The following is a 91122-nucleotide window of genomic DNA, read 5'->3' on the forward strand; positions in this document are numbered from 1 at the left end:
AGAACGAAAATGGCAATTATTACTTATACAACTCGGAAAATTGCGGCATAGAAAAATACTATATCGGGAAAAGGAGGAAACGATATAAAAAGAGGATGTGTCGGTTTTGACACACCCTCTTTCGTTCATCGGAAATCCAGACATGTCTGTATATATTACAGCATCTTCATTATGTAAGGGCCTCTTTTGAGCCCGTAAGCTTGACTGTCTATTCATAATGAGTGTAAAGTTACATTTTTAGAATACAGGCTACTTCTTTACGAATGAGTAAAAGTTCACACATCAAGTTCAAAAAAGACATAACTCTGATAACATACTCATTTATAACGTATTTTCGCATCCGATTTACAATGGAAACAGAAGGGTAATTGAAAAAATCCAATGTTTAGGCAAAAGAAGGAATGCATTTACCGAATGTAAAAATCAGAATAAAGCAGTTAGAGAATATGAAACATATATATACTACGATAATCCTTTTATTATATTCATTACAAGCATGCAGTATATCTACCATGACAGATGCAGAACCTTTCTCAATTCTCAGCAAAGAAGGCTGGTGGGTTATTTCTGGCATGTTTATCTCTTTGGTTTGTTTGAGCCTCTTTCTCTATGTCTATGAGAAGAAAGTTTTTCCAAAAGACCGGAAGGTGTACAAGGATAGTAAATTCTATCAAAAAAACTGGGAAAAACTATATTATGAAAAATTGGTCTTATTCAAGTCTTTATCTGTCGGTATAATTATTTATGATAAAAATGGGCGACAACAAGAGATGAACCCAGTAGCTGCTAAGATATTGGGGATAAAAGATATTCAATCGCATATAGCCAAACAATCTTTGTTTTTCGATGACATGCCGATTGCAAATGAATACAAAGAGCGTTTTCGCAAAGGAGAAGACTTTGACGTACAAATACAAGGTTATCTGAATATGTCTTCAACTACGGTACATGATTCGGATGAAAATTCTTTTGATAAATCCATCATCGATATTCAGATCAGAAGACTTAAAGATGCCGAAGATAATACAGATGGTTATTTTGTCATATTGAATGATATGACCTCAAAATATGAGGTAGAACAGCGTTTAATACAATCTGAGGCCAGACTTAAGATGGCACTTTCTGCAGGAAAACTGAATGTATGGAAATATGATGTGAAGAATGATCAGTATTCGACCCTTTACGGAAAGACATTTTTCACAGATAGATGTTCTTTAAATCAGGTAGCTTCTATAGTACATCCGGATGACAAATCGGTTTTTCTTGAAAAATCCCAGACTATATTAGCAGGAAAAATCGATGAGACCGATCTGATTTTACGTTTATTCAACAATAAAACAAATCAGTATCATACCATAGCAAATAGAATCTCTGCCAGAAAGGATGAAAAAAAACAAGTTTCTTACGTTATCGGAGTACATAAAGACATTACAAAATCAATTTTATACGAACAGGAACGTGAAAGGAATCACAAAAAATTAGAATTTGTAATTCGCCATGCCAATCTCGTACTTTGGGAATATGATGTAAAAACGAAACTATTCAAATCATACAATGAACCCTTGAATGGATTTAATGAAGAGAAATTATTAAGTCTTAACGATTACCATCGTTATATGCATCCAGACGACATAGCCAGGTCAGGACTTATGAATTTTCTTAATTTAATGGATGAAGGACGTAATGAATCATATTCTGTAGATGTACGATTGAGATTTTGTGACACAGAAGCTTGGAAACATTGTACAATTAGCGGATCTCCTTTTGAAAAAGATACAGATGGAAAGGTTGTTAAGTTTGTTGGCTTCCGTAAAGATAACACGGAATGGAATACTCTTATAGAGGAGTTGAAAACAATAAACAGCCAACTTAATATGGCTCTCAAGGCAGGTAATATCGTTCCTTTTGTTTGGGACATGGAATCGAATATGGTACGCATCACAACAAGAGACAGGCTTGAAAATATAAGTGATGCATTTGAAAAGAGACACGAAGGTTTAGCCTTGGAAAAAGTCCTTTTGAATATGCCGCCGGACGATAGGGAACGTGTACATACCATATTTGCAAAATTTAAAGCAGGTAATATATCCGAAGTACATGACGAGATCCGGTATGACGCGAAACAAAGATATAAGGAGGTCTTCGAATGTAATATGATAGGGATAAAAAGCGAAACGGGCAAGGTTGATAAAGTTATGGGATGTTTATTAAACATAACTGAACGTAAGAAAATGATTCTCAACTTGGAAGATGCGAGAAAATCTGATCGTTTAAAATCCGCATTCCTTGCTAATATGAGCCATGAAATCCGAACTCCATTGAATGCGATCGTTGGTTTCTCCCAATTATTAATGGAAGAAACAGATCCCGATACAAAAGCCGAGTTTGTAAAAATTATCACTTTCAATAATGAACTTTTACTCAAATTAATCAATGATATTCTCGATTTATCAAAAATAGAGGCAGGTTTTACAGAAATGAAGATTACAAGCTTTGATTTTGCTGAATATTTTGAAGAAATCGCTATCTCGATGAAAATACAATGTTCAAATCCGAATGTGAAATTTATTTCTGTAAATCCGTATAAAAGCTGTATAGTGGAGTTGGATAAACAACGCTTAGCACAGATTCTTACCAATTTTGTCAATAATGCCATTAAATATACACCACATGGTTCCATCACTATGGGGTATAAAGCATGCGAAAATAACATACGGATTTATGTATCAGATACGGGTATCGGCATATCCGATAAGAAAAAAGGACGGGTATTCGAACGCTTCGAGAAATTAGATGATTTTGCTCAAGGCAATGGGTTAGGCTTATCCATCTGTAAAGCCATCGCTGAAGCTAACGGCGGCAGTGTCGGTTTTACAAGCAATGAAGGGCAAGGTTCTACATTTTGGGCTGATCTCAAATGCAATCCGACAGTGGTGGAATAAAGGAATTTAATAGACAAAACAGAAAACTAAAAACAATCTAAATATCATGACAATGAAGAAACTCTTACTTGTATTTTCACTATTACTGTGGTGTACTACCTTATTGGGCTCAGAGATACAAGAACAAAAAGATAGCCTGAAGTCTTTACTGGATAATACAGTCATTCCCCAAGAACGCTTTAAACTACTAAAACAGATCGCTAACATCTACCAGGATAGCTCGCAAGAAGCTCATTGGTTACAACAATTGATGAACGAATCTTTAACGAATAAAGACTTCGATATGCATGAATGGAGCGTACGTCAGCTTACACGTCTATATAACAATTTGGATAATGAAGACTGTGTCAATTTTTATGCCCATTATTCCGATTCTTTATCTAAAAAGTCCGGAAGATATTCCGATCATTATTTCGCAACCCAGTTACTCTATAACCAATATCTGATAGAAAAACATCATTTGGAAAAAGCGACCTTGAATGCGAATTATTTGTATGAGACGGCAAAAGCATACAACAGCAATATGGGGATCGTATGCAGCAATGAGTGCCTGGCATTAATAAATACCTATATAGGTCTGGACAGCATCGCCGCGAACTACCACCTCGAAGCAGTGCAAATATTGCCGAAAGAAAAGGAGACAATGGGGCTTCGTGCCCAACTACTGACCGACCTCATAGCGTCGTTATTGAAGATGAAGGATCTTGATGACGCAGAGGAATATATAGAAGAGCTGGAAAACCACATCGACGAAATGTATGAAAACAAGGTTTACTATCCATACGATCGAGGATGGATGATGTTATATACATATAAAATAGAACTGGCTACCTACCAGAAAAGATATAGCGAGATTCCCGCCTATATAGCTAAAGTAGAGTCCCATGCCCCGAAAGTAGTGACCCCTTACATGTTTTTCTATTATGAAACATGTCTGGCCAGATATTACAAATCCATCGGGCAAAACTCGACAGCCTTGAGAATGGTGGATGCCGCCATATCCAAAACCGCTGTGGAAAACAGCCGTTTCCAATTAGGCAGATTAAAAGCCGATATATTGACAGAGCAAGGGTTATTCAGAGAGGCTGCTGTCGAATACAGGAATATAACAAATATTTACGAGCAGTCCATCAAACAACAATTCATTGAGAATATCTCGGAGCTAAGTAACATGCATAATATCAAAAACCTGCAATTAAAGATAAACAAACTTGAAATACAAAAACTGAAGGATAAACAAACCCGCATAGTGGCCTGGATTGTATTTGCCATATTCCTGTCCGGCTGTTTTTTTTATTGGAATACTTTCCGCTTGAATCAAAAACTGAACCGGGAGAAAAAAGAGCTACAAATCTCAGAAGATAAATATCGCCTCGCCTGCGAGCATGCAATGGAGTCCGATCGTCAAAAAAGTTTGTTTCTTTCGAACATGAGTCATGAGATACGTACTCCTCTTAACGCAATCGTAGGATTTGCCAATATTTTGATAGAAGGCGACATTGAAAAGGAAGAAAAAGAAGAATACGTTAAGATCATCAATAATAATTCCGATTTATTGTTGAACTTAATTAACGACATTTTGGATTTTTCAAAAATCGAGTCCGAGAAATATCGTTTTTCTTTTGATTATCACAACTTGCAAGAATGTTGTTACAATGTTTTAGAAAGCATCAAAAGTAAGGTAAAACCCAGTGTGAAACTTTCGTTTATTACCGATGGGGATACAGATACGAACTTCAGGCTTTACACAGATAAACTTCGTTTTCAACAAGTCTTGATCAATCTAATCGGAAACGCTTGCAAATTTACACAAAATGGTTTTATCTCCTTATCATATAAGTTCGACAAGGAGGCTAAACTTGTTTATTTCAGCGTAACAGATACAGGGTCAGGTATTCCACTGGATAAACAGGAGCAAATCTTCGAGCGTTTTGTGAAGTTGAATACATTTGTACAGGGAACAGGCCTGGGTTTGTCCATCTGTAAACTGATAGTCGAACGGTTGGGTGGAAAGATCTGGTTAGATAAAAAATATAGCGAAGGTTGCCGTTTTATTTTTACTCATCCGTTAGCACAATAAATTCGCGATTAAAGTAGAACTTAATTCAATGTTTATCATATATAGCACCGTCTAATGCGCATGAATAAAATGTGGCAGACAGAAGGTCTTTAGCAGAATTTGTATTTTTCATATTCTGTGATTTATATGAGCGTAGGTCCATTATCTATAAGAAGAAATTCAATATATGCTATAAGAACAAATCGAATACGACATATCGTGCAAATCTGCACGTAATTTGTGCGAATTTGCACGGTAGCAGCCTGACCGACTTTTCCTATTATATTTAAAATCAATACTTTACAGTTATGGCATATATTTTGTTTTATACTTATCATGAAACAAATATTATCCATACTTATATGTGTACTGCTTCCCCTTCAACTATTGGCGCAGAAAACACTTACGCTGACATTGGGCGAAGCGATCGAAACGGCGCGCCGAAATTCTCCTGAAGCGATTGCCGCCCGTCACGCTTTCAGGGCTTCTTACTGGAACTGGCGTTCGTTCCGGGCAAAACAGTTACCGAGCCTGACGCTTACATCCGATCCGAGCCTGAACCGTTCCATCCAGTCAGTCACATTGGAAGACGGTAGCGACAAATTCGTACATCGGAACCAGCTCTCGGTCGATGCCGGTCTCGAAATCCAACAAAACATAGCCCTTACAGGCGGTAAGGTTTTATTAAAAACCGGACTTGAAAGGTTAGATATGTTCACCGACAATGTCTCGTCTTACAAGAGTACTCCGGTTGTCATAGGATATGAACAAGACTTATTCGGTTTCAATGACCTCAAATGGGAACGCCGCATCGAACCGATCAAATATGAAGAGGCCAAAAAGACCTATATCGAAACGCTCGAACTGGTAGCAGCCTATACGACTAACCGCTTCTTTAACTTGGCAACGGCACAGACCTCGCTGGAAATCGCAAACTATAATTTCGCATACGCCGACACACTTTACCGGTATGCACAAGGACGTTACAATATCGGGACGATCACCGAAAACGAAATGCTCCAACTGGAACTCAACAAACTGACCGAACAGACAAACCGCCTCAACGCACAAATCGAGGTCGACGATTATATCCAGTCGCTCCGTAGCTATTTAGGTATTTCCGAAAATATCACCTTGGTCGTGATTCCCGACGACAGCATTCCTCATTTCACGGTCGATGTAAACGAAGCCATGCAGCTTGCTTTCCAGAACAATCCGGATATCAGCGCCTTCGAACGCCGCCGGTTGCAAAGTGAAAGCACCGTTGCCGAGGCGAAAGCCAACCGGGGTTTTAAAGCCGCCTTATATGCACAGTTCGGGCTGACGCAAAGCAACGAAAAGCTGAAAGAGTCCTATCGCGACCCGATGGACCAGCAATTGGTGACATTGGGTGTACGCATACCGATACTGGACTGGGGCGTAGGAAAAGGCCGGGTGAAAGTGGCCAAAAGCAACCGCGACAAGGTTTACACCGAACTGGAACAGGAGCGGATGGACTTCGAACTGAACGTAGCGAAGATCGTCAAACAGTTCAACATACAGGCCGGCAAAGTCGCAATAGCCTATAAAACAGACCAAACGGCCCAACGCCGTAACGATGTGGCACGCAGGCTTTACCTATTGGGCAAATCGACGATTCTCGACCTCAATGCCGCCATAGCCGAAAAAGACAACTCCCGTCGTGCTTACATCGCGGCTTTATATAATTATTGGAATCTCTATTACGGTCTCCGCAGCCTGACCGGTTACGATTTCGAAAAGATGATCCCGATCACGGAAGATTACGAACTCCTTCTGAAATAATTCAGAAATTGAATATTGAATATTAAAAATCATACATATCAAATGGATAAACCAATTGCAAAGAAACCTGTTTATTACCGTTACCGCTGGCATATCGCCGGGGGAATCGCATTCATAGCTCTTCTCGTATATGTCGGGATCGCTGCCTCCGGTGGCAGGAAACTCCGTACCGAAGCAGAAAACCTGATCATCGGTGAAGCCTCCAACAATAAGTTTTTGGAATATGTAGACGTCGAAGGGGTCGTGCAACCTATTCTCACTATCCAGATCAACGCCCGTGAAGCCGGCAGCGTGGACCGGATCATAGCAGAAGAAGGAACCATGCTGGATAAGGGCGATACAATCCTGACACTCAACAATCCCGACCTGATCCGCACCATCGAAGACCAGCAGGATGAATGGGAAAAGCAACTGATCTCTTATCAAGAGAAAGAGATCGAGATGGAACAGAAAAGCATCGACCTGCAACAAGAAACCTTGCAGACGACTTACGAACTGAACCGACTCAAAAAAAGCTATGCACTCGACGAAGAGGAATTCAATATGGGTGTCAAAAGTAAGGCACAGCTCGAAGTGGCCCGGGACGAATTCGACTACAAAACCCGGAGCACCGCTTTGCAGTTAGAAGGTCTGCGCCATGATAGCGCGGCCACGATCCTGCGCCGGGAGTTGATGAAAAACGATCTTGAACGGGAACGTAAAAAGTTCGAACGCGCCCAGGAGCGCATGGAGGATCTGGTTGTTCGCGCACCTCTTTCCGGCCAGCTCAGCTTTGTCAAAGTAACTCCCGGACAACAGGTACAGAGCACCGAAGCGATCGCCGAGATCAAAGTCCTCGACCAGTTCAAGATCCATACTTCCCTCAGCGAATACTACATCGACCGGATCACCACCGGCCTGCCCGCCACCATCACCTGGCAAAGCAGGAAGTTCCCGCTCCGGATCACCAAAGTCGTCCCGGAAGTCAAAGACCGTAACTTCGACGTCGATCTGGTCTTTACGGAGGCAAGCCCGGAAAACGTACGCATCGGAAAAAGTTTTCGTGTCCAGATCGAACTCGGACAACCGGAAGAGGCTCTCGTCATCCCGCGTGGCGACTTCTTCCAGACCACCGGCGGCCAATGGATATACAAACTGAACGAATCCGGCACGAAAGCCCGGAAAACCCCGATCAGCATCGGCCGCCAAAACCCGCAACAATACGAAATAACCGGTGGACTCCAACCGGGCGACAAGGTGATTGTCACAGGATATAGTACCTTTGGGGATGCGGAAGAGTTGATTTTAAAATAAAAGAAGAATAATCCTGATACGGCTACATTAATATGAAAATAATACGATTAGCTTTACGATCGCTGACACGTTTCAGACTCTACAGTGCCATCAACATCATGGGGTTGGCGCTGAGTCTGGCGTGTGTAATAACACTATCCCGATATCTCTATCAAGAAACTACAGCAGACCATTTTCATAAACATCTGGATCGTCTCTATCTTACGACAATTCAATACCAGAATTCTCCTATGATACACTTTTCCGGTAGTTTCAATATGAATCACGAACCCGACTATAGAGAGCCATTAGAAGATATGGCAGTAGAACGGAGCACCACATTCATCCCCATGCAGGAGCATGATATCTATTATGAGAATAAGAAAATCACAGCAAATCTGTTCGCCGTAGACACCAACTTTCTGCAAATGTTAGATTTTCCGATCCTCATTGGTAATCGGAATACACTACTTTTAAAACCGGAAAGTGCGGTAATTACGCAGGAGTTATCAAAAAAGCTGTTTGGAAATAAGAATCCGATCGGCAAAACTCTTTCTTTCACATTCGGGCAGCCGGTGACGATCGAAGGCATTATTGGAAATCCTGCAGGTAAAAGTTCCTTGCATTTCGACATCCTGATCTCCAAGTCTATGCAGAAAAAATGGTCAAGAATGCCTCAAAGCATTGCTCTGCTTTATCCGGGAAGCGATCTGAAACTGGTAAACAAACGATTGGATTATTACATGTACATGAAAGCGGGAGATCGATATCAACGATATCAATTCTTCCCCATGAAAGAAGTTTATTTCGACCAGACAATTCACGACTTTAATTTATTTTATAAAGGAAATAAGACAAACGTCAGGATATTGACAGTTGTAACTTTTCTAATCCTAATTATCGGACTTTTTAATTTTACCAATATCTATGCCGTACTTATACAAAAACGAGCCAGGGAATTTGGTATGAAAAAAGTATTCGGAGCAAAACGTCTGCACCTGTTCGGGCAAATCTATATCGAAAATATATTCATTCTCGCTTGTGCCTTGTTTATCGGATGGGTATTTGTTGAATTGACACAAGAGTATCTAAACAATCATTGGGACATCTCCCAATCAAACGACTGGCATTTGAATCTTATGCTTGCGCTCGTGTTGTTGGTCCTTTTACCTATGTTGACCTCTTCTTATCCCTTTTTCAAATATCAATATGCAACGCCGATTCATACATTGCAATCCATAAACAAAGGAGGAAATTCAATCACTTCAAGAAATATATTCCTGGTTATCCAATACGGCATATCGATTTCTCTCATCATCGTATCGTTATTTTTCATCAAACAGTTGCATTTCATGCTGAACTACGACAATGGATACCGTACGAAAGACATCATCAAAGTCCAATTTCTCCGTAGCGATTATGCATTAGATGATACGTATGAACAATCAATGGCTAAAAGGGAAAAACAAAAACAACTCGACAATATTATTACGACAAAGATGAATGAATCTCCTTTGTTTACAGATTGGGCTTACGGAGAAAGCCCTTACGAATATGGAGAGCCACATATACAATTTGAATTCCAAGGGAAAAAACAATTGGTTATTTATAACAATACAGACGAAAAGTACATGAATATATACAATCTTCAAATAATAGAAGGACGCAATTGGAACGACTCGATCGACCATTTCGGGACATACAACTTGATTATCAATGAAACGGCAAAAAAAATATTTGGCATCACCGATATTACAACAGCTAAGTTACAACCCGAAAGTAGATTATGGTGGAGTTCCGACATGCCTAATATGGACAAAAACCCTGCTTACAACATCGTTGGCATAGTCAAAGACTTTCAAATAGGACATTTGTCGCAAGCAACACTTCCACTCGTTTTCGCTTATGACATAGGATACCGCTATGAACGTTTGACAGCTCACATCGTTCCAGGCAAACGCCAAGAAGCAATCCGTTTCCTACAAAAATTACATGAAGAAACCGTTGGAGGAGAATTCGTCTATTCTTTTGCAGAAGATGAGATAAAAGCCATTTACAAAGAGGACCAAAAGGTAACCAGTATCTATACGGTATTTGCACTGATAGCAATCCTGATCTCCTCATTAGGTCTGTTCGGGCTATCCCTGTTTGACGTACAGCGACGTTACCGCGAAATAGCTATCCGCAAAGTCAACGGAGCGACAACTTCCATCATCATGCAAATGCTATTACGAAAATATTATAAACTTCTCGCGATCGCATTTGTTGTGGCGACTCCTGTCACCTGGCTTACGATCCACAAATATCTGGAAAATTTCGCTCACAAGGCCACTATCTCCTGGTGGCTATTTGCCATCGCTTTATTACTTACAGGAGTAATTTCTTTGCTGACTTTGATTTGGCAAATACGCAAGGCAGCCCGGACAAATCCGGCAGAAGCAATCAAATCAGAATAAAAACAAACGATCATGATACTACAACACTATATCAAAATTGCATTTCGCAACTTGGCAAAATATAAAGTGCAATCCACCATCAGTATTGTCGGCCTGGCAATCGGGCTGATCTGTTTCACATACGGATGGAACTGGTACCAATATGAGACGAACTACGACGGGTTTTATCCGCAATCCGGGCAAATTTACCGGGTGTACGGAATCGATAAACAAACGGGAAAGAAATCAGAGGAATTACCGCTTATCCTGGCACGCAAACTGAAAAAAGATTTCCCGGAAGTAATAGAGACAACACAGATTTATTCCAAATACGGTTCGAGTTTCAAATATGGAGAAACAAGGTTAGAGGATCCGGACGAGGAATTCATTGACGAACAGTATTTCAAATTCTTTCCACGTCCCGTAATTTGCGGTAAAAAGGATGATATCCTGAAAACACTGGATGAGATAGCCGTTACCCGGTCTTTTGCCGTGAAATATTTCAAAACACCGGAGAAAGCATTAGGCAAAACCCTTGAAAACGGATATCGTAAAAGCATTACGATCGTGTCCGTCCTGGAAGATTCGCCCAACAACTCCATGATGCAAGCCGATGTTTATGAATTGGATAAATTCGACCATGACCGGGAAAACCGGATCACGGACGAAAAGCAATGGGCCTTGTTAAACACTAAAATCTATCTATTATTAGCACCCAACATTAATATAAAAGCATTTGAGAAGAAGATCAATGCTTATATAGTCGAGCATGAGTACAATAAATCAATCCTGTTGAAGTTGGCTCCCCTGACGGATGTCCGTCATACATTCGGAAGCGAATTGACATTTAATCTTTCCTACATCCGCACATTCACGATAACCGGGCTCTTATTGTTACTCTGCGTTTTCTTTAATTTCACCAATCTGCTGTTGAACCGTATCTATTTACGGAACAAAGAAATGAAATTGAGAAATGCGATCGGCGCTGATAAAAAGAACTTGGTTATCCAGTTGCTGCTGGAATTGACGTTGCTTGTCGGGATCAGTTTTCTATTGGCCTCCTGCCTGTTGGAATTAACCGCTGGCGGCTTCTCACGCCTATTCGAAACGACATTACAGCGAAAACTCTTATTTAGCCATCTTTGTATCATAACAGGCATTAGCTGCTTGATACTCACGATCGTCAGCCTACCGTTATTCCTGCATTTTGTACGCGCTTCTTCTCTATTAATATCCGGAGGAATCTCTCCTACCCGGAAAAGCGGTTTCCGCAAAATCAGCATGACACTCCAACTATGTATTTGCATATTCTTCCTGATGAGCACATTTATCATGTTCAGGCAAATATCTTTCATGAAACATAAAAACTTGGGATTCCGGAAAGAGGGTCTGATACAGATGGAAATGACATTCAACGACCGGGAAGGAATCAGTCGCGAGATTTCTTCATTAGCTGTCCTAAAAGGATTCACACAAGCCGGAATATTTACCATCACTCATGAACCTTATACACAAAACGAAGTCGAATGGGAAGGGAAACCACTGGATTTTAATCCGAACTTCCAAGTCCTGCAAGTAGGCGGCAACTTCCCGGAAGTTTTCAACATACCGATGCTGAAAGGCCGTTTCGTCAATGAAGGAGATCTATCCGACGGTAACAGGCATTCCTCTTGGACAAAAGCCGTCATCAATGAAGAGGCGGCTCGTATCATGGGCATAAACGATCCTATCGGAAAGAAGATCAGCATTTGGAACTATACGACAATGAGAGACGGAAGCAGGGGACGTGCCGAAATGGAAATCGTCGGGATCATCCAAAACTTCCAAGCAGCCAGTTTGCGCAACCCGATGCTGCCGCAAGTGATCGTAACCGATCCAAGCAAATGGAACAGCTATTTTTATTATGCCCGTACCGAACCCGGAAAAGAAAAAGCCGCGATCAAAGCAATCCGGAATGTATTCAAAAAACACTCTAAGCAAGGCGATCCCGCCACCTGCAAAGTACAGACCATAAGTCAGATACTTGATCAGCTCAGCACTTCCGAGAATGCCAGCCTGCAGCTCTTTACATTGCTGGCCCTGTTCTGTACGCTAATCTCCATCTTCGGGCTTTATTCCATCTCGTCCAGCAATATGGAACAACGGAGGAAAGAAATTGCCATACGGAAAGTGATGGGAGCTTCTGCCGGCACGATTGTCAAGATGTTTTTCCTGGAATATCTGACAATTGCACTGATAGCCAATCTTCTGGCACTACCGCTCGCGTGGTTGTTCATGCAAAATTGGTTGCAGCAATATGCCTACCGGAGCAATATCTTTGTCTGGATGTATATCGTAATCATATTTGCCACCATCATCCTGATCATCGGAACCGTCCTCTATCAAACGATACGGGCCGCCCGGACCAATCCGGCGGAGGTGATCAAGTCGGAATAATAACAACAAATCATAGAACTATGCTATACCATTACATCAAAATAGCTCTCCGCAATCTCCTGAAATATAAATTGCAATCATTCATTTGTATTGTCGGACTCGCAATCGGATTTACCAGCTTTGCGTTATCGTCGCTTTGGATACGGTATGAGTTGACTTATGACACGTTCAGGAAGGACGCAGACCGGATTTATTACGTCCGGGTGGAATCGGAGACAAACGACCAAGGCGTTTCATCTGTCACTCCTTACCCGCTGGCCCGTTATTTAAAAGAGACGTTCCCAGAGGTAGAGGAAAGTTGCAATACCAGTGCTTGGAAAAATGATTTCCTCTACAACGAAAAGAAATACGAATCTTTCGATATGGTCATGGATTCAACTGTCGAACGCATGTTCGAGATAGAACTGATCTCCGGTAGCCGGGATTTTATGATTCCGGGAAGCAACAAGATCGCGATCACGGACAGGCTTGCCAAAGAGGTCTTCGGCACAAAGAACCCATTAGGTGAAAAACTGAAGATTTGGTCTGACAATATGGAAATATGTGCCATAGTCAAAAGTCAGGACCAGCATTCGAATTTCCCGTTCGGAATACTGAAGCCGTCCCGGCAAACGGAGGAATGGAACATAGCCTATTGCCAGACTTTTATAAAGGTTCGTCCGGGAACGGATATGGAAGCTTTTAAAAAGAAACTTTACGAACATAAAATAAAGAAAGACAAAGACTCGCTGACTCATCTCGTTCTGACATCGCTCACTGCCATGCGGTATGACCATCCCGAAGAAGAGCCTACTATCAAGTTCGAACATATCCTGCTTTTCGCGCTTGCCGGGGGATTGGTGATCCTGTGCGCACTATTCAACTATCTGACCCTGTTCGCCAACCGCATACGGATACGCAGTAAAGAGATCGGACTCCGGAAAGTGTGCGGTTCGTCTGACGGCAATCTGTTTGTCCTGTTTGCTTCCGAATACCTGCTTACACTTTTCATGGCTCTCTTGGCCGGAATAGTTCTGATCGAAATCATACTGCCTGCATTCCAGGAATTGTCGAATGTAAAAACTGATTCGTTCAGTCTCTATTTGGAGACATTTGCCTATTTCGGATTCATCACCTTGCTGGCTTTCCTGTTCTCTTTGTTCCCTATCTACTATTTCAGGAAGCATTCGCTACAAAAGGCCCTCAAAGGTTCATTTGACGGGAAAGGAAAGAACATCTTCCCGAAAATAAGCCTTACCTTGCAATTGATAATCAGCATCGGGTTCATATTCAGTTCGTCGGTACTGATCAAACAAATCTATCACTTGCACACGACCGATCTCGGACTAAACCGGGAAGACCGGGGCGATGTTCGTATATATCCTAAAACAGACGGTTTGAAAGAAGAAGTCGCCAAACTCTCTTCTATCGCAGAAGTATATCCGGACGGAAACGATCCGCTATTTCCAAGTTACTCCCGCTCCTACAGATACTTTACAGAGTGGGAAGGCAAGCCTGCTTCCGTGGAAGATCTCACGATCCAAGCAATTCCATGTAACAACCGTTACTTTGAGTTTTATGGCCTTCAGTTACTAAAAGGCAAGTTGCCGGAGGGAGATACCGAACGGCATATACTCCTGAACGAAGCAGCCGTAAAGGAATTGAAGATCGACAATCCGATCGGCAAAACACTTAGCGTCAAAGATCAGAAAGGATTGGTCATCGACGGCATTTTCAAAGACTTCTATATCTCGCCCCCTACCGTTCCGGTAAAACCGGTGATGCTCGATTTCAGTCCGGTTAAGAAAAATATACAGAATGATTATTCAACGACTGTCATATTCCGACATCAGCCGGGAAGCCGCGAACTATGCAAACGGCAGGTCGAGCAGTTGGCAAAGAAGATGCAACCGAACGCTGTCGACATACATGTAGCTTTTATGGAAGAAGAATATGAAAAGTTTCTGAAATCGGAAAAGGCACTACTCAAGATGCTCGACTTCGTGACTGTAGTCTGTATCTTGATCTCGTTGTTCGGCGTATTCTCCCAGGTGACTTTAGACTGCGAACAGAAAAAGAAAGAAATCGCCGTCCGCAAAGTGAACGGGGCAAAGGCATTGGATATCATGAGGCTATTCTTTGCCAGTAATCTGCGCCTGTTATGCATTGCTTCGGTTATAGCATTTCCGGTCAGCTACCTGGTCATGAAATCATGGATTGAAAACTATGTGCTACAGGCGACAATCAGTTGGTGGCTTTATCCGGTCATTTGGGTTGTACTGGTCCTGCTGCTAACCCTTAGCACAGGTTGGCGCATCCATAAGGCTGCGAACCAGAACCCGGCAGAGGTGATCAAGTCGGAATAAAAGTTTTCTGCCGGTGAAAATTTTGTTTCACGCCGGTGAAAATTTATTTTCATGCCGAGGAAACTTTTTTCTCTCCCCGTAGAAACCGGGCAGCAGTCTTGCCTTTCCTGAAGTCAGAAGCAAGCCTAAAAGCAGCTGATACCAGTACGAAGATTTTAAAAGATATATTTGAACAATATTTTATAACAAACAATCGGATCATGTTATCACACTATATAAAAATTTCTTTCCGGGAACTACTGAAATACCGGACTCAATCAATTGTCAGCATTATCGGCTTGGCCGTAGGATTTACAGCCTTCATCTTAGGTGGTTACTGGCTACGGTGGGAGACACATTTCGATAATTTCCACCCGGAAGCAGACCGGCTTTACTGCCTGACGACGGAGGGACTTGTCAAGCGCGCCAACGGAACACAAGCCGATCTGGACCAGTTACATATTAACGACCGGGAAGAATTGTTCAAGCTGCTCCCCGAAATCGAAGTCTCCTGTTCATTCAACCCCCTCAGCTTTACATTGAAACAGGACAACGAGGCGATTAAACTGCATGGGATGGAAAGCGGACAGTCCTTCTTCAACCTTTTCCGGGCGGATTTTATCGAAGGGACTCACAAAGGTCTCGTTCCCGACGGCAGTTCCGTCATTTTAACGGAACGGACAGCCCACAAACTGTTCGGGACAACAAACTGCGTCGGCAAGGAAGTCGTATTGGATGATAACCTCCGTCCCTCGGTAGCAGGCGTCATCCGGGACTATCCGGATAATACAGATCTACTGTTCGACTTCCTGTTGATCAAGACACCTCAACCCAATCATGTCAAACGCATGACGACCTACGTGCGACTCCAAAAGAACGCAAACGTCACGAACGTACGGAACAAACTGGCACACTATAAAAGCCATGCCGAAGACAAATGGAATCACGAACAGGTAAAAAACTGGAAAATAAACCTGCTGACAGCCTCCGAAGTACATCTCAGATGCCATCCCGAATTGACAGATCGCATCCGCAACATTCATATCTTAGCTTTAGCCGGGATAATGGCTTTCCTAAGCGCTCTGATCAACCTGCTTGTCCTTTTCATAGGGCAACAGCAACGGAAACAACAGAAAAACCGGACTTACCTCTGTGTAGGAGCTTCAACCACAAGCATGATCATGAAAGGTTTTACCGAACTGGCATTACCCTTGATCATTGCCTTTCTGATCGCTTTCTGCCTGATCGAAAGCCTCTATCCTTACTATGAAAGCTACACGACATGGAACCGGTACGGCATCTACGAAAACGTCAATCGCCACCTTTCACGAACTTCGCTTTTCGGCAATACGCTGTCGCTCGCCGGAATCAGCATCCTGGCGTTCCTTCTTATCTGTTATTATCCGATACGAAATCTTTTGGAACACAAGATACAAAGACCGGTCCTCTTCAAACAAAGTTTGATCGTCATCCAGATATTTATCGGTTCGTTATTCTTTATCACCTCTTTGGGGTTGTTCCGGCAGTTACATTTTATCCTTTCGAAAGACAAAGGGATCGATTACGAACGGGTCATACAGGTCGATTTAGGGTACAACACGGCTTATCAGACAGACCTGGGCGTCTTGAAACCGGAAATAGCCAACCATCCGTATGTAGAGGGAGTCACGTACACATGCGGAAACACTCCGGTCTTTACGGAGCAGGGAGATTGGTATGGTTCTTTTTACTCGTACTTTTGTTTCGACCCGAACGAGCCCGATCCCCATCAATTTAATCCGGTGGTCGTTGCCGACAAGGACTTCTTTTCGTTCTTCAACCTGCAACTGCAATCGGGTAGCTGGCCGACGGATGCAAACCCATATAGCTATATGGTAAATGAAACTTGCCAACAAACATTGGGATACACAGATCTGCTTGAACGGCCTATATATATAAAAGGACAGGCGAGCCAAGCCAAAGTCTGCTGTGTCATAAAGGACTATCTCTATGCTCCGATGCAATATCCTATATTACCGCTGTTCTTTACCACATACGATAATCCGATGGTAAAAGACTTCGAGCGTCCTTACCTTATTTATGTCCGCTATGCAAAAGGACACAAAAAGGAGGTGCTGGAGCATCTTCGTGAAATAACATCACATATTCAGAATGACAATGTCAACCGGAGTAAAATGTTTACGGAGTTATCCGATCTGGTCGATCTTTTCAACCGTCCGGAAAAAGTGATTTTTACCATCTTTAGCATCCTTTCTCTGGTTTGTATCCTGATCTCCACTTTCGGTATCTACTCGCTGGTCAGTCTCGCCACCGAACAACGCCGGAAAGAGATTGCTATCCGTAAAGTAAACGGAGCTACATTTTATCACATCCTCCAACTGTTCTTCCGGGAATATTTCATGTTAGTAGCATTAGGCAACGCTTTTGCTCTTCCGGTCGGCTACTTAGTAACGAAACGTTGGCTCGAAACGTACGCCAATCACACCACATTGCCAGTATGGTTGTTCCTGCTGGTTTTCCTTATCACCAGTGGAATCGTACTACTCTCTATTTTCCGCCAGGTTAAAAGAGCAGCTGCTACCAATCCGGCGGAAGTAATCAAAACAGAATAAAAACACGATACGATGATTGTACATTATTTCAAGAATCCTTCAACAAGCTTCGGGAATTCTCCCGTAATCTCTCTTCTTTTGCACAGGAGAAAGACTCCGACAAGCAAATGCGCCTTTCAGAATGCAGCAGCGAACTATTGAACGATTTACTTGATACAGACAGAGATTTTTTACGGAAAGCGAATCAACCGGCGAACTGAATCTTGACATCTTCAAGATGAAGAGAACAATAAAAAAGAAAAGCAAAAACTAATTAAGTCAACACATCCCAAAAACAATTAACATTTTAAATTGATAAGACAAATTACACTAATTATATCATACAGTACCATAAGTTGTTTTATATTCGCTCTATAAATTATTTACATTAATATTTCTCTTATGAAAACGAACACTCTATTAGCTTTGTTAATCACATTGGCAGCAGGTTCATCCTGCACAAATCCTACGTCCTCCTATACCGTAACCGGCAGCATACCTGATACGACATTCAATGGCACAACAATCTATATTCATAACCGTGATGATAACCGGATAATGGACAGTACAACCATTGAAAACGGCTCCTTCTCTTTCATCGGTAAAATAGACACCGCCGTTTTATGCTTTACCCAAATCGGGAGAGAATATTACACGAATTTTATGCTTGAGAACGGCACAATCAAACTGAACATGGAAAAACCGAACACCCCGTCCGGCACACCTTTGAATGAAATATTTACAAGTTACATACAAGCAGAAGACAGCCTCAACAACATCTATCAGTCAAAAGCCGAAGAGATAAAAAAACAAACGACCGATCAGACGGAAGCGCGGGAACTGTTCAAAAACTATTATATTACCGAATGGAAACCGGCCTATATAGCCATGTTGACCGGCTTCGTCAACAAGAATCAGGACAATTATATGGGCGCTTTTGCTCTCCAGTCGCTGGCTAACTTCATGGAACCGGAAGAATTGGAACCGGTAATTGCAAAATCAAGCACGTTCATACAAAGCAGAAATGTCATACAAAGGCTTACCCAAAGACTCGAAAGCCTGAAAAAGACAGCCGAAGGACAACCTTTCACCGACTTTACAGTCGAAATGGAAAATGGCGAAAAAGTCTCTCTCTCCGATTATGTAGGAAAAGGGAAATACACGCTGGTTGACTTTTGGGCAAGCTGGTGCGGACCGTGCCGGGCTGAAACGCCGGTACTGGCAGAAGTATACAACCAGTATAAAGATAAAGGATTTGAAGTTGTCGGCGTTGCGACATGGGACAAGCCGGAGGATACAAAGAAAGCGATCGAAGAACTGAAAATTACTTGGCCTCAAATATTAAACGCTCAGAATATCCCTTCCGACCTGTACGGCTTCAATGGAATCCCTCATATCATCCTCTTCGGTCCTGACGGGACAATCGTAGCCCGCAACCTGAGAGGTGAAGAGTTAAAAACAAAAGTAAAAGAGGTGATGCAATAATATAATATGCACAAACAGCTACTTATAGTGATGTTGATTTGTCTGAAAGGCGCCGATTATATATCTGCACAGCAGTGGACAAAAAAGGATTCAGTCTGGCTCCAGAACGTTCTGTCCGGCAAAGAAAAGCTGGAACTGAATCCTGAGACGATGAAAGCGATTCAATCAGGTTCTTTTATAAACTTGGATGAACCGGCTTCCAATATGAAGATGTCGCCAGTAACCCCGTTACCCATCCTCAAAGATTTTACCGAATACATACAAACGGATTCGGCACACAGCAAAAGAGCATTAAAGGACCTGCCTCCTGGTGTTTTCTGGTTATACGCACCTCCTCCCGGAAAAATTTTACCGGTCTACAAGAATATGCTCGAAGCATGGAAAAGCGATCCTATGAACCGTTCTCATAACACAGGCTTCGTCACTTTCGACTTCGCAGAAATGACCAGCAGAAAGAGTTATATACACAAACGGAATGCCAAAAGAGACGGGACATGGAAGAATTACAACAATTTGCCTACTCCCGATATTATCAAAAAAAAGAAGAAATTCGCTAAAGATAATCCGAATATAGCCGGACAGGATACGCTTTTGTTACGCAAAGACTCGTTGCAGTTAACAGACACGACGCATGTAACCTCCTCTGCTCCGATGAACTAAACAATCCATAAAATAACTTTTTTTCAAAAAAGTCGTATTATTTTGCAACAATTCAGTGTCATATAACGTCTTATAGTTATACAAGAAACATTAATCGGAAACAGATTATGACAAAAATACAACTATTAGCTACGCTGTTGGCACTTTTCATCATTGCCATGCTGGGAGCATGCAGTAATGAAGACTATTCGGAGCCGGATGTTTTCAAGGTAACACCTGACCTCCGTACCCGCATCAACGCAGGCGTAAAAATGGCTTCCCGCACAGAAAAGAGACTGTTCAATGAGAAATTCAATTCTTTCCTCACCAAGTGCGATGAAATGGGATTGGAAAATACTCCCTATCAATATATGGAAACGGAAGAGTACGCCGACTTGAAAAATCAAGTCTTGTCATCCTCTCCCGCTACCTGCTATCTGTTAATGGATCGCTATCTAAAACGAAATCCCCCTTTCTTCTCTTTCATCCTGAACGATCTGATCGAAACAGCCTATCCCAATACGGCAGACGAGATTGCCAACCGGATGAAATCATCAACCACCGTACAGGAAACAATGGAGCTATTTCCTCAGGTTTGCTTGGAAATTTGGCTGGATGAAATAGAGAAATAGTTAACTTATCAAAAAAAACAAACCCAATTATTGCATATAATATATTTTTTGCATTTATTTGTCAGACAAATAAGATTAATCATAATTATCATCTAATATTATTGTAATGGATACATTAAGAGTACATAGTCAAACAATCACCCTTGTTGATCAAGTAGAGGACAGGCTTCTCAATTATTTAAAAGAAAAAGATATACGCACTGGGGATTCTATTCCTAATGAATTGGAATTGGCAGCAGCACTGGGTGTAGCCCGTAGTGTCCTTCGAGAGGCATTAAGTCGGTTAAAAATGATGGGGATGATAGAAACTCGTACGCGTCGGGGCATGATCCTAACAGAGCCAACAATTCTCGGAGGAATGAAACGAGTTGTCGATCCACGTATTTTAGGAGAAGAAGCTCTTTTCGATATTTTAGGATTCAGAATTGCTTTGGAAATAGGGATATGTAGCGATATTTTCAGAAACATTACTCCGGAAGACATTTCAGAACTGGAAGAAATTGTAAAAATGGGAATTGTCTTTGAAAATAATGAATATGCCCCAGTTAGCGAGTTTACATTCCACGCTAAACTATATGAAATTACAGGAAATAAAACTATTTCTGAATTTCAAGGCATCATTCATCCCGTAATGATTTTTGTAAAAAACAAATTCAAGGATTTATTAGAACCTATTAATATTGAAATGAAAGAGCAAGGGCAGATAGTTACTCACGCAGACCTTCTTAATTTTCTCAAAAACAGAGATGAGTTCGGGTATCGAAGAGCAATAGAACAACATTTTGAAGTATACAAAAGATTTTTGAATAGCAGAAAATGAATAAATAACTTGTTAACAACATGTCTAATACGGTCAAAATAGGAACAATTTTTCTGGCTTGTTTATTGAATTTATTTCAAGCAACAGCATTAAAAGGGAGTATCCCTTCAACTAATCCTGGATTGGAAAAAATCGAATGGGATAATTCTCTTACTCTGCCTGATTTAGACGGCAAGCCTAATATCGGAGTTGCGGGAGCTTTTTCGGGTTTTATAGGCGACAACCTAATTATTGCGGGAGGCGCAAACTTTCCTAATGCCACACCTTGGAATGGAGGGAATAAGACTTATTGGAATACAATATATTACATAAACACCACCCAATCAGTCCCCAAATGGTTAGTATTACCAAAAGGTATGCCAAAAGCCTTGGCATACGGCAATTCTATAGAATTGCCTACAGGAATATTATGCATTGGAGGTTGCGATTCCACCCAATGCTATAATGATGTTTTTCAAATTCAGCTAATTGATGGACAAATAAAAATTGATACAGACTGGCCTACCTTACCTGTACCTTTAGCAAATGCAACCGCCTCTTTGCTCGGAGATAAAATATATGTGGCTGGAGGCCAAAAAAGCATGGAAAAGCCCGAAGCTACTAACCATTTTTTTGTTCTGGATCTCAACAGCCGCAATAAAGGTTGGATAGAGCTACCAGCATGGCCGGGAGAGCCTCGAGGATATGCAGTGAGTACATCTCAAAGTGACGGTTTTGATAAATGCTTTTATCTTTTTAGTGGACGTAACTATAGAGCTGACGGATACATAAAAACACTTACAGATGGCTATGTCTTCAACCCACGTTTAAATTCATGGAAAAAACTGAAACAAAGTTTTCCTGTCATGGCAGGTAATGCATTACCTTGTGGTGCAAACCATATTCTTTTTTTGGGTGGTGTACCACAATTAATTCCAGGTTCCGATGACCATCCAGGTTTTGACAATACAATCCGTCTTTACCATACCATCACCCAAAGTTTGATAAAAAAGGAGGTTGCTCCTTATCCTATCTCCGTTACAACCAATATTGCCCAAAAAGGCAATACATTTTTTATTGGGAGCGGTGAAATCAAGCCTGGTATTCGTACATCTCATATACTGAAAGGGGAAATCATCCCATTCGAAAAAAAACTGGGTATAGTTAATACAATTGTCATCATTTTATATTTTGCATCTCTTGCCTGGATTGGTTACTACTTTTCGAAAAAGCAAAAAAATACAGACGATTATTTCAAAGGAGGAGGACGACTCCCTTGGTGGGTTGTCGGATTAAGTATTTTCGGAACGAGCCTGAGCGCCATCACATTCATGTCCATCCCCGCAAAGGCTTATTCTTCCGATTGGAGCTATATGCTTGTAAACGCAGGTATATTAATGGTTGTTCCACTCATATTATATTTGTTTATTCCATTCTATCGCAAATTGAATGTTACAACTGCATACGAATATTTAGAACAGCGATTCAGTTCTTTAATTCGGGTACTTTGCAGTTTAGCCTTCATCTTATTTCAGGTTGGTCGTATGGGAATTGTCTTATTCTTACCAGCTATAGCCTTAAATGTTGTTACTGGCTTTGATATATTTCTCTGCATAGGGCTGATGGGAATATTAAGTCTTATCTATACCATGATGGGAGGTATTGAAGCCGTAGTGTGGACAGATGCTTTACAAGTTGTTATTTTATTAGGCGGTGCTATCCTGGTTGTTATCATGGCCGCATGCAATATCCCTGATGGGTTCTCAGGTATTATCAGAGAAGCATCAGTTGACAATAAATTCGACTTGGGAAGTTTAAATTTCGACTTAAGGCAATCGACATTATGGACTGTACTAATTGCGACTTTTTTTACTAATTTGACAACTTATGGAACAGACCAGACAATGGTACAACGCTATATGACTACCGAAACAGAAAAACAAGCACAGAAAAGTGTACTGACAAATGCAATTCTTACTATTCCAGCAACACTTCTTTTCTTTTTCGTAGGTACAGTATTGTATGTTTACTATAAACATAATCCAACAGATTTAAGTTTGACAATCACAGACGGAGATGCAATTCTCCCCTGGTACATCTATTCTCAACTGCCCCAAGGAGTCATAGGACTTTTAATTTCAGGGATATTTGCCGCAGCGATGTCTACCCTCAGTAGCAGTATGAATTCGGCTGCCACTGCCTATATAGTCGATATTCATAGCAAGATAGTTAAAAAAGAAGCAATAGGCAACTTACACACAGCAAAAATAGCAACCTTTTTCTTAGGTATTGCAGGAATAGCTTTTGCTTATATGATGGCAACTTGGGAAATAAAATCATTATGGGATGAATTCAATAAAATTTTAGGTATCATTTTAGGCAGCCTTGGTGGGCTCTTCCTATTAGGAATGATCACACGAAAAGCCAATGCAGCAGGAGCATTATGTGGTATTATCGGCAGTATATTTATACAACTGATCGTCATCCAACAGCAATCCGTACATCTTTTACTATATACAACTACCGGATTTGTATCATGCTTCGTTATTGGGTATATAGCAAGTTGGATTATTCCTGGCAGGGCCAAAAACATAGATCATTTAACAATATATAAAATATTCTCTAAAAAATAAAAACATGAAAAACTATCAACGTTTAAAAGGATTGATTGCGGCATCTTTCACTCCTATGGATGCCCAAGGAAAGATTAATCTTTCCGTAATCGATAAGTATGCAGATCTGATGGCTAAATCTGATATGACAGGAGTATTCGTGTGCGGCACAACCGGAGAGTCTCAATCCCTAACGACTATTGAACGTAAAAGAATTCTGGAACAATGGATCAAATCGTCAAATGGGCGGTTTAAAGTAATAGCCCATGTAGGCAGTAATTCACAAGTAGAAGCAATAGAATTAGCGCGTCATGCAGCAGAGACAGGAGCCGATGCTATTGCCGCAATGGCGCCTTGTTTCTTCAAACCGGAAACTGTCAAAGATTTGATTGACTTTTTTACTCCGATTGCCAATAGTGCAGAAGAACTACCATTCTATTATTACAATATGCCATCCATGACTGGTGTATTTTTGCCTGTTGCGACCTTCTTGGCAGAGGGTAAAAAAGTGATGCCTAATTTAGCGGGAACAAAATTCACACACAATAATCTCATGGAAATGGGTGAATGTTTAGCATTAAATGACGGTGAATTTGAAGTTCTTCACGGGTATGATGAAATTCTAATCTCAGGATTAGCATTCGGAGCAGTTGCTGGCGTTGGAAGCACCTATAACTATCTACCCGAAGTCTACCACGGCATTTTGAAAGCAGTTGAAGAAGGAGACTTCCAACATGCGAGAAAATTACAGATGAAATCAATAGAAATAGTAAAAATAATCATTAAATACGGAGGAGGTGTACGAGGAGGTAAAGCAATTATGAATTTGATCGGAATAGATTGTGGTCCATGCAGACTGCCCATTCCAGCTGTAAGCAAGGAAGAATATGATATGCTGAAAAACGATTTGCTAAAAATCGGTTTCTTATCTAAATAAAAAGACACGGGGAATAAAACTTTGACCGGTACTTATTCCCTCGTGTCAATCTTAAAATAGCACTATTTTAAAACCAGTACAAAGATGAATAAATTAAATCATTTATGTTTACTGTTAGTCCTCTTATTATTCCCATTTATCTCAATTTCTGCTCAAGAAATGAATATTTCGGGCGTTGTTATAGACAACGATGGACTAACTATGCCAGGTGTTTCTGTTTCTGTCAAGGGAACAACAACAGGTACTATTACCGATATTGACGGTAAATACGACCTCAATGTGCAAAAAGGGGCAACTCTTCTTTTCTCTTTTATCGGATACACAACAAAAGAAGTAAAAGTAGGAAACGAAAACATTTTGAATATCACACTTAACGCCTCTACTATAGGCTTGGATGAAGTAGTTGTAGTCGGTTATGGAACACAATCGAGAAGAACAATCACCTCTGCTATTACAAAAGTAAGTGGCGATGCATTGAAAAATGTTCCGGTAAATACTATTGGCGAAGGTTTGAAAGGCAAAATTGCCGGTGCACGCCTATACTCCAATAATAATACTCCAGGGGCTGATGCAACAATCCGCATCCGTGGTGGTTCTTCCATCAATAAAAGTAACGACCCTCTGATTTTAGTAGATGGTGTCGAACGTGCATTCTCGGGTATTAATCCAAATGACATTGAATCTATTGAAGTTTTAAAAGATGCGGCATCCACTGCAATCTATGGTTCAAGAGCATCTAATGGTGTAATTCTTATCACTACAAAAAAGGGATCTGCCAATCAAGCTCCCCGAATAACATTCGAAGCTAATTTGGCGCTACAACAAGCAGAAACATTGTATGATTTTATGAATGCCGAAGATTATATCAATACTGTTCGTCCGGCTGTAGCCTTAGGTCCCAAATCTCACTACAACTTTATGGATGGTTATTCTGCAAGTTCAGGAAATACAGAATCTTCGATCTATTCAACTCGCTACCTCAAAGAAGGGGAAAGCGTACCTGCCGGATATAAATCCATGCCGGATCCATTAGATCCGACTAAAACACTGATTTTCCAAGATAACAACTTTCAAAACGAAATCTACAAAAATGCACTGTGGCAAAACTATTACGTAGGAATTGATGGAGGAAGTGAATCTGTCAGATACAGTGCCAGTGCAGGATACACAGATGACGGGGGAGTCGCTTTAGCTACAGGTTATTCCCGTTTAAGCATGCGAAATAATCTGGATGTAAAAATCAACAGCAAATTGTCTTTTGCAATGGGTTTTGATTATTCTAAAACCAATTCATCTGAATATCCTAACCAGATGAATGTTATATCAAGAGGTTTAGCAACTCCACCGACTCAAAAGAAATATAATGAAGATGGAACACCCACAAAAGGTTATAATGCAACCTCGCCTAACCCATTGTGGTATCAATACTACAATGATCAAAGCAAAGAGGAAAAACGAATGTCTGCATTTGGGAAGTTGACATATCGTATTATTGACGGTCTGAGAGCAGACGTGCAAATGTCCACTTACAATCACCACTGGAGAAGCGACAGTTTCGAAAAAGCCAACGAATTCAGTGGTTTACGCACGACCACTGCACAATTCGGTGAATTAAACAGAAACAAATTGGAAGCCTATGGAACATACAACAAAACAATCAAAGATCATTCTTTCTCTGTAATGGCAGGTTACTCCTATCAGAAAGATAAAAATCAATCAATGGAAGCAACCGTTACAGGCGCCAGTTCCGATAAAGTTCCGACATTAACAGCAGGTCCCAATAAAAAAGACGCAAAAAGCGATTTTACGGAGGATGTCACAATTGGCTATTTTGGCCGATTATCTTATGATTTTCAAAAGAAGTATCTGTTTTCTGCCACATTTAGAGAGGATGCATCTTCCCGTTTTGCAGCAGGAAATCAATGGGGTTTTTTCCCTGGTGCTTCCGTGGGTTGGGTTATGTCTGACGAATCCTTCATGCAAAATATTAAACCTATCGATAACCTGAAATGGCGCATAAGCTATGGACAAACAGGGAATAATGCAATTGGCCTTTATGATGCTTATGGGAAATATTCAACAAATGCTAAATACGATGGAATTGCCGGAATTGTTCCGTCTACTATGCCTAATTTAGGATTAACATGGGAAGTTTCTACACAGTTAGATGCAGGTTTCGATCTGTCAATGTTTAATAATCGCTTAAACATCAGCGCAGACTATTTCGACAAAAGAACTGACAATCTATTATTTAGCAAAGAATTACCAAATACTTCCGGTTTTGCCAATGTTCAAACCAACATCGGTAAAGTAAAATTCTATGGTTTCGATATCGAAATCAGTTCCACAAATATCGAAACAAAAGATTTTATTTGGACATCTAAGTTTACATGGAGCTACGTAAAAAATAAAGTTTTAAAGCTCCCTGATAATGGACGAGACAAAAACCGTATAGGAGGTATTACACTGGCAGATGGGACAGCTTTTGGTGGAACAGCAGAAGGGGAACCATTATATCGTTATTATGGTTATATGGTTGATCATATTATAGAAACACAAGAACAAGCAGACAATGCGATGTATGATAGTTCCGCAAAAGGTTATCGGCCTTCCGATGGGAAAAACATAGCCGGACGTAAAGAAATCGGTGATTACGAATGGAAAAACCGTAAAGGCAGCCAGACAAAAGATGGAAAAGATTATATTGACAGTCAAGATCAATTCTTGCTTGGTTATACAGTTCCACATTCAACCGGAGGCTTGAACAACAATTTCACCTATAAAAATTTCACTTTGAATATCTTTGTAGATTGGGCTTTAGGCCACTCCATCAACAACAATTCAGAAATGCGTTATTTCATGAATACATTTGCAAACAATTATACATTGATTGATGAAGTGAAACAATGTTGGAAACAGCCGGGCGATAATACAAAATACGCACGTTTTACAGCCAATGACCCGGATGATGGAAATGCTAATTTTAGCCGTACATCGAATGTGTTCAACTACAAAGGCGATTACCTCTGCATCCGTGAAATAAGTCTGCAATACAATGTACCGACAAATAAGCTGACAAAACTGGGTATTCAAAATTTGGCTATTACATTAGCAGGAAACAATCTGCATTACTTTACAGCTGTAAAGGGTGTTTCTCCTGAAGTGGGTGCTTCTACGACCTATAATAAGGATTATTACAATTATCCTCCTATTCGTAAATATTCCGTAGGAGTAAAAGTTACTTTCTAATCAAATGATTTCTTAAGTTATAAAAACATTTATATCATGAAAATCAAAACAATATTATCAATATTATTGGCTGGAACTCTATTTGCTTCATGCCATGGTGATCTGAATATCATCCAGAAAAGTGAAGTGTCAGCCAATTCCATGTGGCAAGATGAAGGAGATGCTACTTCTGCCATGTACGGTATGTTCAATAAATTCAGAGCTACATTCAGTACAGGTTACATTTACTGGGGAGAATACAGGACCGGTCTTTGGGCAGACGGTTTAGCCGGACAAACAGCACGTGACCAGGTATATCAAAATCAGATACCAACAAACCACGGTTATGCAAATTGGGCTGATTTATATACGACAATCAACAATGCTAATTTGATTTTAAAATACACACCGGATATTGCGTTCAATAGCGAAGATGCTAAAAACAAGATTTTAGCAAACGCATATTATGTAAGAGCATTTTGCTACTATTGGATCGGGCGTATTTGGGGAGATGCTCCCATATTGCTGGACGGCTTTGAATCGGACCAGCAAGAAGGACTTTTTCCGACTCGTCAACCAGCCGAAGATGTTTTCAAACAGGTAGGCGAAGACATCAACAATGCTTTAACCTTGATGCCGACATCTGTAGCAGACAGGAATCTGGCATCACCGGGAGCCATTAATATGCTGAAAGCAGACTACTCTTTATGGATGTATAAAGTACGAAATGCAGGAGAAACTGCACTCGACAATGCAAACACTGCAGTCCAAGCTGTTTTGAACAACTCAAATTACTCACTTGAAGAAGATTTCAGCAATATTTTTTACAACGAATTAGGCAATGAGATTATATTTGCGTGGAGTTACATTCAAGATGAATATACAGGTGGATATCCAGGAGATTATCTGGTTCCTTCTCAATATGTTTCTGTCGAAGCAATAGAAAATCCGGTAAAAGTAGGTAGCCATCAACAATGGTGCTTCTATACAGAAGATTATAAAGCTTTACTTTCAGAAAATAAAGAAGATCAAAGAACAATTGTAAGTTTCGAAACTTATTTCGATGAACCGAAAAATGCAACATTTCAATGGATCAATAAATTTGCCGGTACATGGACAAACGGAACACGTATCTTTGATTCAGATATAATCGTATACCGTTATGCTGATGCCATTCTTTTTGATGCAGAAATCAAATTAGCAAAAAATGATATGACCGGTGCGATTGCTTCACTTAACCATATAGCTGAACGGGCATACGGTAAAAAGAACTTCTATCCATCCTCCATGGCTGCCAATGACTTGAATGAAGCCATTGTAACAGAAAGAATGAAAGAATTCGCTGCCGAAGGCAAATTATGGTGGGATTTCATTCGTTTAGGAGTTGTCTTCAAAAAGGCTCCTTATCTGGTTGGACGTGAAAACGAGTTAAATATTTTATTATGGCCCGTAGCTCAGGCTTCAATTAATAAGAACCCGAATATCATACAGACTCCGGGATATGATGAATAATTGATATTTATGCATCCGTTAACACATACAACTCTTGTCGGCAACTGGGCAACTCTTTTGCTGGCAACAAATAAAAACGGAGAAATAGATTATAAACGCATGGGAGATGAAATAGATATTTTAATAGCATCATCTCCCTGCGGAATCTATTCGAATGGGACAGCAGGCGAGTTTTATACTCAAAACGAAGAAGAGTTTATAAAAACAAGCGAATTACTGGCAGAGAAATGTTCTGCTGCCAGTATTCCGTTTCAAATCGGTGTCAGTCACATGAGCCCGCAAATATCTCTAAATCGATTACAAGCGGTCAAATCTCTAAATCCCGGTGCAGTTCAAGTAATCTTACCAGATTGGTTTCCGGTCACATTGGAAGAGGCTGTTATTTTTTTGCAAAGGATGGAAGAAACTGCTGACGGAATTCCTATCGTCCTTTACAATCCTCCTCATGCAAAAAAGATACTTTCTCCTCATGATTGGATGTACCTAAAACAACATATACCATCTTTGATCGGCGTCAAAGTTTTTGACGGGAACCGGAATCCTGAATGGTATAAACAAATCAGAGAAAAGGTGCAAGGGTTATCTGTTTTTATTCCAGGCCATAATCTGGCAAGCGGAATACTCTCCGGAGCTCATGGAGCATATTCCAATATAGCGTGCCTGAATCCTTTTGCTGCTCAAAAATGGTATGAGCAAATAACAGCAAATAAAGATATGGCACTCGAATTGGAGAAGCGTATTCATCTGTTTATGGATAAACTGATAACTCCTTTTATCGTAAAAGATCATTTTCCAAATCATGCCTGTGATCGTTTTATGGCATTAGTAGGAAAATGGGCTGATATAGGCAGCTATTTGAGATGGCCTTATCGTTCGATACCGGAAGAATACGTTATTAAAGTAAGAGAAGAAGGCTGTCATATCATTCCAGAATTTTTCAATCAATAATCTCAAATCAACTAACAAATCATGAAGAATATAATAGTAACATGCTTTTTCGTTTTGATGCAATTGGGAATTTTAGTCCAAGCACAAACAAATACAACAACAGACATTTACCAAAAAGGGCAGGACGGATATGCCTGCTTCCGTATTCCTGCTATCGTCCAAAGCAAAGCGGGGACCCTGCTTGCCTTTGCTGAAGCTCGAAAAAACAGTTGTTCCGATACCGGTAATATTGATTTAGTAGTGAAACGTTCCGAAGACGGAGGTAAGACTTGGAGCCGCACCATTACAGTATGGGACGATGGTGATAACGTATGCGGCAACCCGTCTCCTATCGTAGACCAAGAAACAGGTCGTATCATCTTGGTCAGTTGTTGGAATTTAGGAGAGGATCACGAAAAACAAATCATCGATAAAACAAGTAAAGACAGCCGGAGAGTATATGTTCTTTATTCCGATAACGATGGCAAAAGCTGGTCAGCTCCCAAAGAAATCACATCATCCGTCAAGCACCCCGATTGGACTTGGTACGCAACAGGTCCCTGTCATGGAATCCAATTACAAGGTAAAAAAAATAAAGGTCGGTTAGTGGTTGCCGCCAACCATATGGTGGCAGGAACAAAGACATATCATTCCCAACTGATCTATTCCGATGATAAAGGCGAGACTTGGAAACTCGGAGGAATCGTCAACGAACATGGAGGAAATGAAAGTAGTGTTGTAGAATTAAAAAATGGAGACTTAATGCTAAACATGCGCAATTACAACCGGAAAGAAAGTAAAACCCGTTCGTATGCAATCAGTAAAGATGGTGGAGAAACTGTCTCCCAAATGTCATATCTTCCTGAACTGATCGAGCCTATTTGTCAAGGGAGCACACTAAATTATATGAAAAGGGGAAAAATCAGCAGCAACATTTTATTCTCCAATCCCGCCTCCACTGATAAAAGAGAAAAGATGACAATCAAACTGAGTGAAAATAATGGTGAAACCTGGCCCTATGCCTATCAAGTCTATTCAGGTCCAAGTGCTTATTCAGACCTGACCAATCTGGGAAACGGGAATATCGGACTGTTATATGAATATGGTATAAACAATCCGTATGAAAAAATCGGCTTTACAATAATACCATTCGAACAACTAAAAAAATAAAACAAATGGTATGCTTCCACGTACGCAAATTATTGATTAACCAAGAAAAGACACATGAAACAAAAGACTACTTTGGCAACCATTGGGGCATTATTACCTTTTTGCATACAAGCAGAAAATGATGTTAAAAACGTGCTTTTCATAGCCATAGACGACTTGCGTCCGACATTGGGATGTTACGGTGATCCATACGCCGTAACTCCCAATATCGATACATTTGCGGCTAAAAGTTTCCTCTTTGAAAACACATACTGCCAGCAATCTGTCAGTGGTCCTTCACGGGCATCCCTACTGACAGGATTACGCCCGGATGAAATAGGAGTTACCGATCTAAACACCCATTTCAGAGAAAAATGTCCGTATATTACCACTCTGCCACAACTTTTCAAGAATAACGGATATGAAACTATCGGTATAGGTAAAATCTATCATGGCAGTGCCCGGACACAAGATACGGTTTCCTGGACCCGAACTCCCATCTACAATTTATCTATTAAGAAAGAAGAATATACGTTGATGCAAAACAGACAAGGGAATAAAGCAACAGCAATTGAAATTGCCGATCAACCGGACACTTCCTTTCTGGATGGCAAAGTTACCGCAGAAGCTCTAAAGAGATTGGATAAATTATCCAAATCCAAGCAGCCTTTCTTTTTGGCAGTCGGGTATATCAAACCTCACCTGCCATTTAGTATGCCGAAAAAATACTGGGATATATACCGGAATAAATCCTTCATCCGAAAAGTGGCAGAAGATAAACAACCAATACATGCTCCTGTTATTTCCTTCCACAATTGGGAAGAGTTGAGAGGATATACCGACATACCCAAACATGGAAACCTTTCAATAGAAAAGCAGGAAGAACTTTGTAAAGCTTATTATGCATGTGTCAGTTTTATCGACTCACAAGTCGGGAAATTATTGGGCAAGCTCAAAGAACTGGGATTGGAGAAAAATACAATCATTGTCATTTGGGGTGACAACGGCTTCCATCTCGGAGAACAGCACCTATGGGGAAAATCCACAAATTTTGAATTAGATTGCAAAGTTCCTCTACTTATATACAGTCCAGAATATAAAAATCGTTCGAAACGAATAAACGACATTGTAGAGTTGATTGACATCTATCCTACATTGACCGATCTCTGCGGACTAAAGCCTGCACATACATTATCCGGGCAGTCTCTTCGTTTTCTGATAGAAAACAAAGCAAACTGGAAAAATCGTGCTTTCAGCCAATTCCCAAGGCCCTATAAAGCGGTAAATTCTTATAAGAACCAGACACACATGGGATATACTGTCCGGACTAAAAACTGGCGTTACACGCTGTGGTATGACAATGCGACAAACCATATTACAGACCGGGAACTTTATTGCATGAACGGTAATAAAGTAGAAAAAGAAAATCTAAGCGGAAAAAGAGAATATGTTGACATTGAAAATGAACTACAGCAAATGATTGATGATTATAAAAACACTCATAATAAATAAGATTCCATGAACAGAGCATTATTATTTACAATCCTTTCAGGCCTGTCATTATCCTGTACGGACTATACGGATAACATATCCATGACAGCAGAACATCCGGTACTCCCCGTTCTTACCATGAAGGAAGCCAACCCTGTCTTCAAAATTGAACTGATAAGACATCAAACTGGCGATAATTATTCATTACAAAAATTAGAAGTGGATCTTCATGGCACAACAGATATCGACGATATTGAAAGTGTCGGTCTTTATCATACCGATTCCAAAGGAATGATCGATACCAACAAGCCGGTTCTCCACGCAGTATCCGCATCTGAAAAAGTTGTTTTCAATACAGATATTTCAATTGATACGGACACCTTCCCTTTTTGGGTATCTTTTAAGTTAAAAGACAAAGTAGATCTCAGCCATCGCTTTAAAGCAAGCTGTACTAAGATAGAGACAAATGAAGGAGAGATAAAAGTGCCCGTAACAGCTTCACCTGAACTTCGTGCAGGAGTAGCCGTACGCCAGCACAAGCAAGACGGCGTTCACACGTCTCGTATCCCTGGGTTAGCAACATCTACAAGAGGGACATTGTTAGCAATTTATGATGCCCGCTACGAAAGTCCACGCGATTTACAAGGGCACATGGATATCTGTCTGAATCGCAGCACAGACGGAGGACAAACCTGGCAACCTATGCAAGTAGTCCTGGACATGAAAGACTGGGGTGGATTACCTGAAAAATACAATGGAGTTAGCGATGCCAATATCCTGGTAGATGAAAACACAGGAGATATTTATGTTGCCGGCCTCTGGATGCATGGAGTATTAGATGGAAAAACAGGGAAATGGGTCCCTGGAATGACAAAAGACAGTACCCGCTGGATACACCAATGGCGTGAAAAAGGTTCTCAGCCGGGGTTTGGAGTAAAAGAAACCTGTCAGTTCCTAATTGCAAAAAGTACCGATGACGGTCAGACCTGGAATACCCCTGTAAACATAACGAAACAAACCAAACGAAAGGAATGGTGGCTATATGCCCCTGCACCGGGACACGGGATTACACTACAAGACGGAACTCTCGTCTTTCCGACACAAGGACGAGATAAAGACGGACATTCATTCTCCAATATAACCTGGAGCAAGGACGGTGGTAAAACATGGACCGCCAGCAATCCGGCTTTTACAAATGTAACAGAATGTATGGCCGTACAACTATCTGACGGAAACATCATGCTAAACATGCGTGACAACCGTAACCGGGGAAACAAAGAGGAGAACGGACGGCGTATCTGCATCACCTCCGACTTAGGGAAGACTTGGACAGAACATCCCACCTCACGAAAAGCATTAATCGAACCGACTTGTATGGGGAGCATACACAAACACACTTATCACAAAGACGGGCATAATAAATCAATCCTGCTTTTCGTTAACCCGGAATCCTATTCGGAGCGTAATCATATCACACTGAAGGTTAGCTATGACGATGGAAAGACCTGGCCTGAAAACAAGAAAATCCTATTGGATGAATATAACGGGCGCGGTTATTCCTGCATAACCTCTGTAGATGAAAACACAATCGGTATTCTATATGAAAGCAGTCAAGCCGATATGGTCTTTCAACAAATCAGATTGGAAGAATTACTGCCCTAAACAGGAAAGGCCCTTTATCCGAGGTTCGAAATCTCTTGGATACAGGGCCTTTTTATTATTCAGATATCACCTTACTCCCACTCCGGCGGTTCCTGCCCCAGCAAGTTCTTGACGAAGAAATCGTGCATTTTGTGCATTTCGAACGGGCCGCCGAGGCTGTGTGTCTTGCCTGGCAGGTAAAGCTGTTCGAAGTTCTTGTTCGCTTTCATCAAGGCGCTGACAACCTGCAAGGTGGAAGCCGGATCGACGTTGTCGTCCAGTTCGCCGTTGATCAGGAGCAACTTGCCTTTCAGGCGGTGAGCATTGTCGACATTGGAGGAGGCGCTATAAGAGGCGTCGATCGGATAGCCCATCCACTGTTCGTTCCACCAGATTTTATCCATCCGGTTGTCATGGCAACCGCAAAGGGCGACCGCAACCTTATAGAAATCGTTATGGAACAGCAGAGCCGCCATCGCATTCTGACCTCCGGCCGACCAGCCATAGATGCCGGCACGATCCAGATCCATGTGCTTGTACTTCGCACCTGCTGCTTTCATCCAGGCGATACGATCCGGGAAACCGGCATCTTTCAGGTTCTTCCAGCATACATCATGGAAAGCCTTCGAGCGGTTGGATGTCCCCATCCCATCGATCGAAACGACGATGAAGCCGAGTTCCACCAGTTTGGAGACCAGATGATGGGCCGGTTTGAAATCCTTATCCACATGCGAATCGTGCGGGCCGGCATAGATAAACTCTACGACCGGATATGATTTGGAAGCATCGAAGTGCATCGGGCGATAAATGTTCCCCCAGATATCCGTCTGTCCGTCCCGGCCTTTCGCACAGAACACTTCCGGCATCTGCCAGCCTTCCGCCTGCAACGCACTCACATCGCACTTCTGTAATCCGGCAACCACAGACGCATCCGAAGTCCGCTTCAACTGGCTGACAGGCGGCAGGTCGGGACGGGAATAGACATCGGTAAAATAAGAACGGTCGGCAGAGAAGGTCACACGGTGGTTCCCGTTCTCAGGAGTCATATCGGTAAAGCCCGTTCCGTCCAGGTTAATCCGACAGTAATGCAGGTTATAAGGATCTTCGCCTTTGTTGAAACCCGAAGCGGTGAAGTAGACAACCCGGTTCGCCTCATCCACGTGATCGACCTGGCGAACCACCCATTCGCCCTTCGTCACCTGTCGTTTCACCTGCCCGTTCGTGCCGTCTATCAGGTAAAGATGACGCCATCCGTCCCGCTCGGAGATCCAGAGCAGTTCTTTTCCGTCGTTGAGGTCGTATCGGTAATTGTTATAATAATAGATAAAAGTCTTTGTCTGCTCGTCCACCAGATGGCGGATAGAACCGTCGGCCGCACTCACTTCACCAATGACATAACGCTGATGGCCGCGCTGGTTGAACTCGAACGTAAAAGCGCGGCTGTCTTCACGCCAACCGGTCAGGTTCAGATAGAACTGGTTTTCATAAGGAGCGACATTCAGTGCCACCTGCTTGCGTGCCTCCACGTCAAAAAGGACAGGCAGGTAAACCGGCAACACGTCGCCCGGCTTCGCGTAATCGCGCCATTGCAGGATCGGTTGTTTCTGGCTGGACGGACTGGATTCGATCAGCGGAATACGGCGTTCCTGCACGTCGCGCACCTTCACCGTCGCCAGCTTGCGGGAGTCGGGCGACCAGATGATCGACCAGGCGTCATAGCGCAGGTTGGTCGTGCCGTCCATCGTCAGGGCAATCTCTTCTTTCGGCTTATCCTTCTCTTTCTCATCTCGGACAGGAGAGATATAGAGGTTGTTATCTTTCACATACGCTTCCCATTTCTTATCAGGCGAGACGACAGGAGCCGGAGCTTCTCCGCGGCGGCGCCAGCGATCCGGCTTCTTTTCCTCTTCCTTCAACAAGGATTCGGCCAGCCCCTTTTGCTTTTTAGAGAAGAATGCCGCCAAACCTTTCTTATCTGCGGCACGTTGCTTCTTTCCGCTCTCCGCATTGACAAGATAGTAGAAATCTCCCTCCTTCTCATGGTTCTTATACCAGAAATAGTGGGAGCTGTCTATCCATTCGGGATGGACAGCGGGAGAATAAACCCGGTTGGAACATTTCAGGATCGTGTCGGCGCGCTCGTAATCGGCACGCGTCACCTGCGAGGCGGCGCTTTCTGCACCGAACGCCATCGCCAACAGGCACAGGCAAGAGATAAACAAAGTCGTTCGTTTCATAATAAACAGTGATTTATGATTTATGATTTAATCCCAATTTCTTAATTCTTAATTCTTAACTCTTAATTCCCAATCCCCCAACCACCAGTCAATCATCCTCCGCGCCAGGCTCAGTTTGCGCGGTATCTCCGGCAGGTTGTCTTTCGAGAAGAACGAACCGGAGCTCAACTCCTCATCCTGCAATTTGATCTCCCCGCTGACATAATCGGCAATAAAACCGATCATCAGGTTGCTCGGATAAGGCCAGGGCTGATTGCCGAAGTAAGTGATGTCGCGGATCGTCAATCCGGTTTCCTCCCGCACTTCACGTTCCACGCACTGCTCCAACGTCTCGCCCGTTTCCAGGAAACCGGCCACAAGCCCATGAAACGTCCCCCGGAAGTTACGTGCATGCACCAACAGGATTTCCTCGCCTTTCCGGATCAAGACAAGAATGGCGGGCGACACTGCCGGATAGATCTCATATCCGCAAGCGGGACACTTCTTCACGATCGGCCCCTTCTGTTCCGTCGGCGTCCCGCAAGCCGGACAGAAGCGGCTGTGCCGGTCCCAATAGAGTATCTCGTAGGCCTTCCCCGCCTGGTCATAGAAGTAGCGGTCGATATGATCGTAAGAGGCCCGAAGTCCCATCGGCAGGTAAACGTCCGTCTCTTCCAGCGGCTCGTCGGTCGAAACAGCCATCGCCACCGTCCCGTCCTGCATTTCGACCATCTGGGGTAGAGACGCACGGCCATACGTCTCTACAGGCGATTTATCCATAAAAGGAATTGTATAGCCACCACCGGCTTTCTTTTGCAGCAAAAGTTGGTCATTGTAGAAAACATACCAATATAGAGGAGCGTTATTTGTCATTTCCATACGTCTGATTCTTTATATCGGGGACAAACATACGAAAAAAACCCCCACATTGGTATCTCTATTGTTTCCTATCGCACAAGAAAACGTATCGCATAAGTAATAAATCTTCGCCAAGTGCCTTACTATTCTATAATCAGCGGCGGCGATTACATAATCAGCGCCGACGATTATAAAATCACCGCCGCTGATTATAAAATCGCCGGTTGTGATTAAAGAATTATACGGCATCTAACGATCTTTTCCTATAAAGAACAAAAAGATTTTCTTATGAGGGCCGGGAGAATAATCGTGCGTTTCCGAACTCCATCCGTGCGGACAAGCACAGTTGCAGGATTCCGATCAAGCGATAATCCACTACATATAAGAAACTTATGACTATGGCACGACTTTTGCGTCACTACTCATAAACAAAACAGTTGAAAACCATGATTAAAACAGTTGCATTAGAAAAGATCTTCCGGACGGAAGAGGTGGAGACGTTGGCGCTGAACAAAGTAAGCATAGAAGTCAAAGAAGGAGAGTTCGTTGCCATTATGGGACCTTCCGGATGCGGTAAATCTACATTGCTGAACATCTTAGGACTACTGGACAACCCGACTACCGGAGAATATTACCTGAACGGGATCGAAGTTTCCCAATATACGGAAGCCCAGCGGACGAAGCTGCGCAAGGGGATTATCGGTTTCGTCTTCCAGAGTTTCAATCTGATCGACGAGTTGAACGTGTACGAGAATATTGAACTACCTTTGCTTTATATGGGTGTTTCGGCTGCCGAACGGAAAAAGAAAGTGCAGGAAGCGATGGAACGGATGGCTATCGTGCACCGCGAAAAGCATTTCCCGCAGCAGTTGTCCGGCGGCCAGCAACAGCGTGTCGCCATTGCCCGCGCCGTAGTGGCCAACCCGAAGTTGATCCTTGCCGATGAACCTACCGGTAACCTGGACAGCAAAAACGGGCAGGAAGTGATGAATCTGCTTAACGAACTGAACAAGGAAGGGACAACGATCGTCATGGTGACGCACAGCCAGCACGATGCCGGGTTCGCATCCCGCATCATCAACCTGTTCGACGGACAGGTGGTAACGGAGGCCGTGATTTAAGCCTGAAATGTTATAAAAGGGAAAGAAGAAGCCATAACGTATTAAGATATGTTATGGCTTACGAAATTGTCGTATTCCGTATGATTCCAAATCAAATAAACTTGTATATTGCCGGCACTAATCATAAATCGAATTGCATATGAAGACACTTGCATGGCTGTTTGGAATCTTTGTCTGCGCTTCTTCCGCTTACGGGCAAAAGACCGTTACGATCGAAGGAGACATACGGAATATGCCGGATACCGTCAGATTTTTTTGCGCGGAGATGAAAGGGAACGGGATGGATGTACGACCGGAAGATCAGGAGATAATGGTGAACGGCAAGTTCAAATTCACCAGGGAAACCGACAAGACAACCAAGATGTACATATCCCTCAACAACACCGGCTACACCGTATGGGTGAAACCCGGAGCGAACATCAAAATCACCGGAGAAGCCCCTTATGTGCAGAACTGGCTGGCGGAAAGCGACATTCCGATCCCCGAACAAGTCGAACTGAACCGCTTCCGGGAGGCTACACGGGAGGAAAACATACGCATCCACGACTTAACGGCAGAGTGTATGAAACTGCTCCCCAAGATCAGAGCGAAAGATTCGGTCGCCAAACAGGAATTTGCTTCGATCAGGCAGACGGTGAACAGCATACATGACCAGGTTATCCTGCAAAAAGAGTTGTTGCTCATGCTGGAACACCCGATTACCGATGCCGGCCTGGAAGAACTGAGGGATGCTGCCAAAAGTTGCCAGGCGGGAAAGTTGAAAGACAAGGCACTGGTCGTCTCTGTCTACAGCAAGCTGACGGACGAACAAAGACAATCCCGGTTGGGGGAAGAGATAACTTCCTTGTTGTCTATCTCCTCGACAGTTCAGGAAGGAGACAAGATCGCGGATGCCGAACTGAAAGACATCGAAGGGAACATCCACCATCTTTCCGACTATAAAGGGAAATACATCATCCTTGATTTCTGGAGCCGATACTGTGGCCCTTGCCTCGATGCGTTTCCTTTACTAAAGGAAATTGCGGAAAAATATAAAGAGAAAGTTGTCGTTATCAGCCTGTCTGTAGATCCAGAAGCGGTTTGGAAAGAGACAGAAGTCAAAGAATCGGCAGACAACTGGCTGCAACTGTCCGACGGGCTGGGCATGAGTGGCATAGCGGCTCATTACGGGGTACATGCGCTTCCTTCGTTTATCTATATTTCACCGGAAAGCACCGTCCTGAAAGCCGGACAAGGGTATAAATTCTTGTCGGAAGATATCCGTACATTTATAAAAGACAAATAACCTAATTCAAATGAATATGAAACACGGACTTTACTTACTTATGTTCCTTCTTTGCTTCACTGGATTGCAGGCACAGGAACGCGTAGTCGAACAACCGGCTTTCGACGCTTGGAACTCGACGACACTGGAAATAGATAAAATCGTACTGAGCGATACCGCAACAGTCTTTTATATCGACGCTTACTACCGCCCGAAATACTGGATTCAGGTCGCGAAAGAAACCACCTTGCAGGCCGACGGCAAAACCTATCCGATCAAGGCAGGCGACGGCATCAACCTGAGCGAAAAGTTCTGGATGCCGGAATCGGGAGAGGCCTCTTTCCGCCTGATATTCCCGCCGTTGCCGAAAGGGACGAAAGCCGTTGACTTTTCCGAAGGAGACGTAGAAGGCGCCTACAAGATATGGAACATCCGGCTGGACGGTTCACCAGCCTACTCTTCCCTGGCAGGGAAAAAGAACCCTGTTGAAACCCCGGTACTGGAAAAGCCGGAATTCAAAAACGGCACGGCTGTACTGAAAGGACATATCACCGACTATAAACCGGACATGAACCTGAAGGGACGCGCTTGGAATTTCAATTTGTTGAACGGGGGCACGGAAGAATATAATATTACGGTACAACCGGATGGGAACTTCACGTTAGAAGTCCCTCTGTATTATTCTACAAGCCTGAATATCTCCAGCAACTTTATGAACGGCCTGATATATCTGAAACCAGGAGAAACGACTTCCGTAGAAATCAACATGCCGGAGATTTGCCGTTCACAGTCCAAAAAGCAGAAAGACAAACCGTCATTAGGCGAGAAATATTATTTCACCGGGGCTTTGGCGGCGCTTAACAACGAATCCAGCAATTCTTCCCTTCGTTTTGTATCCGTCTCCCCCAAATCCCAGGAAGACTATATGCAGATGTTTTCCGATATCAGCACGATGAATGCAAATCAGTTCAAGGCTTACTGGATGGATCGTTACCAGAAGGAAAAAACCGTACTGGACAGCCATACGGAATTAAGCGACGCTTACCGCACGCTCCTGCATAACAGCCTGAAAAAAGACTTGGCGGAACAATTGCTTGGCATCAGCGGAATGATGGAGTACGCTTATCGTACTGTCAACCAGTTCCCGCGCGACTCAGTGATACCCAAAGACAAAAAGGTGATACCGACTATAGAATATTACGATTTTATCCCGGAGTTGATAAGCAACGATCCGTACCTGCTATATGACGGCTCTTTCACTTATCTGATCTCCTACCTGCAATATACGAACTTCACCGGAGAAGACAGGGCCGCCGGAGAGAAAGCCCCCGATAACACCGCCGATCTCATCAAGATTATGGGGACAGACAACGGGATTCTTTTCGACCTCCTTGCCGCACAACGCCTGTCCCAACCGATAAAAGAATTCCGCCCGCTAAGCGACGAGGAGATCGCGCAGGCCGGGAAAATATCTCCGGTCATCCAGGAAGCACTCACGCAGATGAACAACAAAGTCAAGCAGACAATCGAAGAAAACAAAAAGAAATCCGGCTACACCGTCAACCGCGTGAACATCGCCGACATCCCGGCCGAGGAACTGTTCAACGCCATCACCACGCCTTACCGGGGCAAAGTCGTGTTTGTCGATTTCTGGGCGACCTGGTGCGGCCCGTGTAAAGCCGCGATGAGAGCGTCCGAACCAGTCAAGAAAGATTTCGCCGGAAAGGATATCGTCTTCCTCTACCTGGCAGGCGAGAACTCCCCGAAAGGCACTTGGGAACAGATGATACCGGATATCAAGGGCGAACATTACCGGATGACGGATGCACAATGGACGTATATCTGCAATAAATTCGGCGTGCAGGGTGTTCCTTCTTACATGATCATCGCCAAAGACGGCACGCCGACCCATTTCCAAGTCGGATTCATGGGAGCGGATAAGATGAAGGAAATGCTCATGAAGGAATTGGATAAATAAGAACTGTTACTATGTATAAAACGTTGCTTGCTCTATTGTTTTCAGGGATCGGCCTGTTGTTGCATGCAGATAATTCCTATCTCATACAGGCCCGCATACGGGATGTGAAAGACGGAACCGTATTCTTCCTGAAACAATTCAGCACGCAGCGGATTATAAATGCGATGCGACTCGAAGACGGCAAATTACAGATGAAAGGGGAGCTGTTCGACACGCCCCAGCATCTCTGGCTTTGCACGACCATCAAAGATGAATTCTATTACTGCGACCTGCTGGTAGACACGGGGAAGATCGTTGTCGAAGGAAGCATCCATGATTTTCCGAACGGCTTGCATTTCGAAGGGGCTCAAACACAAATGCAATATGCCGCTTATCTGAACCGGACGCAGTCGTTTACACAACAGATCGACAGCCTGAACCACATAGCCAATCGCTTGCATAACCGGAAAACGGATGGCATAGTGTATAACAGTCATATCGTTCCGGGCACTTACAAATTAGACGTAGAGGTGGAAAGAGATAGAATCACAGCCATACGCGACTCCATCCGTTCCAAATTTATCCAGAACCACATGGATCAGTATGCCGGGCAGTTCCTGCTGACCCGTGTCATGAAAAATCTTTCGCCTGATTCCCTGAAAGCCCTTTACCGCCTCATCCCGGTCGAGATGAAGAAAACCAAATTCACCCGTTTGATCAGCAACCAGATCAACCCGTATGCCGACAGCTACATCCGGGAGGCGGACGACCTGCTGCGCCAGACAAGCCGCAAAGAAAAGGAAATGCACAGCTATGCGGAAGAAGCCTATAAACTCTATGCGCAAGCGGTGCAGCTCGACTCTACACGAACGGACGGCTACATAGCACTGGCATCCATGTCCGAACGCCTGCTCCCATTCAAAAATGTGGAAGCTTACGACATTGCGATCCATTACCTTCATAAATTCATGGCAAGCGACATCCGAACAAACGAATACGAGGCTGCTGTGAAGAAAATGGAAGACCTGCAATTCAGGAAATGGCTGAAGCAGAACGAAGAACCGGAAATGATAACCGTCAATGGCGGAAGTTTCGAAATGGGGTCCACTTATAAAGAAGACAACAATCCGCCTCACAAAGTAAAAGTAGACAGTTTCCTAATCAGCCGGTACGAGATAACGAACTACCAGTTTGCCGCCTTTCTCTCGACACTTAGTCCAGAAAAGATAAAAGACGGCCCGCCTTTGTATTACCCCTGCAACTGGGGCATCCAAAACGGAAAGCCAATGCCGGGTTACGAGGCTCATCCGGCAATCTATGTCACCTGGTACGGCGCACAGGAATATTGCAAATGGGCCGGAGGACGACTGCCGACCGAAGAAGAATGGGAATTCGCCGCACGAGGCGGCAACTACGGGAACCGCGACCATCTTTATAGCGGCGGCATGGAACTGGACAGCTTAGGTTGGTATGCCGGAAACTCCGGCGGCAAGCCGCACCGGGTAGGGACGTTAAAACCCAACGAATTAGGTTTACACGATATGAGCGGTAACGTATGGGAATGGTGCAGCGACACCCAGATAAAAGACGGCAAAGAATATGTCGCCGTCCGTGGCGGAACCTGGTTCAACGAACGCGCAATCTGCCGCCCGACCTGCCGCTATTACATCTTCCCGAACAGCAAGCATTTCAACAATGGGTTCCGGCTGGTAAAGGATTTATAATTGACTGGCAGGAAATACGACTTTAACAGCTCTATTGATCAGGGACCATACATAATTGTACAATCTTAAAACGTATACATTGACATTGAGCAATAATAAGAAGCCGACTACAACATAAACCAATTGTAAAATAAGATGATCGGCAATAATTTGATTTAACCCCAAAACCCGCTTAAATTCTCCTAACAACAATGTCGAAAAGGCATGGACAAAGTAGATATCATACCCCTCTTTCGAGTAGATATCTATATATCGACGGACAATTGCGGATTTATCATATAAAGAAACAATCCCTTTCTTCATATAAGAGCCTCCAAGACCCAAAATGACCATACAGTATGAAACAAACAACAAATTCGGAGGGAATTTATTTGCTTGTATATCAAACGGAATCTTTTCTACTCCAAACATGTAAACCAAATATCCCGCGGCAGCGATCACACACACGATATTCTGCCAACCTAAATTTTGTTTATAATACAATCCCCAAACAGTAAAAAGCATATATACTATTGCCGTCTGAATCAATTCCGAATAATATTGATTGAACGACAATAGCAAAACCACACAGACTGCATAAAAGATAAACGGAATCTTATACCGACGAATCCCATTGAATAGCATCGGAAGGAAAAGACTGATCAATAAATAAGGAGATAAAAACCAAAGATGGTCAAATATGCGATGTTCCACTGGAGGGGTAAATAGAACATACGATAAAAAATCTTTTAACGGCATGATACCACCATGATTCCTGTAAAAAAAACAGACAGCCGGGAAACAGAATAGTGCATACTTCCAATAAGGAATTACAATCTTTTTCACCCTCGTCCGGATATAGACCCAATAAGGTTTCTCGGATGTTAATGAAAAAGAAGCACCCGCTATATAAAATATAATTGCCATTGAAAACAAGGCAGCAGAGACCCATCCTCTATCGAAAATACCCACCTTTGCACCTTCCCACCACACCAAATGAGAAAAACAAGTAATATAAATTCTAATTCCCCCTCTGTATATATCCAGATTCCGATCTCTCATGTTCTATTTGTTTCCTATAAGCATTGAAGGTTGCAAAGATACTTTTTCCTTTTAATAAAAAAGAGTAATATTGCATACTAAAACAAATCAATCAAATTAATGAGCAATTCCATACATTTAATCAGTCTCTTACTTCTAACTTCCGGTCTATCCATACAAGCCCAGGAAAAGAGAGCCATGACATTCGACGAGATGGTCGGATGGGAACGCATATCCGAACAACGTATTTCCGATGACGGCAAATGGGTATTCTGTAAAATGGAACCCTGGCGGGGAGATGCTACCATTCAGTTATACAACGGCAAAGGAGAAGAGAAAGAGACTTTCAAGCCAGCTTCGAAAGCACAATTCAGCGCTTCATCCGAATATCTGTTGGTAACAAAAGTTCCTTCCTTGGAAAAAGTAGAAGCCGAGAAGCTAAAGAAAACAGACAAGGATCAAATGCCGATGAACAGCCTCGTCATTTCCTGCCTGTCCGGAGGGATGGAAACAATCGATTCGCTCAAATCATATAAACTATCGGAAACAGCCGACTGGCTGGCTTACCAGCGCGGGAGCAAGAAAGATTCCACGCTTTATATCCGGTCGCTCGACGGAATGCTGAAAGACTCGTTCCCGGCAGTCAGCGATTTCGGATTTGCCAAAAAAGGAAATGTGTTATATGCCGTATCCGACTCTGTCCTTTATACCTACATTCCCCGGAAAGGGAATAACCGGATCTCTGATAAAAAGGGCGTATTCAAGAAGATCGCATTCAACGAAAACGGCAGCAAGCTCGCCTACCTGTTTTGTGCCGATAAAGATTCGGCTACAACCCGGAGCAGCCTGTATCTGGCAGAAAACAATACTCCCGGCAAGCTGATTGCCGAACGGGGAGATAAGGCATTTCCCTCCGCGTGGATAATCAGTGAAAACGCAGCCTTATATTTCTCTGAAAACGCAAACCGCCTTTTCTTCGGTACAGCCCCGGAACCCAAACAGAAAGACACGACTCTGCTTGCAGAGAACCGTCCGGATGTACAAGTGTGGAGCTGGGATGAAAAGGTGCAATACACGCAACAGTCCTTCAACAAAGCAAACGATTTGAAGCGATCTTATACAGCAGTCTACGACATCGTTTCCCGCCGCATTCTCCAATTGGCGACAGAAGAACTCCCGACTTTGCAGACAGCCGACGAAGGAAACGCCACATGGGCGCTTCTCTCCACCACAACCCCATACGGCACACAAAGCATGTGGACCGCACGCCAGTTCCATGATATCTACACGGTCAACCTGGAAACCGGAGAATGCCGGCAGATCAGGGAGAAGAGTCCTTCCTACATGCGTTTCTCCCCGAAAGGGAAATACACATACTGGTATCAGGAGCAAGACAGCTCTTGGTACACCCGTTCGATGGCTGACGGCAAAGAGTACCGCCTGACTACACCGGAGACATTCATTGCCTGGGACGAAGACAATGACGTCCCCGACTATCCTTCCCCATACGGAATCGCAGGTTGGACGGATGACGATCAATCTATCCTGATCAAGGACCGCTACGATATCTGGAAGTTCGACCCGACTGCGGCCGTTTCACCGGTCAACCTGACCGTCAACGGACGAAAAGAACAGATCACCTACTCGCTGATCCAACTGGACCGGGAGAAAAGATCCTACAATACAGGCGATGCACAATATCTCACCGGATTCAACGAAAGAACCAAAGGTTCCGGCTATTATACGACCCGCCTCAACAAGGCGGCAGTTCCGAAAGTTTTGCTTGCAGGCAATTTCAAACTGGCGGCCCTGGCCAAAGCGAAGGATGCCGATGCCGTTATCTACACGCAGGAAACATACGAGCAATATCCGGATGTCCAATTATCCAATCTCGGTTTCAAGAAGTCCATCCGCTTGACAGACGGCATCCGCCAGCAGGATTCCATCATCTGGGGGACAGCCGAACTGACTTCCTGGATTTCCCTGGATGGCCGGCCTCTGGAAGGTGTCATCTACAAACCGGCTGATTTCGACCCGAACAAGAAATATCCGGTAATCGTGAATTTCTACGAGCGTAATGCCAATACGCTGTACAGCTACCACATGCCCAGCCCTGGGCGTTCAACGATCGACTATCCGTTCTACCTCAGCCACGGCTTTATCATCTTCAACCCCGATGTACGTTTTACGGACGGCTATCCGGGTGAAAGTTCCTACAATTGCGTGATGCCGGGCATCACCTCGCTGATCGCCAAAGGCTATGTAAATGAAAAAGCAATCGGTGCGCAGGGACATAGTTGGGGAGGCTATCAGGTCGCCTACCTGGCTACCCGCACCCGTCTCTTTGCCGCGATCGAATCGGGAGCTCCAGTAGTCAATATGCTGAGTGCTTATGGCGGAATCCGTTGGGGCTCCGGCTTAAATCGTTCTATGCAATACGAACATGGTCAGAGCCGCATCGGGGGGAACATCTGGGAAATGCCGTTGCAATACATTGAAAATTCCCCTTTGTTCAATATGGATAAGGTGACGACACCGATCCTGATCATGCACAACGATGCAGACGGGCACGTGCCCTGGTATCAGGGAATCGAATACTTCATAGCCCTCAAACGCCTCCAAAAGCCGGCCTGGCTGCTCAACTATACAGGTGAACCCCACTGGCCGACGCGTTTGGCAAACCGTCTCGATTTCCAGAAACGCATGTTCCAGTTCTTCCACCATTACCTGCAAGGCGCCCCCATGCCTAAATGGATGAGCGATGGTGTCCCGGCCGTAGACCGGGATTTCGAGTTGGGATATTGATATCTCTTTTATATTTATTATCAATATATTATGGATAAATATTCATATCTTTGTATATTAATTGGAATGTAAACAATGAAAATAACAGGTAACACATTAAGTTTATATGTTGATATTCCTATATCAGAAATATCCATATTCAAATATCTTGCCCATAAAATAGGATGGAAAGTTCATGTTGCTAAAGAAAATGAAGAGACATTAAGTCAGGAAGAAGAAAAAAAACTATTTTTCGAAAACTCCAAACGTTCTATGGCGAAGTGCATGGATAAATATTTATCAGAATGAAAATACACCAACAAGATATTATCGAAGTTAATTATTTGTTTCCTGACGGAACAACAAAACCACATATGGCTATTGTGGTATCCAATGATGAACTATCAAGAGATAGAAGGATTCTTTTATTTGGCAATGATTTCATCTAAGAACTATAATCCACAATATACTTATCCATTGAATAATGAAATGTTAAGCAAGCCTTTATCGAGGCAAAGCTATGTCATTTGTCAACTAATAGGTGGATATACAGAACGCGATGTAGTCAAGATATGTAGCCGAATCAAGAATGACTTTTTCGTCGAAATTGTCGAGAAGATAAAACAAACGATCTTTTAAAACTCCATCTTAAACGTCGTCCGGACATTCGGGATGGACGAGACGGAAAGTTGGCCGCCATGCAATTGCATGATACGTTGGGAAATGGGCAGGCCGATGCCACTTCCGCCGGATTTGGTGGAATAGAAAGGAGTAAAGATAGCAGACAACCGTTCGGGAGGAATCCCCGGGCCGTTGTCTGTTATCGTTATAAGAAGACGCCCGGTTGCCCCGGCGCATGCATCGACCTTGACAATTCCATCCTTTTGCCCCTCTACCGCCTGCAATGCGTTCCGGATCAAATTGATCAATGCAAGAGTAACCAGATTTGCATCGCCATATACTTGAAGTTCCTTACCTGTCGATTTATCAGCCTTATCACCGGAGTAAACAATCCGTTCACTTCCCGGTTCGGCCTGTAGCAACCGTTCCAGTTTAGTAAATAATGCCTGTACGGGAATTGTTTTATATTCCGGTTCCGGCAAATGTGTCAAACGATGATACGAATCGAGAAAAGCAGTCAAATTCTTTGCCTGGCTTTTGATAACTTCAAGCCCTTCGCGTTGCTGGGATATGGGAATATGGTCCAGATGTTTTAACAAATCAGCCGAAAGAGAAGCAATCGGGGTGATAGAGTTGCGAATCTCATGCGTCATCACCCGGAGAATACTTTCATAATAAAGGCTTTTCTCCTCAACCTCAATATGTTTTTCACCCAATTGCCGAAGGATATGATTCATATCGGCGTATAAAGCATTCATAAAGGGATCGTCCGGATTAGCAGGGAAATATTGCGTCGTATCCTCATTCCGCATCGCCTCGAAGAAGACAGACACTTTATAATTAAAGTGGCTTACCAACCGGATTATGAACAGAGTTATCAACAGGATAAACAACAGGCATACAAAGGATAAGGTAAATGACAACTGTGTTATTAACAACCAGGAGCCAATCAGGGATAAAAGCACGATCAATACTACGCTCCCTACAATCTTAGCATATAACCTCCGACTGTACATGACACAAAGGTACATTAATTACGGTAAACCCGCAAAAAGGCAGAGAGAATACGAATTGCACGTTTATTTACGAATAAATAGTAATAAACTTGCTTTTAAGAAATTAAATTGCTTTATTTGTATCAAACTATCTAATACAAATAAAATACAAACAATTAATCCGAAGATTATGAACAAGACAACGAGACTTTTAGGAGGTTTGCTTTTTACTATAATAGCGACATCCTGCGGAACGGGAGACAAAAATCAATCCGCACAAACAAACGATCCTTTGGACAACAGCCCGGTTGTCGGCCGATATGTACAGGCAGGAACTGACAAAGTTATGTCGTGCGACCAGGAACTACTGGCCGATACCGTACGCATACCTCTCAGTTTCTTCACGGAAGAATTGGAAATCGTGAAACTGGATAACCGGGATGAGGCATTGGTCGGACAAACCGGGGTGACGATTTCAGATAATTACATCTTGGTACATGGGCGCCAGCCAAACCCATTCAAACTATTCGACCGCAAGGGGAATTTCCTGACCAACATCGGTGCGATCGGACAAGGCCCCGGCGAATACCAAATGGTGTATGATGCCAAATTGGACGAGGCAAACAACCGCATCTATATCCTGCCTTGGAATGCATCGCAACTTTTAGTGTACGACTTGCAAGGAAACGTCTTAGACCCGATTCCTCTTTGCTTGCGTTGTCCGAAAGCAAAATTCGATGTCGATCTTACCGGAGGCAAGGTTTCGATAGTCCTGTTACCATTCAAAGGCTATGCGGCCGTTGCCTGGACACAGGATTTGAAAGGGAACAGGCTCGGCTACATAGAACCGGGACATTTGGAAGCGCCTCAGGACTTCAGTAATGAAGTGATATCAGGATTCAATATCCCCGGCGCGTTCGATGTCAATATTTTATGTATAATGCCGACCCGCGTCGATTCGCTCTACCGATATGACGGAGACAATAGCCGTTTGATCCCGACATTCACACTCAACTTTGCCAATACGGATAAAATCCCCTGGCACGGATACGGAGAATGGCCGCACCATTTCATTGGAGATTTTTCTGAACCGCCGGTTGAAGTCGCTCCCGGATCATGGACCAACGGAAAGACTTACCATTACATCGTGGACAAAAAAACAGGAAAAGGTTCTTTCTTTAAACTCTATAACGACTATTTCGGCAATTTGGAAATCGGCTATCCCAGTTATGCATTCTCCAATGGCTATTATATCCGGAATATCGAACCCGGCAACCTCATGACCGACATCGAGAACGCGTTGAAAAACCAGGATATCACCGACGAGATGCGTAAAAAGTTGGCCGACCTGCAAGCCTCTATCGATGAGAACGACAACAACTACGTCATGATCGCCAAATTAAAACCATAAGCGACATGAACAAACAGATACTTCTCATCCTGTTGCCGGCACTCCTGTCGGCAACAGGATGCAAACAACAAAAGGCGTCCGAAGCAGAAGGGACGATCGCCGAGGCCGAGGCCCACCAACCGCTTCCGCCGAAATACACGGCACGTTATGACAAGTCCGTCATGCCCGCCCGCATCGACATTGAAAGGGCGGTTGCAGACTCCGTCCCGGTAAACCTGAGCAAAGTGGCCTCATCCATCGAGTATTTCATGGTCGGGGACGACAAATACCCGATCACGGACGTGGTTGCGACAAACGAAGGATTCATCGCCCTGAACCAACCCAAGCTATACCTCTACCGTAAAGGGATGAAGCGGAAACGGGTAGGGTTGAAAACGACTTATGGCAATTGGATGAGTGCGGCGGAGTCCAAAATAAGCTTTGACAAAACGACTACGCGCCTATATGCCCAACTGAAACGGATCAATCCCGAAACCGGTTACGGAGAACCGTATATTGTTGAACTTCCTCCGCTGGACACGGTTCTGACACGGGTTTATTATCTTTATCCGGATTCATTGCCTATTTCCAGTCGCCACTATCTATTGCAGAAAACATCCTTTATTCGTTATTTGTCATCCGACCAATATGCAACCCAGCATGAAAACAAAGACGGGATCGACGATGGTATCACAACTTTTAATCTTAAAGGAGATACAATCTGTACTTTTATCGCCGGGATAGACCCGACTACCAAGAGAGGCGATTATTTATACCAACCTCCCTTCTTCGACAAGATATACCGGCATGGCGATCAGATCACCTTCCGCCTGTCTTTTTGCGATACCATCTACCGGATCCGGGACGAGCAGACCTATTATCCGGCATACGTGACCGATTTCGGAAAACTACGCCTGACCGCAATCGAAAACATTCAAGGGAAAGACCTGAAGAACAAGGCCTGGATGACCGCACTCGAAGAAAACGCGAAAGCCCTTTTTATCCGAACATATAAAGAAGGCAAAAGCTCGGAGAGCGGCTGGCTGGATGCTGGACGCGAGCCGGACATGCCACCGGAAGAACGCCAAATCGTCTATCTGAAATCCGCCAAAAAGACTTTCGCTTTGCCCGTTAAAGCCCAAGGGCTGACAAATGACCTGGACGGCGGACTCCCTTTCTGGCCGGACGGACAGACGGACGGTTATCTCTATATGATCCGCCCCGCCAAAGAGCTGAAAGCGAAAATCAAACTGACGGGATCGCCCAAGCAGAAAGAATTGAAAGCATTTTTAGATGGCGTGGATGAGAAGCAGAATGTGATGATCGTAGTCAAATAAAAAAAGCAATAAAGAAATATGAATAAGATTCTTGCCCTGATAAACGGCGTGTGTTGCTCGATCTGGATCGGTTGTAACGGCGTAAGCACCAAGACGTTGAACGAATGCCCGGTCGTGATTCAAACGGAAACCCTTGCCGGACATCCGTTAACGGTGTGCGACCAGAAACAACTAAACGATACCCTGCAAATACCGCTCAGCCTGTTAGCTGAAAATTTGGAGATCATCCGTTTCGACAACCGGGACGAAGCGCTGATGGGAGAACAAATGGTTATCGTTTCGGACAATTACCTACTGGTGTGGAACCAGGAGCATCCGGTCAGGCTATTCGACCGGAAAGGGAATTTTCTGGCAAACATCGGGGCAAACGGACAAGGGCCGGGTGAATATCAAGCTCTTTACGATGCGCAAATCGACGAAGCCAACAACCGGATCTATATGCTCCCTTGGACGGTCGGGCAACTATTGGTCTATGACCTGCAAGGGAATGTGTTGCCATCTATTCCGCTTTGCCTGAATATCCCGAAAGGCAAATTATGGATCAACGCAAAGGATTCTCTTATAGCCGTATTCGCCCTGCCTTTCCCCAATATACCAGCCGTCGCCTGGACACAAGATTTCAAAGGGGAAAGGAAAGATTATATCGAAGCGGGATCGCTCACGGCCTACGATTATAATGCGGAAGTATATGCCGGCTACAACATAGACAATGTGTTCGATTGTCTGCTTATTTGCCACCTGCCGCCACGCAAGGATACGCTCTATCATTATGATTACCTTCATAACCGATTGATACCGCATTTCACGATGACCTTTACGAGTAATGATCCGATCCCGAATCATGCTTTCTTTGAGCTTCCCCACCACTTCTTGGGGACGACGGCCGAAAGCATACAGCTCTCCGCTACAATGTTCGGCACCACCAATACCAAGCAATTCATCATTGACAAGGCAACCGGGAAAGGCGCTTACATGCACTTAGTCAATGATTTCTTGGGGAACGAGGAATTGCCGTTGAGTAGTTTCGACGGCAATTTTCCTCCTTATCCCAACTTCCGCAACGGTTACTATATCTTGAACCAAGATCCGGGAAACCTGCGCGACAGGCTTGAAAAAAGCATGGCGACAGGCTCGCTTCTCCCCGAACAGAAAGAGAAAGCGACCCGATTATTAAACTCTATCGGCGAGAACGACAACAACATTCTATTTTTAGCTAAGTTAAAACAATAAATGCATAAACAGATGAAAACACTTCTTCCCCTCCTATTCCTTTTCCTGTTCACAACCTGCAATAGCAAAAGTTCTCCGGTTTCCGGAGAAGGCGACAATGGACAAATGCCTTGCATCGACCTGGCCGGGAACCTGAACAACACCGTTCCCTCCCTGCCCCTGAGCGAAGCGGTGGGAAAGGTGGATATTGTCCCGTTGGAAACGACAAGTAAGTCTTTTATCCGGAGGATCGAAGATATCAAAGTAACCGCCCATGATATTTTCGTTTTCGACATAAACGAAGGTGTATTCCGGTTTGACCGGCAAGGCAAGTTTCTGAACAAAGTCGGTAAAAAGGGAGAAGGGCCGGAAGAGATCCTTTCGATATGGCAAATGATGATTAAAGAAGCGGAACAGGAAGTTTATCTCTATTCCATAACCGATAAGTACTGCATCAAAGTCTATAATTTCGACGGTTCTTTCAATAGAGTTGCTCTTCAGGGTCGAATGGAAAATGTATTTTATGGGCCAAGCAATCAGATTTTCTCCTTTAAAAACCATTTCTTTCTTCAACAAACTCTTCCTGTCCTACGTATCGAAAACAAGCCGGAAATATGGTCGTTTGCGTTGACCGATAGTTGTTTCAATATCCAAAAGAAATTCTATAATCCAAGCCTGGCCGGGAAAGATGAAGAGATTATTGAAAATTGTGCTCCTTATTACGGTTGGAAGAAATACTGGTCGGAAGGCAGGACTGCCATAGACACCTATGACCAGCAACTTGTCATGAAATATGCGGGAGTAGACACCCTCTATCGATACAACGAAAGCAATCAGAATTTCGAACCGTACTACACGCTTCTTTCAGGCGAACAACCTCCTTTCGATATGGCGCATGTATGGGTTAAAGATGCGGCATTCTTTAAATATCTATGGGTCTATGACTTCTATGACACCCAAAAGTATTTATATCTCCTTGCCGGCAAGTCCAATGTCGTCCACACGTTTCGATATGATAAGGAAAACGGGGAGGTTAGGGTTTCGAAAAAAGAAAGCACCATCATTGAAAGGCCTTTCCCCGGCTCCCCCAACTTTGTCTTCCGCGAACTAAAGAAGCGGTTCGAGTTGCAGAACGACCTTTCCGGCGGAATCGTTTTCACGGTCGACTACAAATCACAAGGCAAGTATTGGATCGACGAATGTAATCCTTCCGATTTGCTGGAGCAGATCGACCCGGACGAACTGAAAACAGAAGAAGTAAAAGACAAACCGGCACGCGACAAGCTCGTCCAAGTGCTAAGCAAAGTTACGGAAGAGGATAATCCGGTTCTCTTCATTGCCACTCTGAAATAAATCATTACATTCGCTACAAATACAGATTCAAGATGAAAAAGCACCTTTTTACCGTAAGTTTCCTATCCGTTTTGCTATTAGCAACAGGATGCAAGCAGACAAAAGAGAAGACACGACACATCCCGACCGCCCCACAGATGGAAGCCCGGATAGACCGTTCCGAACCCGTAAAAATCGTGGATGTGGAGCAAGCTGCCGGGAAGCCTGAGGCGTTGAAGTTAAGCCAGATCGCCTCCGAGATCGAATACCACACCGTTGGAGACGGCCGGTTCACCGTCACCCAGGCGATCGAGTTGCCGGACAGCAATGCCTTTATCACATTCAATAACCCGCGCATCTACTACCGCAAGCAAGGCATTCCGAGCAAACGATACGGATTCAAGGCTTTGGCCTACAAATGGAACAACGAGATGAACGGGCAGAACATGTTCTACGACAAGAAGACCACCCGCATGTATGTCGCCCTTAGCGGGAAGACTCAGGAAACGCGGAGAACCGGGACGGACAGCATCCCCTGCATCGGCATGTTGCCGCCACTGGACACGATGCTGACGATCGAGAATTACGTCTTTCCGGAAAGCCTCCCTGCCAAATACCCGCTCAACACGATATATGACAAGCTGTTAGGTTTCTCCTCCACCGGCTACACCCTGTGCCGCTACGGAGAAACGACGGGAGAGCCGGACGGGATCACGACATTCAACCTCCTGGGCGATACGCTCTGCAAGTTCCGGTTGAAGGAAGGGGAATTGGCTCCGCGCACGTTGACCGACAACATTCCGTTCTTCCATACATCCTACTGGAACACCGGACAGGACCGTATGACCTTCATGATGCCCTATTGCGACACCGTCTACCAGTTACGTGACCCGCAAACCGTCGCCCCGCTCTACGCCATCCGTTACGGGGAGCAAGGGCTTAACCTGAAAGAGATGGCGGAGGCTAAAATCCCGAAAGGCAAAATGTGGCTGAAAACCTTTTATGAGAATCCCAAAGGGCTGTTCATGGGCCTTTACCAGAAAGGGGGACGGATAATCGCAAACTGGATCGGTTGGGAATATGACTACAAACCGACCTTAACCCACCAGGCGGTCTACCTGAAAGAAGAAGGCCGGACCGTCATGTTGCCGATCGACAAAAACAGGGGCTTTATCAACGACCTGGACGACGGGATGCCTTTCTGGCCGGACGGACAGACGGACGATTGCCTGTACATGCTCCGCACCGTCACCGAGATGCGCGAACTGGTGAAACGCACCGGCTCGCCCAAGCAAAAGAAGCTGATTGAGCTGCTGGACAACCCGAAGATTCCCGAACGGGATTATGTGATGATTGTCGTACGATAAGGGTTGCCATCCGGTTACAAACCGTATTTCCGCATCTTGTTATAAAGCGTCTGCCGGCTGATATTCAGTTGCTGGGCACAAAGTGTCAGGTTGCCGTTCTTTTCGCGCAACACTTCACTGATAAACTGCTTCTCCATCTCCTCCAACGTCACCGGGGGGGATACGGAAGCCGTTTTTTCGATATGGGAATCGTCCGCCCCGAACGAAGACGAGTCCGTCATCAGAAGGGCCCGCTCCTCCTGCCTTCTCCGGAAAGCCTCTTGCAAGGTTGCCACCAACATCTCGTTATCCCAGGGTTTTACAACAAAATCCGCCGCTCCCCTTTTCAAGGCGGAAACGGCCAGTTCGATATCTCCGAAACCCGTGATCAGGACAACCTGAGGCGGGTCGGGACGGTCTACGATACGCTCCAACCAGAACAAACCTTCGCTTCCATCCTGCCGCCCGGTCGCAAAATTCATATCCAACAGGACAATATCGACATCATTTTCACGCAACAAAGCCGGCAAAAGCGTCGGAACAGACACTCCCACCACCGTTTTGAACTCGCGTGCCAGAATCATCTTCAACGTTTTCAGCACCGCTTCGTTATCGTCCACAAGGATTATTTTCGCGTCCAGCATAGTCTCATTTCTTTTAGTAATACATAAAAAATAAAATGGTGTAAAGGAAGATTTACCGGCAACAAAAATAGGATTTAATACCTATTTTTTCGAAGAAAAGACGACTTATTTTTCCGTCACATGTGTGACGATGTGACGATGTGACAATTGTGACAAATGACAATAACCTAAAAATCAAAAAGAAGTACATAAAGACTTTATATTATATATAATATAAGAGTATCTTTCATTCTCAACAACAGTTATTGTCATATTGTAATATTGTCACATCGTCAAGAGGTGGAGAGGCAAAGCCCCGGAGAAGCTGAAACATAGTTTCATCCCGGACAAAACTATGTTTTACAGGGAAAAGAACTAAGAATCGCGCTTATTAACACATTTCTACGCTTTAACCCCCTCTCCAATTTGCAAAAGGGGGCATCGCCCCTTTACCTTTGCGAGACGAAAAGAAACACCGCCTCCTTTTCCCGAACTGTCCAATAATTAGACAATTCACATGCTCTTCGGAGAAAAACAAGGATTTTCCTTAGACGCATTCGGGAAAAGGAGATAGTTTTGATTCGCACAAAAAATAAAAGTCATGAAAGCAGTAGCACTCAAACTGGTTCTCCGTAGCTGGTGGCGAAACAAAACATTCTCTGTCATTTCGATCGTCAGCCTGGCGATCGGGATTGCCTGCACGAACCTGTTGGTGGCCTTCGTCATCTATGAATTCAACATCGAGGCGGATAATCCGAATAAGGAGAAAATCGTCTATATGGCACAGGATTCGCCGTTGAAATCGGGAGAGATCGTTTCGTATGTGGCCGGCTCTATCCCTGTCCAGCTAAAAGAAAAATACACGGAAGTGGAAGATTACCTGCGCTTCAGCTCGATCGATTGCAACTCCGTCACCATTGGTGACAAACAATACGAACCGGTTTTGATCACCACCACAGATACTACTTTTGCCCATTTCTTTAGATATGAAGTGCTATACGGCGACCTGCATGACGCCCTTTCCGCTCCGGACAAAGCCGCATTAAGCGAATCGTGCGCCCGGAAGTTGTTCGGAAAGACAAACCCGGTAGGAAAGATCGTCCAAATAGACCTGGCGGACGGTGGCATGCGTTATGAGAACGAAACGACGCCCCTTTCCCGTCCTTTCCAGATTGCCGCCGTGTTGAAAGAACATCCGCAAGCCTATCTTAAATTCGACATGCTTACCGGCAACGGACAGGATTACTACGGCGGGATCGCCCTCCTGAAGGTTTCTCCCTCGTTCGACAAAAAGGGATTTGCCGAAAAGATAAAAGCGGATGGAGTCCCCACGTTGCAACAGGAGAAAGGGGGCTATCATTTCTACTCCTTGCAAGACTCTTACTTTCAACGCTTCACGCAAGAGTCGATTCCTTATGTCGCCCGTTCCCAATCATCACTACTGATCATCGGGCTGATATCGGCCTTGCTGATCCTGCTGATCGCTTGCTCCAACTATATCAACCTCAGCTTCTCCAGGGTTCTTCAACAGATGCGGATCATACACACACAGAAGCTGATGGGAGCTACGCAAGCGGAGATGAATTACCAACTCTTCTTAGACACGTTCCTCACGGTCGGCATCGCCTTCCTGCTATCGTTGCTGATCGCCCACGACCTGATCCCCGTCTTCAACCGGATCATGTCCGGGCGGATCACCACCGGCTTCTTCCTGAACAGGCAGGTGTTGCCGTTCATCTGCGGACTGGTTCTGATCCTGTCCGTTATCCCCGCCTGCTACATGAGCCGGAGAATCGCTAACCTGACGGATAGCAACTACCGCCAGTTCTTTACCGGAAACAAAAAAAGAAGGATCGTCACCGCCCTCTCCGTCATGCAGTATATCATCTCCATCGGGCTGATTATCGGAACGCTCACCATCTACGCGCAATTGAAACTGACGCAAAAGAAAGGGGAATGCTACCGCAACCTGATCGAGATCGGGAACTGGAAAGGGGGGAACCCGGATGCCAACACATTCGCGGCAGAACTGAAGAACAGGCCGGAAATAGCTTCGGTCACACGCGCCGGCGGCTCCATCCTCTTCGCCTGGCTCCAACAGATCACGATCGAAAACAAGGACGGATCGGAGTCTTACTACTCGTCCGTCCAATATATGGGTGAAGAAGACCTCCTGCAAACCCTGGGCCTGCAAATACTCCAGGGGGTGACTCCTCAGGAAGCGATGCGGAAATATGACCGGCCGGTCTATATAAACCGGAGATATGCGGACATCCTGATCCCTGCCGGCGAAAATCCTGTCGGGCAACCGGTCAGCCGGTACGACAAGTTTTCCTACGGTGATCAGGCAAACGATCCGCAACAAGCCTGCACGATCTGCGGAATCGTCAGCGATCTCTATATCAACACGCTGGAAGAGGAAGCGATGCCATCCCTGATCTACCTCAACAATGCCGGTGCAAAGAATTACCGGATGCTCTATGTCAAGCTGAATGAAAAACAGAAAAAGAAGGGGCTGGAAACGATACGGGAAGTGTGGGAAAAAGCAAATCCGGGCGAATACTTCACCTACATAGATGTATATGACGTATTTATGCAACGCAACCGGAGGACGACCGATATGGGTAACCTGCTCTTGATGTATTCGGTCATCAGCATCTTACTGACCTGCTTCGGCCTGTTCGGAATGGCTTTGTACGCGACCGAGCAACGGACGAAAGAGATCGGCATCCGGAAGGTGAACGGAGCCAGTACCCGGAGCATCCTGTTCCTGCTGATCCGGCAATTCATCACATGGATAGCGGTAGCATTCGTGATCGCAACACCGCTTGCCTGGGTGCTCCTGAACCGTTGGCTGGAAAGTTTCGCCAACCGGGTGAGTGTTTCGCCGCTCTATTGCCTGCTGGGCGGAATTATCGTCTTAGCCATCACATTGCTGACGGTAGGCTGGCATAGTTACCGGGCCGCCTCAGGCAACCCGGTAAGGAGTCTAAGAAGTGAATAAAGGGGAAATTATCCGTTCACCTTCTTATAGTCGGCCAGGAAAGTAGCCAGGCCGCTATCGGTGAGCGGGTGTTTCAATAAGCCTTTGATAGCGGAGAGCGGGCAGGTCGCCACATCGGCGCCGGCTTCTACGCATTGCATGATATGTTGCGTGGAACGGATGGAAGCCGCCAGGACCTGCGTCTCGTAATCGTAGTAATCGTACATCTCGACGATCTTGCGCACCAGTTCGATCCCGTCGCTCGCTATATCGTCCAAACGGCCGACAAAAGGAGATACATACGTCGCACCCGCTTTGGCAGCCAGCAATGCCTGTCCCGGAGAAAAGACGAGCGTACAATTCGTGCGGATGCCTTTACCTGAAAAATACTTGATCGCCTTGATCCCGGCTTCGATGCAAGGGACTTTCACTACGATATGCGGGTTCAGTCCGGCCAGTTCCTCACCTTCCCGGATCATGCCTTCGTAGTCCGTGGCAATCACTTCGGCGCTCACATCGCCGTCTACCATTTCGCAAATCTCGATGTAATGTTTACGCTGGTTTTCTACTCCCTTGATGCCCTCTTTCGCCATCAGAGAAGGGTTGGTGGTAACGCCGTCGAGCACACCCAATTCGTTTGCTTCCCGGATCTGATCCAGATTAGCCGTGTCAATAAAGAATTTCATCGCCTGTTTTTATTTAAGTAACTATATGATATAACAAACGAAACCGCCTGATAGTTCATGCCGTTCTATTGACTTTCAAAACTCGAAACGCACACCGGCCCCGACACCTATCAAGGTCATGTTCTCGGTGCGATAACTCACCGGCTGGTTATTATCGAAATAATAGGAATAACGCGGTTCCAGGTACAAGCTCCAATCCCGGTAGAAACGGTATGAAACGCCGATAGAAAGGTTCAACGACCATTGCAGGCCGGCTATGGAGGAACGGCTGGTAGCCGGTTCAGATTCATTCAAGCCATACGGTTCCACATGATAAATGGAACGCAACCCCTTCTCCATCATAAATCCGCCGGAGACATACACGTTCCAATCCGGATTGTCCCATAGTTTAACCACCAGGTTGACCGGAATACCTAAATAATGGAGTCCCAACGTAGCTCGACGACCGGTCGTCCAACTCTGGCTCATCTTCGAATACAGATAGGTATAAACAAGCCCGCTTTCCAGACCGATACGGTCGTTCAGGTTCTTCCGGACGGTTAATCCGAACGACAAGGGAGGTGCACAATCCACATGCGAGAACGTTTCCGGACCGCCACCTATATCCAGATCCGGTTTCTCTTCCACGGGCGGTATGGGAGGAAGAGGCAGGCTGGGCTGATAGTCACTGCTCGATCCATCTTGAGAGTTACCATCCAGCCCCAAACCCAAAGAAAGATGTCCGCCCGTTCCCATATTGGCTCCGACCTGCCATTTGCCGCCTTTCGCTTTTGGGCGGTCCGCCCTTGCAATCAGTTTTTGAGTCCGGCGCTTTTCCGGTTCCGGTCCCTGATGTCGTCTGGCAGGGACTTGGGTTGCCGGTTGTGTAACCTCCGCTTTTGAAGGAAGCTCGATTTCTCCTTCTTCCCCAATGGTTTCTTCCCAAGCAATCGTATCGACAAGAATGGGAATGGCCGCCTCCTTTTGTGCAACATGGGCAACCACCCGTTCCCGCTTTTCAACATCCATTTTCTCAGGATTTGTCCTTTCAGCTATCTGTCCGCTCTTCTGCAATCCCGCGTCAAGCGCGGGAACGGGCTCTGTTTCGGGCTGGTACAAGCGGATCACGAGCAGCAAGGCAAGAACCGCGGCCACGACCGTTATCCAGCCACCGATCCGCCAGCCGGAAAGACGCGGACGCCCGGCCACCTTCGCCTCGATCTGTTCCCAACATTCCGAATCGACAGGCAGACGGTGGTCTTCCAGTTTTTGCTTTACCTTCAAACTGAACAGGTCTAAATGCTCCTTATGTTCTGTTTCTGCTGACATTGTCCTGCGCTATTAAAGATTGAACCATTTCCTGCAATGCTTTCCTCGCCCGTGCAAACTGGGAGCGGGAAGTGATCTCCTGGATATGAAGCATAGCCGCTATTTCCTTATGCGTATATCCTTCGATGGCATACAGGTTGAAGACGGTCCGGTAGCCGTTGGGCAACCGGGAGATGCATTCCAGCAGGTCATCTGCCGACAAGCGGTCCAGCACGGAAGCATCCGCATCTTCAACCTGTCCTCCATATTCATCAATCGGGGCACTCGACCGGAGAGCATCGTATTTACGGAGATATTCGAGTGCCGTCGTCACAAAAACCCTTCGTATCCAAGCGCCGAACGGGCCTGTCGCCGAATAGGTCTGTATTTTGGTGAATACTTTGATAAATCCATCCTGAAGCAAGTCACGGGCCGTCTCCCTGTCGCGGACGTAACGGGCACATACGCTCATCATGGCAGGTGCGTACAGCTCGTATAATTCTTTACGAGCCGATGCTTCGCCACGCTTGCATCCGTCGATTAACAGTTGTTCGTCCATAAATACTTGCTACTCTCTGATTATATGATGAAACAGGTTCCCGGATAGTTGCACCTATCTTCATTATTTATACACAAATATCTAAATTTATTTTTATCTTCGCAGAAATTAAATGAGTTGTTGTATGAAGCGGGGAATAAATTTAATCATCTTGTTATTGTGCGCACTATGTCTGCAAGCACAATCCGATCTGACTTGGATCAGAACCAGGGAAGGGAAAATGGTGGTAGTGCCCAAACGGGCGGTTTTCGACCTGAACCTGCCCAAGTTCGCCTACAAAAGCTTCACGCCATCGGACAGGCAACTGATCGAAGCCAAGTTGCGCGAATTCATTCCCGACCTTCCGGTCCAATCCGCCTACGACCAGGAGCGCCCGATGGATATGATTATTTCATCTGCCGCCTATCAACCTTTCTTCAATCCGTACACACCGATGTTAAGACGCGTTTCGCCGATGGCGTTGGACTTCCACGAAGTCTCGATCGTTCCCGTTAGCGAACAAGTGGCCTTTATCACAAGCGGCAGGCAATACACATGGCCCGGTGTCGGCGGCCTGACCCGGATCAATACGGAATTGCTATGGACGCACGACAGGTTCTCCCTGTCGGGAGGCGCTTTCGGCGGACGCTATTTCACCCCGTTCAATCCTTCCCCCCAATTCATGGGCGGCTTCAATGCAATGGCCAGCTACGATTTGACCGATTGGATGACGCTCAGAGGCTGGGGACAATATACGTTTTACGACCACAATGAGAAGCGGAATCCGCACATGTTGATGAACCCGTTCTACAATCATACAAGCGTAGGCGGAGCATTCGAATTCAAGGTGAACGATAGCGGCTTCAGGGTCGGCGTAGGGATCAACTACGAATACAATCCGATCCGCGGGAAAATGGAACGCCAGTTCATGTTCTATCCGGCAGGCAAGATCGGGACGTTCCGGATCGGTAACTAAACGTAAGGGAAAAGAATAAAACAACACAACCATGAAACGACTTCATCTATTTTATGCTTTACTATTCACATTGTTATTCCCGGTAATAAGCAACGGGCAATCCACCGGGAAAGAGAAACTACGGGTGATCTCCTACAACATCTGGAACGGTTTTGAGAAAGATGCCTCCCGCCGGACAAATTTTATCAACTGGGTGAAAGGGCAACAACCGGACATTCTGGCCATGACCGAACTGGTAGGATTTACCGAAAAAGATCTCGGAGAGTTGGCTTCCGAATACGGACACAAGTATTATGCAATCGTGAAAGAAGAAGGATATCCGGTCGGCGTTACCTCCAACGAGCCGATCACGGTAGTCAAAAAGCAGGTAGAAGGCTTCTGGCACGGTATGCTTCATGTAAAAACGCATGGGCTGGACATCATCGTAACCCATCTCAGTCCCCACGATTGGAAATTCCGCCTGAAAGAAGCCGGGATGTTGACGGGATATATACAAGAAAACCACCTGGACAATTGCATGATCATGGGGGACTTCAATGCTTATTCTCCTTTTGACGCCGATTGGGTGGAGACACACGCCCAACTGATCGAGAACATGCAAAAATGGGATGCCGATCAGGAAACATACCGGAATACGCGGGACGGACGGTTCGACTATTCCGTTCTGTCCGAGTTTCTATCGACCGGGCTTACCGATATATGCCGTATGTACATCCCTGCCGATAAACGGACGACATTCCCGTCTGCTTTCCTCTATGGTTGGCAACATGGCGACACCCGCCTGCACGGGATAGGCGAACGGTTGGATTATATACTGGTTTCCCCTTCGCTGGTCTTCCGGTGCATCGATGCCCGCATCCATAACGGAATAGAGACGGAAGGGATTTCAGACCATTATCCGGTCAGCGTGGATCTTCAAAAGAAATAAGATCTCTCTCATCCCACTCGTAAATACATTCCGTTACGCTACCCAGCACTCCCGTTCCCCCTTCCACATTGGAAGGGAGACGGATCGGTTCGGCAAAACCGGATGACGCGAGATCGCCTGTAAAAGAGCCGGATTTAAGTTCCTGCAATGTCTTCAGGTAATCATAATAGTCCTTAGAGATAGCCTGCAGATAAAAACGGAACTTTTTAGGATAAAGGATCGACTGGTCTTCCTTGCTCTGATAAAGAGTATAACCATACCATCCGATAGGAAGCCGCATGGCATAAGTCCGGCCATCTATCAACTCGTCGGAAAAGGCCCCCCAATAGTTGTTCTGGGAACCTCCGGTTCCAAAAATATAATCGAAAGCGGTTACCTCGTTTTTAAACAACGGTTCTTCGGAAAAATGGATATAGGTTGAACTCCAATAAACGGTATCACCCTGATTTATTTCGATACCGTCAAATCCACCTCCATATCCTGGTCCATACTCATATCCATACCCATATCCGCCACGCCAGAATTCTTTCCCATAAATCAAGTAATAGTTCGCCTCTGCCGGTTCATCCTTGACCGTCAACTCCAATGTGTAATTTACACTATATTGACGAACAGAATCATCTTCTACAACCAATGATTTTTGCGCCAGCAATCGACAACCGGCAACCGGCATAGGCGGTGGAAGTTCCGAAACTACGGCAATGTCAGGATAGCCGGGAGCCGAAGCCGTGATACGGATACGGTCACCAACCGAAGGAGAATAGGCCGCTTCATAAGAACCGGATCGAGCTTCTTCGGCAGGAGCGACAAACGCCAACTGTTCATGAAAAACATCGTTCACATATAATTTCACGTCTGCATCCGGGATCGTCAGGTTAGGCTTTCCATCCGTATGAAACCAGGTACGGGAAAGGTTTGCGCGTACCGGTTCACCGGCTTTTACGACCCCGTTAAGCACTAACTTCGGATCGGGCTTGATGGAATTAAGATCGACGACTTGTTCGCAACCCTGCAATAGCATTGCCAAGAAAAGCAGGAACGGGAATATCTTGTTTGTCTTCATCTTCATTTAAAATTTATAGGTATAGCCAACAGACGGTATTATCGGTAAAAAACTATATTGTTTAAACACGGGGTACGACTTGTTTGTAGCCGAATCATACTCGTCCGTCTTTTCTATCATAAAAGGGTTCATCCGGCAATAAGCATTGTAAACACTGACATTCCAGATACCCATACGTCCTTTTTTCTTCGGACGGTAAATATTGATCCCCAAGTCCAAACGGTGATAGGCCGGAAGCTGGTAATTGTTGCGATCGCCATAAAGGTCGAACTCCTCTTGGTTGGAACTATAGTATGGGTTCTCAGACGGAGGATTCAGCCCCTCGTAATTTTCGGTCGAGAGCGTAGTATAGTTACCGGACGTATAGGTCCAGGCGGCCGAAAGCTCCACGCGCTTCGAGAGTTTATGCATGACGACAATATTCAACTTATGGCGGTTGTCATAGCGGGAAGGAAACCGGCGGCCCCCGTTCAGCTCGTCAAATTGGCGGTCCGACCAGGCAAGGGAATAGCCGATCCAGCCGGTCGTACGTCCTGCTGGTTTCCTCACCATCCATTCCAAACCATAGGAGCGTCCTTTTCCGGCGACCAACTTCCGGTCCCATGCAATCGAAGAGGGAACCAGGCTGTGCCCATCCTTATATTCGAGCAGATTACGGCTATCCTTATAATATCCTTCCATCGAGAAGTCCAGATCCTTCCAGTTGTAATAGGCGCCCAGCGAATACTGGTCGCTGATCAGCGGCTTCAGGTTGCGGGTGACAGGCATCCACGAATCGGTCGGCAAATTGAGGAAGCTGTTGCTGATAAGATGCACATATTGATTCATCCTCGAATAGGAAGCCTTCAAACTAAGGTCTTTGCCAAGCAACCAGCGTAGAGAAAGGCGTGGCTCGACGCCGGTATAGGTCTTCCGGTCGATATTGAAAAGGCTCAAACGGACTCCGGCGTTCAGACGGAGCGCAGGTGTCAATGTCCAGTCGTCTTCTGCAAATGCCGACAACTCGTGTGCCAGCAATTTCTCGTTGCTGAACACTTTACCGACCTGCATGGAGTCCGGTTTATCGCTCTCCTCCGTCAGGAAACGGCTGTATTCGGGACGGAAATCATGCCGGACATAGTCGCCTCCGAAACGGATATGATGGTTAGACACCGGCTGATAGTCAAACGACGTGCGGACACCGAAATCATTGATACCGGAAGCGCTGACCGTTTCGTCGAAACTCAGGGAATAGGCTTCGTTATTATAATCCCACGCCTTCTCTTCTTCCCGATAGGATATTTTCGCATTATAACGGGTATAGAAACCGGCAATCTTGCCGAACAGGCGGTTATTGAACGCATACGTCCAGCCTGCGGAAGCAACGAGATTCCCCCAGCGCATGGAAACATGCGTTTTATCCAGATAGCTACTGATAGAACCATCCTTTCCCGGCTTGTCTTCACTTGTGGCCTTCAGCACATCGTTTCCATTGTAGATACTGACAAAGAGACGACTCCGATCGTTGACACGGTGGTCCACGCGGGCATTCAAATCATGAAAGGCGTAACGAAAATTGATATCGGAACTCTTATCTTTTTTCACGGCATTGAAAATGGCCAGTGTAGGTGCGGTAATCACATCGAACCAAGTACGGCGCAGAGCGATCGAAAAAGAAGTACGGTCTTTGACAATCGGACCTTCCAGGCTCAGGTTCCCCGCAATCAGTCCGAGCGACGCGCTACCGTGGTATTCCTTCATATTCCCCTCCTTCGTCTGCACATCGACAACCGACGAAAGACGACCGCCATAACGGGCGGGAAAGCCAGCCTTATAAAAATCCATACTTTTGACCGCTTCGCCGTTAAAAGCGGAAAATATTCCTCCCAAGTGGTTAAGCTGGTAAACTGGGTTACCGTCTATCAGAAACAGGTTCTCGTCGACATTCCCCCCGCGCACGTACAAGCCGGAGACACCTTCTGTCCCCATCGACACACCCGGCGTCAACTGTAATGTCCGGATAATATCCGCCTCACCCAGCAAGGTCGGAGTGGCGCGGATCGTTGCCTGGTTTACCTCCAAAGCCCCCATCTGTACATTATGGACGGGCGAACGCAACGAACGTTCATTGCCAGTCACCACCACTTCGCCGATCGAAGCATTCGTCTGTAAAAACAAGGTAAGCATCGTATCGCGTTCCAATGCGGGAAAGTCGAGTTTCCGGTTTTCATAACCAATATAGGATACCGAGATCCGTACCGGATCATCGGAGGCAGGTATCGTAAGGCTGAAAAAGCCAAAAGCATTCGTAGCGATCCCCATCCGGCTACCTATATCATACACAGAAGCCCCGACCAGGGATTCTGCGGAAGTTTTATCCCGCACAAAACCGCTGATCGTGACCTGCCTGGGTTTGCGTTTCAGGACGACAATGTTTCCTGTCCTCTTGTACACGATCGGATAGCTGGCGAAAAGTTGTGCCAGGCAATCGTCAAGTGCTGCATCTTTCACTTTGAAACTCGTCTTCTGAAACTCCTTCAACAAAGATGATTCATACGAAAAAGTCACTCCGGCTTGCTTCTCGATCTCCGTCAGAATCTCTTTCAAAGATACTTTCTGCATATTCAATGTAACCGTTCGGACATCATCTCCACCGTTTACCTCTGCCGACAACTTCTCCGACATCAAAAAACAACTCAAACACACAATAGCATAGGTAAACCATCTCTCCAACACAAACTTCTTCATCTTATCTTTATTGACTTTTCATTCATAAGACAGGAAAAACGAAAAAACCCCTATCGGAGAAGGGGAAAAATAAAAAAGAAATCAATCATATGAGGCAAACGGATTCCAGTAAGGTTCCTCCTCCATGCAAGGCATCGTGAAGCGGCGGTGATAAAGCTGGTAACCGGCAACGATACCGAAGCCGTCTTTCACATTCGTATAGGTGGCCGAGGGTTCGACCAGCCCATCCAAATAAGCATCGCCCAACGAGATGGAAAAGTTCTGTACAACCGTCAGGTAATGGTAATAATCTTCCGAAACAGCCAGCAACCGGACATCATAATGTACGGTCGTCACAACCGAATCGCCCGCATACGAATAGTCGACGGGATAAAAAGACGAACGGACGGTATATTCGTTTCCGTCAAACATGTCATCGGTAAACGTGCCCCGGCAGGTCTTCCCGTTCAACTGGTCTATAGCCGGATTCGTAACGGTTGTGCGGAACACCGGGTCTTCATAGACCAAGCCCAGGGAAGAATATAAATCATAATCCGTATGATACATGGAACTGACGACTATCACACTGTCCCCTTTCTGATATTCCGTAATCTTCTCCACCATCAAACGATAATAATTCCGTTTATCCGGCTCATCCCGGAAGCGAATGTATAAACGAAGAGAAGGATATTCATATCCCTGGTAGCCGAACTTGAAAAAGCGGACCGTATCGACCGAAAGTACTTCTATCGGATCAGGAATAAGCGTTTCCCCTTCTATAGGATCGAATCCAGGTGCAGCCGCTTCCAGCCGCAGGCGGTCTCCGGAAGCGACACGGCATCCGGGTAAAGCATATTGCCCCGTATACCGGTCATTTTCTACGGGTTGCATCGTTCCTTGCAGACGGTCGTTCACATAGACCCGGATTGTCCCGTCCGTAATACCGTCGTCCGTAATCGTGTCCAATATAAACCAGCTTTTCGACAGGAAAGCCGTCACATCCTCATCCGGCGAGACAGATGAATTAAGCACCAGGAGCGGAGGCACAGACGGCAGTTTCAACACCACATCGCGGGTACAGGCGGCAAGCAAAAGCAAGTATAACAAAAACAGGCAATTCTTCATGACTTCAGAATTTAAAGGTATAAGAGACGGAAGGGACGAAGAGGAACAACAAGGTCTGCTCCAATACGACCTCACGCCCGCTTTCATTTTGATAAGTCCGGGGACGGACGGTAAACGGATTCGGCTTAAAATAAGCATTGCACAAGCTCAGGTTCCAGATCCCCATACGCCCGTTCTTTTTGTAACGATAGAAATTAGCTCCCAAGTCCAAGCGATGGTAAGGTGACAACTGGTAGTTATTCCGGGAACTGGCACTCGCACCTCCTGTCCATTCGAAAGCCTGTCCGGGCCTGTCATCCGTCAAATCCGGCGATGGACGGTAATTCACATCCTGTATGGTGATATGGTTACCCGATTTATACATCCAGGCGGCCGTCAGCTCTATCTTTTTGGATAAGCGGTAGGAGGCCACAACATCGATCTTATGCCGGTTGTCGTACCTGGAAGGGAAACGTTGCCCTTTATTGACCGTTCCGTCCGGGAACCAGCGGTCGGACCAGGAAAGCGTATAACCGATCCAGCCGTTGAAACGTCCGGCTTTCTTCCGAACCATCAGTTCCATCCCATAGGAACGTCCTTTTCCCACTCCTACCCGGTCTTCCCAACCGGCAAAAGCAGACAAGGCGGGACCGTTATCCTTATATTCCACCAGATTATTCATCCGTTTATAATAACCTTCCGCCGAGAAATCCAAACCTTGATAGTGCCAGGCCAGGCCGCCCGTCACCTGATGGGCATTCATCGGGCGGATATTTCCCGTCACCGGAACCCAGATGTCCGTCGGCTGGCTGATATAACTGTTGGACAACCGGTGGATATACTGGTTCATCTTCGTGTAGGATACTTTAGCCGACACCCTCCGTCCCAACAGATAACGCGCAGAGAAACGGGGTTGAAGGGACTGGTAAGTCTTCCCCTCCACATGGAAAAGCGTAAAACGCAGGCCGGCATTCACCCGGAGCCAGTCGGTGAGCGACATCTCGTCTTCCGCATACGCCGAAACCTCATGTCCATGGATCAGTGAATGCGAAAAGACGGTGTTGTTCATCTGCGTAATGACCGAATCCTTATACCAGGAACTCATATTGCTCTGTTCAGGACGAAAAATATGAAACAGATAATCCCCTCCCATCCGGATACGGTGGTCCACATTCGGACGATAGTCAAAAGAGGCCCGCAGGCTTACATCTTCCATCGCCGAACGGTAATGCCCCTCCTGGAAGTAGAGCTGTCCGCCCAAATCCTGGGATGAGACAAACGTATTCTGTTTCTGGATAATATGAGAGCGATACCGGGTATAGCCACCCGTAAAAGTGGCAAACAATTTTTTATTGATCAGGTAGTTCCAGCCGGCAGAACCGATCAGGTTCCCCCAACGCCAGCAAAAATCCCAGTCTTGTCCATGCATGTCTTTCGCTTCTTCCCCATTCCGGTAGCTGTCGCTTCCCATATAAAAACTGAGATACGCACGGCTCCGGTCTGTAAAAGAATAATCGACTTTTGCATTCATATCGTAAAAATGATATCCTCCTTTTACCTTCGTATCGGATTTCTTATTGAAAGCAGTCATTATCGGCCAGGTAATCAACTCCATCCAGGTACGGCGCACAGAGACGTTAAACGACGACCGGTCCTTGATGATCGGCCCTTCCAGATTGGCACGCGCTGCCAGCAGACCGACCGAAATATTCCCATGGTACTCTTTCCGGTTCCCTTCGTTCGTACGAACGTCTATAACGGAAGAAAGTCTCCCGCCGTACTCCGCCGGAAAACTTCCTTTATAAAAAGTGGCATTCTTTATCGCATCCGGATTGAAAGCCGAAAAGAAGCCTAAGACATGATCCGTATGGTAAATCGGGTTTCCGTCCAGCAGGAACAAGTTATCGTCGCCATCCCCTCCCCGTACGAACAGGCCGCTCATCCCCTCCGTCCCGACTGTCGTACCCGGCAGGCGTTGCAAAGTCTTGACAACATCCGCTTCTCCTAATAAAGCCGGCAAGGACTTCACCCGGCTCGCCGAAATATCCGATACGCCGATCCGGCTTTTCAGGACTTCCGACCGGGGAGAAATTCCCCTGACCACCACCTCTCCCAGTGTGCCGGCTTGTTTCAGGGACAGGTCGATCATCGTGTCCCGTGTCAACTCGAAGGTGACGGTACAACGTTCATACCCGACATAAGAGGAAGTCAGCACCACTTTCCCCGGCGGCAACGTTATGCTGTAAAACCCGTAATTGTTGGAAACAGACCCTTTCTTAGAAACCCGGTCTATGACTGTCGCCGAAATCAAGCTCTCGTAGGAAGCGGAATCGCGCACAAAGCCGCTGATCGTATACAACTTGGGCTTTCGTTTCAGGATCACATACTGCCCTGTCATCCGATAGACAACCGACAGAGGATCGAATAACCGTTTGAGGCAATAGGAAAGAGATTCGTCATGTACTTTCAGAGACACTTTTTGATACTCTTTCAACATAGACGATTCATAAGAAAAAAATATCCCGGTCTGCCTCTCTATTTCCAGCAGGATATCCTGCAACGGAACCTGCCGCATATCCAACGTAACAGTCGGAGTCGGATCAGCCGGAAGAAGCAAAGGCTCTTTTGCACGGATCAGCGGGCAACACAAGCAAATCCCGAAGACAAACAGGTAAACACGATACATATATATATTATTCTTATTTTTCAGCCTGAGACACCAACCGGATGTCCAATGTCTGATTGATAACCATCAGTACTTCATCAAGAGGCAGATCATTGAATGTGGCTGTCAACCGGGAATCCGGCGAACCCGTCTTATTCGTGATCTTCACATGATAATAATCCCCCAGGTCTTCGATTACCTTTTCCAAAGGCGTATCGTTGAAACGCAGTTGTTTCGTTTTCCACGAAAGATCATTCGGTTTTTCTTCCGTTCCGATATTTATTTCTTTCTTCTCATCCGAATAAGAAGCAGACATTCCGGCTGTCAGGATAGCCGGTTCCAAAGCTTCTCCAGCAGCAAAACGGACTTTCCCGGTTACGACATTGACCTGCGTAACGCCCGGTTGCTCGTTTACTTGGAAACTGGTTCCCAACACCGTCACTTCCGTCAGAGCCGTATGAACGGAAAAGGGGCGTGCCTCATTCCTCTTCACTTGGAAAAAAACTTTCCCTGTCATTTCCACAACACGCCTTTCCTTTCCATATTTCTTCAAATCATACCGGAGTGTCGAATTTCCGGCCATCGAGACCAGCGTACTATCCGGCAGATAAACATCTTTCAACTGTCCCGATGCAGTAACGACAGATACCCATTCGGGATTATTCCGATCTTTCATATAAAAAGTACCGAATCCAATAAGCAAGAGCACAACAGAAGCTGCCACCATCCAGTAACGGCGGAAAGCGACCTGGCGACGGATTCCTTGCCGGGCGGCAAACCGCTCCCAGGCCTTATCCTCATCCAGGCTTCCCTCTTTGTAGCGCCGGGCTACAAAACGAAGGCGTTTTTCAAATCTATCATCTTGCTCGTTATTCATCATTCTAATTGACAATTGATAATCGACAATGGACAATCGCTATAAAACCCTCCATTGTCTATTTTCCTAATTTAAATTTATACCCGACAGACAAGCTGAAGGTATGGTATTTCAAGTCGACCGAATCATACTGATACTCTTTGCCCAAAGAGGCATCGTATCCGACGTTCATCACACAGGAACCTATTTCCAATCCTACCTGAAACGATAGTCCCCAGTCGAAAGTGTTATCGTGTGTCCAACTTTCATGGCTAAAGCCTTGCCCCAACCATCCGCCGCCATACACGTTACCACCATAATAATAGGAGCCAGAACCATAACTTCCATAACCATAACCGTCACTATCACCCGGCGTATATTCGTTATACTTGCCTATATTTTTATCCCCCAACGAATAAGCGACATAAGGACCGGCTGCTAAATTCAACCGTACGTGATCCGCTAACCTAAATGAAAAATTTGCCATCAACGGAACCTGCAAAAAGTGACGATTCGTCTTATAATAGCTCTCACTAAAAGTGGGCTTCAATTGATTGTTAATTGCCGGGTAAATGCTCCCGAACGAAATCAATTGTCTCGAATATCCCCGCTGGGTATAATACATGCCCGATTTTAACGAGAAACGGTCCGGCCTGACAGCAAACTCCACTCCAACCCCGATTTTCCAACGGGCATTCCAAGTGTAGCCCGGTTCACTGAAATAAGAAGGGCCGCCTCTCTTGACAGACATCATCCCGACTTCCGGCGTCAGCGACCACCGCTGTGCGCTCACCGATACCACACTCATCATCAACATCACAAATAACACGAATTTCTTCATTTCTCTTTTTGCATTAGTGATACATAAACATTTTAACCTTTCTATCACTAAGACAGGAAATCTGAAAAAACCCCTACTTATTCAAGAAAAAAAGAAACAATAAATCCGTACAGCAGTTTCCCGCAAAGTTTTTAACGCTTTTCCTATCTGATTTTCAACTGTTTTAATGGAAATATGCAACTCCTCCGCAATCTCCTGATATTTCAATCCGTCCCGCTTGGAAAGCAGAAATATCTTCTTCCGCTCGGCAGGCAACTTATCGATAGCTGCCCAAAGGCGCGCATCACGTTCCGATTGATATATCTGTTCCTCTTCCGACAGGTCCTCCATATCGGCAATACATTCTGTCGCCTGTAATGTATCGGAAGATTGGGCGACCAGCGTAAGTGAACGGTTCCGTACCGCCTGGTAGAGATAGGATTTAAAGTTAGCAATTACCACATTATGGCTGTTTTTATCCCAGACGTCGGCAAAAGCCTGCTGCACGACATCCTCGGCATCTTCCGTTTTTTCTGTAAAACGGAGTGCAAACAGGCACAGGGGCTTATAAAGCTCCTTGAAAATACATTCAAATTCTCCCGCAGATATTGCCGCCATACATTTGTTACTTGTCTCTATTCACTGCAAAGTAAGGTAGTTTTCTATTTAATAATCCGATTTTCAGGTTCTTTATTATGTTTTTAATAAATTATATCGCACAATATCACCTTCATACGCACATAAAAAGACACGGATTACACAGACTGCACGGTTTTAATTAATCCGTGAGGTCCGTGAATCCGTGCCTCAAATATATTAACCCGGAATACGTTTATCCTCTGAATCCGATAATCTCGCGCACTTCACGCAACGTTCTTGCAGCGCTCTCGCTTGCTTTCTCGGCTCCCATACGGGCTACTTTCGCCAAATAGTCTTCATCGGAACGAATATCTAAGATACGTTCGCGAATCGGAGCGCAGAAATTATTGATGTCTTCAGCCAATTGCTTTTTCAAATCTCCGTAACGGATCTCGCAATTGTTATATTTCTCATTGAAAAAATCGAACGTATCTTTTGTCGATACGATTTCCATCATCGTAAACAGGTTGGCAATCGGTTCGGGCTTCACACTGTTCGGCTCCGTCGGACCGGCATCCGTCACAGCCTTCATCACCTTCTTCTTGATTGTCTTTTCATCGTCGATCAGGTAGATTGCATTACCTTCGCTCTTGCCCATCTTGCCGGACCCGTCCAAGCCGGGCACTTTGATCGCCTTACTGGAATAATAGAAAGAGGCGGGTTCCGGGAAACATTCGACCCCGTAAGTCGAATTGAAACGGCGGGCAAAACGGCGGGCCATTTCCATATTCTGTTCCTGGTCTTTCCCTACCGGCACTTTTACAGCCTTATGAATAATAATATCGGCAGCCATCAAGGTCGGATAAGTCAACAATCCGGCACTGACACTGTGCTTATTGCTTTCATTGAAGATTTCTCTTTCCACATCGCCTTCCGAAGTGTTCACCCGGTCGATATGCAACTGTTGGCGTGCCTTATCCTTGAAAGAAGTAGTACGCATCAACTCGCCGATTCCTGCATTCATATTCAGATACAGATACAGTTCGGGAATTTCGCGCACATCGCTCTGAAGATAGATGGTCGCTTTTTCCGGATCGATACCGCAAGCCAGATATTCAGCCAGGATTGTCTTAACACTGTTACGGATATTATCAGGATGCGGATGTGTAGTCAACGAGTGCCAGTCTGCAATAAAGAAAAAGCAATTATACTCATTTTGCATTTGCAAAAATCCTTTTACTGCTCCGAAGTAATTCCCCAGATGCAAATTACCCGTTGGGCGAATGCCGCTTACTACTGTTTCCATTTTCTTTCTTAATTATTTATATCAAATGGCGACAAAGATAATAATTATTTTGACAGATTCCGAATCTTTATATTTCTGAAAGGAACCCGGCCTATCCAATATACTGAATTATCATTTCCCCGTATCTGGCCGGTCCAATTTCCAGCCGCAATATTTACAATATTCCGCCCCTTCTTCATGTCCTGCCTGGCGGCAATGCGGGCATTCCAGCTTGCTTCTTTTACGTTGTTGCCCGACCATTGTGGCCGACACAATCCCCGTCGGGACAGCGATAATCGTATAACCGATCAGCATCACGATCGCCGACAGGAAACGCCCGACGGGTGTCACCGGCGTTATGTCTCCGTAGCCGACAGTCGTCATCGTCACGATCGCCCAATAGATGCTGTTCGGAATATTATTGAACTGCGTACCGGGCTGGTTTCCTTCTATCATATACATAATCGTACCGATCGAAGTCACCAGGATCAAGACAAAAAAGAAAAACACGAATATCTTCGGTGCACTGATCCGGAGCGACTTCAATAACATATTACCTTCTTTCAGGAAATTAAACAGCTTAAAGACACGAAAAACGCGGATCAGCCGGAATACACGAATCACAAGCAGGTAGCGTGTACCGGCAAAGAAAAAGCTCAGATAGACCGGCAATGTCGACAACAGATCCACAATCCCGAAAAAACTGAAAATATACTTTTTGGGCTTTGGCGAGCAATAAATACGAACCAAGTACTCAAAAGTAAAGAAAGCCGTAAACACATACTCCAATATCCGTAGCCCCAACGTATAATGGTATGAAAAAGACCGTATGCTCTCCAATACCACCACCAATACGCTTGCGATAATAAATCCGATCAGGCAGGTGTCGAACAGTTTCCCCATCGGAGTATCCGACTCGAATATAATGATATACAGCTTCTTCTTCAATTTCTCATCATGAAGAAAAGCATCCACACGTTCCCGCATTTTCGAAAAAAATCTCATAATCCGAATCTTTACTCTACTAAAACAGTCGAAGTTTATTAATGTTACAAAGATAGTAAAAACAAAAATCAATAAAAGGGAGGAACACTCAAAACGAAGCGTCGTCCACATGCCGCAGGCTCTCTATTTAGCGGGCATTCAGTCATTTCAATCGGGCAGGCTTGGCTATACGAAGAAACATTACTATCTTTGTTGTATTACGAACTGAATACACAGTTCAGATAGATAAAAAGAATAGTTATGAGCAATAAAATTTATCCTATAGGCATACAAAACTTCGAAAAGCTTCGTACCGGCGGTTATTTCTATATCGATAAAACCGAACTTATCTATCGTATCATTAAAACCGGCAGCTACTATTTCCTGAGCCGCCCGCGCCGCTTCGGGAAAAGCCTGCTCATATCTACTATCGAAGCCTATTTCCAAGGCAAGAAAGAATTGTTCGAAGGACTTGCCATGGAAAAACTGGAAAAAGACTGGATCGATCACCCGATCCTACATTTAGACCTGAATGCAAAAAAATTCGATACGGAAGACGACTTGCTCCGGCTGATAGACCGCCAGTTTCTCATCTATGAACAGAAATACGGTTCTGCCCAATCAGACGAAACGATAGACGACCGCTTTGTCACACTCATCCGGAAAGCCTATGAAAAGACAGGCCGCAAAGTGGTAATCCTGATAGACGAATATGATAAACCTTTACTGCAAACCATAGAGGATGACGTTTTACAAAAAGAGTATCGTGAAACCTTAAAAGCATTCTATGGAGTAATGAAATCGATGGACGGCTATATTCAGTTCGCCATGCTGACAGGAGTGACAAAATTTGGAAAAATCAGCGTATTCAGCGATCTGAACAACCTGGACGACATTTCTATGCGCGAACCCTACGTAAACATCTGCGGAATTTCCGAGCAAGAGATACACGACAATCTGGAAGAAGAACTTCATGAACTGGCAGACATACAGGGCATGACATACGAAGAAACCTGCGCCAAACTCAAAGAGTATTATGACGGTTATCATTTTGCAGAAAATACCATCGGCATATACAACCCGTTCAGCTTGCTCAACACATTTAAATACAACAAGTTCAGCAATTATTGGTTCGAGACCGGAACTCCTTCCTATCTGGTTGAGCTATTAAAGCGAAGCCATTATGATCTGGAGCGCATGGCAAGCGAAGAGACCAGTTCGGATGTACTGAATAGCATTTATGCAGATTCGTCAAGCCCTATTCCGGTAATCTATCAAAGCGGATATCTGACTATCAAAAGTTATGATGAAGAATTCGGGATTTACCAGTTAGGTTTCCCCAATCGGGAAGTGGAAGAGGGATTTGTACGATACCTGATGCCATTCTATACAAGTATAAACAAGATAGAATCTCCCTTCGAAATACAGAAATTCGTCAGTGAAATCCGTAAGGGGCAACCTGACGCGTTTCTTCGGCGCCTGCAAAGTTTCTTTGCCGACACACCATACGAATTGGCCCGCCAACTGGAATTGCATTACCAGAATGTACTCTTTATCGTTTTCAAATTGGTTGGCTTTTATACGCAAGTCGAATATCATACAAGTATGGGGCGTGTCGACTTGGTTTTGAAAACGAATGACTACATCTACGTGATGGAATTCAAATTGGAAGGCACTGCTCAGGAAGCATTAAAGCAGATTAACGAAAAACAATATGCACTTCCATTCGCTACCGACTCACGGAAATTATTCAAGATCGGAATAAATTTCAGTAACCGGTTGAGGAATATTGAGGAGTGGATTATTGAAGAATAATACGAAACTCCTCGACTATCCCCCATTTAATAACAAAAGAGGCTGGAAATCACCTGATGTCAAAGGAAAAGCATCCTACTCAAGGATCCACTGACTAATAAAAATTAAAATACAGACAACAGGATTTCTTCCCTTATTATAAAATAATTGGACTATGAATACTAAAATATTCTCCATTTTTCTTATTATATACATATTCAATACAAGTAATATGACAAGTATAGCCCTTCCCTTTAATGAGAAAAAGGGAATTCAGATAGACATGAATGAATATCAGAAAATCATTTTGGATAACTTAATTTCAAATATTTCCTGTACAAAACTAACCAATACCGTTTTTGACAACTGCATAAACATGCTTTCCTATAAAGATTACTTATACTTTATGGGACAGACAATTAGCGGAAAGAATGTTTACATATACCACAAATCCGGAAAGTTTATAAAAGAAATTACATTTTCTGATGCTCTGTTGGTTAATTCGATGTGTATTATTCCAGAACTGGAAGAGTTGTGGGTGGTAAGCCGATTCAAAATTATCAATAAATTCAAATTAGACGGTACACCTGTGAAAAGAATATCCTTGCCTTTTCCTTGTGCAGCTATCATCCCTACAGATGGAGAAAATTTCTTAATTTATTCAGGGGGAGCATATACGGATAGAGGAAATATCGAAGGACATTTCATTGCTCTTACCGATTTCAAATCCATCCATAAATTATATTTGCCGAAATGGGGGAAAAAAGAGTGGCCTTTTTCTCCCTATAATTTATATACAACCAATCAACTAAACGATATCTTTATTTTACCAGACGAAACAGATACAATCTATTTATACAATCGTTCTAAGAAAGAGGTTACTCCTTTTTATACACTCAATTTCCACAGTGACTTTCTTACAAAAGATAGAGTACCTGAAAAAGATAGTGAAATGAGCCGAATAATTACAGAAAAACTATATATCCATAATATATATAGTTTTTATTCAACCTCCGGATATTTCTTTTTCAAATTAATTGGAAAACGAAACGACTTTTGCATGATTGATCTAAAAGATAATGCCCTTTACTCTTTCGACCGTCTTTTTGACAATTTTAAATCAAACGAAGTAAATCCTTTTGTGGGTTCCGATAAAAACCATCTCTATATGCTTGTACGGGAAAAAGACCTGGCCGTCCATTATCTGAACATAAAATGCACCTACCCGGCTATCCGGGCTATTTTACCGGATTTATCCATTAACGGTAACAACTGGATACTACTAACGATTAAAATAAAGAATGAAATATGAGACCTATCACCCAACTATTCCTGTGTGTCTGTTTAATTTTTACTTCCTGCTCAAACAAAGGCAGAACTGAAATGTTTTTGGTTGAAGACCTATCGCCCAAAGAGACACATCCTAAATGGACGGAACTGTTCACCGATCGATATGAAATCACTCCGCTGGAAACAACTTCCCAATGCTTGGTCGGTCAAATAGACAAAATACGGAAATATCAAGGCCATTACTATATCCTGTCTTCCAATGGGAGCAGCATTCTCCATTTCGATAACAACGGTAAATTCGTATCAGCTCTAAACAAGCAAGGACAAGGACCGGAAGAATATCCACGGATCGAAGATTTTGACATATATAAAACAGGAGGCAAGACCGAAGTATGGATATCCGACAACCAGAGCCTGAAAATTTATGACGCGACCCGTTTTTCTCTTATCAGGAAGATAACCTATCCATTTATGATCCATAAATTTAAAAGGATGGACAATTCGCACATATTACTTGTAACCGGACAAAACAAGAATATTTTAACTTTGACGGATAAAGACGGGAATATCATCACCGAATATCTGAAAAAAGAAATTCCTTATATCATGTTCCGACCTGTACAGTTCGTTGCCTATGGTTCCGATTATCTTTTCCAACTTGGAATCTCCAATACATTTGTCTCATTTAACAAACAAACGGAAAAATTCCGGATGGGACAATATGTTGCTAAAGGCAACTATCTAAACGAAAAACAACTACTGGAATTATTTCAAACACATGGTACAGATTTCATCATGGAAGCAAACAAAAATTCCTACATCAATAATATTATGGCTTTAGGTAACACGATCTGGATACAGACACACCAAAACGGCAAAAACTACCTGACAAAGGTACAAGGCACGCAACATATTTCAACCGAATTTTCGTATGGAACAACTCTTTCCAGTATTTCTGATACTGAAAGTGACAACAGCCTGTTGCTCTACATTACCCCTGACCGACTTTCTGAATATGGTAAAGAGGTCAGCGACAAATTCGGCAATACAATCACAGGGAATATGGAAGACAATCCATACATCTTGGAGTTTTTCGAATAAGATTATTTTACAATAAAACTACAATAACCCCCTTTTTACCATTTTTCCATTTCATCTGGAATTCCGGTTCATTTTGCTCAGACACCTTGCACAATTTAGCCATTTCACGGTGACAGCAAGTGCCATGTGGTCGGCAGTTTATCCATCTTAGGGCTTTGTTTTGCTACCCCAAACAGCAAAACAGTAACAATATGAAAAACCTCAACTCCTGGAGAATCGAATATATACGAACGAAGTCGATTCGCGTCCCGTTTACGCCAAAAGCATTTTTCTGCTTTTCTCCCGTGAGGTGCGCAGGACTTTCCCACGACGACCGTCTTCGTTGCCATGGGCTGCCGAGATCATGGGTAGTGACGACCGTCTTCAGGGTGATGAAGTCCCTTGTCAGGGCGATGAAGACGGTCGTCATGGAGAAAGACCGGCAAATAAATGAAAAAAGCGTCGTTTTGCCTATTGAAGAGGAATGCTTAACACTTATACATCCAAATGTGAAAAAATATTTTATTTACAATAAGGCATCGGAAATTGGAAAATATGCTTACAGATTTGCTCGAAAATAACCTGCCGTACCTTTGATTACTCCTGTTTTTCTTTTATTTTTGCAACTACACTGTTCTTAATTAACGAGATGAAAGAAACGATCCTGTTTTTTATATTTATTTTCATACAATCTTGCTCTATTGACAAAAGAACGGTAGAACAAGATAAATCAGTGGAGATTATTGATTGTAAGGAAGAATACATTTCTTTAGCAGATTCTCTAACCACTCATTTTATACCACTCGAAACGAGAAGCGAATGTTTGATCGGTTCTATTTCTGAAATCCAAATAGTGAATAATTTAATCTATATTTTGGAAGGTAAAAAATCTGAGGACTTGTTTGTCTTTGATTTAGATGGAAAATTTATCACAAAAGTAGGAAAAAAAGGAAATGGGCCGGAAGATTTTGCAATGATAAATAGCTTTGATATTGACACAACCAATAATCAGATTGTTATTTCAGATAAATATCGGAAAAGGATGCTTTTCTTCGATTTAAAAACCTATCGGTTTAAATATGCTATAAACAACGATTTTTCTTATACGAATTTTATTAGTATGGGAAATAAGAAGCTGTCATTTTGGGGATGCAATGGTTTTCGGAATCCCCAAAAGCGTGCTGACTCAAATTTATATTATATACAAACAACTGATTCTTCACTCGCACCGGAATCCGTTTCCCTTAAAGCTGATTTTACAACACCTTACACCACAATGGTAAAACCAGGTAAAACCCACCTTTATAGAACAGGTGAAAAAGGAATTTATGCATATCATCACTTGTTTCCAGATGTATGGCAATATACAGACGACGGACAATTGATAAAAAAATACCACATCGAATTAGAGAATTTCAAATTTCTTGATTTAAATTTCGCAAAAGGTGAAGCCTCTCTATCCGGTGTGAACAGAGATTATACGAAAGCATTGGATCGTTCGGACTATATCACAGGTTACAGAATCGATGAATGCTCCAATTTAATTTGTTTTTCAATACAAAAAAAATTGATGCCTGTTCAAGCGATATATAATAAAAAACAAAAGAAAGGATACCTGTTTTCTTTGAAAGATTATTATCGATCCATGAATTTAGGAATGCTGATGTTTCCGGCCGGATCAACAAACGATTGTATTATCGGGGTTATTTCTATGAATGAAGATATGGAACATGTTCAAAAAGATATGCAGCTTTATCAGATAGTAAAAGATAAAACATTGGATGATAACCCTATAATTTGTCTATATAAATGGGGAAAAGAATTGTAATGAAATTATTGCTATTTTCTGCAAGGCGACAATATCCTTGGATCGAAACATAAGGACTTTAGCTATTCCACTCTTCAATATTCCGCAACCGGTTACTGAAATTTATCCCGATCTTGAACCGCTTTCCGGCTCTACTTTATCGACATTGGTGTAGAATGGCATTAAATATTTGATAAACCCTTCTTCCACTTCCCGATTGGGGAAGCCTAAACGGTAAATAGCGAATTCTTCGTCATAACCTTTAATAGTAACGTCCCGACTTGACAAGACGATAGATAAACTTGGAGCCGTACATTCAACTCGCAATACAACAAAGATAGTAATTTCCTGTTTTTCCGGCTATGTTTCTCATAAAAACAAAAAGCATACATCAACGATTCTGCTACTTCCTTATTGCCATTCCATCCCTTATTGTATAGTTTGTCTTAATACCCATTGGTCCAAATCGAAACTCTACCGCATCTATTTTGATTTTCTACCCCATATTTTTCAATTTATCCGCAGGGATAATATTTTTTAAGAAACAGCCATTTTGATAATCGACTGGGAAATAGATGTATACAATTTTAGGCGTAATTAGGGGAGGATATTGTATTTTTTAATGCGATTTCTCATCAATTGTGGGAGCATAGATGATCATTTGATAGCCCACACCCTTGATTGTTTCTATCTGAATGACAGGTATTTGTTCCAAGTGTTTCCGTAAATGACGAATCGCATTAGCTACAGCGTCACGATCTGTTTTAGATAATCCATCTTTCGTCGATCGGGCCAATACATCTATACATATTTTTTCATAGGTCAGTTTATGCTCTTCTACTTGTACAAAAAGGTAAAACAATCGTAACGAGTTTTCTACCAGGCGAATATTTACTTCATTTTTATAACATAAATCGCCATGTTCTTTATCAAAAATCAAGTCCTCTGCCAATTCAACCCAGGAGATTGTCTTGGAATGAATTAATGGATCAGGAGTTGGCAACCGTTTTTCTTTTTCTTGCAATTCTTCTTGCTTTTGTAACAATTCCTGTCGTTTTAGCTCATGTTGTTGTTGCTGCTGCAACTCCTGTTCAGCAATCTTGCGCATTTTCTTACACCAGAAACGATAACCTCCAATAACGCCTCCTAACAACAAAAGTCCCAAAACCAAAATCCCCCACATTAAATAACTGTGCCGCCAAACCGTCCCAAAAGGAAACTTGATATAGGCTTGTAACATGATCGTTCTATCAGGGTTCTCATCAATCCGATAAACAAATTGCTCCAAGGGAAGTGCCTCTTCATAAAAAGCATCATTGGAAGAAGTTTTAATAACACATCCTTCCCTTATACAACAAAGAGCCGTATTTGCCTGAATCTTATGTTCTAAAAGTGTAGCACGAAAAAGGCTGTCCAAGAATGCACGGGTTGAATCTTTATAAAAAAGAAAATCCTGGTCACACCACTCTTCTTTTTCTGTTCCCGATATTTTGTTCGGAGAACTCATTGGATCATAATTACCAAATCTCCGCCCCATCCTCAATATTTTCTCTTTTTGCATCACCTCTGCAAATATCAAAGATGATTCTGAACATAATTTATTTAACTGTATATGGAAAGCACTCCATAACCACCAACTGAATAAACAAGTCAGACTCACACAACTTAATATCATATAAATCTTTTGTTTCATACCAAAAATCCTCCTATTTTATCCTTGACCACGGGCTAAGTTTTCTGACAATTTGCTGACACGCATACTATAGATCAGTCAGTTACCAACAATTTATCTCCCGTCTTTCTAAAAGCACTTGCCTAAGTCTATTTTATAGATACTTTTGCATCAACCTCTTATTGCTATTAAAGTGGTTTTATGGGACAAATATATTAAAAACTAATTTAACAAATAAAATAAACATGAAAAGAAAGACTATTCAATCAGGTATCGCTCTCCTCTGCTTACTGGGAGGTTTGTATTTTTACTCTACCCAGTCAGATAAAAACGTATTAAATGATTTGGCTTTTGAAAATATCGAGGCTTTAGCCTCAACAGAAGAAGGCCCTAATGAGAACTTCATGTGTTATGGCTGGGGTGACATAGAATGTCATGGAATAAAAGTGGAAAGAAAATACAGTGGTTTCAGATAAAAATCAGCAATGAAGAATCTCCTATACATACTACTTATAGGAATAACATTAATCTCCTGCAGTGGTTCACCCGATCCTCTTTACCCTCGGTATGCAATTTTTCCTGATGAGAAAACAGTAGCCACGCAGGAGATTTCTATTGATTCTGTCTTTTTCCGTTATCCCTACCGGGTAGCGGTAAAAGACAGTATCGCTGTTATTATGGATCTACATAATGATAGTCATTACTTTTATTCTTTCACATACCCCGAATGGACTCCTATAGCATCTTTCGGTAAACGAGGAGGAGGTCCGGAAGAAATGCTTTCCGCCGAAATGTTCCAATTTTGTTCGCCCGATTCTATCTGGGCGCTCGATGCGAACAGGATGCAGATCACACGTTGGTCAATCTCTCCCTATGAAAAAAAGGTTTCCCGTGTGGAAGAAATAGGATTAGACAAAAATCTGGTTCGCTCTTTAGACTTCTACCGTACAGATTCAGCCTTTCTGATCACAGACTATCTGGGTGATTTTCGTTATCACAAAGTCAGTCATAGTGGTAAACCGATCAAAAACATAGGTAAAATCCCCACCGAAATCAACTATGAACAAGATATTCATCCCGCCTTAGCACAAGCTTGGCGTAGTTTTACCGACTACAATCCGAAAAACGGGATATACGCAATAGCGACTCAACTGGGAGAAACCCTTGAAATATACAATTTGAAGACTCAAGCCCATAACGTTATATACGGCCCTGCCGGAGAGCCTCAATTCATTGAAAAAGGAGGCGAAGGATTCCCGACCGGCATCAAAGGGTTTGTGGACATACAAGTCACAGACGATTATATTTATACCGTTTTCGATGGGATGTCCTGGGAAGAGCGGGACAAATTTTACAAACGCGGCATGTCTGCTCCCAAAGGAGGCCATTTCCTTTACGTGTTCGATTTGGCAGGAAACCCGGTTCGAAAATATACGCTCGACAAAAATATTTTAGGCATCCATATCAATGAAAAAACAAACACCGGAATTGCGACCTGTGCGGAAAGCGATAATCCGATCGTGACATTCAAACTATAACAAGAAAATGAAACAACGACTCTACATATTATCCCTGTTATTTTTGTTAGCCGCTTGCCAAGAAAACAAGAAAGAGCAATTTGCCCGTCTGGTTCAGGAATGGCAAGGGAAAGAGATCGTCTTTCCGCAGGATATGGCTTTCACCCGTTTTGTCACTGAACAGGTGGAATACCGGATACCCGATGCAGAATATAAAGTGCTGATTTATGTCGATTCAACAGGTTGCACCAGTTGCAAATTACAACTGCCGAAATGGAAAGAATTGATCGCCCATGTCGATTCGACAACAAACAGCAACATCCCGTTCATCTTCGTCTTCCAGTCGAAAGACGACAAAGAGTTGCGATACATCCTGAAACGCGACAACTTCGACCGTCCGGTCTGTATCGATCGGGACAGCCGATTGGACAAGTTGAACAAATTTCCACAAGATATTACATTTCAGACTTTCTTGCTTGATAAGAATAATAAGGTGAAAGTGATCGGCAATCCGGTGCACAACTTGGCTGTCAGGGCTTTGTATCTAAAACAGATTGCAGGTGTGCAACACAAAGAGATATTGGCAAAAACCACCCTCGAACCGGAAAAAAGCGAATACGATTTAGGGACAGTCAAAGAAGGAACAACCAAGAAGCAGACGATCGCAGTCCGGAATACCGGAATAACTGTCTTTAAGCTGACAGGTTTCACCACCTCTTGCGACTGCACCGAAGCGACTTGCAATTGGAAAGAGCTGCAACCGGGAGAGAGCGGAACGATCACGGTCAGCTATGAAGCGGAACAGCCGGGAGATTTCTACCGGACAGTGGAGATATATGGTAATATCCCGAACAACTCGCTAATGGTGAGTTTTATTGGGACAGTGAAATAAAATAATTAACGGGGAAAAGGAAGGAGTTCCTGCACACAGAACCTTGCAAGTCTAAGCAGAAACTCCCCGATTTTTCCTCATTCAATAACTAATAAAGAAGGAGGTAACGGCAAAAGTAGTAAATTTGGGATAAACAAAAAAGGGTTGGAATCACCTGTTCCGGGAAATGATACCGGACGAAAGATCCAAAATAAAGATAGTCTATAACTCCCTAAAAAATAAAACAAAGATGGGAAAAAGAATCATCGGCGTTATCGCTTTTGTTGCAATCGCCGTTGCGGCCGGCTGGAACTACCAGCAGAACAAACAGAGTGTTGAATTGTCTGACTTAGCATTAGAGAATGTTGAGGCATTGGCTCGTAGAGAAGGTGGAAGTACAAAATATAAATATGTAATTCCAGGAAGTGATTCAAGTGTAAACTGCGTGTGTTCTGGTGCCGGAGATAAGTCCTGCTGCTAATTAATATAAGAGGAGAGAAAAACCGAAAGAATTGATTTTGGATTAAAACAAATCACTATTTCAAATCATTCTCTCCTTCTACTTAATGAATTTAGTTGATAATGAAAAATAAATTATTTATATTATTGGTCTTGTTTGGCATAACAGCTTGTACTTCTATAAAGAAGGAAGAACAAGCTATAACGAAAATTATTTTTTCTGAAACAAGTTCTTCTCTAAACCAATCAAATCTATTAGAAAACAAAAAATATGTACAGCTTGAAACGACTGATGAATGTCTGTTCTCAGAAATCACACAGTTTAGTTGTACTTCAAAAGAATTATTTATATTTGATATCTATACACAAAGCGTTTATGTTTTTGATTATACCGGAAAATTCTTAAGAAAGATACATAAAACAGGACAGGGGCCGGGAGAATATTCAATGATAACATCTATGTTAATCGATGAAGAAAGCAATCTGATATCACTTGTAGATTTAGGGCAAAAAATATTATCTTATGATCTAAATTCATTTGTGTTTATCGATGATATACAGATAGAAACCACCTCTATTGAAAAAGTTGATAAAGACAATTTTGTCAGTTATAATTCACTTTCAACACATATTAAAAATAAGGACTATAAATACCATGTTCTAAAATGTAACAAAAACGGACAAATCGAGCAGAAGTTTCTACCGATTGAATTTGAAAGTGGATATACGATGCGGCCTATTCATCGATTCTATAGATCTGAAGGTGAATTGTTTATCTATTTGCCTTTTACTTCTGACATTTACAAAATCACACCAGATTCATGTTTCCGTTATTATGACGTGAAATATGAGAACCTATCTTTTCCATCGTTAGAGTATTTGAAATCTATAGATAAACAAGGGGATAATTATATAAAAAAATTATATACAGACAATTATGTTTATTTTGTACAAATATTTGAAAATAAGAAGTTTGTAACCTCTCAGTTTAGCGTCGGAGAGAGGAGATATATCGGAATATATGACAAAGACAAAAAAGAAGGGTATTATTATCTTAAAACAGAAAAAAATAGTCCTAAATCAATTGAGAAAGTTGATTGTTTACAAATTATCGGAACGAGTAAAGAGAACTTCATTTCTGTATTAAAAATAGATACGGATTGCAAGACTGAATATATGGATAATGAATTGCAACAAATCATATCAAGAAGGGCTGAAGAAAATAATCCTATTCTTCTTTTCTTTAATCTAAAAAGCAGTCAATAGTATGGATAGATGCGTTCTACATACAGGGACTTCAATCAAAAAACTATAATGTTGGCAAATTGTTCATTCTGCCCATGAAAACATGCTTCTTATTCATGATATTAAATATTCTGACCTCTTGTTCCATGCAAAAGACAAAAGGTGTCAGCTTGGAACAAGCCTTGTCTATGGCCGGAGAAAATCAGGCGGAATTGGAAAAGGTGCTCGAATATTACAAAAATGACAGCTTAAAGTTGGAAGCAGCCCGGTTTTTGATCCGGAACATGCCGTTCCATTTTTCACGGATGGAATATTTCGTATCGCCCGAAGGCGAACGATATGTACCCGACATCCGGAATTTCACGGACAATCAAGCCGTAAAAAGACATTGTGATTCTTTACAGGAAAAAGGATATACGATCAGGAAAGAGATCGTTTACGACATCAAGGCTTTGCATAGTGATTATCTGATCAGAAATATAGACTTGGCTTTTCAAGTCTGGCAAAAGCCTTGGGCAAGAGCCGTATCTTGGAACGATTTTTGTCGCTTTGTTCTTCCTTATCGCTCCCAAACGGAACCGGCTTCCAACTCGCGTGAAACTTTTATGTGCCAGTATATGCCATTGCTGGACTCGTCGTGGGCGCAAACCCCGTTGGAAGCATCTATGATCATCAATGAACAGCTCAGCAAAGAAATTAGATATCAAAAAGCAGGTAGCCCTTTGGTAAACACGATCGAAGAAACCGGCAGGTTCGGCATTGGCACTTGCGAAGCGTTATGCAATTACACGACTTTTGTTATGCGGGCTGTCGGTATACCGATCGCAGTCCATCAAACGACATGGACACGGATGGCTTTTATCCATAATTGGTGTGCCGTCCCGCACAACGGTATCTTCCACGATTTCAGTCCGGGCGAAGCACACTCGCACGACTATGCGGACAAATTGGCGACAGCATATTTTCTTCAACCTGCCAAAGTTTACCGCCGCCATTTCGATGCAGACCTGTCCATTTTGCCGGAACAGGATGACGGGTATATCACGTTGCTTAAAAGTCCGTTATTCACGGATGTGACGGATGAGCAAAAGCTGCCCACGTATACCCTTCACGTGCCGATCGACAAAAAAACAACAGAAAAGAGCGGCTTGGTATACCTGTGCACCTACAATGACAGGGATTGGCAACCGATCGCCATCGGGACACGGGAAAATGATTGTTGTCAATTTGACCGCGTGGCCGGTCGCAATTTCTTGATCGTGGCCGAGGCGATCGGAAAAAACGAATTGAGGTATATTAGCGAACCTTTTCAAACAGATGGAGAAGGTGGGATCCGGTTGCTCAAACCTGATTTCTCACAGGTAACATCCGTTACCTGCCGGCAAGAAGCAGAAAGAAGAATTTTCCCCCTCTCTTTTTGGGATACGGAACGCGGACAATTTGTACCATTGGATTGCAAATGCCAGACAGACAGCACACAATATTATGACAACATCCCGGTCAACGCTCTTTTGCTCCATACGTTCGAAGATAAAAATGGGGTATGGAAAGAAACAGGACTGGCAATTGATGGATACTTTAAGAGAAATAAAGATATTTGAGCCTTGTGAAACGATGGATTAACATATTACTGAACCTATTTCTCGCTTTGGTGAGCCTGGTTGCCCTTTGGATTTTCTCGCAAGTCTTCCTCCTCGCCTCCTTCCGCATCCCCAGCGACTCGATGGAGCCGGAGCTGGTCGAAGGGGATTTCGTGGCGGTTTGGAAACCGACGCTCGGCGCACGGCTGTTCAACCTCAACGCGACGCTGCGACTGGAGCAGACCGAGATTCACCGCGTGCCGGGGCTTCGGGGAGTGAGGCGGGGCGACGTGCTGGTCTTCAACTTCCCGCATCCGAACGGCTGGGACAAGATCGAGATGCACATCCTGAAATATTACATCAAACGGTGTATCGGCTTGCCGGGCGACACACTTTCCATCCGGAACGGAATGTTCCGGGTCAGCGGAGCCGACACGCCATTAGGGAATCTTGATTCACAACGCAGGATCGGGCAGACGTTGCCGGGAGAATTTCCGGACGGCATCTATAACAGTTTCCCGTTCGACTCCATCGCCAATTGGAACATCCGGGATTTCGGGCCGATCTATATCCCGAAAACAGGTGACTGCTTGACTATGAACCGGGGGAATTATATCTTATACCGCAAACTGATCGAGTGGGAGCAAAAAGGGAAATTAGAATATAAAGATTCAACTGTTTTCCTTAATGCCAAACCAATAAAAGACTACTGTTTTCTGAAAAACTATTATTTCGTGGCCGGCGACAAAGGCATGAACTCGCAGGATTCCCGTTATTGGGGCTTGTTGCCGGAAGAATATATCGTCGGCAAGGCGGCATTTATCTGGAAGTCGGTCGACCCGTACACCCGCAAGTTCCGATGGGATCGGTTCATGAAAAAGATTAGATAAAAACAGACTGGCATGGAAATAAAAATACATAAGCATGAAATTGGAATTGCATAGGCATGGGATCCGGACTACACTGGCATCCGTTTTCGGGGCGATGCTGCTCGCCACGCCGCTCGTCGGCGATAGCGGATTGACGAACGGCATTGTGATGGGAAAAGTCTTCTGGTTCCACCTGTCGATGTCGCTGATGGCAATCGGGACGGTTGTGACGGCATGGTTCGGCGGGAGGAAAAGCATTCCGTTTGCATTGCCGGACGGATTGTTGCTCTTGTTTGCCGGGATCACGCTCGCGACATACGACTGGCAGCTCGATCCCGAACCGGGGAAACTGCTTTTCGGCGGACAGTTGTTCGTATTATGGTTCCTGTTGCGCTATTGGCTGGCAGAGGCCCCTTTCTTGAAATTCTTCTTTCTGTTCGTCGGAATGCTCACCGGACTGGTCGAAGCCGTTTGGGGAATGCAGCAATTGCATGGCTATGCCTATTCCAACCATTCGCTTTTCCGGCTGACGGGCTCTTTCTTTAATCCGGGGCCTTACTGCGGGTACTTAGCGGCCGTGCTGCCGGTTTGCCTGTGGGCGGCTTTGAAATTTCAAAAGGGGATGCACTATTTTGCCTGGATATGCGCCGGAGCTATCCTGATTGTTTTGCCTGCCGGAATGAGCCGGTCGGCGTGGATGGCGGCGGTTGTGGCTTGCGGATGGGTGTATTGGACGGAACGGATCGGATGGGAGAAGGCGAAAGCTG

Annotated in this window: 64 protein-coding genes and 2 pseudogenes; 47 read left to right on the plus strand and 19 right to left on the minus strand. The window is 44.0% G+C overall.

The window, feature by feature from the left end:
* Window positions 1-512: 512 nt before the first annotated feature.
* The 20 genes from H8S65_RS12175 (at window position 513) to H8S65_RS12270 (ending at window position 34935) form a co-directional block, all read left to right on the plus strand.
* Entirely contained in the window at window positions 513-2942 is a 2430-nt protein-coding gene (locus tag H8S65_RS12175; RefSeq protein ID WP_186930228.1) for a PAS domain-containing sensor histidine kinase, read from the plus strand.
* A 52-nt stretch (window positions 2943-2994) separates the two neighbouring features.
* A complete protein-coding gene (locus H8S65_RS12180) occupies window positions 2995-5022 on the plus strand; it encodes a sensor histidine kinase (RefSeq protein WP_186930229.1) in 2028 nt (675 codons plus the stop codon).
* A gap of 315 nt (window positions 5023-5337) precedes the next feature.
* Window positions 5338-6804, plus strand: a complete 1467-nt coding sequence (locus tag H8S65_RS12185) for a TolC family protein (protein ID WP_222616283.1) — start codon at window positions 5338-5340, stop codon at window positions 6802-6804.
* 42 nt (window positions 6805-6846) lie between these two features.
* The gene (locus H8S65_RS12190; protein ID WP_186930230.1) at window positions 6847-8097 is read left to right on the plus strand and encodes an efflux RND transporter periplasmic adaptor subunit; all 1251 of its coding nucleotides are present in this window, start codon (window positions 6847-6849) and stop codon (window positions 8095-8097) included.
* Between the two features lie 32 nt (window positions 8098-8129).
* Window positions 8130-10532: an ABC transporter permease gene (locus tag H8S65_RS12195; protein ID WP_186930231.1), complete on the plus strand. Its 2403-nt coding sequence runs from the start codon at window positions 8130-8132 to the stop codon at window positions 10530-10532.
* A gap of 12 nt (window positions 10533-10544) precedes the next feature.
* Complete coding sequence (locus H8S65_RS12200; protein ID WP_186930232.1) at window positions 10545-12947, plus strand: ABC transporter permease; 2403 nt, start codon at window positions 10545-10547, stop codon at window positions 12945-12947.
* Between the two features lie 20 nt (window positions 12948-12967).
* Complete coding sequence (locus H8S65_RS12205) at window positions 12968-15292, plus strand: ABC transporter permease (RefSeq protein ID WP_186930233.1); 2325 nt, start codon at window positions 12968-12970, stop codon at window positions 15290-15292.
* Window positions 15293-15492: 200 nt separating this feature from the next.
* Window positions 15493-17883, plus strand: coding sequence for an FtsX-like permease family protein (locus H8S65_RS12210; RefSeq protein ID WP_186930234.1), 2391 nt, complete (start codon window positions 15493-15495; stop codon window positions 17881-17883).
* A gap of 381 nt (window positions 17884-18264) precedes the next feature.
* A complete protein-coding gene (locus H8S65_RS12215; RefSeq protein ID WP_186930235.1) occupies window positions 18265-19347 on the plus strand; it encodes a TlpA disulfide reductase family protein in 1083 nt (360 codons plus the stop codon).
* A gap of 6 nt (window positions 19348-19353) precedes the next feature.
* Window positions 19354-20007 carry a DUF4858 domain-containing protein gene (locus H8S65_RS12220; RefSeq protein ID WP_186930236.1) on the plus strand — a complete coding sequence of 218 codons (654 nt, stop codon included), beginning with the start codon at window positions 19354-19356 and terminating at the stop codon, window positions 20005-20007.
* A gap of 107 nt (window positions 20008-20114) precedes the next feature.
* Window positions 20115-20618 (plus strand): hypothetical protein, encoded by a 504-nt coding sequence (locus H8S65_RS12225; protein WP_186930237.1) that lies wholly within the window; start codon window positions 20115-20117, stop codon window positions 20616-20618.
* A 106-nt stretch (window positions 20619-20724) separates the two neighbouring features.
* Window positions 20725-21438 (plus strand): FadR/GntR family transcriptional regulator, encoded by a 714-nt coding sequence (locus H8S65_RS12230; RefSeq protein ID WP_186930238.1) that lies wholly within the window; start codon window positions 20725-20727, stop codon window positions 21436-21438.
* Between the two features lie 20 nt (window positions 21439-21458).
* A complete protein-coding gene (locus tag H8S65_RS12235; RefSeq protein ID WP_186930239.1) occupies window positions 21459-24050 on the plus strand; it encodes a sodium:solute symporter family protein in 2592 nt (863 codons plus the stop codon).
* 4 nt (window positions 24051-24054) lie between these two features.
* A complete protein-coding gene (locus H8S65_RS12240) occupies window positions 24055-24966 on the plus strand; it encodes a dihydrodipicolinate synthase family protein (RefSeq protein ID WP_186930240.1) in 912 nt (303 codons plus the stop codon).
* Between the two features lie 84 nt (window positions 24967-25050).
* The gene (locus H8S65_RS12245; RefSeq protein ID WP_186930241.1) at window positions 25051-28215 is read left to right on the plus strand and encodes a SusC/RagA family TonB-linked outer membrane protein; all 3165 of its coding nucleotides are present in this window, start codon (window positions 25051-25053) and stop codon (window positions 28213-28215) included.
* A 36-nt stretch (window positions 28216-28251) separates the two neighbouring features.
* Window positions 28252-29706, plus strand: a complete 1455-nt coding sequence (locus tag H8S65_RS12250; RefSeq protein WP_186930242.1) for a RagB/SusD family nutrient uptake outer membrane protein — start codon at window positions 28252-28254, stop codon at window positions 29704-29706.
* Window positions 29707-29715: 9 nt separating this feature from the next.
* Window positions 29716-30654, plus strand: coding sequence for a dihydrodipicolinate synthase family protein (locus tag H8S65_RS12255; RefSeq protein WP_186930243.1), 939 nt, complete (start codon window positions 29716-29718; stop codon window positions 30652-30654).
* 21 nt (window positions 30655-30675) lie between these two features.
* Entirely contained in the window at window positions 30676-31803 is a 1128-nt protein-coding gene (locus H8S65_RS12260; protein WP_186930244.1) for a sialidase family protein, read from the plus strand.
* 54 nt (window positions 31804-31857) lie between these two features.
* Window positions 31858-33294 (plus strand): sulfatase, encoded by a 1437-nt coding sequence (locus H8S65_RS12265; protein WP_186930245.1) that lies wholly within the window; start codon window positions 31858-31860, stop codon window positions 33292-33294.
* 6 nt (window positions 33295-33300) lie between these two features.
* The gene (locus H8S65_RS12270) at window positions 33301-34935 is read left to right on the plus strand and encodes an exo-alpha-sialidase (protein ID WP_436277881.1); all 1635 of its coding nucleotides are present in this window, start codon (window positions 33301-33303) and stop codon (window positions 34933-34935) included.
* 71 nt (window positions 34936-35006) lie between these two features.
* Here the strand turns inward: H8S65_RS12270 and H8S65_RS12275 are convergent, their stop codons facing one another.
* Window positions 35007-37151: a S9 family peptidase gene (locus tag H8S65_RS12275; RefSeq protein ID WP_186930246.1), complete on the minus strand. Its 2145-nt coding sequence runs from the start codon at window positions 37149-37151 to the stop codon at window positions 35007-35009.
* Between the two features lie 48 nt (window positions 37152-37199).
* Window positions 37200-38009, minus strand: a complete 810-nt coding sequence (gene nudC / locus H8S65_RS12280; RefSeq protein ID WP_186930247.1) for an NAD(+) diphosphatase — start codon at window positions 38007-38009, stop codon at window positions 37200-37202.
* A 425-nt stretch (window positions 38010-38434) separates the two neighbouring features.
* Here nudC and H8S65_RS12285 point away from each other — a divergent pair, with 425 nt between their 5' ends.
* The 4 genes from H8S65_RS12285 (at window position 38435) to H8S65_RS12300 (ending at window position 44054) form a co-directional block, all read left to right on the plus strand.
* Window positions 38435-39109: an ABC transporter ATP-binding protein gene (locus H8S65_RS12285; protein WP_186930248.1), complete on the plus strand. Its 675-nt coding sequence runs from the start codon at window positions 38435-38437 to the stop codon at window positions 39107-39109.
* A 139-nt stretch (window positions 39110-39248) separates the two neighbouring features.
* Complete coding sequence (locus H8S65_RS12290) at window positions 39249-40394, plus strand: TlpA disulfide reductase family protein (protein ID WP_186930249.1); 1146 nt, start codon at window positions 39249-39251, stop codon at window positions 40392-40394.
* Between the two features lie 16 nt (window positions 40395-40410).
* Entirely contained in the window at window positions 40411-42351 is a 1941-nt protein-coding gene (locus H8S65_RS12295) for a TlpA family protein disulfide reductase (protein WP_255489189.1), read from the plus strand.
* Window positions 42352-42362: 11 nt separating this feature from the next.
* Entirely contained in the window at window positions 42363-44054 is a 1692-nt protein-coding gene (locus H8S65_RS12300; protein WP_186930251.1) for a formylglycine-generating enzyme family protein, read from the plus strand.
* On the opposite strand, the gene H8S65_RS12305 is transcribed toward H8S65_RS12300, so the two are convergent.
* Window positions 44049-45095, minus strand: coding sequence for an acyltransferase family protein (locus tag H8S65_RS12305; RefSeq protein WP_186930252.1), 1047 nt, complete (start codon window positions 45093-45095; stop codon window positions 44049-44051). The genes H8S65_RS12300 and H8S65_RS12305 overlap by 6 nt on opposite strands.
* Window positions 45096-45194: 99 nt before the next feature.
* On the opposite strand from H8S65_RS12305, the gene H8S65_RS12310 reads away from it, so the two are divergent.
* The 3 genes from H8S65_RS12310 (at window position 45195) to H8S65_RS21080 (ending at window position 48307) form a co-directional block, all read left to right on the plus strand.
* Window positions 45195-47879, plus strand: a complete 2685-nt coding sequence (locus H8S65_RS12310) for an alpha/beta hydrolase family protein (protein WP_186930253.1) — start codon at window positions 45195-45197, stop codon at window positions 47877-47879.
* A gap of 75 nt (window positions 47880-47954) precedes the next feature.
* Entirely contained in the window at window positions 47955-48167 is a 213-nt protein-coding gene (locus H8S65_RS12315) for a hypothetical protein (protein ID WP_186930254.1), read from the plus strand.
* A complete protein-coding gene (locus H8S65_RS21080) occupies window positions 48164-48307 on the plus strand; it encodes a hypothetical protein (RefSeq protein ID WP_255489190.1) in 144 nt (47 codons plus the stop codon). The genes H8S65_RS12315 and H8S65_RS21080 overlap by 4 nt, the downstream gene beginning before the upstream one ends.
* Window positions 48308-48493: 186 nt before the next feature.
* On the opposite strand, the gene H8S65_RS12320 is transcribed toward H8S65_RS21080, so the two are convergent.
* Window positions 48494-49495, minus strand: coding sequence for a sensor histidine kinase (locus H8S65_RS12320; RefSeq protein ID WP_186930255.1), 1002 nt, complete (start codon window positions 49493-49495; stop codon window positions 48494-48496).
* Window positions 49496-49664: 169 nt separating this feature from the next.
* Between H8S65_RS12320 and H8S65_RS12325 the strand changes: the two genes are divergently transcribed.
* Genes H8S65_RS12325 through H8S65_RS12345 form a run of 5 tightly spaced genes read left to right on the plus strand, consistent with a single transcriptional unit; the run spans window position 49665 to window position 56109 of the window.
* Complete coding sequence (locus H8S65_RS12325) at window positions 49665-50885, plus strand: DUF4934 domain-containing protein (protein ID WP_186930256.1); 1221 nt, start codon at window positions 49665-49667, stop codon at window positions 50883-50885.
* Window positions 50886-50890: 5 nt separating this feature from the next.
* On the plus strand, window positions 50891-52201 hold the full coding sequence (locus tag H8S65_RS12330) for a DUF4933 domain-containing protein (protein ID WP_186930257.1): 1311 nt from the start codon (window positions 50891-50893) through the stop codon (window positions 52199-52201).
* Between the two features lie 18 nt (window positions 52202-52219).
* Window positions 52220-53431, plus strand: a complete 1212-nt coding sequence (locus H8S65_RS12335) for a DUF4934 domain-containing protein (protein WP_186930258.1) — start codon at window positions 52220-52222, stop codon at window positions 53429-53431.
* Window positions 53432-53443: 12 nt separating this feature from the next.
* Window positions 53444-54763, plus strand: coding sequence for a DUF4934 domain-containing protein (locus H8S65_RS12340; RefSeq protein ID WP_186930259.1), 1320 nt, complete (start codon window positions 53444-53446; stop codon window positions 54761-54763).
* Between the two features lie 32 nt (window positions 54764-54795).
* Window positions 54796-56109, plus strand: coding sequence for a DUF4933 domain-containing protein (locus H8S65_RS12345; protein ID WP_186930260.1), 1314 nt, complete (start codon window positions 54796-54798; stop codon window positions 56107-56109).
* 14 nt (window positions 56110-56123) lie between these two features.
* On the opposite strand, the gene H8S65_RS12350 is transcribed toward H8S65_RS12345, so the two are convergent.
* Entirely contained in the window at window positions 56124-56732 is a 609-nt protein-coding gene (locus H8S65_RS12350; protein WP_186930261.1) for a response regulator, read from the minus strand.
* Window positions 56733-57312: 580 nt separating this feature from the next.
* Between H8S65_RS12350 and H8S65_RS12355 the strand changes: the two genes are divergently transcribed.
* A complete protein-coding gene (locus tag H8S65_RS12355) occupies window positions 57313-59715 on the plus strand; it encodes an ABC transporter permease (protein ID WP_186930262.1) in 2403 nt (800 codons plus the stop codon).
* Window positions 59716-59723: 8 nt separating this feature from the next.
* Here the strand turns inward: H8S65_RS12355 and fsa are convergent, their stop codons facing one another.
* From fsa to H8S65_RS12370, 3 genes are all read right to left on the minus strand, one after another.
* Window positions 59724-60380, minus strand: a complete 657-nt coding sequence (gene fsa / locus H8S65_RS12360) for a fructose-6-phosphate aldolase (RefSeq protein ID WP_186930263.1) — start codon at window positions 60378-60380, stop codon at window positions 59724-59726.
* 75 nt (window positions 60381-60455) lie between these two features.
* Entirely contained in the window at window positions 60456-61688 is a 1233-nt protein-coding gene (locus H8S65_RS12365; RefSeq protein WP_186930264.1) for a porin family protein, read from the minus strand.
* On the minus strand, window positions 61666-62226 hold the full coding sequence (locus H8S65_RS12370; RefSeq protein WP_186930265.1) for an RNA polymerase sigma factor: 561 nt from the start codon (window positions 62224-62226) through the stop codon (window positions 61666-61668). Before H8S65_RS12370 ends, H8S65_RS12365 begins: the two co-directional genes overlap by 23 nt.
* A gap of 124 nt (window positions 62227-62350) precedes the next feature.
* Between H8S65_RS12370 and H8S65_RS12375 the strand changes: the two genes are divergently transcribed.
* Window positions 62351-63181, plus strand: a complete 831-nt coding sequence (locus H8S65_RS12375; protein ID WP_186930266.1) for a hypothetical protein — start codon at window positions 62351-62353, stop codon at window positions 63179-63181.
* A gap of 31 nt (window positions 63182-63212) precedes the next feature.
* The gene (locus tag H8S65_RS12380) at window positions 63213-64109 is read left to right on the plus strand and encodes an endonuclease/exonuclease/phosphatase family protein (protein ID WP_186930267.1); all 897 of its coding nucleotides are present in this window, start codon (window positions 63213-63215) and stop codon (window positions 64107-64109) included.
* Here the strand turns inward: H8S65_RS12380 and H8S65_RS12385 are convergent.
* From H8S65_RS12385 to H8S65_RS12425, 9 genes are all read right to left on the minus strand, one after another.
* Window positions 64084-65172: a DUF4249 domain-containing protein gene (locus H8S65_RS12385; RefSeq protein WP_186930268.1), complete on the minus strand. Its 1089-nt coding sequence runs from the start codon at window positions 65170-65172 to the stop codon at window positions 64084-64086. The genes H8S65_RS12380 and H8S65_RS12385 overlap by 26 nt on opposite strands.
* Before the next feature lie 6 nt (window positions 65173-65178).
* On the minus strand, window positions 65179-67899 hold the full coding sequence (locus H8S65_RS12390) for a TonB-dependent receptor (protein WP_255489191.1): 2721 nt from the start codon (window positions 67897-67899) through the stop codon (window positions 65179-65181).
* 81 nt (window positions 67900-67980) lie between these two features.
* Window positions 67981-69003, minus strand: coding sequence for a DUF4249 domain-containing protein (locus tag H8S65_RS12395; protein ID WP_186930269.1), 1023 nt, complete (start codon window positions 69001-69003; stop codon window positions 67981-67983).
* Window positions 69004-69007: 4 nt separating this feature from the next.
* The gene (locus H8S65_RS12400; protein WP_186930270.1) at window positions 69008-71668 is read right to left on the minus strand and encodes a TonB-dependent receptor; all 2661 of its coding nucleotides are present in this window, start codon (window positions 71666-71668) and stop codon (window positions 69008-69010) included.
* Between the two features lie 13 nt (window positions 71669-71681).
* Window positions 71682-72527: a FecR family protein gene (locus H8S65_RS12405; protein WP_186930271.1), complete on the minus strand. Its 846-nt coding sequence runs from the start codon at window positions 72525-72527 to the stop codon at window positions 71682-71684.
* Between the two features lie 55 nt (window positions 72528-72582).
* Complete coding sequence (locus tag H8S65_RS12410; RefSeq protein WP_186930272.1) at window positions 72583-73344, minus strand: outer membrane beta-barrel protein; 762 nt, start codon at window positions 73342-73344, stop codon at window positions 72583-72585.
* A gap of 81 nt (window positions 73345-73425) precedes the next feature.
* Complete coding sequence (locus H8S65_RS12415) at window positions 73426-73941, minus strand: RNA polymerase sigma-70 factor (protein WP_186930273.1); 516 nt, start codon at window positions 73939-73941, stop codon at window positions 73426-73428.
* 214 nt (window positions 73942-74155) lie between these two features.
* Window positions 74156-75208, minus strand: a complete 1053-nt coding sequence (gene trpS, locus H8S65_RS12420; protein WP_186930274.1) for a tryptophan--tRNA ligase — start codon at window positions 75206-75208, stop codon at window positions 74156-74158.
* A 111-nt stretch (window positions 75209-75319) separates the two neighbouring features.
* Entirely contained in the window at window positions 75320-76192 is an 873-nt protein-coding gene (locus H8S65_RS12425; RefSeq protein ID WP_186930275.1) for an ion transporter, read from the minus strand.
* Window positions 76193-76432: 240 nt separating this feature from the next.
* On the opposite strand from H8S65_RS12425, the gene H8S65_RS12430 reads away from it, so the two are divergent.
* The 4 genes from H8S65_RS12430 (at window position 76433) to H8S65_RS12445 (ending at window position 82163) form a co-directional block, all read left to right on the plus strand.
* Complete coding sequence (locus H8S65_RS12430) at window positions 76433-77986, plus strand: ATP-binding protein (protein ID WP_186930276.1); 1554 nt, start codon at window positions 76433-76435, stop codon at window positions 77984-77986.
* Window positions 77987-78140: 154 nt separating this feature from the next.
* Window positions 78141-79277 carry a 6-bladed beta-propeller gene (locus H8S65_RS12435; protein WP_255489192.1) on the plus strand — a complete coding sequence of 379 codons (1137 nt, stop codon included), beginning with the start codon at window positions 78141-78143 and terminating at the stop codon, window positions 79275-79277.
* A 71-nt stretch (window positions 79278-79348) separates the two neighbouring features.
* On the plus strand, window positions 79349-80356 hold the full coding sequence (locus H8S65_RS12440) for a DUF4934 domain-containing protein (RefSeq protein ID WP_255489193.1): 1008 nt from the start codon (window positions 79349-79351) through the stop codon (window positions 80354-80356).
* A 628-nt stretch (window positions 80357-80984) separates the two neighbouring features.
* Window positions 80985-82163, plus strand: coding sequence for a 6-bladed beta-propeller (locus H8S65_RS12445; RefSeq protein WP_186930278.1), 1179 nt, complete (start codon window positions 80985-80987; stop codon window positions 82161-82163).
* Window positions 82164-82292: 129 nt separating this feature from the next.
* Here H8S65_RS12445 and H8S65_RS21395 read toward each other — a convergent pair.
* Both H8S65_RS21395 and H8S65_RS12450 read right to left on the minus strand, forming a co-directional pair.
* Window positions 82293-82418 (minus strand): annotated as a pseudogene (locus tag H8S65_RS21395) (AAA family ATPase); the annotation flags it as partial.
* A gap of 343 nt (window positions 82419-82761) precedes the next feature.
* Complete coding sequence (locus tag H8S65_RS12450) at window positions 82762-83835, minus strand: winged helix-turn-helix domain-containing protein (protein WP_186930279.1); 1074 nt, start codon at window positions 83833-83835, stop codon at window positions 82762-82764.
* A 224-nt stretch (window positions 83836-84059) separates the two neighbouring features.
* Here H8S65_RS12450 and H8S65_RS12455 point away from each other — a divergent pair, with 224 nt between their 5' ends.
* The 8 genes and pseudogenes from H8S65_RS12455 to H8S65_RS12490 form a co-directional block, all read left to right on the plus strand.
* Window positions 84060-84290 carry an NVEALA domain-containing protein gene (locus tag H8S65_RS12455; protein WP_186930280.1) on the plus strand — a complete coding sequence of 77 codons (231 nt, stop codon included), beginning with the start codon at window positions 84060-84062 and terminating at the stop codon, window positions 84288-84290.
* A gap of 9 nt (window positions 84291-84299) precedes the next feature.
* A complete protein-coding gene (locus H8S65_RS12460) occupies window positions 84300-85352 on the plus strand; it encodes a BF3164 family lipoprotein (protein ID WP_186930281.1) in 1053 nt (350 codons plus the stop codon).
* Between the two features lie 7 nt (window positions 85353-85359).
* Window positions 85360-86223, plus strand: a complete 864-nt coding sequence (locus tag H8S65_RS12465; RefSeq protein WP_186930282.1) for a DUF1573 domain-containing protein — start codon at window positions 85360-85362, stop codon at window positions 86221-86223.
* A gap of 229 nt (window positions 86224-86452) precedes the next feature.
* Window positions 86453-86683 (plus strand): NVEALA domain-containing protein, encoded by a 231-nt coding sequence (locus H8S65_RS12470; protein WP_186930283.1) that lies wholly within the window; start codon window positions 86453-86455, stop codon window positions 86681-86683.
* 101 nt (window positions 86684-86784) lie between these two features.
* Complete coding sequence (locus H8S65_RS12475) at window positions 86785-87927, plus strand: 6-bladed beta-propeller (RefSeq protein WP_186930284.1); 1143 nt, start codon at window positions 86785-86787, stop codon at window positions 87925-87927.
* 95 nt (window positions 87928-88022) lie between these two features.
* On the plus strand, window positions 88023-89507 hold the full coding sequence (locus tag H8S65_RS12480) for a transglutaminase-like domain-containing protein (RefSeq protein ID WP_255489195.1): 1485 nt from the start codon (window positions 88023-88025) through the stop codon (window positions 89505-89507).
* A 5-nt stretch (window positions 89508-89512) separates the two neighbouring features.
* Window positions 89513-90376 carry a signal peptidase I gene (lepB, locus tag H8S65_RS12485; RefSeq protein WP_186930286.1) on the plus strand — a complete coding sequence of 288 codons (864 nt, stop codon included), beginning with the start codon at window positions 89513-89515 and terminating at the stop codon, window positions 90374-90376.
* 34 nt (window positions 90377-90410) lie between these two features.
* Window positions 90411-91122 (plus strand): annotated as a pseudogene (locus H8S65_RS12490) (O-antigen ligase family protein); the annotation flags it as partial.

Origin of the sequence: Parabacteroides hominis, from assembly GCF_014287585.1 — a bacterium.
Classification (GTDB): Bacteria; Bacteroidota; Bacteroidia; order Bacteroidales; family Tannerellaceae; genus Parabacteroides; species Parabacteroides hominis.

Excerpts from the sequence above, each read along its gene's own strand:
- H8S65_RS12175 (WP_186930228.1), top strand. The coding sequence starts at position 513 with ATGACAGATGCAGAACCTTTCTCAATTCTCAGCAAAGAAGGCTGGTGG.
- H8S65_RS12180 (WP_186930229.1), top strand. The coding sequence starts at position 2,995 with ATGAAGAAACTCTTACTTGTATTTTCACTATTACTGTGGTGTACTACC.
- H8S65_RS12185 (WP_222616283.1), top strand. The coding sequence starts at position 5,338 with ATGAAACAAATATTATCCATACTTATATGTGTACTGCTTCCCCTTCAA.
- H8S65_RS12190 (WP_186930230.1), top strand. The coding sequence starts at position 6,847 with ATGGATAAACCAATTGCAAAGAAACCTGTTTATTACCGTTACCGCTGG.
- H8S65_RS12195 (WP_186930231.1), top strand. The coding sequence starts at position 8,130 with ATGAAAATAATACGATTAGCTTTACGATCGCTGACACGTTTCAGACTC.
- H8S65_RS12200 (WP_186930232.1), top strand. The coding sequence starts at position 10,545 with ATGATACTACAACACTATATCAAAATTGCATTTCGCAACTTGGCAAAA.
- H8S65_RS12205 (WP_186930233.1), top strand. The coding sequence starts at position 12,968 with ATGCTATACCATTACATCAAAATAGCTCTCCGCAATCTCCTGAAATAT.
- H8S65_RS12210 (WP_186930234.1), top strand. The coding sequence starts at position 15,493 with ATGTTATCACACTATATAAAAATTTCTTTCCGGGAACTACTGAAATAC.
- H8S65_RS12215 (WP_186930235.1), top strand. The coding sequence starts at position 18,265 with ATGAAAACGAACACTCTATTAGCTTTGTTAATCACATTGGCAGCAGGT.
- H8S65_RS12220 (WP_186930236.1), top strand. The coding sequence starts at position 19,354 with ATGCACAAACAGCTACTTATAGTGATGTTGATTTGTCTGAAAGGCGCC.
- H8S65_RS12225 (WP_186930237.1), top strand. The coding sequence starts at position 20,115 with ATGACAAAAATACAACTATTAGCTACGCTGTTGGCACTTTTCATCATT.
- H8S65_RS12230 (WP_186930238.1), top strand. The coding sequence starts at position 20,725 with ATGGATACATTAAGAGTACATAGTCAAACAATCACCCTTGTTGATCAA.
- H8S65_RS12235 (WP_186930239.1), top strand. The coding sequence starts at position 21,459 with ATGTCTAATACGGTCAAAATAGGAACAATTTTTCTGGCTTGTTTATTG.
- H8S65_RS12240 (WP_186930240.1), top strand. The coding sequence starts at position 24,055 with ATGAAAAACTATCAACGTTTAAAAGGATTGATTGCGGCATCTTTCACT.
- H8S65_RS12245 (WP_186930241.1), top strand. The coding sequence starts at position 25,051 with ATGAATAAATTAAATCATTTATGTTTACTGTTAGTCCTCTTATTATTC.
- H8S65_RS12250 (WP_186930242.1), top strand. The coding sequence starts at position 28,252 with ATGAAAATCAAAACAATATTATCAATATTATTGGCTGGAACTCTATTT.
- H8S65_RS12255 (WP_186930243.1), top strand. The coding sequence starts at position 29,716 with ATGCATCCGTTAACACATACAACTCTTGTCGGCAACTGGGCAACTCTT.
- H8S65_RS12260 (WP_186930244.1), top strand. The coding sequence starts at position 30,676 with ATGAAGAATATAATAGTAACATGCTTTTTCGTTTTGATGCAATTGGGA.
- H8S65_RS12265 (WP_186930245.1), top strand. The coding sequence starts at position 31,858 with ATGAAACAAAAGACTACTTTGGCAACCATTGGGGCATTATTACCTTTT.
- H8S65_RS12270 (WP_436277881.1), top strand. The coding sequence starts at position 33,301 with ATGAACAGAGCATTATTATTTACAATCCTTTCAGGCCTGTCATTATCC.
- H8S65_RS12275 (WP_186930246.1), bottom strand. The coding sequence starts at position 37,151 with ATGAAACGAACGACTTTGTTTATCTCTTGCCTGTGCCTGTTGGCGATG.
- nudC (WP_186930247.1), bottom strand. The coding sequence starts at position 38,009 with ATGGAAATGACAAATAACGCTCCTCTATATTGGTATGTTTTCTACAAT.
- H8S65_RS12285 (WP_186930248.1), top strand. The coding sequence starts at position 38,435 with ATGATTAAAACAGTTGCATTAGAAAAGATCTTCCGGACGGAAGAGGTG.
- H8S65_RS12290 (WP_186930249.1), top strand. The coding sequence starts at position 39,249 with ATGAAGACACTTGCATGGCTGTTTGGAATCTTTGTCTGCGCTTCTTCC.
- H8S65_RS12295 (WP_255489189.1), top strand. The coding sequence starts at position 40,411 with ATGAAACACGGACTTTACTTACTTATGTTCCTTCTTTGCTTCACTGGA.
- H8S65_RS12300 (WP_186930251.1), top strand. The coding sequence starts at position 42,363 with ATGTATAAAACGTTGCTTGCTCTATTGTTTTCAGGGATCGGCCTGTTG.
- H8S65_RS12305 (WP_186930252.1), bottom strand. The coding sequence starts at position 45,095 with ATGAGAGATCGGAATCTGGATATATACAGAGGGGGAATTAGAATTTAT.
- H8S65_RS12310 (WP_186930253.1), top strand. The coding sequence starts at position 45,195 with ATGAGCAATTCCATACATTTAATCAGTCTCTTACTTCTAACTTCCGGT.
- H8S65_RS12315 (WP_186930254.1), top strand. The coding sequence starts at position 47,955 with ATGAAAATAACAGGTAACACATTAAGTTTATATGTTGATATTCCTATA.
- H8S65_RS21080 (WP_255489190.1), top strand. The coding sequence starts at position 48,164 with ATGAAAATACACCAACAAGATATTATCGAAGTTAATTATTTGTTTCCT.
- H8S65_RS12320 (WP_186930255.1), bottom strand. The coding sequence starts at position 49,495 with ATGTACAGTCGGAGGTTATATGCTAAGATTGTAGGGAGCGTAGTATTG.
- H8S65_RS12325 (WP_186930256.1), top strand. The coding sequence starts at position 49,665 with ATGAACAAGACAACGAGACTTTTAGGAGGTTTGCTTTTTACTATAATA.
- H8S65_RS12330 (WP_186930257.1), top strand. The coding sequence starts at position 50,891 with ATGAACAAACAGATACTTCTCATCCTGTTGCCGGCACTCCTGTCGGCA.
- H8S65_RS12335 (WP_186930258.1), top strand. The coding sequence starts at position 52,220 with ATGAATAAGATTCTTGCCCTGATAAACGGCGTGTGTTGCTCGATCTGG.
- H8S65_RS12340 (WP_186930259.1), top strand. The coding sequence starts at position 53,444 with ATGAAAACACTTCTTCCCCTCCTATTCCTTTTCCTGTTCACAACCTGC.
- H8S65_RS12345 (WP_186930260.1), top strand. The coding sequence starts at position 54,796 with ATGAAAAAGCACCTTTTTACCGTAAGTTTCCTATCCGTTTTGCTATTA.
- H8S65_RS12350 (WP_186930261.1), bottom strand. The coding sequence starts at position 56,732 with ATGCTGGACGCGAAAATAATCCTTGTGGACGATAACGAAGCGGTGCTG.
- H8S65_RS12355 (WP_186930262.1), top strand. The coding sequence starts at position 57,313 with ATGAAAGCAGTAGCACTCAAACTGGTTCTCCGTAGCTGGTGGCGAAAC.
- fsa (WP_186930263.1), bottom strand. The coding sequence starts at position 60,380 with ATGAAATTCTTTATTGACACGGCTAATCTGGATCAGATCCGGGAAGCA.
- H8S65_RS12365 (WP_186930264.1), bottom strand. The coding sequence starts at position 61,688 with ATGTCAGCAGAAACAGAACATAAGGAGCATTTAGACCTGTTCAGTTTG.
- H8S65_RS12370 (WP_186930265.1), bottom strand. The coding sequence starts at position 62,226 with ATGGACGAACAACTGTTAATCGACGGATGCAAGCGTGGCGAAGCATCG.
- H8S65_RS12375 (WP_186930266.1), top strand. The coding sequence starts at position 62,351 with ATGAAGCGGGGAATAAATTTAATCATCTTGTTATTGTGCGCACTATGT.
- H8S65_RS12380 (WP_186930267.1), top strand. The coding sequence starts at position 63,213 with ATGAAACGACTTCATCTATTTTATGCTTTACTATTCACATTGTTATTC.
- H8S65_RS12385 (WP_186930268.1), bottom strand. The coding sequence starts at position 65,172 with ATGAAGACAAACAAGATATTCCCGTTCCTGCTTTTCTTGGCAATGCTA.
- H8S65_RS12390 (WP_255489191.1), bottom strand. The coding sequence starts at position 67,899 with ATGAAGAAGTTTGTGTTGGAGAGATGGTTTACCTATGCTATTGTGTGT.
- H8S65_RS12395 (WP_186930269.1), bottom strand. The coding sequence starts at position 69,003 with ATGAAGAATTGCCTGTTTTTGTTATACTTGCTTTTGCTTGCCGCCTGT.
- H8S65_RS12400 (WP_186930270.1), bottom strand. The coding sequence starts at position 71,668 with ATGTATCGTGTTTACCTGTTTGTCTTCGGGATTTGCTTGTGTTGCCCG.
- H8S65_RS12405 (WP_186930271.1), bottom strand. The coding sequence starts at position 72,527 with ATGATGAATAACGAGCAAGATGATAGATTTGAAAAACGCCTTCGTTTT.
- H8S65_RS12410 (WP_186930272.1), bottom strand. The coding sequence starts at position 73,344 with ATGAAGAAATTCGTGTTATTTGTGATGTTGATGATGAGTGTGGTATCG.
- H8S65_RS12415 (WP_186930273.1), bottom strand. The coding sequence starts at position 73,941 with ATGGCGGCAATATCTGCGGGAGAATTTGAATGTATTTTCAAGGAGCTT.
- trpS (WP_186930274.1), bottom strand. The coding sequence starts at position 75,208 with ATGGAAACAGTAGTAAGCGGCATTCGCCCAACGGGTAATTTGCATCTG.
- H8S65_RS12425 (WP_186930275.1), bottom strand. The coding sequence starts at position 76,192 with ATGAGATTTTTTTCGAAAATGCGGGAACGTGTGGATGCTTTTCTTCAT.
- H8S65_RS12430 (WP_186930276.1), top strand. The coding sequence starts at position 76,433 with ATGAGCAATAAAATTTATCCTATAGGCATACAAAACTTCGAAAAGCTT.
- H8S65_RS12435 (WP_255489192.1), top strand. The coding sequence starts at position 78,141 with ATGAATACTAAAATATTCTCCATTTTTCTTATTATATACATATTCAAT.
- H8S65_RS12440 (WP_255489193.1), top strand. The coding sequence starts at position 79,349 with ATGTTTTTGGTTGAAGACCTATCGCCCAAAGAGACACATCCTAAATGG.
- H8S65_RS12445 (WP_186930278.1), top strand. The coding sequence starts at position 80,985 with ATGAAAGAAACGATCCTGTTTTTTATATTTATTTTCATACAATCTTGC.
- H8S65_RS12450 (WP_186930279.1), bottom strand. The coding sequence starts at position 83,835 with ATGAAACAAAAGATTTATATGATATTAAGTTGTGTGAGTCTGACTTGT.
- H8S65_RS12455 (WP_186930280.1), top strand. The coding sequence starts at position 84,060 with ATGAAAAGAAAGACTATTCAATCAGGTATCGCTCTCCTCTGCTTACTG.
- H8S65_RS12460 (WP_186930281.1), top strand. The coding sequence starts at position 84,300 with ATGAAGAATCTCCTATACATACTACTTATAGGAATAACATTAATCTCC.
- H8S65_RS12465 (WP_186930282.1), top strand. The coding sequence starts at position 85,360 with ATGAAACAACGACTCTACATATTATCCCTGTTATTTTTGTTAGCCGCT.
- H8S65_RS12470 (WP_186930283.1), top strand. The coding sequence starts at position 86,453 with ATGGGAAAAAGAATCATCGGCGTTATCGCTTTTGTTGCAATCGCCGTT.
- H8S65_RS12475 (WP_186930284.1), top strand. The coding sequence starts at position 86,785 with ATGAAAAATAAATTATTTATATTATTGGTCTTGTTTGGCATAACAGCT.
- H8S65_RS12480 (WP_255489195.1), top strand. The coding sequence starts at position 88,023 with ATGATATTAAATATTCTGACCTCTTGTTCCATGCAAAAGACAAAAGGT.